At 63.6% G+C, this 113,480-nt stretch carries 106 protein-coding genes and 1 pseudogene (2 of these 107 running past the window's edge); 37 read left to right on the top strand and 70 right to left on the bottom strand.

The window, feature by feature from the left end; genetic code table 11:
- Positions 1-1,387, bottom strand: partial view of a monocarboxylate uptake permease MctP gene (mctP, locus tag ACWAT4_RS14540; protein WP_212301178.1) — the 5' portion only. It extends 104 nt beyond the left edge of the window; 1,387 of the gene's 1,491 nt are visible here — the first part of the coding sequence; its start codon is at positions 1,385-1,387; its stop codon lies off the left edge, out of view.
- Positions 1,377-1,553: a DUF3311 domain-containing protein gene (locus ACWAT4_RS14535; RefSeq protein ID WP_212301179.1), complete on the bottom strand. Its 177-nt coding sequence runs from the start codon at positions 1,551-1,553 to the stop codon at positions 1,377-1,379. Before ACWAT4_RS14535 ends, mctP begins: the two co-directional genes overlap by 11 nt.
- Positions 1,554-1,757: 204 nt before the next feature.
- On the opposite strand from ACWAT4_RS14535, the gene ACWAT4_RS14530 reads away from it, so the two are divergent.
- Positions 1,758-2,060 (top strand): hypothetical protein, encoded by a 303-nt coding sequence (locus ACWAT4_RS14530; RefSeq protein ID WP_249149350.1) that lies wholly within the window; start codon positions 1,758-1,760, stop codon positions 2,058-2,060.
- Entirely contained in the window at positions 2,057-2,494 is a 438-nt protein-coding gene (locus ACWAT4_RS14525) for a type II toxin-antitoxin system VapC family toxin (protein WP_449730828.1), read from the top strand. The genes ACWAT4_RS14530 and ACWAT4_RS14525 overlap by 4 nt, the downstream gene beginning before the upstream one ends.
- 498 nt (positions 2,495-2,992) lie before the next feature.
- Here ACWAT4_RS14525 and ACWAT4_RS14520 read toward each other — a convergent pair whose 3' ends face one another.
- Genes ACWAT4_RS14520 through ACWAT4_RS14510 form a run of 3 tightly spaced genes read right to left on the bottom strand, consistent with a single transcriptional unit; the run spans position 2,993 to position 5,792 of the window.
- Positions 2,993-3,877: an MlaD family protein gene (locus ACWAT4_RS14520; RefSeq protein ID WP_449730827.1), complete on the bottom strand. Its 885-nt coding sequence runs from the start codon at positions 3,875-3,877 to the stop codon at positions 2,993-2,995.
- Entirely contained in the window at positions 3,877-4,656 is a 780-nt protein-coding gene (locus ACWAT4_RS14515; protein WP_449730826.1) for an ABC transporter ATP-binding protein, read from the bottom strand. Before ACWAT4_RS14515 ends, ACWAT4_RS14520 begins: the two co-directional genes overlap by 1 nt.
- Positions 4,657-4,658: 2 nt before the next feature.
- Positions 4,659-5,792: an MlaE family ABC transporter permease gene (locus ACWAT4_RS14510; protein ID WP_212301184.1), complete on the bottom strand. Its 1,134-nt coding sequence runs from the start codon at positions 5,790-5,792 to the stop codon at positions 4,659-4,661.
- A 134-nt stretch (positions 5,793-5,926) separates the two neighbouring features.
- On the opposite strand from ACWAT4_RS14510, the gene dgcA reads away from it, so the two are divergent.
- On the top strand, positions 5,927-6,922 hold the full coding sequence (gene dgcA, locus ACWAT4_RS14505) for an N-acetyl-D-Glu racemase DgcA (protein ID WP_449730825.1): 996 nt from the start codon (positions 5,927-5,929) through the stop codon (positions 6,920-6,922).
- Here dgcA and ACWAT4_RS14500 read toward each other — a convergent pair.
- Positions 6,892-8,088, bottom strand: a complete 1,197-nt coding sequence (locus ACWAT4_RS14500) for an MFS transporter (RefSeq protein WP_449730824.1) — start codon at positions 8,086-8,088, stop codon at positions 6,892-6,894. The two genes, dgcA and ACWAT4_RS14500, sit on opposite strands and share 31 nt — an antisense overlap.
- 75 nt (positions 8,089-8,163) lie before the next feature.
- On the opposite strand from ACWAT4_RS14500, the gene ACWAT4_RS14495 reads away from it, so the two are divergent.
- Together ACWAT4_RS14495 and ACWAT4_RS14490 are read left to right on the top strand one after the other, a co-directional pair.
- Positions 8,164-9,567, top strand: a complete 1,404-nt coding sequence (locus tag ACWAT4_RS14495; protein ID WP_449730823.1) for a hypothetical protein — start codon at positions 8,164-8,166, stop codon at positions 9,565-9,567.
- 26 nt (positions 9,568-9,593) lie between these two features.
- Positions 9,594-9,818: pseudogene (locus ACWAT4_RS14490) on the top strand (hypothetical protein); the annotation flags it as partial.
- On the opposite strand, the gene ACWAT4_RS14485 reads toward ACWAT4_RS14490, so the two are convergent.
- Positions 9,782-10,540: an outer membrane protein gene (locus ACWAT4_RS14485; RefSeq protein WP_212446582.1), complete on the bottom strand. Its 759-nt coding sequence runs from the start codon at positions 10,538-10,540 to the stop codon at positions 9,782-9,784. The pseudogene ACWAT4_RS14490 and the gene ACWAT4_RS14485 sit on opposite strands and share 37 nt — an antisense overlap.
- Before the next feature lie 252 nt (positions 10,541-10,792).
- Here ACWAT4_RS14485 and ACWAT4_RS14480 point away from each other — a divergent pair, with 252 nt between their 5' ends.
- Entirely contained in the window at positions 10,793-12,589 is a 1,797-nt protein-coding gene (locus ACWAT4_RS14480) for a caspase family protein (RefSeq protein ID WP_449730822.1), read from the top strand.
- 77 nt (positions 12,590-12,666) lie between these two features.
- On the opposite strand, the gene ACWAT4_RS14475 is transcribed toward ACWAT4_RS14480, so the two are convergent.
- From ACWAT4_RS14475 to thiD, 4 genes are all read right to left on the bottom strand, one after another.
- The gene (locus ACWAT4_RS14475) at positions 12,667-13,650 is read right to left on the bottom strand and encodes a threonine/serine dehydratase (protein WP_212301191.1); all 984 of its coding nucleotides are present in this window, start codon (positions 13,648-13,650) and stop codon (positions 12,667-12,669) included.
- Positions 13,651-13,714: 64 nt separating this feature from the next.
- Positions 13,715-14,803, bottom strand: coding sequence for a glycosyltransferase family 4 protein (locus ACWAT4_RS14470; RefSeq protein ID WP_449730821.1), 1,089 nt, complete (start codon positions 14,801-14,803; stop codon positions 13,715-13,717).
- 13 nt (positions 14,804-14,816) lie between these two features.
- Complete coding sequence (locus tag ACWAT4_RS14465; protein WP_212301193.1) at positions 14,817-15,629, bottom strand: UDP-2,3-diacylglucosamine diphosphatase; 813 nt, start codon at positions 15,627-15,629, stop codon at positions 14,817-14,819.
- 224 nt (positions 15,630-15,853) lie between these two features.
- Positions 15,854-16,654 (bottom strand): bifunctional hydroxymethylpyrimidine kinase/phosphomethylpyrimidine kinase, encoded by an 801-nt coding sequence (thiD, locus tag ACWAT4_RS14460; protein WP_449730820.1) that lies wholly within the window; start codon positions 16,652-16,654, stop codon positions 15,854-15,856.
- 304 nt (positions 16,655-16,958) lie between these two features.
- Between thiD and ACWAT4_RS14455 the strand changes: the two genes are divergently transcribed.
- The 5 genes from ACWAT4_RS14455 (at position 16,959) to ACWAT4_RS14435 (ending at position 21,492) form a co-directional block, all read left to right on the top strand.
- Positions 16,959-18,938 (top strand): PAS domain S-box protein, encoded by a 1,980-nt coding sequence (locus ACWAT4_RS14455; protein WP_449730819.1) that lies wholly within the window; start codon positions 16,959-16,961, stop codon positions 18,936-18,938.
- Between the two features lie 96 nt (positions 18,939-19,034).
- On the top strand, positions 19,035-19,280 hold the full coding sequence (locus tag ACWAT4_RS14450) for an Lrp/AsnC ligand binding domain-containing protein (RefSeq protein ID WP_018317369.1): 246 nt from the start codon (positions 19,035-19,037) through the stop codon (positions 19,278-19,280).
- An 89-nt stretch (positions 19,281-19,369) separates the two neighbouring features.
- Entirely contained in the window at positions 19,370-19,798 is a 429-nt protein-coding gene (locus ACWAT4_RS14445) for a PqqD family protein (protein ID WP_449730818.1), read from the top strand.
- Positions 19,795-20,799: a hypothetical protein gene (locus ACWAT4_RS14440; protein ID WP_449730817.1), complete on the top strand. Its 1,005-nt coding sequence runs from the start codon at positions 19,795-19,797 to the stop codon at positions 20,797-20,799. Before ACWAT4_RS14445 ends, ACWAT4_RS14440 begins: the two co-directional genes overlap by 4 nt.
- Before the next feature lie 12 nt (positions 20,800-20,811).
- Positions 20,812-21,492: a glycosyltransferase family 2 protein gene (locus ACWAT4_RS14435; RefSeq protein ID WP_449730816.1), complete on the top strand. Its 681-nt coding sequence runs from the start codon at positions 20,812-20,814 to the stop codon at positions 21,490-21,492.
- On the opposite strand, the gene ACWAT4_RS14430 is transcribed toward ACWAT4_RS14435, so the two are convergent.
- Both ACWAT4_RS14430 and ACWAT4_RS14425 read right to left on the bottom strand, forming a co-directional pair.
- Entirely contained in the window at positions 21,467-23,083 is a 1,617-nt protein-coding gene (locus ACWAT4_RS14430) for a nucleotidyltransferase family protein (RefSeq protein ID WP_449730815.1), read from the bottom strand. The two genes, ACWAT4_RS14435 and ACWAT4_RS14430, sit on opposite strands and share 26 nt — an antisense overlap.
- Before the next feature lie 150 nt (positions 23,084-23,233).
- A complete protein-coding gene (locus tag ACWAT4_RS14425) occupies positions 23,234-24,160 on the bottom strand; it encodes a c-type cytochrome (protein ID WP_449730814.1) in 927 nt (308 codons plus the stop codon).
- Between the two features lie 153 nt (positions 24,161-24,313).
- On the opposite strand from ACWAT4_RS14425, the gene ACWAT4_RS14420 reads away from it, so the two are divergent.
- Positions 24,314-24,733: a CHRD domain-containing protein gene (locus ACWAT4_RS14420; protein WP_449730813.1), complete on the top strand. Its 420-nt coding sequence runs from the start codon at positions 24,314-24,316 to the stop codon at positions 24,731-24,733.
- Positions 24,734-24,810: 77 nt separating this feature from the next.
- Here ACWAT4_RS14420 and ACWAT4_RS14415 read toward each other — a convergent pair whose 3' ends face one another.
- Positions 24,811-25,425 (bottom strand): class I SAM-dependent methyltransferase, encoded by a 615-nt coding sequence (locus ACWAT4_RS14415; protein ID WP_449730812.1) that lies wholly within the window; start codon positions 25,423-25,425, stop codon positions 24,811-24,813.
- Between the two features lie 90 nt (positions 25,426-25,515).
- Here ACWAT4_RS14415 and ACWAT4_RS14410 point away from each other — a divergent pair, with 90 nt between their 5' ends.
- Positions 25,516-25,905 (top strand): VF_A0006 family four-cysteine protein, encoded by a 390-nt coding sequence (locus tag ACWAT4_RS14410; RefSeq protein WP_449730811.1) that lies wholly within the window; start codon positions 25,516-25,518, stop codon positions 25,903-25,905.
- A 7-nt stretch (positions 25,906-25,912) separates the two neighbouring features.
- Here the strand turns inward: ACWAT4_RS14410 and ACWAT4_RS14405 are convergent, their stop codons facing one another.
- The 3 genes from ACWAT4_RS14405 to ACWAT4_RS14395 form a co-directional block, all read right to left on the bottom strand.
- Positions 25,913-27,196: a cystathionine gamma-synthase family protein gene (locus tag ACWAT4_RS14405; RefSeq protein ID WP_449730810.1), complete on the bottom strand. Its 1,284-nt coding sequence runs from the start codon at positions 27,194-27,196 to the stop codon at positions 25,913-25,915.
- Positions 27,197-27,415: 219 nt separating this feature from the next.
- The gene (locus ACWAT4_RS14400; RefSeq protein ID WP_212446591.1) at positions 27,416-27,865 is read right to left on the bottom strand and encodes a cytochrome c; all 450 of its coding nucleotides are present in this window, start codon (positions 27,863-27,865) and stop codon (positions 27,416-27,418) included.
- Between the two features lie 97 nt (positions 27,866-27,962).
- Positions 27,963-30,272, bottom strand: coding sequence for a xanthine dehydrogenase family protein molybdopterin-binding subunit (locus ACWAT4_RS14395; RefSeq protein ID WP_212426221.1), 2,310 nt, complete (start codon positions 30,270-30,272; stop codon positions 27,963-27,965).
- A 273-nt stretch (positions 30,273-30,545) separates the two neighbouring features.
- Here ACWAT4_RS14395 and ACWAT4_RS14390 point away from each other — a divergent pair, with 273 nt between their 5' ends.
- Entirely contained in the window at positions 30,546-32,063 is a 1,518-nt protein-coding gene (locus tag ACWAT4_RS14390; protein ID WP_449730809.1) for a hypothetical protein, read from the top strand.
- A 15-nt stretch (positions 32,064-32,078) separates the two neighbouring features.
- On the opposite strand, the gene ACWAT4_RS14385 is transcribed toward ACWAT4_RS14390, so the two are convergent.
- The gene (locus ACWAT4_RS14385; RefSeq protein ID WP_449730808.1) at positions 32,079-32,678 is read right to left on the bottom strand and encodes a class I SAM-dependent methyltransferase; all 600 of its coding nucleotides are present in this window, start codon (positions 32,676-32,678) and stop codon (positions 32,079-32,081) included.
- A complete protein-coding gene (locus ACWAT4_RS14380; RefSeq protein WP_212301456.1) occupies positions 32,678-33,718 on the bottom strand; it encodes a glycosyltransferase family 2 protein in 1,041 nt (346 codons plus the stop codon). The genes ACWAT4_RS14385 and ACWAT4_RS14380 overlap by 1 nt, the downstream gene beginning before the upstream one ends.
- Positions 33,719-33,906: 188 nt before the next feature.
- Here ACWAT4_RS14380 and ACWAT4_RS14375 point away from each other — a divergent pair, with 188 nt between their 5' ends.
- Positions 33,907-34,602, top strand: a complete 696-nt coding sequence (locus ACWAT4_RS14375) for a class I SAM-dependent methyltransferase (protein WP_449730807.1) — start codon at positions 33,907-33,909, stop codon at positions 34,600-34,602.
- 99 nt (positions 34,603-34,701) lie between these two features.
- On the opposite strand, the gene ACWAT4_RS14370 is transcribed toward ACWAT4_RS14375, so the two are convergent.
- Complete coding sequence (locus ACWAT4_RS14370; RefSeq protein ID WP_449730806.1) at positions 34,702-35,091, bottom strand: DUF1127 domain-containing protein; 390 nt, start codon at positions 35,089-35,091, stop codon at positions 34,702-34,704.
- 503 nt (positions 35,092-35,594) lie between these two features.
- Between ACWAT4_RS14370 and ACWAT4_RS14365 the strand changes: the two genes are divergently transcribed.
- Positions 35,595-36,002 carry a GFA family protein gene (locus ACWAT4_RS14365; protein WP_449730805.1) on the top strand — a complete coding sequence of 136 codons (408 nt, stop codon included), beginning with the start codon at positions 35,595-35,597 and terminating at the stop codon, positions 36,000-36,002.
- Between the two features lie 46 nt (positions 36,003-36,048).
- Here the strand turns inward: ACWAT4_RS14365 and ACWAT4_RS14360 are convergent, their stop codons facing one another.
- From ACWAT4_RS14360 to ACWAT4_RS14335, 6 genes are all read right to left on the bottom strand, one after another.
- The gene (locus tag ACWAT4_RS14360) at positions 36,049-36,834 is read right to left on the bottom strand and encodes a PEPxxWA-CTERM sorting domain-containing protein (RefSeq protein ID WP_449730804.1); all 786 of its coding nucleotides are present in this window, start codon (positions 36,832-36,834) and stop codon (positions 36,049-36,051) included.
- A gap of 327 nt (positions 36,835-37,161) precedes the next feature.
- Positions 37,162-38,688 carry a murein biosynthesis integral membrane protein MurJ gene (gene murJ, locus ACWAT4_RS14355; protein WP_449730803.1) on the bottom strand — a complete coding sequence of 509 codons (1,527 nt, stop codon included), beginning with the start codon at positions 38,686-38,688 and terminating at the stop codon, positions 37,162-37,164.
- Positions 38,689-38,784: 96 nt separating this feature from the next.
- The gene (locus ACWAT4_RS14350; protein ID WP_283816199.1) at positions 38,785-39,972 is read right to left on the bottom strand and encodes a DegT/DnrJ/EryC1/StrS family aminotransferase; all 1,188 of its coding nucleotides are present in this window, start codon (positions 39,970-39,972) and stop codon (positions 38,785-38,787) included.
- 10 nt (positions 39,973-39,982) lie between these two features.
- Positions 39,983-40,987: a Gfo/Idh/MocA family protein gene (locus tag ACWAT4_RS14345; RefSeq protein ID WP_212301212.1), complete on the bottom strand. Its 1,005-nt coding sequence runs from the start codon at positions 40,985-40,987 to the stop codon at positions 39,983-39,985.
- Between the two features lie 181 nt (positions 40,988-41,168).
- Positions 41,169-42,581: a mannose-1-phosphate guanylyltransferase/mannose-6-phosphate isomerase gene (locus tag ACWAT4_RS14340; protein WP_212301213.1), complete on the bottom strand. Its 1,413-nt coding sequence runs from the start codon at positions 42,579-42,581 to the stop codon at positions 41,169-41,171.
- A 7-nt stretch (positions 42,582-42,588) separates the two neighbouring features.
- Entirely contained in the window at positions 42,589-43,578 is a 990-nt protein-coding gene (locus tag ACWAT4_RS14335; protein ID WP_449730802.1) for an NAD-dependent epimerase, read from the bottom strand.
- Between the two features lie 179 nt (positions 43,579-43,757).
- Here ACWAT4_RS14335 and ACWAT4_RS14330 point away from each other — a divergent pair, with 179 nt between their 5' ends.
- Entirely contained in the window at positions 43,758-44,717 is a 960-nt protein-coding gene (locus tag ACWAT4_RS14330; protein ID WP_449730801.1) for a lysylphosphatidylglycerol synthase transmembrane domain-containing protein, read from the top strand.
- A gap of 99 nt (positions 44,718-44,816) precedes the next feature.
- Positions 44,817-45,590, top strand: coding sequence for a glycosyltransferase family 2 protein (locus tag ACWAT4_RS14325; RefSeq protein ID WP_212426230.1), 774 nt, complete (start codon positions 44,817-44,819; stop codon positions 45,588-45,590).
- Here the strand turns inward: ACWAT4_RS14325 and ACWAT4_RS14320 are convergent.
- The 4 genes from ACWAT4_RS14320 to rfaD all read right to left on the bottom strand — a co-directional run bounded on the left by ACWAT4_RS14320 (position 45,568) and on the right by rfaD (position 51,329).
- Positions 45,568-47,490: an SDR family NAD(P)-dependent oxidoreductase gene (locus ACWAT4_RS14320; RefSeq protein ID WP_212301217.1), complete on the bottom strand. Its 1,923-nt coding sequence runs from the start codon at positions 47,488-47,490 to the stop codon at positions 45,568-45,570. The genes ACWAT4_RS14325 and ACWAT4_RS14320 overlap by 23 nt on opposite strands.
- A 78-nt stretch (positions 47,491-47,568) precedes the next feature.
- A complete protein-coding gene (locus tag ACWAT4_RS14315) occupies positions 47,569-48,855 on the bottom strand; it encodes an O-antigen ligase family protein (protein ID WP_449730800.1) in 1,287 nt (428 codons plus the stop codon).
- Entirely contained in the window at positions 48,852-50,336 is a 1,485-nt protein-coding gene (gene rfaE1 / locus ACWAT4_RS14310; protein WP_212426231.1) for a D-glycero-beta-D-manno-heptose-7-phosphate kinase, read from the bottom strand. Before rfaE1 ends, ACWAT4_RS14315 begins: the two co-directional genes overlap by 4 nt.
- Positions 50,337-50,348: 12 nt before the next feature.
- Positions 50,349-51,329, bottom strand: a complete 981-nt coding sequence (gene rfaD / locus ACWAT4_RS14305; RefSeq protein ID WP_212446604.1) for an ADP-glyceromanno-heptose 6-epimerase — start codon at positions 51,327-51,329, stop codon at positions 50,349-50,351.
- 174 nt (positions 51,330-51,503) lie between these two features.
- Between rfaD and waaF the strand changes: the two genes are divergently transcribed.
- Together waaF and ACWAT4_RS14295 are read left to right on the top strand one after the other, a co-directional pair.
- A complete protein-coding gene (gene waaF, locus ACWAT4_RS14300; RefSeq protein WP_449730799.1) occupies positions 51,504-52,610 on the top strand; it encodes a lipopolysaccharide heptosyltransferase II in 1,107 nt (368 codons plus the stop codon).
- On the top strand, positions 52,603-53,133 hold the full coding sequence (locus ACWAT4_RS14295; protein WP_449730798.1) for a D-glycero-alpha-D-manno-heptose-1,7-bisphosphate 7-phosphatase: 531 nt from the start codon (positions 52,603-52,605) through the stop codon (positions 53,131-53,133). The genes waaF and ACWAT4_RS14295 overlap by 8 nt, the downstream gene beginning before the upstream one ends.
- Before the next feature lie 183 nt (positions 53,134-53,316).
- On the opposite strand, the gene ACWAT4_RS14290 is transcribed toward ACWAT4_RS14295, so the two are convergent.
- Positions 53,317-54,354: a glycosyltransferase family 4 protein gene (locus ACWAT4_RS14290; protein WP_212301223.1), complete on the bottom strand. Its 1,038-nt coding sequence runs from the start codon at positions 54,352-54,354 to the stop codon at positions 53,317-53,319.
- A gap of 126 nt (positions 54,355-54,480) precedes the next feature.
- On the opposite strand from ACWAT4_RS14290, the gene galE reads away from it, so the two are divergent.
- The 3 genes from galE (at position 54,481) to ACWAT4_RS14275 (ending at position 58,154) form a co-directional block, all read left to right on the top strand.
- On the top strand, positions 54,481-55,494 hold the full coding sequence (galE, locus tag ACWAT4_RS14285) for a UDP-glucose 4-epimerase GalE (RefSeq protein ID WP_212301224.1): 1,014 nt from the start codon (positions 54,481-54,483) through the stop codon (positions 55,492-55,494).
- 119 nt (positions 55,495-55,613) lie between these two features.
- On the top strand, positions 55,614-57,416 hold the full coding sequence (locus ACWAT4_RS14280) for an ABC transporter ATP-binding protein (RefSeq protein WP_449730797.1): 1,803 nt from the start codon (positions 55,614-55,616) through the stop codon (positions 57,414-57,416).
- A 36-nt stretch (positions 57,417-57,452) separates the two neighbouring features.
- A complete protein-coding gene (locus ACWAT4_RS14275; RefSeq protein ID WP_071912070.1) occupies positions 57,453-58,154 on the top strand; it encodes a fumarylacetoacetate hydrolase family protein in 702 nt (233 codons plus the stop codon).
- A 63-nt stretch (positions 58,155-58,217) separates the two neighbouring features.
- On the opposite strand, the gene ACWAT4_RS14270 is transcribed toward ACWAT4_RS14275, so the two are convergent.
- A complete protein-coding gene (locus ACWAT4_RS14270; RefSeq protein WP_212426236.1) occupies positions 58,218-59,558 on the bottom strand; it encodes an MFS transporter in 1,341 nt (446 codons plus the stop codon).
- Between the two features lie 211 nt (positions 59,559-59,769).
- Positions 59,770-60,228, bottom strand: coding sequence for a YybH family protein (locus ACWAT4_RS14265; RefSeq protein WP_449730796.1), 459 nt, complete (start codon positions 60,226-60,228; stop codon positions 59,770-59,772).
- Between the two features lie 135 nt (positions 60,229-60,363).
- Between ACWAT4_RS14265 and ACWAT4_RS14260 the strand changes: the two genes are divergently transcribed.
- Positions 60,364-60,903 (top strand): Spy/CpxP family protein refolding chaperone, encoded by a 540-nt coding sequence (locus ACWAT4_RS14260; RefSeq protein WP_449730795.1) that lies wholly within the window; start codon positions 60,364-60,366, stop codon positions 60,901-60,903.
- A 3-nt stretch (positions 60,904-60,906) separates the two neighbouring features.
- Positions 60,907-61,632, top strand: coding sequence for a sulfite exporter TauE/SafE family protein (locus tag ACWAT4_RS14255; protein ID WP_449730794.1), 726 nt, complete (start codon positions 60,907-60,909; stop codon positions 61,630-61,632).
- A gap of 87 nt (positions 61,633-61,719) precedes the next feature.
- On the opposite strand, the gene ACWAT4_RS14250 is transcribed toward ACWAT4_RS14255, so the two are convergent.
- The 3 genes from ACWAT4_RS14250 to ACWAT4_RS14240 all read right to left on the bottom strand — a co-directional run bounded on the left by ACWAT4_RS14250 (position 61,720) and on the right by ACWAT4_RS14240 (position 64,025).
- Positions 61,720-62,649 (bottom strand): aspartyl/asparaginyl beta-hydroxylase domain-containing protein, encoded by a 930-nt coding sequence (locus tag ACWAT4_RS14250; protein ID WP_449730793.1) that lies wholly within the window; start codon positions 62,647-62,649, stop codon positions 61,720-61,722.
- 145 nt (positions 62,650-62,794) lie between these two features.
- Positions 62,795-62,950: a hypothetical protein gene (locus tag ACWAT4_RS14245; RefSeq protein ID WP_212301231.1), complete on the bottom strand. Its 156-nt coding sequence runs from the start codon at positions 62,948-62,950 to the stop codon at positions 62,795-62,797.
- Between the two features lie 151 nt (positions 62,951-63,101).
- Complete coding sequence (locus ACWAT4_RS14240; protein ID WP_449730792.1) at positions 63,102-64,025, bottom strand: LysR family transcriptional regulator; 924 nt, start codon at positions 64,023-64,025, stop codon at positions 63,102-63,104.
- 204 nt (positions 64,026-64,229) lie between these two features.
- Between ACWAT4_RS14240 and ACWAT4_RS14235 the strand changes: the two genes are divergently transcribed.
- A complete protein-coding gene (locus tag ACWAT4_RS14235; RefSeq protein ID WP_449730791.1) occupies positions 64,230-64,940 on the top strand; it encodes an SDR family NAD(P)-dependent oxidoreductase in 711 nt (236 codons plus the stop codon).
- Between the two features lie 37 nt (positions 64,941-64,977).
- Positions 64,978-66,201, top strand: coding sequence for a YbfB/YjiJ family MFS transporter (locus tag ACWAT4_RS14230; protein ID WP_449730790.1), 1,224 nt, complete (start codon positions 64,978-64,980; stop codon positions 66,199-66,201).
- A 20-nt stretch (positions 66,202-66,221) separates the two neighbouring features.
- Here ACWAT4_RS14230 and ACWAT4_RS14225 read toward each other — a convergent pair whose 3' ends face one another.
- The 4 genes from ACWAT4_RS14225 to ACWAT4_RS14210 all read right to left on the bottom strand — a co-directional run bounded on the left by ACWAT4_RS14225 (position 66,222) and on the right by ACWAT4_RS14210 (position 71,998).
- Positions 66,222-67,682: a flavin-containing monooxygenase gene (locus ACWAT4_RS14225; RefSeq protein WP_212426242.1), complete on the bottom strand. Its 1,461-nt coding sequence runs from the start codon at positions 67,680-67,682 to the stop codon at positions 66,222-66,224.
- Between the two features lie 160 nt (positions 67,683-67,842).
- Positions 67,843-69,264: an adenosylhomocysteinase gene (ahcY, locus tag ACWAT4_RS14220; RefSeq protein WP_212301236.1), complete on the bottom strand. Its 1,422-nt coding sequence runs from the start codon at positions 69,262-69,264 to the stop codon at positions 67,843-67,845.
- Positions 69,265-69,385: 121 nt separating this feature from the next.
- Complete coding sequence (gene metK, locus ACWAT4_RS14215) at positions 69,386-70,582, bottom strand: methionine adenosyltransferase (RefSeq protein ID WP_212301237.1); 1,197 nt, start codon at positions 70,580-70,582, stop codon at positions 69,386-69,388.
- A 60-nt stretch (positions 70,583-70,642) separates the two neighbouring features.
- The gene (locus tag ACWAT4_RS14210; protein ID WP_212301238.1) at positions 70,643-71,998 is read right to left on the bottom strand and encodes a hypothetical protein; all 1,356 of its coding nucleotides are present in this window, start codon (positions 71,996-71,998) and stop codon (positions 70,643-70,645) included.
- A 163-nt stretch (positions 71,999-72,161) separates the two neighbouring features.
- Between ACWAT4_RS14210 and ACWAT4_RS14205 the strand changes: the two genes are divergently transcribed.
- Entirely contained in the window at positions 72,162-73,880 is a 1,719-nt protein-coding gene (locus ACWAT4_RS14205) for a caspase family protein (RefSeq protein WP_212426243.1), read from the top strand.
- Here ACWAT4_RS14205 and ACWAT4_RS14200 read toward each other — a convergent pair whose 3' ends face one another.
- The 7 genes from ACWAT4_RS14200 to ACWAT4_RS14170 form a co-directional block, all read right to left on the bottom strand.
- Complete coding sequence (locus ACWAT4_RS14200) at positions 73,881-75,017, bottom strand: flavin-containing monooxygenase (RefSeq protein WP_212301240.1); 1,137 nt, start codon at positions 75,015-75,017, stop codon at positions 73,881-73,883.
- 29 nt (positions 75,018-75,046) lie between these two features.
- Entirely contained in the window at positions 75,047-76,165 is a 1,119-nt protein-coding gene (locus tag ACWAT4_RS14195) for a cobalamin-independent methionine synthase II family protein (protein ID WP_212301241.1), read from the bottom strand.
- A gap of 23 nt (positions 76,166-76,188) precedes the next feature.
- Positions 76,189-76,905: an ABC transporter ATP-binding protein gene (locus ACWAT4_RS14190; protein ID WP_212301242.1), complete on the bottom strand. Its 717-nt coding sequence runs from the start codon at positions 76,903-76,905 to the stop codon at positions 76,189-76,191.
- Positions 76,898-77,653, bottom strand: a complete 756-nt coding sequence (locus ACWAT4_RS14185) for an ABC transporter ATP-binding protein (RefSeq protein ID WP_449730789.1) — start codon at positions 77,651-77,653, stop codon at positions 76,898-76,900. The genes ACWAT4_RS14190 and ACWAT4_RS14185 overlap by 8 nt, the downstream gene beginning before the upstream one ends.
- The gene (locus tag ACWAT4_RS14180) at positions 77,650-78,678 is read right to left on the bottom strand and encodes a branched-chain amino acid ABC transporter permease (RefSeq protein ID WP_212301244.1); all 1,029 of its coding nucleotides are present in this window, start codon (positions 78,676-78,678) and stop codon (positions 77,650-77,652) included. The genes ACWAT4_RS14185 and ACWAT4_RS14180 overlap by 4 nt, the downstream gene beginning before the upstream one ends.
- Before the next feature lie 8 nt (positions 78,679-78,686).
- Positions 78,687-79,556: a branched-chain amino acid ABC transporter permease gene (locus ACWAT4_RS14175; protein WP_212301245.1), complete on the bottom strand. Its 870-nt coding sequence runs from the start codon at positions 79,554-79,556 to the stop codon at positions 78,687-78,689.
- A 167-nt stretch (positions 79,557-79,723) separates the two neighbouring features.
- The gene (locus ACWAT4_RS14170) at positions 79,724-80,902 is read right to left on the bottom strand and encodes an ABC transporter substrate-binding protein (protein WP_212426245.1); all 1,179 of its coding nucleotides are present in this window, start codon (positions 80,900-80,902) and stop codon (positions 79,724-79,726) included.
- Between the two features lie 512 nt (positions 80,903-81,414).
- On the opposite strand from ACWAT4_RS14170, the gene ACWAT4_RS14165 reads away from it, so the two are divergent.
- Together ACWAT4_RS14165 and ACWAT4_RS14160 are read left to right on the top strand one after the other, a co-directional pair.
- Complete coding sequence (locus tag ACWAT4_RS14165) at positions 81,415-81,681, top strand: hypothetical protein (RefSeq protein WP_212301247.1); 267 nt, start codon at positions 81,415-81,417, stop codon at positions 81,679-81,681.
- 37 nt (positions 81,682-81,718) lie between these two features.
- Positions 81,719-82,588 (top strand): NAD-dependent epimerase/dehydratase family protein, encoded by an 870-nt coding sequence (locus ACWAT4_RS14160; protein ID WP_212301248.1) that lies wholly within the window; start codon positions 81,719-81,721, stop codon positions 82,586-82,588.
- A gap of 19 nt (positions 82,589-82,607) precedes the next feature.
- On the opposite strand, the gene ACWAT4_RS14155 is transcribed toward ACWAT4_RS14160, so the two are convergent.
- The 11 genes from ACWAT4_RS14155 to ACWAT4_RS14105 all read right to left on the bottom strand — a co-directional run bounded on the left by ACWAT4_RS14155 (position 82,608) and on the right by ACWAT4_RS14105 (position 93,384).
- Entirely contained in the window at positions 82,608-83,168 is a 561-nt protein-coding gene (locus ACWAT4_RS14155; RefSeq protein WP_449730788.1) for a sugar transferase, read from the bottom strand.
- The gene (locus ACWAT4_RS14150; RefSeq protein WP_449731211.1) at positions 83,165-84,091 is read right to left on the bottom strand and encodes an NAD-dependent epimerase/dehydratase family protein; all 927 of its coding nucleotides are present in this window, start codon (positions 84,089-84,091) and stop codon (positions 83,165-83,167) included. Before ACWAT4_RS14150 ends, ACWAT4_RS14155 begins: the two co-directional genes overlap by 4 nt.
- Positions 84,092-84,197: 106 nt before the next feature.
- Entirely contained in the window at positions 84,198-85,424 is a 1,227-nt protein-coding gene (locus tag ACWAT4_RS14145) for a glycosyltransferase family 4 protein (protein ID WP_249149355.1), read from the bottom strand.
- Positions 85,425-85,477: 53 nt separating this feature from the next.
- The gene (wecB, locus tag ACWAT4_RS14140; protein WP_449730787.1) at positions 85,478-86,560 is read right to left on the bottom strand and encodes a non-hydrolyzing UDP-N-acetylglucosamine 2-epimerase; all 1,083 of its coding nucleotides are present in this window, start codon (positions 86,558-86,560) and stop codon (positions 85,478-85,480) included.
- A 48-nt stretch (positions 86,561-86,608) separates the two neighbouring features.
- Complete coding sequence (locus tag ACWAT4_RS14135) at positions 86,609-87,877, bottom strand: class I SAM-dependent methyltransferase (RefSeq protein WP_212301252.1); 1,269 nt, start codon at positions 87,875-87,877, stop codon at positions 86,609-86,611.
- Between the two features lie 110 nt (positions 87,878-87,987).
- Positions 87,988-89,022 carry a polysaccharide biosynthesis protein gene (locus tag ACWAT4_RS14130; protein ID WP_212301253.1) on the bottom strand — a complete coding sequence of 345 codons (1,035 nt, stop codon included), beginning with the start codon at positions 89,020-89,022 and terminating at the stop codon, positions 87,988-87,990.
- Positions 89,009-89,887 (bottom strand): dTDP-4-dehydrorhamnose reductase family protein, encoded by an 879-nt coding sequence (locus ACWAT4_RS14125; protein ID WP_449730786.1) that lies wholly within the window; start codon positions 89,885-89,887, stop codon positions 89,009-89,011. Before ACWAT4_RS14125 ends, ACWAT4_RS14130 begins: the two co-directional genes overlap by 14 nt.
- A gap of 25 nt (positions 89,888-89,912) precedes the next feature.
- Positions 89,913-90,695: an AglZ/HisF2 family acetamidino modification protein gene (locus tag ACWAT4_RS14120; protein ID WP_449730785.1), complete on the bottom strand. Its 783-nt coding sequence runs from the start codon at positions 90,693-90,695 to the stop codon at positions 89,913-89,915.
- A gap of 3 nt (positions 90,696-90,698) precedes the next feature.
- A complete protein-coding gene (gene hisH, locus ACWAT4_RS14115) occupies positions 90,699-91,313 on the bottom strand; it encodes an imidazole glycerol phosphate synthase subunit HisH (protein ID WP_212446625.1) in 615 nt (204 codons plus the stop codon).
- Entirely contained in the window at positions 91,310-92,449 is a 1,140-nt protein-coding gene (locus tag ACWAT4_RS14110) for an N-acetyl sugar amidotransferase (RefSeq protein WP_212301257.1), read from the bottom strand. Before ACWAT4_RS14110 ends, hisH begins: the two co-directional genes overlap by 4 nt.
- 197 nt (positions 92,450-92,646) lie before the next feature.
- Entirely contained in the window at positions 92,647-93,384 is a 738-nt protein-coding gene (locus ACWAT4_RS14105; protein WP_449730784.1) for a glycosyltransferase, read from the bottom strand.
- Positions 93,385-93,564: 180 nt separating this feature from the next.
- On the opposite strand from ACWAT4_RS14105, the gene ACWAT4_RS14100 reads away from it, so the two are divergent.
- The 4 genes from ACWAT4_RS14100 to ACWAT4_RS14085 all read left to right on the top strand — a co-directional run bounded on the left by ACWAT4_RS14100 (position 93,565) and on the right by ACWAT4_RS14085 (position 98,041).
- On the top strand, positions 93,565-94,893 hold the full coding sequence (locus ACWAT4_RS14100; RefSeq protein WP_212301259.1) for an oligosaccharide flippase family protein: 1,329 nt from the start codon (positions 93,565-93,567) through the stop codon (positions 94,891-94,893).
- 45 nt (positions 94,894-94,938) lie between these two features.
- Positions 94,939-95,829 (top strand): sulfotransferase, encoded by an 891-nt coding sequence (locus tag ACWAT4_RS14095; protein WP_449730783.1) that lies wholly within the window; start codon positions 94,939-94,941, stop codon positions 95,827-95,829.
- 113 nt (positions 95,830-95,942) lie between these two features.
- Positions 95,943-96,830 carry a GumC domain-containing protein gene (locus ACWAT4_RS14090; protein ID WP_449730782.1) on the top strand — a complete coding sequence of 296 codons (888 nt, stop codon included), beginning with the start codon at positions 95,943-95,945 and terminating at the stop codon, positions 96,828-96,830.
- A gap of 11 nt (positions 96,831-96,841) precedes the next feature.
- The gene (locus tag ACWAT4_RS14085; protein ID WP_212301262.1) at positions 96,842-98,041 is read left to right on the top strand and encodes a hypothetical protein; all 1,200 of its coding nucleotides are present in this window, start codon (positions 96,842-96,844) and stop codon (positions 98,039-98,041) included.
- Between the two features lie 25 nt (positions 98,042-98,066).
- On the opposite strand, the gene ACWAT4_RS14080 is transcribed toward ACWAT4_RS14085, so the two are convergent.
- The 6 genes from ACWAT4_RS14080 to ACWAT4_RS14055 form a co-directional block, all read right to left on the bottom strand.
- Positions 98,067-98,894 (bottom strand): NAD-dependent epimerase/dehydratase family protein, encoded by an 828-nt coding sequence (locus tag ACWAT4_RS14080; RefSeq protein ID WP_449730781.1) that lies wholly within the window; start codon positions 98,892-98,894, stop codon positions 98,067-98,069.
- 39 nt (positions 98,895-98,933) lie between these two features.
- Positions 98,934-100,160, bottom strand: coding sequence for a methyltransferase domain-containing protein (locus ACWAT4_RS14075; protein WP_449730780.1), 1,227 nt, complete (start codon positions 100,158-100,160; stop codon positions 98,934-98,936).
- Positions 100,157-100,717 (bottom strand): dTDP-4-dehydrorhamnose 3,5-epimerase, encoded by a 561-nt coding sequence (gene rfbC / locus ACWAT4_RS14070; RefSeq protein ID WP_212301265.1) that lies wholly within the window; start codon positions 100,715-100,717, stop codon positions 100,157-100,159. Before rfbC ends, ACWAT4_RS14075 begins: the two co-directional genes overlap by 4 nt.
- The gene (gene rfbG / locus ACWAT4_RS14065) at positions 100,714-101,802 is read right to left on the bottom strand and encodes a CDP-glucose 4,6-dehydratase (RefSeq protein ID WP_449730779.1); all 1,089 of its coding nucleotides are present in this window, start codon (positions 101,800-101,802) and stop codon (positions 100,714-100,716) included. Before rfbG ends, rfbC begins: the two co-directional genes overlap by 4 nt.
- Positions 101,803-102,573, bottom strand: a complete 771-nt coding sequence (rfbF, locus tag ACWAT4_RS14060; protein ID WP_212301267.1) for a glucose-1-phosphate cytidylyltransferase — start codon at positions 102,571-102,573, stop codon at positions 101,803-101,805.
- A 170-nt stretch (positions 102,574-102,743) separates the two neighbouring features.
- The gene (locus ACWAT4_RS14055) at positions 102,744-103,712 is read right to left on the bottom strand and encodes a hypothetical protein (RefSeq protein WP_449730778.1); all 969 of its coding nucleotides are present in this window, start codon (positions 103,710-103,712) and stop codon (positions 102,744-102,746) included.
- A gap of 310 nt (positions 103,713-104,022) precedes the next feature.
- Between ACWAT4_RS14055 and ACWAT4_RS14050 the strand changes: the two genes are divergently transcribed.
- Entirely contained in the window at positions 104,023-105,264 is a 1,242-nt protein-coding gene (locus ACWAT4_RS14050; protein ID WP_449730777.1) for an oligosaccharide flippase family protein, read from the top strand.
- A 50-nt stretch (positions 105,265-105,314) separates the two neighbouring features.
- On the opposite strand, the gene ACWAT4_RS14045 is transcribed toward ACWAT4_RS14050, so the two are convergent.
- Positions 105,315-106,328: a glycosyltransferase family 2 protein gene (locus ACWAT4_RS14045; RefSeq protein WP_449730776.1), complete on the bottom strand. Its 1,014-nt coding sequence runs from the start codon at positions 106,326-106,328 to the stop codon at positions 105,315-105,317.
- A 391-nt stretch (positions 106,329-106,719) separates the two neighbouring features.
- On the opposite strand from ACWAT4_RS14045, the gene ACWAT4_RS14040 reads away from it, so the two are divergent.
- Positions 106,720-107,886, top strand: coding sequence for a hypothetical protein (locus tag ACWAT4_RS14040; protein ID WP_212446638.1), 1,167 nt, complete (start codon positions 106,720-106,722; stop codon positions 107,884-107,886).
- A gap of 65 nt (positions 107,887-107,951) precedes the next feature.
- Here ACWAT4_RS14040 and ACWAT4_RS14035 read toward each other — a convergent pair whose 3' ends face one another.
- The 3 genes from ACWAT4_RS14035 to ACWAT4_RS14025 all read right to left on the bottom strand — a co-directional run bounded on the left by ACWAT4_RS14035 (position 107,952) and on the right by ACWAT4_RS14025 (position 110,693).
- Positions 107,952-109,283 (bottom strand): hypothetical protein, encoded by a 1,332-nt coding sequence (locus ACWAT4_RS14035; RefSeq protein WP_212301272.1) that lies wholly within the window; start codon positions 109,281-109,283, stop codon positions 107,952-107,954.
- A gap of 5 nt (positions 109,284-109,288) precedes the next feature.
- Positions 109,289-110,152 carry a formyltetrahydrofolate deformylase gene (gene purU, locus ACWAT4_RS14030; protein ID WP_212446640.1) on the bottom strand — a complete coding sequence of 288 codons (864 nt, stop codon included), beginning with the start codon at positions 110,150-110,152 and terminating at the stop codon, positions 109,289-109,291.
- 103 nt (positions 110,153-110,255) lie between these two features.
- Complete coding sequence (locus ACWAT4_RS14025; RefSeq protein WP_212301274.1) at positions 110,256-110,693, bottom strand: hypothetical protein; 438 nt, start codon at positions 110,691-110,693, stop codon at positions 110,256-110,258.
- Positions 110,694-110,762: 69 nt separating this feature from the next.
- Between ACWAT4_RS14025 and ACWAT4_RS14020 the strand changes: the two genes are divergently transcribed.
- Positions 110,763-111,602, top strand: coding sequence for a uroporphyrinogen-III synthase (locus ACWAT4_RS14020; RefSeq protein ID WP_449730775.1), 840 nt, complete (start codon positions 110,763-110,765; stop codon positions 111,600-111,602).
- Between the two features lie 11 nt (positions 111,603-111,613).
- On the opposite strand, the gene ACWAT4_RS14015 is transcribed toward ACWAT4_RS14020, so the two are convergent.
- Together ACWAT4_RS14015 and ACWAT4_RS14010 are read right to left on the bottom strand one after the other, a co-directional pair.
- Positions 111,614-112,294: a redoxin domain-containing protein gene (locus ACWAT4_RS14015; protein WP_212301276.1), complete on the bottom strand. Its 681-nt coding sequence runs from the start codon at positions 112,292-112,294 to the stop codon at positions 111,614-111,616.
- A gap of 21 nt (positions 112,295-112,315) precedes the next feature.
- Positions 112,316-113,480 carry the 3' end of an adenylate/guanylate cyclase domain-containing protein gene (locus ACWAT4_RS14010; protein WP_449730774.1) on the bottom strand. Its footprint extends 2,159 nt past the window's final position, so only the last 1,165 of its 3,324 coding nucleotides appear in the window; its start codon lies off the right edge, out of view; its stop codon occupies positions 112,316-112,318.

Below are 113,480 nucleotides of genomic sequence, written 5' to 3'. Positions count from 1 at the left end.
AGATTGCAACCTTGCCGGCGCCGAAGTCGATACCGTGCAACGGCTTCAGCCCATCCGACCAGGCCAGCCACGATCCGCCCGCAAGGCCGACGGCCCAGCCGGCCAGCAGCGCCGTGCTCGAGAACCAGTTCAGGTAGAGGCCGAACACCAGGGCGGGCAGCGTCTGCAGGATCCAGAGGCCCCCGAGCAGCTGCAGGTCGAGCGCGAACTGCGTCGGCATCAGCAGGATGGCGAGCAGCGCGCCGACCTTCACCAGCATGGAGGTGATCTTGGCGACCTTGGCCTCGCCTGCCGGCGTCACCTTCGGATCGACCCACACCTTCCAGAAGTTGCGGGTGAACAGATTGGCGGCCCCGATGCTCATGACGGCTGCCGGCACCAGCGCTCCGATCGCGATCGCCGCGAACGCAAAGCCTGCGAACCAACTCGGAAACAGCGTCTTGAACAGCTCCGGCACGACATCGTTGTTGCTCGCGAGCTTGAGCCCCGCTGCATGGCCCATATAGCCGAGCAGCGCCAACAGGCCGAGCAGCAGCGTGTAGGCCGGCAGCAGCATCGCATTCTTGCGAATGGTGTTGCCACCTGAGGACGCGAAGATGCCGGTCAGCGTGTGCGGATACATGAAGGCGGCGAGCGCCGAGCCCAGCGCCAGCGAAGCGTAGGGCACGATCTGCGCCGGTGACAGCAGGATGCCGCCCGAGCCCTTCGCCGCAAACGCGGCATCCGCCGCCGTGAAGATCGCGCCGTAGCCGCCGAGCTTGGACGGCACGATCGCGATCGCCGCGATCACCACGATGTAGATCATGATGTCCTTGACGAAGGCGATCAGCGCCGGGGCGCGCAGACCCGAAGAATAGGTGTAGAGCGCCAGCACCAGGAAGGCGAGAACGAGCGGCACCTCGCCGCTCAGCCCGAGCGCCTTGATCGCCACTTCCATGCCGATCAGCTGAAGCGCAATGTAGGGCATCGTCGCCAGCACGCCCGTTGCCGCGACGGCAAGCTCAAGCCCACGCGAACCATAGGCACCCCGCACCACGTCGCCCGCGGTGACATAGCCGCGCTCCTTGGCCACCTTCCACAACACCGGCATCACCGCGAACACGAAGGGATAGACGATGATGGTGTAGGGCAGCGCGAAGAATCCGTAGGCGCCGACCGCGTAAACCAGCGCAGGCACGGCTATCACGGTGTAAGCGGTGTAGAAGTCGCCGCCGACCAGGAACCAGGTGATCCAGGTCCCGAACTTGCGGCCACCCAGGCCCCACTCGTCGAGATGGGCGAGAGTCTCCGGCTTGCGCCAGCGCGAGGCGACGAAGCCCATGCCAGTGACGAGGGTGAACAAAGCGAGGAATACGGCGAACGCCGCGCTATCGACATTAGTCAGCACGGCGTGCGCTCCTGTAGACGATGTAGGTGAGCAGCGAGGTCAGCGGCACCCAGGCGAGCTGATACCAGTAGAAGAACGGAAAACCGAACAGATGCGGCTCCCGGATATTGTAGAACGGCACGATCATCAGGCCGATGAACGGCAACAACAGCAACAGACGTATCACGCTCTCGCCTCCCCTGTGAGTGAAGTCGGCGCGCTTTTCGTGAGGCGCACCTTGAGCGCGATATAGCTGACATCGCCCGCCGGCCCGCCCCCTACCTTGGCTCGGCCAGACCCCCATACTTTCGTATCGTCGCCTGCGACGGATCAGTTTGCAGTCCGACCTATTTCTGGCTATATTTCCAGAAATGGAGCATGGAGAGCGCCCTTGGCCGACACAGCCCAAAAAAGAGCACTTCGAAATTACCGGGCCCGCCTGACTAAGCGCGGCATGGCGCGATTCGAGGTGCTCGGGCTCGATACCGACCGCGAATTGATCCGGTCCCTCGCCAAGCAACTCGCCGAAGATGGTACCAACGCCGAACGACTACGCTCTACGCTGCATCAAACAATAGCAACGGAACCTCCCAAGAAGGGTGGTATCCTTGCGGCGCTGCGACGCTCGCCGCTTGTCGGGACCGATCTCGAAGTCAAGCGCGCGCGCGTAACGGGTCGCAAGGTTGACCTGTGACAAGGTACGTCCTCGACACCAATATTATCAGCAATGTCGCGAAGCCGAGCCCGTCGCCGGTGCTCTTGGCGTGGCTAGCCGAACAGAACGATGATGATCTGTTCGTCTCAGCCTTGACGATCGGCGAGATCCGGCGAGGCATTTTGGAAAAGCCGGCGGGGAAAAAGCGGAGCGCATTGGAGACCTGGTTTGCCGGCCCCGAAGGACCACCATTGCTTTTCGCGGGGCGCGTGCTGGCTTTTGACGAGCAAGCGAGTCTGATTTGGGCGCGCCTTATGGCGCGTGGTACAACAATCGGAAGGCCCCGTAGCGCCCTCGATATGATCATCGCCGCCGTGGCCGAAGCCAATGGCTGCATTGTTGTGACCGACAACGAGAAAGATTTCGCGGGGCTGAAATTCGTGAATCCGCTGCGCAATCGCAAGGTGGACTAGCGCCGACATCACCATCACGCCAAGTGCCCCCTGGGCCAATGAAACATCAGCGTACGAAACTGTCTCTACAAATAAGGCACCCTGAGCGCGACCTTTTTTGGTTTGCAAAGCTCTCGGCCTCAAACCCGAATTCCTCTGGAAAGCGGGCGAAAAGCGGCAGACTCCGAGGGGGACAAGGATTGGCGGCGTTCGCACAGAATCCTATTGCTCGATCGATTTCGGCGAAAGTCGGCGCGAAGGATTCGCTAGGCAAATGCAGGCCGCCTTGGCCCGACTCAAGCCACACCGGCGCACTCTACGAAAGCTGACATCTACAGGCGGCAGAGTTAGTTTTTTTCGTTGGCTGGTTCTGCGACAAACATACTGGCGAAAGCCTTGATCGTCAGCTTCTGGGCGGAATGGCTGAGCTTCAGATCGCAATTGATTTGAACATCGATATCCCCGACTAGTAGGCGACAACCGCGCCAGCGTCGGCATGATCCGCTTAATCGATACGCGCTACTGCCGCCTGCCGCTCGCGGCCGGTGCCGGTTTCGGCGGCTCGGCTGGCGGCGGCGCGGCCGCTGCCGGCGCGCTGTTGCTGGCGCCGAACAGGACGCGGGTCGGATTGCGATCAAAGTTGTTCACGGCGCGGCTGATGTCGCCGAGGGTGCGGCGGCCATCGGTCATCAGCGCACCGGAGCGCTTGTCGAAATCCTCGGCGAGTTCGCGGATCGACTTGACCGTCAGGAACAGCTCGCCGCCGTCCTTGCCGCCGGCGAGCGAGTTGAGGCCGAGCATGAGGCTGTCGGCCTTGAGCATCACGCCGTCGACCTTAGCCATCACGCCATCGATCTTCTCGGAGTTGCGCGCGAGCGAGTTGGTGAAGGTCTCCAGATTCTTCAGCGAGTTCTTCACCGACTCCTGATTGTCGGCGACGATCTTGTTGATGTTCTGCAGCGTGCCGCGGATCGCCTCGGTGACATCCTGAAGCTTGTTCGGATCGGCCATCAGCGTCGGAATGCCGTCCTCGTCGAGCGGCGGCGGAGGCGCGGCCTCCTCGCCACCCTTGAGCGAGATCGCGGCGACGCCGGTCAGGCCCTGGAATTCGAGGCCGACCAGGGTGTCCTTGCGGATCGGGGCGTTGTTCTCGACCATGGCGAGTGCGACAACCCGCCGCGGATTGTCGAGCTTCACCGAGACCACCTCACCCACCCGGATACCGTTGAAATTGACGCTGCCGCCGTTGCGCAGGCCCGCCGCCGGGCCTTCGAACACGACGCGCAGGGGGCTGCGCTGCTTGGTGGTGTGCAGCGACTGGAACCACAGCACGAAGCCGATCGCAGCCGCGATCACCGCCAACGTGAAGGATCCGATCAATACGTAGTTCGCCCGCGTTTCCATCAGGTGCTCCAACTCATCACCGCGCGGGCGCGCTTGCCATGGAAATATTGCCTCAGCCAGGGATGCTGCGAGGCCTGCATGTCGGCGATCGACCCTGCCGCAATGATCTTACCGTTCCCTAAAACGGCGATGCGGTCGCAAGCTGTGTAAAGGCTGTCGAGGTCGTGAGTTACCATGAAAACCGTCAGCCCCAAAGTACGCTGCAGCGTCCTGACCAGCTCGTCGAAGTCGCCGGCGCCGATCGGATCGAGGCCCGAGGTCGGCTCGTCCAGGAACACGAGGTCCGGATCGAGCGACAATGCACGGGCCAGCGCGACGCGCTTGATCATGCCGCCGGAAAGTTCCGAGGGGAAACGTTCGGCCACCTCGGGCTTCAGGCCGACCATCGCGAGCTTGGCCATGGTGATCTCGTCCATCAGCCGCTGCGACACGCGAAGATATTCGCGCATCGGAAACTGGATGTTCTGCCGCACCGTGAGCGAGGAAAACAGCGCGCCCTGCTGGAACAGCACACCCCAGCGCCGCTCGACGTTGCGGCGCTGCGACGTGTTGGACGAGTCCAGATCGACGCCGAACACCTCGATCGAGCCCGCGACCTTCGGCACCAGGCCGATGATGGTGCGCGTCAGCACCGACTTGCCCGCGCCGGAGGGACCGACGAAGCCGAGGATCTCGCCGCGCTTGACGTCGAGGTCGAGGCCGTCGAGCACGCGCGTCGCGCCGAACTGCACGGTGATGTCACGGACACGGATGATGGGATTTTGAATGTCGCCTGCCATCGTCACATTCCGATCGAGGCGAAGAATATGGCGAACACGCCGTCCATGACGATCACGAAGAAGATGCCCTTCACCACCGACGCAGTCGTGTGCTGTCCAAGCGATTCCGCGCTGCCCTGCACGGCGAGGCCTTCGACACAAGCGACGATGCCGATCACCGCCGCCATGACGGGCGCCTTGACGATGCCGACGATGAAATGGTCGATCGAGATCGCATCGCGCAGGCGCAATAGGAAGGCTTCGGGATCGACGCCGCCGTAAAGCCAGGCGACCAGCCCACCGCCATAGAGCGCAGCCATGGCGCCGAGGAAGGCAAGGATCGGCAGCGCCAGCACCAGCGCCAGCATGCGCGGCAGCACCAGCACCTCGATCGGGTCGAAGCCCATGGTGCGCAACGCGTCGATTTCCTCGCGCATCTTCATCGAGCCGAGCTCGGCAGTGTAGGCGCTGCCGGAGCGGCCTGCGACCATGATCGCGACCAGCAGCACACCGATCTCGCGCAGCACCAGCACGCCGAGCATGTCGACGACGAAGATGTCGGCGCCGAACCGGCGGAAGTGGAAGATGCCCTGCTGCGCGATGATGCAGCCGATCAGGAAGGTGATCAGCACGATGATCGGCACCGCGCGCCAGCAGACCTGCTCCATGTGATGCACGGTGGAGGTCAAGCGGAACGAGCGCGGATGGATGAGCACATGCGCGCCCGCCGCGAGCACCGCACCGAGCATGTCGATCAGGCCGGCGATGGTGCCGCCGATGCCGGCGACCGTGCGGCCGATCTGCTCCAGCATGCCGGAGATGGTAATGGTGGAGGTCTCGACCACCGCGGTCGCGCGGACCCGGCGTACCTCGTCGACGAGGCTCGAATAGTTCGCCGACAGCCCCGCGATCTGCGCCTCCACGGCGCCTTGCGTCAGGCTGCGGCGCAGCCGCTCGATCAGCCAGGCGCCAAAAGTGTCGAGCTTGGCGACCTCGGAAACGTCGATGAAGATGCTTTGCGAACTGCCGGCGAGCTTCTCGGCGTCGGCCACCAAGCGCTCCAGGGCCGGCGCAAAGCTCGCGGTCCAGGTTCCGGTCGCGCACAGAGCCAGCGCATTGCCCTTGGCAATCCGTTCCAGCTTGGGATCGCCGTTCAAGATGTCCGCTCCCGTCGCGGGGCGGAGGAAATCAGATAGTTGCGCACACGCCCTTACCCGGAAAAGGTATCCCCAACTGGTTAATGTTAGTTGCTAGAGGTAACCAGCAGGTTCAGATTTCGCCAGAGTTCAAAATGACTTCCAGCAAAGTTCCTGCCCTCGCCGCGCGAATCGAGCGATTTCCCATCGCCGGCAGTTTCACCATCAGCCGGGGCGCCAAGACCGAGGCCGTCACGGTCGTGGCCGAAGTGAGCCAAAACGGCCTGACCGGCCGCGGCGAGTGCGTGCCCTATCCCCGTTATGGCGAGACCCCCGCGGCGACGTTGGCTGCGATCCAGGCCATGGAGGCGGCCGTGGCGAGCGGGCTGACACGGCAGGCTCTCCAGGCCGCCATGCCGCCTGGAGCGGCCCGCAATGCGCTGGATTGCGCTCTGATCGACCTCGAGGCCAAGGCGGCCGGCCGGCGGGTCTGGAACCTGCTGGACCGCCCAATGCCCGGCGAGCGGACCACCGCCTACACGATCTCGTTAGGGACACCGGACGCCATGGCGGCCGCGACCGCCAAGGCGGCGCACCGGCCGCTGCTCAAGATCAAGCTCGGCGGCGATGGCGATGGCCAGCGGATCGCGGCGGTGCGCAAGGCGGCGCCCGAGTCGGAACTGATCGTAGACGCCAACGAGTCCTGGACCGAGGTCAATCTGGAGCAAAATCTCGCCGCCTGCGCCGCCGCCGGCGTCACCCTGGTCGAGCAGCCGCTGCCGGCCGGCAAGGACGACGCATTGGCGAGGATCAAGCGGCCGCTCGCGGTCTGCGCCGACGAGAGCGTGCATGATCGTGGCTCGCTGGCACCCCTGCGCGACCGCTACGACGCCGTGAACATCAAGCTCGACAAGACCGGCGGCCTCACCGAGGCACTGGCCATGGCCGACGCCGCGCAGGCGCTCGGCTTCGAGATCATGATCGGATGCATGGTCGCGACCTCGCTGTCGATGGCGCCCGCGATGCTGGTGACGCCGCAGGCGCGCTTCGTCGATCTCGACGGCCCCTTGCTGCTGGCGCGCGATCGCGATCATGGGCTGCGCTATGACGAGAGCCTGGTCTATCCGCCTGACGCCTCGCTCTGGGGATGAGCCTTGAGCCGGTGCCGCGCCGACCAGATGACAAGCGCACCGGCCGCCGCCATCGCGGCCATGACGTAATAGAGGTTGTCGCCGATGCGAGCGTAGATCGCGCCTGAGGCGATCGAAGTCACGGCCCCCAACAATCCGCTGCAGGCTGCGAGGTAGCCCTGCCCGCGCGCGACCCGATGCGACGGCACGCGCTGCACCAGCAGATTCATGGTGCCGACGATGGTCATCCCGAATGTGAGACCGTGGCTGAGTTGTGCGATCGCAAGCAGCGCCAGCGGCGGCTCTTGCGCCGTGACGATCCAGCGCAGCACGGCGCTCAAGCCGCCGACCGCCATCAGCGATGAGGGATGCAGCGAGAAGCGCGGCGACAGCGCGAAGACGACGATCTCGGCGATCACGCCCAGGGTCCAAAGCGCCGCGATGGTCAGCCCGCTCAGACCCTGGAGCTGCCAGTTGATGGCGGAGAATATGTAATAGGCGGCATGACTGCCCTGGATCAACGCCGCCGAAGCGATCACGGCCCAGAAGCCGCCATCGCGCAACAAGGCCTTGCCCGCAACCGTCTCCGTCGCCTTGCGCCTGACATCGTCGAGCGGCCGCAGCAACAGGCTGGCGAGGACCGCAACCACCGCCCACGCGACGATGATCCAGATCAGGTGGCGCGCCGCGATGACGTCGACGAGATAACCGCAGGCCAGCGAGCCGGCAGCGAACGCCGCCGAGCCCCACAGCCGCAAGGGTCCGTAATCGAGCCCGTAATGCGCGACGCCGCGCAGGGCATAGGCATCGGTGAGCGGTGTCGTCGGCGTCCACATCACGCAGGTCAGCGCGTAGATCAGGAACAGCGCCAGGGGCTGTTGCTGCAGACCGAGGGCCGCAAGGCCGATCGCGGTGGCCAGCACCGAGATCATGATGCCGGCGCGAATCGCGTGTCGCTTTTCGGCAAAGGCCGTGATCTGCGGCAGCGTGGTGAAGCGCGTGAGCGACGGCAGCGCGTTGATGAGGCCGATCCAGGAAGCGTCGACGCCGATCGCCTTGAGCCAGACCGGGAAGAACGGCAGATGCGTGCCCGATACCGCAAACACGGCCGAATAGAACAGCGCAAGACTCACGGCAAATCGCCGCCTGACCGATGCTGGTGTGGGGATTTGTGATTCGGGTGGCATCAAACCAATTGCGATTCGGTCGATATCGTGGTGATCGTTACAGCAACGCGCACTGATTTGCGCGACGAGATTGTCATGGCCAACGAAGCATTCGCCCTCTCGCCCATGTCTGCCCGCGCGGCCGAGCCGAACGAGCAGGATTACGACGCGATCCGCGAAGCCTTCATGGAGACCGCGCGCGGCCGCTGGTTCCTCGGCGAATATGCCAAGCGCAACCGCAATGCCGACACGCGCATGGTGCTCGACGCGGTCGCGAAAATCGAAGAAACCCTTGCGGCACAGCGGCAACCCGTCGTCGAGGACCGCCTGCCCGAAGCGCTGGTCGCGATCCGCCGCGCGGTCGAGGAGGCAGAAAGCGCCGCCGCCAAGGCGTTCGATCCGGCCGCGATCGAGGCAAGCCTCGCACCGATTCCGCGCGGCGTGCGCATCATCAAGGAGATCTCCTGGCGCTGGCGCGAGATCGGCGCCGACGGGCGAATCTGCGACCTGATTGATTCGCAGCTCGCCTCGATCGAAGCAGCCTGCACCCAGGTGTCGACCATCGACCCGCGCGGCGATCTCAGGGCCGCCTTCGATCTCCTCAAGGACCGCGTCGAGCAGACCGATGTCGAGCGCGGCGCAGCGCCGCAAGGCTCAGCGCGTCCTGCTCCGGCGCCCGTGCAGGAAGCACAGCCGGTCGCAGAAGCGCCGGTTGCCGAAGCGGCCGCGGTGATGGTGAGCGACACCCCCGTGGCTTTTACGGAGACGCCGCCCGAGATCGCTCCCGAGCCGGAGCCTGAGGCCGCCGTCGACATGAGCGGCGTCGCCGAGGCGGCGATGGGCGTCGCGATCTCGCCCGAGAGCGCCGAAAGCCACGCCGCCGTCGAGGAGAGTTTTGCTGCGGCCGAGGACAGCCTTGCCGATCCCGCAGCCATCGCCGGGATCACCGACGAGTTCTCGCTCGATGCCGCAGCGGAAGCCGAGGACGACGCCGTGCTCGCGCGGATCGCGATGGAGATGGCCGCGCCCGATCCGGAGTTCGACGAGATCGTCGACCCCATGGAGATGGAAGCTGCCGTTGCGGAGTCGATGCCGGAGCCGACGGCTGTTGAAGTCGTGGAACCCGTTGTCGCTGAGATCCCCGAGCCCGTCGCAGCCGAGCCATCCGTTGCGCCGCCAGTCGCGCCCCTCTTGGAGGAGCCGGTTGAAGCCCCGATCGCAATGGAATCGCTCGCGCGCCTCACCGATGCCATCGCGGAAGCCGCCGCCGAAGTGATGGAGCAGCCCGCACCCGCCATGGCGGCTGCGGCGACATCCGAAGCATCACCGGCCGTGACGCTTCCGATGCCGTCGCTCCTGTCAGCGTCCTCGCCCGAGCCCTCGCTCGGCGCCACCATCCTCGCCAGCGGCATCGTGCAAAAGTCCCGCGTCGCCGCCAACGACGCCCTCGCGCCGATCCGCCGCATGACCCAGGCCGAGAAGATCGCGTTCTTCTCGTAAGGCGCGCTCGTGTCCCCTAGTGAAGACCGGCAAGCGGCTCGGGCTTCGTGACGCGCTTTGAGGTCAAGCGAAATTTCGTCGCCAAGTACGACGTGCAGGAGGCCGGCGGCCGCTCGCATCTGGAGTATTGGATCCCGGCCGAGGATCTTGATGCCTTCAATGCCGCGATCGTTGGACGATCGTCCGCAGCTTCCCCTGATCGCGCGCCGCGCGATCAGTACTTCGCGATGACCGGACCGCCAAAGCGGTAGTTCACCCGGACCGTCGCGATATCGACGTTCTGCTTGATGTCGTCGCTGCGGGTCACGGCGGCGATCGGTTGGAAGGCGACGTTGTTGGTGCCCATGAAGAGGTGATCGTATTCGAGCGCGGCCGACCAGTTCGGCGCGAAGCCGAATTCGATGCCGGTGCCCACAGTGCCGCCCCAGCGGGTCTCGCTGGCGCGATAGATCACGACGCCCGAGGCATCGAAGTACGAGGTGTACTTGTTGTCGGTGACGGCGGCGCCGCCCTTCACGTACCAGAGCACGTTGTTCCAGGCGTAGCCGACCTGGCCGGTGAACAGCCCGAGTGCGTCGACCTTGGTCTGGTTGGAATAGGGAATGATCGCCGTCAGGCTCGAGTTCGAGCCTTTCAGATCGGCCCAATCGCCCTGGGCTTCGAGGCCGAACACCCAGTTCGCGCTCTGCCAGCGATAGCCGATCTGCCCGCCGACGAGTCCGCCGCTCGGGGAGTGACAGCCTTCCGAGGCCGGGCCGACCGGCGCCCCGGCGACGTTGGTGATGGTGTAGCAGTCGCGGCCCCAGCCGCCGCCGCCGTTGAGGCCGACGTAGAGGCCGCTCCAGTCGTAGACCACTGCGGAGATGACCGGCGCCTTGGTATAGGACCGCGCCGCGAGATCGGCTGCGGATGCCGCGCCTGTCGTTGCAACAATGGCGAAAAGTCCGGCCCCGACAGCAAGCAAGCGACGCATGTCCAGTCCCCAAAGATCAGCGGTGCCGCATTTGGCATGAATCCCACGAGGTGCGACAGACCGCCTCACCGCGGGACCGCAAGTTTCGCTCGTCTGTTGCCGAATTGCATCAACACCACCTTAGCGACACCCTGCGTGATCTAGATCACGCACCGTACAATGGTGATCGCGATCACGGACGGGAGGGCTCGAACGCGGCCAGGCTTGCTCGCAACCAATCTCGCATCGAGATGAGTGCCAAAGGAGCACGCCATGTTCCGCCTGAAATCCGCTCTGATGACTGCGGGCCTGCTGGGAAGCCTGTTCGGCTTCGCCTGCAGCCCGGTTTCCGCACAAGTCGCCCCCGTCGAACCGGTCCCCACCGCGCTGCAAAGCCCGGAACAGCGGGTGGCGCTGGTGATCGGTAATTCGAACTACCAGAACGCGCCGCAGCTCGCGAACCCCGACAATGACGCGCAGTCGATGGCGCAATTCCTCAACTCGGCCGGCTTCGAGGTGATCTCGGCGACCGACCTCGGCCAGAACGACATGCTGCGCGTGGTGCAGGATTTCTCGGCCAAGGTATCGGCGCGCGGCCCGAACACGGTGGCGATGGTCTATTACGCCGGTCACGGCGTGCAGCTCGCCGGCGAGAATTACCTCGTCCCTGTCGATGCGAAAGTGTCGAACCAGACCGAGCTCGTCAACGACTCGGTTCGCCTGGTCGACGTGATGTCGACGCTGGAGACGATCCCGAGCCGGATGCGTATCGTCATCCTCGATGCCTGCCGCAACAACCCGTTCCCCAACGTCAACGACGCCGGCCGGGGTCTTGCCATCGTCGATGCGCCGAACGGCTCGATCGTCGGCTATTCGACCGCGCCGGGCGCCGAAGCGCTCGACGGCACGGGCGGCCACAGCCCCTACACGCAAGCCTTCCTGAACGTGGCGCGCGAGCCCAACGTGCCGATCGAGCAGCTGTTCAAGCGCGTGCGGCTCGCGGTGAATCAGACCACCAGCGGCGCCCAGACGCCGTGGGAGAGCTCCTCGCTCACCTCCGACTTCACCTTCTTCGGCGACACGGCCGTCGCCGCCAACCGCGCCCCGGTGAATGCGCCGGTGGTGCAGATGGCCTCCAACCTGCCGAGCCGTTCGGCGCGCCAGGCCTATGACTACGTGCTGTCCGAAGGCAGGCCCGAGTACTATCGGGAGTTCGTCGCGATGTATCCGCACGACCCGCTGTGCGATCACATCCGCTGGCTGCTGTCGAACCTGCTGATCACGCAGGCCTGGCACCAGGCCGTGCTCGCGAACTCGCCGCTCGGCTACAAGACCTTCTACGACAGCTACGGCAACAGCCCCTATGCGCAAGTCGCACTGAAGCTCCAGTCGCAGCCGAAGCTGATCCCCTTGATGCAGGCGACGAAGTTCCTGGCTCCGCCGAACCTGGCCCCGACGTTCAAGGTCGGCAATCTCGGCCAGCCGAAATACGTGCCGCTGATGCAGCAGGCGGGTGGCGGATCGCAGATGAACGGCAACCTGCCCGTCGTGCAGAAGCCGGTCGATGGCAACGTCATCGGCAAGCTCGGCAATGGCGGCCAGATCACCAACCTGCCGGCGGGCAATCCGCAGAACGGCACGCCGTCGCAGACCCAGACCCAGACTCCTGGCAAGATCGTCACCCTGCCCGCGCCGACCAACACGACGACGAACAATGGCGGCGCCGGCAAGATCACGACGCTGCCGGTGACCACCACCACGCAGACCACCGGCAACAACAATACGGGCACGCCGGGGAAGATCGTGAGCATGCCTGTGACTGTCGGCAAGGGCGGCACGACCGTGGATACCAAGCCGGTGAACGTTCAGACGCAGGCCAACCCGATCCGCGTCAACAACGGCGTGAAGCTCAACAACAACCCAGTGAACAAGGTGCAGGTGCAGAGCAACCGGCCGCAGTTCAACGCGACCAACCGGATCAGCACGGGCGGCGGCAACAATTTCCGCCAGTCGATGAACCAGTCGCAGAGCATGGGTGGCGGCGGCAATCACCGCGGCTTCATGCACTGATCGCGGCAAGCAGAAAACGAGATAGGGGCAGAGCGGCGACGCTCTGCCCCTATCTCATGTCAGAAACTCGGAAAAACTCAGGCCACCAGCTCGGCAAACAGATCGGCATCGACGTTGCCCCCGGAGAGCACGATGACCACGTTCTTCCCAGTGACGTCGAGACGGCCGGCGAGCAGTGCCGCGAGACCGACGGCGCCGCCCGGCTCGACCACGAGCTTCAGCTCGCGATAGGCAAAGGCCACCGCCGCGCCGACTTCCTTGTCGGACGCGGTCACGCCGCGCGCCAACAGCTTGCTGTTGATTGCAAAGGTCATCTCGCCCGGGATCAGCGCCATCAGCGCGTCGCAGATGGTGCGGCCCGCCGGCGGATGCGGCTCGCGATGGCCTGCGGTCAGCGACAGGCCGTGATCGTCGAACGCCTCGGGCTCGGCCACCACGATCTGGGCTTGCGGATAGCGCGCCTTGACGGCCGTGGCGACGCCCGCGATCAGGCCGCCGCCGGAAGCCGGAGCCACCACGATGTCGGGTGAGAGACCGAGCATTGCCATGTCTTCCGCGATCTCGCGGCCGGCCGTGCCCTGGCCCGCGATCACGTAGGGATCGTCATAGGGCCGAACCAATGTCGCGCCGCGCTTCTCGGCGATGCCGCGCGAGATCGCCTCGCGGTCGTCGCGGTCGCGATCGTACAGCACGACCTCGGCGCCGTAGGATTTGGTGCGCTCGCGCTTCGACAGCGGTGCGTCCGCCGGCATCACGATGGTCGCCTGCATGTCGAGGATCTTCGCCGCCGCCGCCACGCCCTGGGCGTGGTTGCCGGAGGAGAATGCGACAACGCCGCCGGCGCGCTTGTCCTGCGGGATCGAGAACACCTTGTTGAAGGCGCCGCGGAACTTGAAGGAGCCGGTGCGCTGGAGCATCTCCGGCTTCAGGAAGACCTTTGCGCCGACGCGCTCGTTGAGCACGGGAAATGACAGCAGCGGGGTGCGGACGGCGAAGGGCGCGAGCACGCGCGCTGCGGCATCGATATCGGCGGGGCCGATCGGAAGGGGCTGTTCGGACATGGCGCGATGTTATCGCGGCCCGCGAGGTGCGGGCAAGACACCTCCGCGCGAGGTTTTTGCCCACTTAAGCGACGAAGCGCTGCCGTTCCGCCCCGTTCCCGCCCGGCAGCACCGCACCGACCGCCAAAATGCTGTCGACGAAGGCCCGCGCCGAGGCCTCCCAGGTGTAGTTGGAAGCGAATTCGACGCAGTCCTGCCGCGAAATGTCCAGCGCCGCGAAACAGGCGTTGCGCAGGTCCTCATCCAGCGCGCCGACCGGCGCATCGCCGATGACGTCGCGAGGTCCCTTCACCGGAAAGGCCGCAACCGGCAGGCCGCTCGCCAGTGCCTCGAGCAGGACCAGGCCGAACGTGTCCGTCTTGCTCGGAAACACGAAGACGTCGGCCGCCGCGTAGATGTCGGCCAGTTCCTCGCCGTGCTTTTCCCCTAAGAAGATCGCGTCCGGATAGGCCTCTTCCAGCGCGTTGCGCGCCGGGCCGTCGCCGACGATCACCTTGGTGCCGGGCAGATCGAGGTCGAGAAACGCTTCGAGATTCTTCTCCACCGCGACGCGGCCGACCGAGAGGAACACCGGAGCCGGCAGGCAGAGATCGACGGCGCGGGGGTGGAACAGATGCGTGTCGACGCCGCGCGGCCACAGCACGACATTGTCGAAGCCGCGCTCGCCAAGCTCGCGGGCCAGCGCAGGCGTCGCCGCCATCACGGCGCGGCTCGGGCTGTGGAAGCGGCGCAGCGCCCGCCAGATCAGCGAGCCCGGGACCGGGACGCGGGCGCGGACATATTCGGGAAAGCGGGTATGGAAGCTGGTCGTGAACGGCAGCTTGCGCTGCCGGCAATAGCGGCGGACCATCAGACCGATCGGCCCTTCGGTCGCGATATGAATGCTGTCCGGCCGCGCTTCCGCGATCAGTTTTGCGATGCGCGCCGGGCGCGGCATGGCAAGCCGCACGTCGCGATAGCTCGGCATCGCAAAGGTCCGGAACGATTGCGGCGTCAGGAATGTGAACTCGACGCCAGGACCTTCGACGCCAGGACCTTCGACGCCAAGACCTTCGACGCGAAGCCCCTCGGCTGCGTCGGCAAGCTTGGTCAGCGTCCGAACCACACCGTTGACTTGCGGGTGCCAGGCGTCGGTCGCGACCAGGATGCGCATCAGGAAGGCCTCGTCAGGCAGCTCGTGCTGCCACCTGCGGAACTTCTGCCGGCTTCTGCAGATGATCCGCCCAGGTGATGATCTCGAAACGGCCGTCGTCGTGCTCGACCAGCGCGGTGCAGCTCTCGACCCAGTCGCCGCAATTCATGTAGCGAATGCCGTTCTCGTCGCGGATTACGGCGTAGTGGATGTGACCGCAGATCACGCCGTCGGCGTCATGGCGCCGGGCTTCGGCTGCGAGCGCCTGCTCGAACGCGCCGATATAGTTGACGGCGTTCTTGACCTTCTGCTTGGCCCATTGCGACAGCGACCAATACGGCACTTTGAACATGCGGCGGAAGAAGTTGACGAAGCGATTCATCTGGATCGCGAAGTCGTAGGCCTTGTCGCCGAGATGGGCGAGCCAGCGCGCGTTCTGCACCACGAGGTCGAAGATGTCGCCGTGAATGACGAGATAACGCTTGCCGTCCACGCCAGCGTGGACGGTGTTCTCGACGACGTCGATGCCGCCGAAATGCGTGCCGTAATAGTTGCGCAGGAACTCGTCGTGATTGCCAGGCACGTAGATGACCTTGGCGCCCTTGCGCGCCTTGCGCAGCAGCTTCTGGACCAGGTCGTTATGCGATTGCGGCCAATGCCAGCTCGACTTCAGCGCCCAGCCATCGACGATGTCGCCGACGAGGTAGATGGTGTCGGCATCGTGGTAGCGCAGGAAGTCCAGCAAAAGGTCGGCTTGCGAGCCGCGGGCTCCGAGATGAACGTCGGAGATGAACAACGTGCGAAAGCGCCGCTCCGGGCTCTCGTCACTCACATCGTAACTTCCCATGCGACAGCCTGTAACAATGTCCCGTGACAGGGGGATGACGATTGAACCTTTGAGGCACCCTCGGATACGAATCGGACCTTGCCTCGCCCTCCCCGCGCATATCAGCCGCATGCGACAATCAGGCGACATGGGCGCAGAAATGGGTCTCGGCAAAATGCCGGACAATCGCGGCCGCGCTGGTTAACGGAGGGCCGCCAGACGTGCGTCAGGACGACAGAGCCACGTCAGTAGAACTTGTGGAAATGGTGGATCGGCCCATGGCCATGGCCGACGCTGAAGCGGTCGGCGGCTGCGATCGCCGCGCTGATCCAGGCCTTGGCGTTGCGCACGGCCATCTCCAGATCCTCGCCCTTGGCTAGCCCCGCCGCGATCGCCGAGGACAGCGAGCAGCCGGTGCCATGGGTGTTGCGGGTGGCGACGCGCGGCGCGGCAAGCGCGATCGTCTTGTCGGCGCTGACGAGATAGTCGATGCTCTCACGGCCCTCACCGTGGCCGCCTTTAATCAGGACCGCGCGGCAGCCGAGCCCAAGCAGACGGCGCCCCTGGCGTTCGATCTCGGCCTCGCTTTGCGCGACCGGCTCGTCGAGCAACGCCGCCGCCTCCGGCAAATTGGGCGTGACCACCGAGGCGAGTTGCATCAGCTTCGTGCGCAAGGCTTCGACGGCTTCCGCGGCCAGCAGGCGGTCGCCGGAGGTTGCGACCATCACGGGATCGAGCACGATATGCGGAGGCGTCCAGCGCGACAGTGCGGCAGCGATCGCATCGATGCTCTCGGCTTGCGCCACCATGCCGATCTTCACCGCACCGACATCGAGATCGGAGAACACCGCATCGATCTGCGCGGTGACGAACGCGGCAGGTACCGCGTGAATGCCGGTGACGCCTTTGGTATTCTGCGCCGTCAGCGCCGTGATCGCAGACGCGCCATAGACGCCGAGCGCGGCAAAGGTCTTCAGGTCGGCCTGAATGCCGGCTCCGCCGCTCGAATCGGAGCCGGCGATGGTGAGCGCCACGGGCGTGGTCATCGCAGGATACGCTTGCTCGAAAAAGACATGGCCATCACTACTCTTAGCGCGCCCCCTCGGTGCCAGCAACCCGGACTGCGACCGGGGCTCCGGGTCGGCGCCACCTTCGATCGCGCGGCAGCGAATCAGCTAAAATGAGCCCGGTGCCGCACTTGTCCTCCCGTGAGCGTGCACATCCTGCAAAAAAGTGACCTCGGCATCATCCGGCCTTGGCGCGCACTCCGGATAATGGAAACGTTGGTCGATTCGCTGGCGACGCGACGTTGCGGGCCGCCCCGGCCTGCAACCTTCTCGGGATTGCATCATGTGGGCCTATTTCGAACGTCTCCTGGACTCCTCGATGTTCTCACCGCACGGCATCTGCCTGCTGTGGGAACCTGAGCTGATCTGGCTCCACGTCGTCGCCGACGCCTGCATTGCGGCTGCGTATTTCTCGATCCCGTTTGCGCTCGCGATCCTCGTCACCAAACGGCGTGACCTCAAATTCGGCTGGGTCTTTTGGGCATTCGCGGTCTTCATCATGGCCTGCGGCCTGACGCATGTGCTGTCGATCTACACACTCTGGGTGCCGATTTATGGCATCGAAGGCCTGGTCAAAGCGGCGACAGCGATTGCCTCGATCTTCACGGCGGCTGCGCTCTGGCCACTGCTGCCGAAGATCCTGACCATCCCCTCCCCGTTCGAGCTGCAAAAGGTCCAGGCTGCGCTCGAGGAGGAGGAGACCAAGCGCCGCGACGCCACGCAGCTGCTCAAACAGGTGGGAGAGGCCCAGCGCGCGATGCGCGAAAGCATGACACGCCTCACCGCCGTCGTCGAGACCGCGGTCGACGGCGTCATCCTGTTCGATGCGCAAGCCCGCATTCTCCTGTTCAACCCCGCCTGCGAACGACTGTTCGGTTATCGCGCCGACGAGATCATGAATCGCGACATCGGCATGCTGATGTGCAATGAGGAGAGGCCCTCATCCGCGGGTCGTGCACGGCGTTTCGCAACCGGAGAAGCCGTCGGCCTGCGCAAGGACGGCTCGACGTTCCCGATGGATCTGTCAGTGGGCCAGGCCTGGCAGGATGGCGAACTGATACACGTCGGCATCATCCACGACCTCACCACGCGTAAGCTGACCGAGCAGCAGCTCCAGCAGGCACAGAAGATGGAGACCGTCGGCCAGCTCTCCGGCGGCATCGCGCACGACTTCAACAACCTCCTGACCGTGATCATCGGCAACGCCGAGCATCTGAGCGAGCAGCTCAAGACCCGGCCCGATCTGCGCCAGTTTGCCGACGACATCTGCCAGTCCGGCGAACGCGGCGCGGAGCTGACCCAGCGATTGCTTGCCTTCAGCCGTCGCCAACTGCTTCAGCCGCGCACGATCGATTGCCGCGAGCTGATCGTGTCCATGCTCAAGCTGTTCAAGCGCACCTTGCGCGAGAACATCGAAATCAGCACCAGCTTCGGGCCCGGCACGATCCAGGCCTTTGCCGACCGCTCCCAGCTCGAATCCGCCGTGCTGAACCTTGCGTTGAATGCGCAGGACGCCATGCCGTCCGGAGGACACCTGACGCTGAGCACGGAGCTCGCCGCGATCGACGAGGACTATCGCGCCCTGCACCCGGAAGTGGCGTCCGGCGCCTACGCGCTGATCTCCGTCACCGACGACGGCGAAGGCATGACGCCCGAGGTCATCGACCGCGCCTTCGAGCCGTTCTTCACCACCAAGGAGGTCGGCAAGGGTTCCGGGCTCGGGCTGAGCATGGTCTACGGCTTCGCCAAGCAATCCGACGGCCATGTCTCGATCTACAGCGAACAGGGCCTGGGGACGACGGTCCGGATCTACCTGCCGCGCGCCGGCGGCGGACAATCGCCGACCGATGTGCTGGAGAGCGAGGAGGCCGCGCCGCGCGGCCACGAAACGATCCTGATCGCGGAGGACGATCCGTTCGTGCGCTCCTCGGTGATCCTCCGGGTGGAGGCGCTCGGCTATCGCGTCGTCGCCGCCGTCAACGGCAATGAGGCCTTGCAGCGGCTGCGCGCCGACCCCGGCATCGACATGCTGTTCACCGATATCGTCATGCCCGGCGGGATGAGCGGCTGGGAGCTCGCCGATCAGGCCAGACGGATTCGTCCCGGCCTACCGGTGCTGTTCACCTCGGGCTACGCGCTGGAGACCCTGGTCGAGCAGGGCCGCGCGCAGGCGCATTCGATCGTCCTGACCAAGCCCTATCGCAAGGCCGAGCTCGCCCAGCGGCTCAGGGACGCATTTGCCGCGGCCACGGTGACCTCCTAGGGCGCCGACCGGCATCTGGCGGCCAGCCTGCCCGCTTGCTAAGTTCGGCCGGCTTTGGCCTATTGGCCGACGAGATATGCCTTCGGAGTGACTGCAATGGTTCCTTTCTTCGTCCAGATCAAATGCAAGCTCGGCCAGTCCTACACGGTGGCCAACGCGCTTGCCGAAGCCGAGATCGCCTCCGAGATCTACTCCACGGCCGGCCAATACGATTTGCTGGTGAAGTTCTACGTCGACAAGGACACCGACATCGGCCACTTCGTCAACGAGAAGGTGCAGGTTCTGCCGGGCATCCAGGACACGCTCACCATCATCACCTTCAAGGCCTTTGGTGCGAGCTAGCGGGCGCGATCGGCGCAAGTCGCACGGTTGCGCAGCCGGGCGCCTGTGCTAGCGTGCGACCATTGGAAGTGAAGTGAGTACTGCAAGTCATGGCCCCCACCACGACGGTGCCGCTGCTGATCAGCCAGCAATTCGATAGTGAAGTGGTCTTGGCCAACTATCAGAATGGCGTCTACTACAACCTCGACGGCAGCGCTGCGCAGATCTGGCTCGGCCTCAAGGTCAACCGAACGGTTGAGGAGATCGGAAGCGCCCTGGCTGCCGCGACGAACGGTGATGTGACGTCGATCACGCAACAGGTGCAAGCCTTCGTCGACAGCATGCTGGCGGAAGGCCTGATTGCGATTGGCACTGCCGACTCGCGCAGCGAGACTCCCAATGAGATTTGGATGCCGGTGCTGTCGGGCGCATTCGTCGCCCCTGAATTTCAGCGCTTCGACAACCTGCGGGAGCTGCTGCTGATGGATCCCGTGCACGATGCCGGCGAGGAAGGCTGGCCGCTGCGCGAGAGCCAATGAAAGCCAGCGATCTCATCCGGCACAAAATCGCGAAGGTCTTCGCCAGGGAAGCATTCAAGGCGCACCCTGAGCTGATCGAAGCACGCGCCCGTTGCGGTCCCTTTTCCCTGCGCCTCGGCTTTGCCACGCAGGATCTGGCCGGGATGTTCCTGCCCGCTTACATCCAGCAGGCGGCAGACGCCGTCGACCTCGATTTGCGCTTCATCGCCGCCGAGGATGTCGATCTCTCCGCGCTCGTGCCCGACGCCGCCGAGAAGCCGCGCCTCTTGATCGAGGACGGGATCTATTCGGTGTGGCAGCCGGCCGTCATTCCCGTGCTGTACGCGATTGACCTCGTGGCACGACAGGGCATCGCATGGCTGCCGAAGGGCGAGGCACCGCCCTGGATCCGCAGCCGGCCGGCGATCTCGCTGATCCACGCCCTCATGCACGAGACGCCCTGGTGCGCCGTCCACGCCGCGGCTGTCGGAAGCACTGATGGCTTCGCGCTGCTCGCAGGCGAAGGTCACAGCGGCAAGACCACCGCGGCGCTGGCCTGCGTCAAGGCCGGCTGGTGCTATGCGGGCGACGACTTCGTCGCGGTGAACAGCGCCACAGGAGAGATCCAGCCGCTGTTCTGCTCGGCGCGGCTGCGTCCTGCCCTGGTCGATGCCTTCCAGGATTTCATCGGCGAAACCACGCCTGTGTCGGATTTCAACGGCGAGCTGCGCCACGAGCTGAGCCTCGCCGGTCTCGGCGAGCGCATCGGCGGCGGGAGCTTGCGCGCGCTCTTCATCCCGCGTCGGCGCGGTGCCGTAACCCCCGAATTCACGCGCGCGCGGCAGTCGGACGCCTTCCGCGCGCTGCTGCCGACGACGGCCTACGAGCTGCCGGGATGGCCGAACGAAATTGCCGCGAAGGTGGCGCGGATCGCGGGCATCGCGCCGGTGTTCTTCACCGACACCGGCACGACGCCCGCGACGATTCCCGCTGCGTTCGCCGATCAGCTGCAACGGCTTTGAGGCCGCGCCATCATGCGTGTCTCCGTCATCATCGCCGCCTGCAATGCCGAGGCCTATATCGCCGAGGCGGTCGGGAGTGTGCTCGGCCAGACCGCGCCACCCGATGAAGTCATCGTCATCGACGACGGCTCGACCGATGGCACAGCCAAGGTCCTCGGCCAATTCGGCGACCGCATCACCGCGCTCGCCCAGCCCAACAGCGGCCAGGCCGTCGCCGTCAAGAAGGCGCTCGCAATCGCTCAAGGCGGGCTGATCGGCTTCTGCGATGCCGACGACCTCTGGACGCCGCGCAAGCTCGAACTGCAACTGGCGGTGCTCGACCGTCAGCGCGACATCGACGCCGTGTTCGGCAAGGTCGAGCAATTCGTCAGTCCTGATGTGCCGGACGCGCAGCGCGAGCGGCTGAAACCTGCCATCGCGATCATGCCGGGTGAATTGAAGCAGTGCATGCTGATCCGGCGCACCGCGCTCGAGCGGGCCGGCCCGTTCGACGAGAGCCTGCCCGCGACCTTCTTCATCGCCTGGCTCGGTCGCGCCAAGCAGGGCGGCCTGAGAAGCGCGCATGTCGACGACATCGTCGTGCGCCGACGGCTGCATCTCGGCAATGGCGGACGCACCCATACCGACGCTCAGAACCGCGAAACGCTGCTGGCGCTGCACAAGGCCATCAAGGTCCGGCGCCTGCCGGAGTGAACATCGTCACGCCGTTGATCGACACCTGTTTCACGAACAGCCCGAGCAGACGAGGATCGATCGAATGGCCGATGTCCGAGGGGCGCTGGCAATCGAGCATCCGCAGCGCAATGACGATCTTGCGCTGGCCCTCGCCGACGATCCTCGCCTTCAGCGCGATCCTGTACGGCAGCGCATCGGTAGGGCCCGCCGCCATCTGCTGGACCGATCCGACGCCGGCATAGGCGACGAAACGAAAATTGTCCGTGCCAGGCGGCAGGAACGGCACCACCACCAGGTCCACGACGACGGGATCGTGCATCTGGTCGTCGACGGGCATTTCGAGGACCGCGAATTGACGGTCGGTCCACCGCCCCTCTTTTTCCGGAATGGAAAATCCCTGCCCGAACCAGACACCGCTCCCGCGCGACGGATACGCCGCGCTCGCCGTCTGCTGCCAGATCCGCTTCAGGATCGCGTCCTCCCAAAAGGGAAACTGCACGATGGCGGTATCGAACGCCGCGATCGCCGCACCCGGCAGCCTTGCCCAATCCCACCAGCGGAACGGCGCCTTGAAGCGCCCGCGAAGCGCGGCGAAAAAGGCGGCGCCAAACTGCTGCCATTGCGTGCGCTGCGCGCGCGGCACCGCACGGATCGAAATCTCGATCGACTTTCCCGGCGGGCCGTAATCCAATAACTGCTCCACGAGACCAACCGGCACGAGGGCCGGCATCTCGCGCGCGACGACGTCGAGCAATTGCGCCGCAAACAGGCTGCCGTTGTAGCGCGTCACGATCGCGCGAAAACGATCCCAATCGACGTTCGCGCCGGCTTTGCTTTGGAGCATGTGGACGACTTCGAGCGCACGCGACACCATCTCGTTCTGGTCGGCCGGCTCCGGACGCATCGCAGCGATCGCCAGATGCTCGGCAACGCCGGGGATCAGCACCTCGTGGGTCAGCAATGTGCCGGTCTCGGCGGTTGCGAACAGCGCCTCGGTGAAGCTTTCGTCGTCGAGCCAGAACAGCGCGCGCCAGTGCAGGTCGATGGCCCGGGCCAAGCCCGCCCGCGACATCGCCACCGCATGGATGTCGCGGTCGAAATCGGATTCCTGGAACAGCTCGACCCGCATGCCGTGGCTGCGGAAATCGGCCTGCTGCAGCACCTCGATCGCGCCTCGCGCGTCCGCGCGCCGGACCAGGAGATCGTAATCTCCGGTCATGCGCTTGGCCATGTAGCTCTCGTCGCGCGCAAACAGCGCGCCGCCCTTGATCAGCAGCGCGGCGATTCCGGCCGCCCTGAGTGCGGCGGAGGCCGCGACGACATCGCGCACCCGCGTCGCATTCGACAGCCAGACATGCTTGACGACACCCCTCATCCGTCTGGTGTCGGCATCGACAATGCCAGCCATGTCGGCGGTGGCCACGAGCAGCGGCATGGTGCGATAGACGACCTCGTCGGCGGCGTCGAGCGGCTCGGAGGCGCGCCAGCTCTGATAGGCGTCGATCGCGCTCTGGCCCTGCCCGAGGGCAGCCCTGAACAGCGTGAGGTGACGCGGCTTCAACGCGGCCGGAAGCTTTGGTGCCATCTCAACCGAACGGTTGAGCCGCAAGGCATGCTTCGCGCGGTTCGGCAAAATCACGCGTCGAAACGAACAACCGCAGCAGCACGAAAATTCCACGCCCCATCGTGACGCATTCCAATTCCGAGGCCAGCAACGATGCGGGCGCAATCACGACGTGTCAATTGGAAAGGGCCTGCTTCAGCCGCCACCTTCCTTGCGCTTGGGCGGCGTCGGCCCATCGATCGGCGGCAGCGACTTCAGATAGGCGGCCATCGCGGCGCGATCCTCTGGCTTCAATTGCGCAAGGTTCTTGATCACCGGCCGCATCGCGCCTGACGCGCTGTCGCCTTCGGGCATGTCGCCGGTCTCGAGGAAGTCGGCAATATCTTTCTCGCTCCAGCTGCCTATGCCCTTCTGCGTGATGTTCGGCACCCAACCCTCGCCTTCGGGGTTGGGGCCACCGGCGAAACGCTGCGTGCTGATGACGCCACCGAGAACATTGCGTGGGCTGTGGCATTCGGCGCAGTGGCCAAAACCGTTCACGAGATAGGCGCCGCGGTTCCATTGCGCCGGATGCGCTGCCGCCGGCACGAACGGCCTGACATCCATGAACAGCAATTTCCAGATGCCGACGTTGCGGCGAATGTTGAAGGGAAACGGCAGATCGTGGTCGCGCACGCGGCCCGGCACCGGCGACAGCGTCTTCAGATAGGCGAAGAGATCGCGGACGTCGTCTGCTTTGGCGATGTGATAGGAGGTGTAAGGAAATGCCGGAAAGTAATGCGTGCCTTCGGGCGAAATCCCGCGCATCACGGCGTTGACGAAATCGGCCTCGCTCCAGCCTCCGATGCCGTCGGTAGCGTCAGGCGAAATGTTCGGCGCATAGAACGTGCCGAACGGCGAGCGAAGCGCCAGGCCGCCGCCGAGCCGCAGGCGATCGGGCTGATTGGGCACGGCGTGGCAGGAGGAGCAGCCGCCCGCATTGAACAGCTCCTGCCCATTGGCGAGATCGGGCCCGCGCGTCGGCGCCGGCAAGGCCAAAGCGGTCGGCGCGGTCAGCCACCAGTAGACGGCAAAGGCCGCGACGGCGGCAATCAAAATGACATAAATTGTTCGTCGCAGCATTGAGGATCCCATCGAGCTCCGGCGAATTTACGGATCATCCCGCAGCCGCTCCAGCCACGAATAATTTAGATGGTTTGAGCGGAATCTGGGAATAAAGTCGGAACCGCACTGTTTGCAAGTTGACAGCAATCAGGCGTCAACAGGGAGAGACCCATGAACAAAGCGCTTTTTGCCACGCTGGCGCTCGGAGCCGCCGTCGCATTCGCAGGCCCGGCCAGCGCGGAGAAACTGAAGGCGACGCTGGACGGCAAGTCCGAAGTCCCCGCCACGACCAGCAGCGGCACGGGCACGGCCGATCTCGATTATGACGCTGCCACCAAGAAGCTCACCTGGAAGCTGACCTATTCCGGCCTCTCCGGCCCCGCCACCGCCGCCCATTTCCACGGCCCCGCCGAGGCCGGCAAGAACGCCGGCGTCGCGGTGCCGATCCCCGGCGCCGCCAACAGCCCGGCCGAAGGCTCGGCCACGCTGACCGACGCGCAAGCTGCCGATCTTCTGGCCGGCAAGCTCTATGTCAACATTCACACCGCGGCCAACCCGGGTGGCGAAATCCGCGGCCAGGTGACCAAGTAAGTTCTAAAGCGGCTTTTTCGGCGAAGGCCGGACGCGCGAAGCGTCCGGCCTTTTCGATTCCGGACGGGCTTGAACCGTCACGCGAGACGCTTGCGCACGGCGACCTGATGGCTCCTGAGGATCACCTCGGCATCCTCGTGCCAGGCCAGAAACGTGTCGACGGCGGGAGCGACACGCTCGGCGTCGGGATTGTCAGGCTTCCAGGTGTAATCGTCCATCAACATCACGCCGCCCGCCCGCAGCAGGCGCCAGGCCCCGAGGCAGTCGATCATGACGTCATCGCGCTGATGGCTGCCGTCGACATAGATGAAGTCGAATACCGCATTCTCTTCGCGCAATATGCCCAGCGCCTTGATCGAGGTGCCCACCATCTTGCGCAGCCGCGCCCCATAGGCGGCGAGGTTACGGTCGAACCTCCCGACATCGTCGTTCTCGAACAAATCGACGCAGGTGAGATGGGCACTGGCGAAGAATTCGAGCCAGAACAGCGCAGAGCGTCCTTCCTTGGAGCCAATCTCGAGCACCCGGCCGGTCGTCTGGCGGATGTCCCCAAACAGCGCGCTCCAGGCAATCGTGCGCGCGGCCACATAGTCGCGCCGAAACTCCTTGCCCGCAAAGACATGCGCGTAGGGATCCTGGGCCCGCGCCAGCTCGACGATTCGCGCGCGGAGTTTGGCAGAGGGATCGCTCATGCGAGCTGGCATCCTGGCCGCACAACGGCAGCCACCATTGTGCCACCGGTCTGACGCTCTATGATCGCCTCCAGAGCAAAGGGGCGCAACATGACCACTCCCAACGAGAACTATCCCGCCTTCTCTGACAAATTATCGCATCACGGGGCCTGCCGGAAGCCTGCTCGCACATCATTGCATGGCCTGGCGGGCGTTGTCGTTGCCGCAGCGGCCGTTGCAGCCTCCTCGCCGGCCGCCGCGCAAACCGACATGGAAAAACAGGCTCAATGCGAGCTGTCCGCCATCCGTGACACGCGATCGCCGCTGGCCGTCCAATACATCCGTTCGGCCTGCAACTGGCTTGCGGTCAACGGCGACTCCCTTCTTAACGCGTCCAGCAAGGGCTACTATGTCTGCCTCGTGCGGCAACTCTCGGGCGCACAGTCCAATGAAGCTGCCGCGGCCATCATGTCGGCATGCCGCACGTCCAATCCGCTTTGAAATGCGCTCAGGCCGCGCTCAGCGCGTGCTCGAGATCCGCGATCAGGTCCGACGGATTTTCGATGCCGATCGACAGCCGGATCGTACAGTCGAGCACGCCGATCTTGCGGCGGATCTCGGCGGGGACGCCGGAATGGGTCATCGTCGCCGGCAGGCTCGCCAGCGATTCCGTTCCGCCGAGGCTGACCGCGAGCTTGAAGATCTGCAGCGCGTTGAGGAATCTCTCCGCCGCCGCCTGGCCACCGACGATGTCGAACGAGAATGTCGATCCCGCGCCGAGACATTGCCGCGCGAATACGCGCCCGGCCGGTGATGTCTCCGCGTGATGGCCGAGATAGTGCACCTTCGCCACCTTGGCATGGTCGCGCAAGAAATCCGCGACGAGGCGCGCGTTGCCGTTGGCCTTCTCCATGCGCAGGCTGAGGGTCTCGAGCGAACGGTTGATCATCCAGCAGGAATGCGGATCGAGCTGGGTGCCGATGGCGCCGCGTAGCGCCTTGACGCCCTTCATGACCGCCTTGGTGCCGAGCGCCGCGCCCGCGATCAAGTCGGAATGGCCGCCGACATATTTGGTCAGCGAGTACAGCGAGAGGTCCGCGCCATGTTCGATCGGCCGCTGAAACACCGGGCCGAGCAGCGTGTTGTCGCAGGCGATGATTGGCGTGTGGCCCTGGGCCTTGCCGATGGTCTCGGCGACGCGGCGCATCAGCGCGATATCGACCAGACCGTTGGTCGGATTGGCAGGCGTCTCGACCAGGATCATCGAAACCCGGCCCTTGCGCATGGCCTCCTCCGCGGCCCGAATGACCACCGCTTCGTCGACGCCGTCGGCAAAGCCGACCGCGCCGATCGAGAAGCGCGACAGCGTGTTCGTCAGCAGGGTTTCCGTGCCGCCATACAGCGGCTGCGAGTGCAGGATGACGTCGCCGGGACGGACGAAGGCCAGGATCGTCGTCGAAATCGCCGCCATGCCGGACGAGAACAGCGCGCAGCTCTCGGTGCGTTCATAAACCGCGAGCCTGTCCTCGACGATCTCGCTGTTGGGATGGTTGAAGCGCGAATAGACGAGGCCCGCGCCCATGCCCTCCGGCGGCTCGCGACGGCCCGCGACGAAATCGAAGAAGTCCTGCCCGTCCTCGGCCGTCTTGAACACGAAGGTTGAGGTCAAAAACACCGGCGGCTTGATGGCGCCTTCCGACAGCTGCGGATCATAGCCATAGGTCAGCATCAGCGTTTCCGGATGCAGCATATGGTTGCCGATATGGGTCTTCGACGGGAACGGTTTTGCCATGGCCTGTCTCGCTGTTGACTGAGATCGCCGCCGCGCGTCGGAACTCGGGACGTCGTGACGCATCAACGCGCGCGACGGCGCAAGCAAACATAGTCGTTCTGACGGCGATGCGTCAGGGCGCGGGAGGAGAATTTGCTGACGTGCTGCGCAAGACCAGGCGGCCGGTCGTGAGTCCCGTAGCCGCTCCATCCGGACTGCAAGGGAACGAACTGGTCCGCCCTATTTCAGCTTCAACCGATACGTCTCGTGACAATCGGTGCAGCGGTCGTTGATCGCAGTGTAGGCGGCCTTCAGGCTCGCCACATCGGTGATCTTGCCCTTGACGTCGGCGATCGCCTTCTGCACCGGCGGAATTTTTGAATCGAAATCGGCCTTGTTTTGCCAGACTTTCGGCGACGCGCCATAGGTCGCGTTGACCACATCCTGCTTGGGATTGACCTCGAAGGTCTTGGCGATCTTGGCGACGTCAGCCTGCAGATTGGCGATTGCCTCGTCGACGGCCTTCTGGTTGTAGGGGATGTCGCCCTTCGTCATCTTCAAGATGACGGTGTACAGGCTCTTGGCCTGGGACCGCATCAGATTGTCCTGCTGGACGGCAACCTCCTGCTGCGCCATCACGGCGCCCGCACCCAGAAGAAGGGTGCCCGCGACAATGAACGTTCGTTTCATGAGTCTTCTTCTCCGGCTCGCAAGTCGGTTTGGGGGAGGGTCATTGAGGATAGAACCCGGCCGCGGGCACTTAATTCCCGCGGGCCGAGCGGCCGTATCACAGGCTGTGGCGGCGATGATGCTCGTTGATCGCGATCCACACCCGCTCGGGCGTCGCCGGCATGTCGATGTGGTCGATCTTGTATTCGCGCCAGAGCCCGTCGACGATGGCGTTGACGACGGCCGGACAGGAGCCGATCGCACCGGCCTCGCCCGCGCCCTTCACGCCCAGTGGATTGGTGGTGCAGGGAACATTGTTGGTCTCGAACACGAAGGCGGGACCATCGGCCGCGCGCGGCAGCGCATAGTCCATGTAGGTGGCGGTGATGAGCTGGCCGTCGGTCGCACCATAGACCACCTGCTCCATCAGCGCCTGGCCGATGCCCTGCATGGCGCCGCCATGCACCTGGCCAGCCAGCAGCAGCGGATTGAGCGTCTTGCCGAAATCGTCGACGATCACATAGTTGACGATCTTGATGATGCCGGTGGCCGGATCGATCTCGACTTCCGCCAGATGCGTGCCGTTCGGATAGGTGCCGTCGGCACTGGCGAAGGTGGCACTGCCGTTCAGCTTCGACGGGTCGGCGCCCGGCCGCTTGGCGAGATCGGCAAAGGAGATCGTGCGGTCGGTGCCCGCGATGCGGATTGCACCGGCGGAAATCTCGAGGTCGCCGGCGCTGGCCTCCAGCGCCTGAGCCGCGATTTCCTTCAGCTTCTTGCCCAGCTCGCCCGTGGCCCGCTCGACGCAGACGCCGCCCGTCGGAATCGAAGCCGAGCCGCCGGTGCCGAGGCCTGTGGCGATCATGGCCGTGTCGCCCTGGTGGACATGGACGCGCTCCGGTGGCAGGCCGAACTGCTCGGCAACGATCTGGGCGTAAGCCGTCTGGTGGCCCTGCCCGCTCGATTGCGTGCCGATCAGGACTGTGACATCACCATTGGGATCGAGCCTGACGTTGGCGGTCTCTTCCCCCATCACGCCGCAAATCTCGACATAGCTCGCAAGGCCAATGCCGCGGATCAGGCCCCCCTTCTTGGCCGCCTTGGCGCGCTTGGAAAACTCCTTCCACTCGCCGATCTCCATCGCGCGCTTGAGATGCGCGGCGAAATCGCCGGAATCATAGACCTTGCCGGTCGCGGTCTTGTAGGGCAGCGCCTTCGGCGGGATGAAGTTCTTGCGGCGGATCGCATCCGGCGTCATCTCGAGTTTTCGCGCGCAGGCATCAACCAGACGCTCGATGACATAGGCTGCCTCAGGCCGGCCCGCGCCGCGATATGCATCGACCGGCACGCTGTTGGTGAAGATCGTGCGCACCCGGCAGTGGAAGGCGTGGATGTCGTAGAGGCCCGGCAGCATACCGGCGCCGCCATGCGGAATGTAGGGCCCGAAGGTCGAGAGATAGGCGCCCATGTCACCCATCAGGTCGCAATCCATCGCGAGAAACTTGCCGTCCTCGGCAAGGGCCATCTTCGCGGTGGTGACGTTGTCGCGGCCCTGCGCATCGCCCATGAAATGCTCGGAGCGATCGGCGGACCATTTCACCGCCTTCTTCAGCTTGCGCGCCGCGACCGCCATCAGGGCGTATTCGCGATAGGGAAATAGTTTCGTGCCGAAGCCACCGCCGACATCGGGGCAGATCACCCGCATCTTGTCGGTCGGAATGTTGAGCACGTTCTGGCAGAGGATGTCGCGCAGCCGGTGGCTGCCCTGGCTGCCGACCGTCAGCGTCAGATGATCGGCCTTGGCGTCATATTCGCAGACCGCAGCGCGCGTCTCCATGAAGCTCGCGACCACGCGCGGATTGACGATGGAGATCTCGGCGACAGCATGCGCTTTCGCAAACGCGGCGTCGGTCGCCGCCTTGTCGCCGATCGAGACGTCGAACAGCACGTTGCCGGGCTTGTCTGGCCAGACCTGCGGCGCGCCCTTCTTGACGGCATTGACGACGCCGGTCACCGAAGGCAGCGGACTCCACTTGACGTCGATCGCCTCGATCGCGTCGCGGGCCTGGTCGATGGTCTCGGCGACGACGAAGGCGACGGAATCGCCGACATGGCGGACCTCGTCCTTGGCGAGGATCGGGTACGGCGGGCCGGTGAACGGATCGGTCTCGAGGTTGAACAGGCATGGCAAATTGCCGAGATCCCCAACCTCGGCGGCGGTGAGGATCAGGGCGACACCCGGGAGAGTGCGGGCGCGGCCGGCATCGATGGTGAATTTGGCATGCGCATGCGGCGAACGCAGCATCAGGCAGCGCAGTGCGGCCTGCGGCGCATAATCGTCGGTATAGCGGCCCTTGCCGCGGATGAGCGCGTCATCCTCCTTGCGCAGCACGCTTTGGCCAACGCCGAACTTGATGGGAGCCGCCATTTTTTCTCGTCCCGTCCTATGGTTGTTTTGCCGGCATATTGCCGTGGAAAAAGTGGCAGTGCAAACGACTTTAGCAATCTGCCATCCGTCACTGCCAACCGCAAAGATGCAGCGCCGGGCCTGCGCGGGTTTTCCACGCCCGGCGTCCAATCAATCAGGCCCTCAAATTGCCATAGAGGTCTTCGGCCACCACGACCGCCTGCCCGAAAGTCACTCGTTAACGCGCCTCGGTTAGCGTAGGGCGTTTCCCGCAGCATGGCCCATGAGTTCGAGATGAGTTCGGAGATCGGAGACGTTTCTCGCCAGATGCGCGTCAGCCCGCATGACCGCGAACGGCCGGCCCCGATGCCCTGGCTGCTGATCGGGGCTGTGTTTGGGCTCGCGATCCTGATGCGGGAGATCGTTCCGCTCAATACCGACGTCAGCTGGCTGCTCGTGGTCGGCGAGCGCATGCTGGACGGCCAGCATCTCTATGGCGATATCATCGAGATCAATCCGCCGATGGCAGCGTTTGCCTATCTGCCCGGCGTTGCGCTGGGCCGCCTGCTCGGCGTCGATCCGCGGCATGTCATCGATGCCCAGCTTCTGCTGCTGGCGGTGGCTTCGCTCTATGTGGTGTCGCGGATCGTGCGGCTGTCGCCTTCATGGGCTCACGCAAGCTGGGGACCGTTCACGATCTGGGCCGCTTCCATCGTCACCATCCTGCCGATGCACGTGTTCGGCCAGCGCGAACATATTGCGACGCTGACCTTCCTGCCCGCGCTCGCGGTATATGCGCTCCGCAGCGATCGTCTTTCGGTTCCGCTCTGGGCGATCCTGATTGCCGGCCTGGGTGCCGGGATCACGCTCGCCTTCAAGCCGTTCTTCGCCGTGCCGGTGGGATTGTGCATCCTGGCGAGCGCCGTTCGTGCGCGGTCGTGGCTCGTGCTGTTTGCGCCGGAAAACATCATCGCGGGCGTGCTGGTCGCCACCGTCAGCGTCGGCACCTACGTGCTCTATCCCGAATATTTCACGGTGACCTATCCGCTGGTGCGCGACACCTATCTGTCGTGGTCGATGCCGCTCTCCGTCATCTTCCTGAATGCGGCCTCGCTGCTCTTTGCGATCGCGATGCTCTCGGCGCTGTCAACGATGTGGGGACGAACGCCCGACTCGCTGCTGCTCGCGGCCGTTCTTGCCGCGAGCGGATTTGCGATCTCGTTTTTCCTGCAGCGGCGCGGCTGGGCCTATCATTCCTATCCGATGGTGGCGGTCGCCATGCTCGCGATGGGATACGCGCTGCTGGTCGCAAACGGCGCGCCGCCGCGCCGCCGTCTCGGCCTGGCGGCGCCGCTGATCCTGGCTGCGACCTTTTTGTTCGGCGCGCAATGGTTCAACGGCAATGTCTATGTCGGCAACGTCAGGGAAGCGCTCGCCCTCCTCAAGCCGCATCCCCGGATCCTGATGCTGAGCGGCGAGGCGGCCATCGGCCACCCGCTGGTGCGTGACATCGGCGGCACCTGGGTGTCCCGGCAGGAGAATCTATGGATCCGCGAGTTCGTGCGGCTGACGCGCGAGAAGACTATCGTCGACGCCGCGACCGATGTGAAGCTGAAGGATTATCTGGCGCTGGAGCGCAACTGGCTGATCGAGGATTTCCGGAAGACGCCGCCGGATGTCGTGCTGGTCGACAATCTCCGCAACGGATGGGGCGATTGGGCACGCGCCGACGCCGAGCTGTCACGATTGCTCAAACCCTATACGCTGGTGCGTTCGGTCGACGGAATCGACGTGCTGCGGCGGAACGACTAACCCTTCCAGCCGGCGCTATTTCTGCGAGACGCCGATGATGAACGTGTAGGGCACGCGCGAATAATCGTCGCGGATCGCCAAATTGACCTTGCCGAAGGCGCCGCGCAGCACCTGATCGTAGCCGTCGTGATCCCGCACGAACTCGCCGCGATCGTTGTCGAGCAGCCATTTTGCAATGCGCGACTGCCCCTCGCGGTAGCAGCCGTCGAGCGTGAACAGCACGCCGTCCGCCTTGAGCACGTCCCTGATATCGGCCAGCGTCGTCTGCAAATCCGCATCAGCAATGTGATGCAGCACGCCATTCATCATGACGACGTCGGCGCCGGCAAATTCCCGCGCGGCGGCGGCATCGAAATAGCGGCAATGAAAAGTGCCGAGATGACCGAACGCGCGCTGCGCATACGCGATATAGGCCGGATCGATGTCGAAGCCGGTGTAGTCGATGCCATCGGGCAGATGGCGCAGGATGTAGCCGGGACCGCAGCCGATATCGATCACCCGCATACCCGGCCGCAGCCTGAGATAATCCGCGATCGCCTTGACCCGCGCGCCGAAAAATCCGCCGGCGTTCTGGTAGGCCTGATAGAGCACGGGGTGATTGAGGATCGCCTTCATCAGGGCACCTCGTCGTGAACCTGGCCGCGCGCCTCCGGTCCGGATTGCGCGAGCAGCGTCCTGAACGGCGCCCGCTCGAGATCGGCCGCCGCTTCCGCACCATGCGGCAGCCGGCCGCGGCGGTGGATATGCGAGATCAGGAACAGCGGGCGGTTCTTCGACTGGATGTAGATTCGGCCGATGTATTCGCCCATCAGCCCGAGCACGAGGAGCTGCACGGAGGAGATCATGACGACCAGCAACGTCAGGCTGGTCCAGCCGGGCACGGTACCGGAGAACACCCAGCCGATCACCGCGGCGATGCCGACGAAGGTCAGCAGGGTCGTCAACAGGGCGCCGACATAGGTCGCGATCCGGAGCGGCACCATCGAAAAGCTGATCAGCGCGTCGGCGGCAAAACCGATCATCTTCATCAGCGGATATTTGGTGGTGCCGGCAAAGCGCGGATGACGGTCGTATTCGTAGGCGACCTGCTTGTAGCCGAGCCATGCCACCATGCCGCGGATGAAGCGGTCATGCTCCGGCATCTGCACGAGCTGGTCGGAGATCCGCCGGCTCATCAGGCGAAAATCACCGGTATCGACGGGAATCTGGACGCGGGTGACTTTGGCGAGCAGGCGGTAGAACGCTTCCGCCGATTGCTTCTTGAAGCGGGTTTCGCCGGCGCGGCTACGCCGCATGCCGTACACGACGTCGGCGCCCTCGCGGACCATCATCTCGTACATCGGCGTCAGGAGTTCCGGCGGATCCTGCAGGTCCGCATCGATGACAAGCACGAGATCGCCGCGCACGGTCGAGAGGCCGGCGGTGAGCGCCAGTTGATGGCCGTGATTGCGCGCGAGCCGGACCGCAACGACATTGCGGTCCTCCGCCAGAAGCTCGTTGATGATCTTCCAGGTGTTGTCGGTCGACCCGTCATCGACCAGGATCAGCTCGAACTTTGCGCCGCACAGCGCGCGCGCGGCCGACACCATCTGGCGATGGAATTCGCGCAGGCCCTCTTCCTCGTTGTAGCAGGGCACAACGATCGACAGAAACATCTTTCCAGGGCGCGGCATCTCGTCCTGAAGGTCCATCTATCAGCCAGCCTGTCAGAGGGTTGGATCGGTCCGATTCCTGCCGCCGATATTCGGCGGACTCCGGTTAATTGTTCATCAATTTTTAGACCCCCTGATGCATGATTCGAGCCGACAACCACCTCACCAAACGCCGGACAGCTGGATCGCCTATGGACAAGGCCGAGTTCGATCGCTTCGCCGACGCCTATGAGGACCAGCATCGCGAGAACATCGCGGTGACCGGCGAGGGCCCGGAATATTTCGCGGAATACAAGATCAGGGCGCTCCGGGAGATCGTGGATCGCGCCGGCCTCGACGTGAAGCGGATTTGCGATTTCGGTTCCGGGATCGGCAATTCGATTCCGTATTTCCGCCGCTATTTTCCCGAGGCAGCGCTGACCTCGTCCGATGTCAGCGAACGCAGCCTCGCATTGGGCCGGCAGCGGTACCCCGAATCCGGCAACTGCGTGCTGATCGAGAACAACCGGATTCCGGTCGAGGCCAACAGTTTCGACGCGGTGTTTTCAGCCTGCGTGTTCCATCACATCCCGCACGACGAGCACCTGGCGTGGTTACGGGAGTTGCATCGCGTCACGCGGCCGGGCGGCCTGATTGCCATCTTCGAGCACAATCCGCTGAACCCGCTCACCGTCCATGCGGTGAACACTTGTCCGTTCGACGAAAACGCCAGGCTGATCTTCGCCCGCGATCTGGACAAGCGGCTGCAAGCCGCGGGCTGGGCTTCATCGCGCATCCAGTACAATCTGTTCTTTCCTCGCGCCCTCGCCCGGCTGCGGCCGTTCGAGAACAAGCTCGGCTGGCTGCCCTTGGGGGCGCAATACGTCGCCACCGCACGCAAGGCCTGAGGCTGGGATCCCGCGGCGAACCACGGCGTGCGAGAACAAGCGGCCGTGCCGACTGCCGCTTGCTCTCAAAACGCATGTCCGCCTCTGGCGGTGAATCCACTACATCCCACGGCGGCTCCAGAGATAGATCGTGCTATCCCTCAGCGTATCGACCGCTCGCTGAGGTGAGAGGTAGTCGATTTCACCACGCGTCAGGCCGATATCCATCAGCTCCCTGTCGCTCAGGTCTTGCAAGTTGACACGCAAGCTCGGGCGCTGACACCGTTCCTGAAACGCGAGCCAAACGCGCCTGAGCAAGCCCAGGACGCTTCGCGTCGATGCGGCCGTGGGTCCGGCAGCATCCTTGTCCAGCGCTGCAGCGGACGCCTTGAGGCGTGCTGCCAACGCCTGGTCGACCGCGCTCTTCGCTGACACGATGGAGAGATTGAGGCCACGCCTCGCGGCGTCGCCCTCAATCCCGGGTGAGATGTTCGTCTGTTGAGGTGGCATCGTACGCTCCTGCTGTAGTGCCGGCAGGGAGCGTGGCCAAACAAAAGGCCCCGTCCGATGCCGGCGGGGCCTGGTGGAAAAGGTGTCGTCGACGAAATCCTAGCGCGCGACTCCTTCCACGGCCCAGCCGAAGCGGGTCATGTGCGAGAAGTTAACGTTGCGCGACCATTTCATCATGGGCCACCGATAGCACGGGAATCGCGCAAAATCAAGAGATGTGCGGAGGCTGGCTGCACCTTCAGAGCGAGTGGCGCACAGCCAACCCAACCGGGCATGCTGCGTGGCAAGCGAACGTCATCATCCCTTGCATCAATGGATGCAATCCGTTAGGCGTCAGCAGCGGGCCTCTTCCTGTCCATGCTGCGAGGCCGACGGGGCCGACATCGCCCCTCCACAGGGCTGCAGCAAGCCCCCACCTCCCCCGACAATTCCGACCGACTTCGACGCCGCACGTGCGACTGCCCGCACTTGCCGATGAAAGCACTTGCCGATGAAAGAGGAGCATGCCCATGACAACTCGCCGCGCAGCGTGCAACTGCGGACAACTGGAGGTCATCTGTGAGGGTGAGCCAGCACGAATTTCAATGTGTCACTGCCTGGAGTGTCAGCGTCGGACCGGAGCCGTCTTCGGCGGTCAAGCGTGGTTCGCCCAGCAGCGAACCACCATCTCCGGCACCTCAACCCGGTTCACGCGCCGATCAGACGCTGGCCGTTCAGTATCATTTCGGTTCTGCCCCGTGTGCGGATCGACTGTGTATTGGGAAGCGGAAGCGTTCCCTAGCCACATCGCCGTCGCCGTGGGATCCTTTGCAGATCCCACTTTTCCGCCGCCCACGCATTCGGGCTGGGAAGCGAAGCGGCATCACTGGATTGAGCCGCCTCGCGCCATCGCGATCCACCATTCGGATTGAGACATCGCTTCGCCCATCGATTTGCAAACGCACTCCTGTTGTCGGCTTATCGAGCCAAACCGGAATCAACCGGCCGAGGCGTAAGGCGGCGCTCATGACCCGAAGCAGACCGGCGCGCGACGCCTGCAAATCCCAACAATCCGAAGCCGACGATCATCATGGCCCATGTCGACGGCTCCGGCACCGCTGTGGTCACAACGTCATAACTGATCGTCAGAGTGGGTATCGGGTAGCCATTCCCAGCGCTGCTTCCGAGGATGTCGAAGCAGCTGCCGTTAAATCCGACATACGTGCAATTCTCTGCAGCCTGGCTGAATGAGAAGCCGGCAGTACTCCCCGCGGGCAGGATCTTGAGCTCGTATGCGATCAAGTCGGTCAGATCCATCACCGTCTGGCCGTCGACATGGATGACGCCATACGTCGATCCTCCCCTTATCTTGTTGGGGTCGAATGCCGTGCCTTGGGTGGCATAGGCGGTGAGAAGGATGTCTCCCGCCCGGTTGCCGCCAATTCCGCTGAATGTCAGCGTAGAGTTCGTGACCACCGCGTCCGCGGGCAGCGTCGGCAACGAGAACTGCATCAATGCGGCGTAGTAACCGTCGATCGAATTTCCGGTAATGATATGTCCCACCGTGGCGGAAGCCCCGGCAAAGCTGCCTGGATCGAGTGCGAATGGGCCGTTCGGCGAACTCGAGTGATAGCCTTCTGTAAGCCCATTCACGACGATCGTGGCTGCAGCCGCGGTGGCGGCGCTCGATACGACAGCGCATGACGCAAGGGCAACGAGTGCAACGAAACGTAGGGCAAAGCGCATTCTGACGGTCGAACCCATGGCTGGCTCCATTCCTCTGCAGTTATTTCAACGACTTCGACATTGCATTCGGTCCGCGCACCCGCATCCGATAGGATGAAACTGCGCCCGGCCTGGGCAGCAGTTACTGCCCAACGTGACCGCAAAATCGTTCATCACCTTCACCTCGTCCCCACGGTGGGCGACCTTGGCGCAGAGTTAGAGATCGCGCATCAACCGTCTGGCTGAGCGCGAGCGACGTTTGCTTTTGCAGATTGTCTTCGACGGCAGATGTGACCATCCGGACGATCGCATCGATCGCGCCAGATTCCGCTCTCGTCGGAGCGGACTTCATGAGCTTATGCGCGTCTAGCCACGCACCAGCGAAACCAGCCAGCTCCGGCCGAACAGCACGAGGATCGCGAGCGCATAGGCGATCGTGCCCCCGACGGCCAATAGCACCAGCGTCACCGCATCGTGGAAGCGCATCGCGCCCAAGGAAGTACCGCTGACGCGCGCGATCAGCCAGAACGCGGCAGCGAGGATGATTCCGGTCAGCAGGAATTTGGCGAGCGACAACAGCCAGGCGCGGTCCAGTACGAGAAAGCCGCGCCGCACGGCGAAGAACAGCACCAGCAAGAGATTGGTCCAGACGCCAACGGCGGTCGCGAGCGCGAGGCCGATCTGGGCAAGCGATCCCATCAAGGCAACCTTCAGCGCGACGTTGACCGCGATGCCGGTCAGCGAAGCCCGCACCGGCGTTGCCGTATCCTTGCGCGCGTAGAAAGTTGCGACCGCGCTGCGGATCAGCACGAAGGGGATCAGGCCGATGGCATAGGCCGCAAGTGTGCCGCCTGCGGCGACTGCATCGGCCTTCGAGAATGCGCCGCGGGCGAACAGCGCGCGCATGATCTCGTCGGGCACGGTGAGAAAGGCGGCGACGAAGGGCACCGAGAACAGCAGCGTGAAATCGAAGGCGCGGCGCTGCGCCTTCATCGCGCCGTCGTGGTCGTCGGCCGTGATCCGCCGCGACATCTCCGGCAGCAGCACCGTGCCGATCGCGATGCCGATGACGCCGATCGGCAGTTGGTTGAGGCGATCGGCATAATAGAGCGCCGACAGCGCGCCCGCCGGCAGAAAAGTCCCGATGATGGTGTCGGCGAACAGCGCGATCTGCGTGCCCATCGAGCCAAGCGTCGCCGGTCCCAGCGCTTTGAAGAAGCTACGGACGTCCTCGTCGAGCTTGAGCGGTGCGAAGCGCGGCAGGCCGCCATGGCGGGCGAGATCGCCGGCGAGCAGAAAATATTGCAGGAAGCCGGAAATAAGCACGCCCCAGGCCGCGGCGTGGCCGGCGGTCGGAAACCAGGCGGCGAGCGCCAGCGTCATCATCATCGCGACGTTGAGGAAGATCGACGCGGCAGCCGCGCTGGCAAAGCGCTGCATCACGTTGAGCATGCCGCCATAGAGCGTCACCAGCGTGATCAGGAGCAGATAGGGAAAGGTGATCCGGGTCAGCTCGATCGCGAGCTTGCGCTGCTCGGCATCCTCGGAAAAGCCCGGCGCCAGGATGCTCATGGCCTGCGGCATGAACAGCCAGGCGACGATCAGCAGCAGCACTTGCGAGGCCAGCAGCAGCGTGAAGATGCGGTCGGCGAACAGCCGTGCAGCCCCCTCCCCGCGCTCCCCATGGACGTGGGCATAGGCCGGCACCCAGGCGGCGTTGAAGGCGCCCTCGGCAAAGATCGCACGGAAATGATTGGGCAGCCGCAGCGCCACGAAAAAGGCGTCGGCCACGGGGCCGGCGCCGAGGATCGCCGCGAGCATGATGTCGCGGGCAAATCCCGTCAGCCGCGAGAGCAGCGTGTAACCACCAACCGTGAAGATGCGTCCGAGCATGCGTCTGTTTTAGAGCATGGCGAGATTAGGTCTAGGTGCAAGCCGCGGGGAAGATCTGCCCCTCTCCCGCAAGCGGGAGAGGGAAGAAGAGCAAGATCAAGCCGCGAGCGCGCCGCGGACGGCGGCGATTACCCGCTCCTGGTCGGCTTCGGTCAAATAGGCGTGCATCGGCAGGCTGATGACGTCCTGCGACAGGCTCTCGCAACCAGGCAGGCCGCCGTCCGCGACCGGATACTGCTTGTAGGCGGTCTGCTGGTGCATCGACTTGCCGTAATAAATCGCAGTCGGCACGCCCTGGGCTTTCAGCGCGGCGGCGAACCCGTCGCGGTCGGTGCCCTCCGGCAGACGGATCGTGTACTGCGCCCAGACCGAGGTGTTGCCGGGGCTGAGGCGCGGCACCGTGACCACGTTGGACAACCCGCGCGCATAGCGTTCGGCGACCTTGTTGCGGGCGGCGATCTCGTCGTCAAAAATCTTCAGCTTCTCGATCAGGATCGCTGCCTGCATGGTGTCGAGCCGGCCGGTCAGGCCGAGGCGAACGTTGTCGTATTTGTCGACACCCTGCCCGTGCACGCGGATGCTGCGCAGCGTCGCCGCGAGCTCGTCGTCATCGGTGAAGATCGCGCCGCCGTCACCGAAACAGCCGAGCGGCTTTGCGGGGAAGAAGCTGGTCGCGGTGGCGAGCCCGAAGGTGCCGAGCTTGCGGCCCTTGTAGCTCGCGCCAAAGCCTTGCGCGGCGTCATCGAGCACGAACAGGCCTTCAGCCTTGGCGATCTCGGCGATCGCGTCGTGATCGGCGGGCTGCCCGAACAGATCGACCGGAATGACCGCGACCGGCTTCAATCCGGCCTTGCGTGCGGTTGCGATGCCGCGCTTGAGCGACTCCGGGCTCATGTTGAAGGTGGTCTCGTCCACGTCGACATAGATCGGCGTCGCGCCGGTCCGCGCCACCGGCGATGCGGTCGCGATGAAGGTGAAGGACGGGCACAGCACGGCATCGCCGGGCCCGACGTTCTTCGCCATCATCACCATCAGGATCGCGTCGGTGCCGCTGGCGCAGGCGATGACGTGCTTGGCCCCGCTATAGGCCGCGAGCTGCTTCTCGAGCTCGAACACCTCGGGGCCGTTGACGAACTGGCAATGGTCGAGCACGCGCTTGACGGCCTCATCGAGCGAGGCGCCGAGCCGGCGGCGCTGCGAGGCGACGTCGATGAAGGGAATGGGTTCGGAACGCAGATGCTGGTTCATGGCCTGGTTCTCGGCGCCTTCTTGCGTGGTCGACATGGGGAGAGGATTAGCTGGCGATGCGGCGCGGGCCCTTGCGGGCGGGCGCCGTCGCCGCAGGCCGCGACGGCGTCTCGAGGCACTGCGTGGCGATCTCCAGGCTTGCGACGCCCTCATCGCCGGTCACCGCCGGCGTCTCGCCGTTGCGCACGGCCTTGAGAAACGCGATCAGCTCGGCGCGCAGCGGCTCGTCATGGCCGACCGGCAGATGCCGCATCGAATAGCTGCCATCGGGCTTGAAGCCGAAGCATTCGGTGACCTGGCGCGTCAAAAGATCACCCATCACGTATTTGCCGCGAGTCGCGACCGTGACGCTGCGCGCCTTGAACGGCGTCAGCCAGTTGGTGTTGATGTGCGCGAGCACGCCGTTGGCGGTGCGGAACTGCAGGAGCGCGATGTCCTCGCGCTCGGCGACCGCACTCGACAGCTGCGGCTGCACTTCGACGATGTCGGATTCGGTGAACCAGCGGATCAAATCGATGTCGTGCACGGCGAGATCGATGACGACGCCGACATTGGACATGCGCGGCGGGAACGGGCCGACGCGCGTGATGGCGATGGAGAGAATGTCCTCGCCCGCGATGGCCTGCTTGACGGCGGCAACGGCCGGATTGAAGCGCTCGACATGGCCGATCATCAGCGTCACGCCGGCCTTTTGCGCGGCAGCGACGATCTCACGGCCCTCTTCCACCGTGGAGGCGATCGGCTTCTCGACCAGCACATGGATATTCTTGGCGATGCAGGCGAGCGCGACCTCATGGTGCAGATGGGTCGGCGCCGCGACCGTGACGGCATCGACGCCCTCGGCGAAGAGCTGGTCGAGCGTCTCGAAGCTCGCGCAATTGGCGAGCTCGGTCGCGCGCGTCCGATGCGCCGGCGAAGGATCGACGACGCCGACCAGGCTGACGCCGGGCAGACCGGCGAGCACCCGCGCGTGGTTGCTGCCCATCACGCCCGCGCCGATGACGCCGACGCGCAGGCCGGCCTTTGCCGGTTGTGATCCCTTGGAACTCATCTGATCGAACCCCGATTCACCGCAAATCCCCGGGCCGCTTCTAGCACGGGTGCCACATTTGTGGCGAATGCCGGCCTGATTGCCCGGACACGATTTGATTCAAAAAGTTACACGTTCCCCGGGCCTTAGCGCCAAACTGGGGTGCCGTTCGGCCCGGATCGCGTGATTCGGAGTTTGCTGGTTACGACCTTTGATAGTCGTCTTCAATCCGGATGATGTCGTCTTCCCCGAGATAGGAGCCGGTCTGGACCTCGATGAGTTCCAGCATGATTTTACCGGGATTTTCCATCCGGTGCACCGCGCCCATCGGGATGTAGATCGACTCGTTTTCGTGCACCGTCTTCACGATCTCGTTGACGGTGACGCGGGCCGCACCACGGACCACGATCCAGTGCTCGGCGCGATGGTGATGCTTCTGCAGTGACAATCGTCCACCCGGCTTCACCACAATGCGCTTGACCTGATGGCGCTCGCCATTGTCGACCGACTGATAGCTGCCCCAGGGGCGATGCACCTTGAGATGCTCCTCGGTGACCTTCGGCGCGACCGCCTTCAGCTTGGTGACGAGGCGCTTCAGTCCGTTGGCATCCTTCTGGCGCGAGACCAGCACGGCGTCCGCAGTTGCGACCACGACGAGGTCGTCGACGCCCTCGAGCGCGACCAGCGCCTGGTCGGTGGTGACGTTGCAATTGCGCGAGTCTTCGAACACGGCCGTGCCGTGCGCGGCATTGCCCTGCGCATCCTTCGGCGACAACTCCCACACCGCGAGCCAGGAGCCGACATCGGACCAGCCGCAGGACACCGGCACGACCGCGGCGCGCGAGGTCTTTTCCATCACCGCATAGTCGATCGAGATCGCCTTCGCCGCGCCGAACGCCTCGGGCTCGAGCGTCACGAAGCCGAGATCGCGGCCGGCATTGGCGACCGCGCCGGACACCGCCTCCACGCTCGCCGCATCGATCCTCCGATATTCGTCGAGCAGCAGGGCCGCCGGAAACATGAAGTTGCCGCTGTTCCACAGATAGCCCGAATTGACGTAGTCGGCGGCCTTCACGGCATCCGGCTTCTCGACGAAGCGCGCGACCGCGTGTACCTCGCCGGAGATCACCTCGCCCGGGCTGATATAGCCGTATTCGGTCGCCGGCCGCTCCGGCTTGACGCCGAAGGTGACGATGCGCCCGCTGCTCGCGGCGGTGAGGCCCTCGCGGCAGGCCGCGACGAAGGCCGCCTTGTCCTGCACGACGTGGTCGGCGGCGAGCGCGAGCACGATCGCCTCGCTGGTGCGGTTCTGCGCGAACGCCGCGCCGGCTGCGATCGCAGGACCGGAGTCGCGTCGCATCGGCTCGAGGATCACGTCGGCCTCGATGCCGATCTCGACGAGCTGCTCCAGCACCATGAAGCGGTAGGACGCGTTGGTGATGACGATCGGACGATCGAACAGCGACGCATCTGAAACACGCAGCAGCGTATCCTGGAAGGTCGAGCGCGCACCGAACAGCGGCAGGAACTGCTTCGGGCGCACCTCGCGCGAGGCTGGCCACAGCCGTGTGCCGGCGCCGCCGCACATGATCAGGGGGATAATGCGTTTGTCCATCGTCATTTCAAACCTTGTAGTGGTCGCGATACCAGGTGACAAAATTGTGGACCCCGTGCTCGATCGGCGTTGACGGTGCAAAGCCGGTGTCGCGCATCAAATCCTCGACATCCGCGAACGTTTCCACCACGTCTCCCGGCTGCATCGGCAGCAATTCTTTGACCGCCGTCCGACCCAGCTCCCGCTCCAGAAGTCCGACGACATGCATCAGGTCTTCGGGGCGGTGGTTTCCGACATTGTAGACTCGAGACGGCGCATTTGCGGCAGCCGGATTGTCCACAGGCACCCAATCGATGAGCTTGGATACTACACGGGTGACGTCGTCAATATAGGTGAAGTCGCGGCGCATTTTACCATGGTTAAAGAGCCGGATCGGCTGACCCGCCATGATGGCGTTTACAAACAGAAACATGGCCATATCAGGCCGTCCCCACGGGCCGTAGATGGTGAAGAAGCGCAAGGCGGTCACAGGCAGCCGGTAGAGATGGCTGTAGGACTGCGCCATCACCTCGTTCGCCTTCTTGGTCGCAGCGTAGAAGCTCACGGGATGGTCGGTCCGGTCCTGCACGGAAAACGGCAGCTTAGTGTTGGCGCCATAAACGGAGGATGACGAGGCGTAGACGAGATGACGACAACCGTTGTTGCGGCAACCCTCGAGCACGTTGAGGAATCCCTGGAGATTGGACTCGACGTAACTCTGCGGATGCTCGATCGAATGGCGCACGCCGGCCTGGGCGGCGAGATGCACGACCTCCGGAAAGCGATGCCGCGCAAACAGCGCCGCCATCGTCTCGCGATCGGCGAGATCGGCCTGCACGAAGGAGAAGCGGGGTGCGTTCCCGAGCTGCGCCAGGCGCGCCTGTTTCAACGCTGGATCGTAATAGCTGTTGAAATTGTCGAGCCCGACCACGGACCGGCCTTCAGCCAGGAGCTGCCGGGCGACATGGAAGCCGATGAAGCCGGCCGCCCCGGTGACCAAAATCGCCTGATCCGTCATCCTGTTCCCAAGCGATCCCAGAAGCCTCGCTGCGGCGCCTCTTTAGCCGGTATCGAGGGGCTCGCAATAGCCCTCCCCATGACAGCTATTGCAAGATCGGCGCCAAAACCATACCAAAGCGGCCGAATTCGGCGCCTCGCGTCGGGTTGCCTCCAATCTTCGCAAACCCTGCGGACGAGATGCGCCGAATCCTGCTGTCGACGGCCAAAATCCTGATCTCCGCGGCGCTGCTCTATCTGGCGCTGCGCAAGGTCGACCTGACCGAGCTATTGTCGCGCTTCACCGCGACCAGCCTGTTCTGGATCGGCATGGCGATCGCGGTGACGTTCCTGCAAATCTTCGTCGGCGTGCTGCGCTGGCGCGAGGTCAGCGCCGCATGCGGTGCGCCGCTCGAGCTCGGCCGCGCCATGCGCTACAACGTGATCGGCTCCTTCTTCAACCAGACCCTGCCGTCCGCGATCGGCGGCGATGCCGTCCGGCTATGGCTGGTGGCACGCGCGGGCGCCGGATGGCGTGCGGCGACCTATTCGATCTTCGTCGATCGCGCGATCGGCCTCGTTGCGCTCGCGATCCTCATCGTCGCAAGCCTGCCCTGGAGCTACGCGCTGATCACCGATCCGAACGGCCGCTCGGCGCTGCTGCTCGTCGACTTCGCAGCCCTTGCCGGCGGCATCGGCTTCCTGGTCTTCGGCGCGCTGAAATGGCCGTGGCTGAAGACCTGGTGGGCCACCCACCACATCCACGCCTGCGCCGTGATCGCCAATCGCGTCATCTTCAGCCGCACGCGCGGACCTGTTATCGCGGTCCTGTCGCTACTGGTCCACGTGCTTGCCGTCGTCATCGCCTGGTGCGTGGTGCAGTCGATCGCAGCGCCGGTCAGTTTCGCCCAGGTCTTCCTGCTGGTGCCGCCGGTGATGCTGATCACACTGATGCCGATCTCGATCGCCGGCTGGGGCGTGCGTGAGGCGACCATGGGGCTGGCCTTCGGCTTCGCCGGGCTGGCTGCCAATGAGGGCGTCAACATCTCGCTGCTGTTCGGCGCTGTCTCGTTCATTGTGGGCGCATTCGGCGGCCTGGTCTGGATCCTCAGCGCGGAGAAGGCCGCGCAGGGCTCCGCGCCGATCGGAGCGCGTGAATAAGGGTTCACAGGATCGGAACAGGAGCGCCGCGACCGGCCGTCATCTATGAACCTTCGGGCTTGTTCCCTATAGTCTCCGGCGTAGCACCACGGGTCCGGAATGAAGATCAGCGTCATCACAGCCAGCTACAACTCCCAGGCGACGATCGGCGCCACCATTGAATCGTTCCTGGAACAGACGCATCCTGACAAGGAGATGCTGGTCGTCGACGGCGCCTCGAAGGATGCGACGCTGAAGATCGTGGAGTCGTTCGGCGCCAGCGAGATCCGGGTGATCTCCGAGCCCGACAAGGGCGTCTACGACGCCATGAACAAGGGGCTACACCTGTTCAAGGGCGACGCGATCGGCTTCCTCAATTCTGACGACACGTTCCACGATGAGGGTGCGCTGGCGGCGATCGCGGCGGCGCTGGAACGGGCCGACGTCGTCTATGGCGACCTCGACATGGTCACCGATCATCAATCCAAGGCCCTGGTGCGGGCCTGGCGTGGCGGCCAGTATGGTCGCTACTCGTTTCAGCTCGGCTGGGTTCCGCCGCATCCGACCTTCTACATGCGGCGCCAGGTCGCCGAGAAGGTCGGCGACTACGATCTGACTTACGTCACGACCGCCGATTACGACTATATGCTGCGTGCGCTGGCGCTGAACGACTACAGGGTCGCCTACCTTCCGCGCGTCATCGCCGATTTTCAGATGGGCGGCATCAGCACCAGAGGCTGGCGCGTGACCTTGCGCGCCAATCTGGAGTGCCTGCGGTCGCGCCAGCAGCACCTGAACGCGCCGGTCATCGACGCCGCGTTCTTCCTGCGCTTTGCCCGGCGGATCTTTCAGCTCCGTTCGACGGCGCCTCTCAAGACGCAGCGCTCGCGTTGACGCCGAACTCCGGAACGGCATCCTTCAGGATGGTCCTGATGGTGGCGCGATCGTCATGCGCGATGGCAACCTCGAGCGCGGATATCCATTTGCGCAATATCTGCATCGGCGGCTCGTTCGGTTTCGCCGCCATGACGCCGGCAACCCCGATATCGACAGTCGGCTCCTCGGAGGCGAACAGGATTTCGTTCAGCCGTTCGCCCGGCCTCATGCCGCTGAACACGATGTCGATGTCGTGGCCGGGCTGCAAACCAGAAAGCCGGATCATCCGCTCCGCCAGATCGACGATCTTCACCGGCTGCCCCATGTTCAGCACGTAGACGGAGACGTCGAACCGCTTGGCGCCGAGCGCGTGGGTGGCGGCCGTGATGACGAGGTCGCAGGCTTCGCGGATGGTCATGAAATACCGGACCATGTCCGGATGCGTCACGGTGACAGGACCACCGGCCTCGATCTGTGCCTTGAACTTCGGCACCACCGATCCGTTCGACGCCAGCACGTTGCCGAACCGGACCGAGATGAAACGCATCGCCGGTTTGCTGCCGCCGGCCTGCGCGACGAGGTCGTGGTCGAGCGCCTGGCAATACATCTCCGCGAAGCGCTTGGTCAGACCGAGCATCGAGACCGGCTCGATCGCCTTGTCGGTCGAGATCATCACCATGGCCTCGGCGCCTGCGGCAAGTGCGGCATCGGCCACGTTGATCGAGCCGAAGATGTTGGTCTTGACGCCCTCGCTCCAGTCCCGCTCCAGGATCGGAACGTGCTTGAGCGCGGCGGCGTGAAACACGATGTCGGGCTTGAACTCCGCCATCAGGCGCGCGATGCGCTCGCGGTCGCGGATATCGGCGATCCGGCCTTCGATCTCGGCACCGGAACCGCGCGCGGCAAGCGCCTCGGTGACCGCATAGAGAGCCGGCTCCGAATTCTCGACGATCAGGAGGCGCGCCGCGCCGAAGGCAACCACGCGCTCGCAGATCTCCGAGCCGATCGAGCCGCCACCGCCGGTCACGATGACGCTCTTGCCATTGATCAGGGTTTCGAGACGCGCGTAGTCGATCGTCTCGCTCGGGCGCAGCAGCAGGTCCTCGACGGCCACCGTGGTGAGCCGCGGCATGTCGCCCTGCTCGAGCGACGGCAGGCGGCTGACCATCACACCAAGCCGTCGCGACCGCATCAGCACGGACTCAGGACGCGATTCCGGCTCGAAGGCGGAAGGCGTCATCACCACCCGGGCGATCGACTTGTTGCGCTTGGCGAAGCTGCCGATGATGTCTTCGATGTCGTCGATCGCACCGACGACCGGCACGTTGCGGATGAGTTGGCCGAGATCGGCCCGGGACGGCGACAGCACCCCGACCGGCCGCAGGTGCTTGATGGCGCCGCTCTCGACGCCGCGCAGCACGACCTCGGCGTCGGCGGCGCGGCCGATCAGGAGCGTGGGTGCGGCATTCTCGGTCCTGACGTGGTGCATCACGCGGGTATAGCGGAAATAGCGATAGGTCAGCCGCAGCGCGCTCAGCGCGGAGATTTCCAGGAACCAGTACAGGACGATGGTGATCTTGCCGAGAAAGAAGGTTCCGTGCACGTTCGGCGCGACGAAGATGTAGTCGAGCACGAGAAGAGCGACGGTGAGCACCGTCGCGGCGCGGATGATGTTCAGCGCATCCGGCAGCGAGATGAAGCGCCACTTCGTGGTCGTCAGATTGAAGACGAAGAAGACGACCACGCTGAAGGCGAGAAAATAGGGCAGGATCTGCAGCAGCAACGGCAAGCGGGCCGAGAAATCCGGACCACCCTCGAAGCGCAGATAGAACGCAACGAACAGGGCCGCGGCCGTCGCCACCACGTCGTGAAGCGCGATCAGGAAATTACGCAAGGTAAGATGCGAAAAACGCGTCATCGGCCGGCCGAATATCCCCAAGATTGCAATCTGAGCGCTGATAGCGCATCTCGCCGGGACTTGCCAGCGCTCCGGAGCTCAGCTGCGAGCTTCTCCCGCGCTCCGGCCGGCCCGGCGTGAATTGAGCACCATGCCGCCGGCAACCCCGACACCAAGCACATACATCCATCCCTCGTGAAAGTCGAAAAGGTGGGAGTTGAACAGTGAGGTGAATATGTTCTGGACCACGACCAGCAAGCCGATCCAGTTGGCCAGCGCATCGCCGCGGAACAAAAGCAGATGCAGCCCCCACATCGCATACAGGATGATGATGCCGATAACGCCCCATTGCACGGCCACATTCAGCGTCTGGTTATGGGGATTGCCGATCACCTCGCTCGACGCCTGGTAGGCGCCACCGGTCGCCGCCTGCTCGAACAGGCCGCGCGTCGAGCCGGTTCCATGGCCAACCACCGGCGCCTCAGCGAAGAAAATCAGCGATTTGCGCCAGAACTCGAGCCGCAGTCCGATCGAGGTGGGGATGCCCTGCTCCTTGTAGAGCTTGTACTGGGTTGAGAACGTTTCAATCGTCGTGTGCAGCTTCGACGAGGTGTTCCAGGCCAACACGGCGAGGACCGCGAGAGCCGCGAAGATGATCAAGACGCTGCGCCATTTCAAATGCAGCAGCCCGAACACCGCCAGCATGATCGGCACCGTCACGAGCGCCGTGCGCGAGATCACCACGAAGGCCATGTTGACGAAGAAGCTGAGCGCGATCGCCCCCAGCAGCGCGGCCAGCCAGACCCGCTTCTGCTGCAGCAGCTTCACGATCGGAAACGCAAGCGCGACCGCGCACAGCGTGAACTCCTGGCTCTGGTCGATATAGTTCTTGACGAAGATGCCGCGCGAGTTGGGTTCATCCGGCTTCAGCGAGAGCGTTGGATGGAGAAACACCAGCCAGGACATCACCGACAGCAGCGCGCAGGAGACGAGAAACGCGATAAACACGAGGTGCCCGCGCGACGAGCGTTCGAAATGATAGAACAGGACCGGGAGCACGAGCAGCTTCGTCGTCGGGTTCACGGCGTAGAGCCGCGCGCCCCAGGGCGCCCCCGACCACAGCGTGCCGACGAGCGCGAGCACGAACAGTGCGATCGGCAGCGCGCAGATCGGTCGCTTCAGTGACTCCAGGAAATCCCTGAGGTCGAGAAACGGCACCATGCAGATCAGCATCGCGACATTGAAGATCGCCGCGAGCGACGTCGACCAGGGCAGCGAGGCCGCGGTCAGGATGGCAAACAGGTCGACCGTCTCGGACCATGCCGCCGGACTGCGTAGCCGCCGGTTCACCTTTCCCCACACCGACTGGTGCGCGAGCTCCGTCACTTCGTTTCTCCGCGCGCGCGATGAACCAGCGCGGTGGTGCTGAAACCCTTGAGAATGTCGACCAGCACGACCACCCCGCCCGCGGCCTCGACGACCTCGTGGCCGACCACCTGCTCGCGGGTATAGTCGCCGCCCTTCACCAGCACGCTCGGCGTGATGCGCGTGATCAGGTCGATCGGCGTGTCCTCTTCGAAGATGACGACGAGATCAACGGCTTCGAGCGCGGCCAGCACCTCGGCACGCGCCCGCTCGTCCTGGACCGGGCGGTCTGCGCCCTTCAGCCGCCGCACCGAGGCGTCGCTGTTGAGCCCGACGACCAGGCGATCGCAGGCGGCGCGCGCCGCGGTCAGCACCTTGACGTGGCCGGGATGCAGGATGTCGAAGCAGCCATTGGTGAAGCCGACGCGCAGCCCTTGGCCGCGCCATTCGGCGAGCCGGGCCTCGAGCGCGCCGGGCGCGCTCACGACCTTCTCCTCGGCCGCGAGAGTGGCATGCGGCAGGATCTTCCGGCGCAGCTCGTCGGCACTCACGCTGGCCGTGCCCTGCTTGCCGACGGCGACGGCGGCGGCGGCACTCGCCATGCGCAGCGCCGTGTCCCAATCCGCGCCCGCCGCGATCGAAACCGCGAGCGCGGCAGCGACGGTGTCGCCGGCGCCGGAGACGTCGCGCACCTTCACCGGGAAAGCGGGAACGTGGACGGCCTCGCCCTGGCGCGGCACCAGCGTCATGCCGTGTTCACCCTGCGTGACCAGGATCGCCTCGCAATCGGCAAGCCGCATCACGTCCTCGCTGGCATCGACGATGCTCTGCGGTGTATCGGCGCGGCTGCGGGTGGCTTCCGCAAATTCCTTGCGGTTGGGTGTCAGCAGCGTGGCGCCGCGATAAATCGCCCAATTCAGGCTCTTGGGATCGACGATCACGGGCTTGCCAGCTTTTCGCGCCGCATCGATGGTGTGGCGGATCACGCGTGCGGTCAGCACGCCCTTGGCGTAGTCGGACAACAGCACGATATCGGCGCGCGCGATCTGCGGCAGGATCGCCTCGATCAGCCTGGTCTCGACCTCATCGGAAGCCGCTACCGCCTGCTCCCAATCCGCGCGAAGCATATGCGTGGAGAAATGCTCGGAAACAAAACGAACCTTTCGCGTGGTCGGCCGCGATGGATCGCACACCAGTGCGCTCTCGATGCCGGCATGGTCCGCCAGCGCGGTCTTGAGCCGCGCTCCTGCATCGTCCTCGCCGACGAGGCCGACGAAGACACAGCGCGCGCCGAGCGAAGCGATATTGCGTGCGACGTTGCCGGCGCCACCGATATGGATCTCGCTGCGCTGGGCCGCGATCACGGGGGTCGGTGCTTCCGGCGAGATCCGCGACACCTCGCCATAGACGAACTCGTCCAGCATGATGTCGCCGATGCAGAGCACCGTGCGGCCGGAGATGGCTTGCGCGAGGGCATCGAAATCAAGAATGGGCGTCGGCATGGCGATGGGGCCTTAACGGAAGCGATCGGGCCGGTCGAGATAATCCCCGACATAGGCCTTCACTGCGTCCTCGAGCGTCGTGAAGCCGCCGTTATAGCCGGCACGGTGGAGACGATCGACCTTGCTCTCGGTGAAATACTGGTAGCTGCCGCGGATCTGCTCGGGCATGTCGACATATTCGATGTTGGGTCGGGCGCCGAGCGCGGCATAGGCAGCCAGCATCAGCTCCCTGAAGCTGCGCGCCCTGCCGGTGCCGACATTGAACAGGCCGGACACCGCAGGCGTCGCAAGCAGCCACATGATCACGCGCACGACATCGTCGACATAGATGAAATCGCGGCGCTGGTCGCCGTCAGCGATGCCGTCGCGATGCGACTTGAACAGCTGCACGACGCGGCCCGCCTTGACGTCGTCGAACCGGCGCGCCAGCACGCTCATCATCGCGCCCTTGTGGTATTCGTTCGGGCCGAACACGTTGAAGAATTTCAGGCCGGCCCATTGCGGCGGCAGCTTGTCGCCGTTCGCGACGCGCCCGGCGACCGCAAGATCGAACAGCTGCTTGCTCCAGCCGTAGAGATTCATCGGCCGCAGCTTCTTCAGCGCCGGCAGCGAGGCGTCGTCGTCGAAGCCTTCCGTGCCGTCGCCATAGGTCGCCGCCGAGGACGCGTAGATCAGCGGCACTGCGCCCGCCGTGCACCAGTCGAGCAGGCGCATCGAGAAACGGAAATTGGTCTCGATCACGAGATCACCGTCGGTCGCGGTGGTCTCGGAAATCGCTCCGAGATGGATCACGGCATCGAGCTTGCGGCCCTTCAGCCAGTCAGGCAGCTCGGCCGGGGGAACGATATCCACAAGCTGTCGCTTGGCGAGATTGCGCCACTTGCCGTCGCTGCCCAGTAGGTCGCAGACCACGACGTCGCTGCGGCCGGCCTCATTCAGCGCAGCCACGACATTCGATCCGATAAAACCGGCCCCGCCGGTCACCAGCAACATTCCAATTACCCTGCCCGAGTTTTGCGGCCCCGATACCTGCCGTAGCGCATCATCTGCCAAAGTGTAAGCATTTTGGGACCGACGCTTTTGGACTGGCGCTCTCCCGGCTTTACCTGCCGCCCCGGAGCGGCTAACCGAACCGCCAGATCAGCTTGGCCTCGGTCCTAATAACGAATGAACCTAGATTCGCAACTTAGCGGAAGCGCAGATCGGAGCGACACACGCCCGATCCTGATCGTCCCCTACATGTGGATTGGCGACTTCGTCCGGAATCACACCGTCGTCCGGGTCCTGAAGGAGCGCTGGCCGAATCGGCCGGTCGATCTCCTGACCACATCCCTTTGCGCCCCACTGGTCGATTATATGCCGGGCGTGCGTCAGGGCATCGTCTGGGACCTGCCCCGCGGCCGCCTTGCCGTGGGCCGCCAGTTCGGCCTGGCGCGGCTCCTGCGCGAGCGGAACTACGGCACGGCCCTGGTGCTGCCCCGGACCTGGAAGGCGGCCATTGCGCCCGCGCTGGCCGGCATCCCCGAAAGGGTCGGCTTCGTCGGCGAGTTCCGGTTCGGCCTGCTCAACCGCTGGCGCTGGGGCGAGAAGAAGCTGCCCCGCTTCATCGACAAGAACGCCGCCCTGGCCCAGCCCGATGGCGCGCCCCTGCCCCCGGAATGGCCGGTGCCGCAATTGCGGGTGCCGGCAGACGAGATCGCCCGCTGGCGCCAGGCCAATGACCTCAGCGCCGGTGCCGCCGTGGCGCTCGCCCCCGGCTCGGTCGGGGTGTCGAAGCGCTGGACCTACTATCCGGAAGCCGCCCGCCTGCTGGTTGAGCGCGGGCTGGAGGTCTGGGTGGTCGGCGGCCCCGCCGAAAAAGGCCTCGCCCAGGAGATCGTCGCCGCCGGTGGCCCCGGGACCGCTGGCGGCCCTGCGACCGCTGGCGGCCCCGGGGTACGGGACCTCACCGGCAATGATCTGCGCAACGGCGTCCTCGCCATGGCCGCCGCTGGCGTTGCGATCTCCAACGATTCGGGCCTGATGCATATCGCGGCCGCCTTGGGCACGCCCACCATGGGCATCTTCGGCCCGACCAGCCCCTATCTCTGGGCACCCCTCAACGGCCTCGCCGCGACTGTGGTCCAGACCAGGAGCGTGCTCGCCTGCCAGCCCTGCCAGAGCACGATCTGCAAGATGAACGATCACCGCTGCATGCGGGACATCGCCGCGCAGGACGTGGTCGATATCGCAAGAGACGTGCTTGCGAGGACGCAGGGACTTGCCAATGTCTGACAGTCGCGCGCCGAAGCCCGCCGCCTTCCTCGATCGCGACGGTGTCATCAATCACGACGATGCCTATATCGGCACGCGCGACCGCATCCGCTGGATGCCCAATGTCGCCAATGCTATTCGCCGCCTCAACGAGAGCGGCTATTGGGTGTTCGTCTTCACCAACCAGTCGGGCGTCGCGCGCGGCCTCTTCGCCGAGGATGACGTGAACACGCTGCACGGCTGGATGCGCGACGAGCTCGCCCGTGACGGCGCGCGGATCGATGACATCCGCTTCTGTCCGCATCATCCGCAGGGAACGGTCGCCGGCTACATCGGGGAGCATGATTGGCGCAAGCCCGCGCCCGGCATGTTGCGCGATCTCATCCAGCATTGGCCCGTGCAGCTCGACGGCAGCTTCGTGATCGGAGATCAGTCGAGGGATATCGAGGCTGGCAATGCGCTCGGACTGCCGGGCTTCCTCTTCCCGGGCGGCGACCTCGACGCCTTCGTGAGCGACGTGCTGGCGCAGATCAGGCGGGCGTAGAGGCCTACGATCTGGCGGCCGCTGGACACTTCGCGATGGTGGCAATCTAGCGGTGTTTTCCCCGACGCGTCAACTGAATTTCGTAAAATCCGCATTCACGTGATGCCTGCCCAGCAAGCCGTTGATTTTGCTGCCCGCGGCTACTGTGCATGGGGTTGTTTTCGCGATTTGGTCAGCGCTCACTCAGAGCAGCGGCCGATAGACCTCGCCGATCCGCGCCGCTTCCGCATCAAGACTGAACTTTGCAAGCACGCGCTCGCGACCGCGCTCGCCCATCTTCGTCGCTACAGCCACATCGCGCATCATCGGATCGAGCGCCGCCGCCAGCGCCTCCGCGTCGCCGGTCGGGATCAGCACACCGGACACGCCATCCTCGACCACGAGCCCGGCCGCACCGGCGCGCGCAGCGACGAGCGCGCTGCCGGCCGCCATCGCCTCGATCAGGGTGAGGCCAAAACCTTCGTTGCGCGACGTGAAGGCATAGATCGTCAGCCGCTGATACCAGCGCTGCACCTCCTCGATCGGCAGCTCACCGGTGATGACGATGCGCGCTTGCAGGCCAGCTGCTTCGATACGCTTCTTCAGATCATTCGCAAACGGCGTCTGCTCGGCCGTGACCTGGCCGACGATCACGGCCGTGAAATCCGGATAGCGCGGTAGCAGCCGGCACATCGCATCGACGAACACATCGGTGCCCTTCTGCGCCCGCACGCGACCGAAGCAGCCGATGGCGTAACGGCCCGGCAAGCCGCTTTCCGCGAAGGCCGCCGCGCGATCAATCGGCGGCGCGTAGACGTCGGTGTCGACGCCATGCGGGATCACCGTTGCCTTCACTTTCAGGAACGAAGCCGAGATGTCCGATGTCGCGATGATCGCGTCCATCTGCCGGATCAGCCAGCGTGTGATCCAGCTGTGATGGCGCTGCGCCGCCGAGGTGAACACCAGCTTGAGCGGCCAACCGAGTGCGCGGAGCAGCACGCCTGCGATCATCTCGTTGTTGCGCCGCGCATGCCAGATCAGCGGTGTCTTGCGACGCCACAGCTTTAGGACATCGGCGACGCCCAGCCGTGCGATCCCCTCCGGCGCGTCCGAGCCGAACCACGCCGCGCGGTACAGCTTTGCCAGCCGCGGCGCCACCATCCGGTTGGTCGCGGTGACCCCGGAATAGCGCCTGTGCAGATTTGGCACGATCACGTCGAGATCGCCGGGGGGATTGGCCACTTCACGCTCCATTCAGCAGGCCCCCTATACGCAACATTAAGCATAGTGACCAGTTCAGGGCTGCCGATACCCCCTCTTCACCACGCAGACGCTAGCATCCCGCGTTGATCGAAGACGGGTGAGATCATGACTGTGCTAGTCACCGGCGGCGCCGGCTATATCGGAAGTCACACGGTCCTGGCGCTGGCGGAAGCCGGCGAGGACGTCGTCGTGATCGACGATCTCTCCACCGGTTTCTCGGCATACCTGCCGGAAGGCGTGCCGCTGTTCATTGGCGATGCCGGCGACGAGAACCTGCTCGAGGGCGTGATCGCCCAGCACAACATCGAGAGCATCATCCATTTTGCGGGCTCGGTGGTCGTGCCGGATTCGATGCGCGATCCGCTCGGCTATTACCGCAACAATTTCATGACCGCGCGCAACCTGCTCAACGTCGCAGTGAAGCGCGGCATCCACCGCTTCATCTTCTCCTCGACCGCCGCCGTCTACGGTAATCCGGACCAGGTGCCGGTGCCCGAGCACGCGCCGACGCGGCCGCTGTCGCCCTATGGCTCGTCGAAGCTGATGACCGAGATCATGCTGCACGACGTCGCCGCCGCCTACGGCATGCAATACGTGACGCTGCGTTATTTCAACGTTGCGGGTGCCGATCCGCAGGCCCGTATCGGACTTGCCACCGTCGGTGCCACGCATCTGCTCAAGATCGCGGTGGAAGCCGCGACCGGTCAGCGCGCCAAGATCGACGTGTTCGGCACCGACTATCCGACCCAGGACGGCAGCTGCATCCGCGACTTCATCCACGTCACGGACCTCTCGCAGGCGCATCGCTCGGCGCTGGCCTATCTGCGCAATGGCGGCGCCTCGACCACGCTGAATTGCGGCTATGGCCGCGGCTATTCGGTGCTGGAGACCATCGACGCCGTGCGGCGGGTGTCAGGCCGCAGCTTCGCCGTGCAATACGCCCCACGCCGGCCCGGCGACATCATGACCATGGTCGCCGACACCAGCCGCATCCGCGGCCTGCTCGACTGGAAGCCGCAATATGAGGATCTCGAGACCATCGCGGCGCACGCGCTGGCCTGGGAGGACAAGCTCTTCCGCGAGCGCCACGGCGAGCTCCGCCACGCCGTCTCGGCCTAAAATCCATCCGGGCGCAAGTCCTTAATTGGGCTTGAAAAGCGGCGCTTTAGCGGGCACAGAGGCCCTTCGATCCCTGACGCGCGGGCAGGCTTTTCGCCTTGGCCGTCAATGGACTACGGATGGCCCAGTTTCCAAAGAAAATCACCGACGATCCCTATGGGGCGATGGTTCTCATTCGCCGCCTGGTCATGGAACAGGGCGTCATCTACTGGCGGCGCTACCTCGTTGCCTTTGCGCTGATGGCGGCTGCCGCGGGCGCCACCGCAGGCGCGACCTATGTGCTCGGCCAGGTCATCAACCAGGCCTATGTCGACAAGAACATCCCGGGCATCGCGATGTACTCGGGCATCACGGTGATCCTGCTGTTCATCAAGGGCGTGGCGACCTACGGCCACATGGTGATCCTGACCAAGATCAGCAACGCCATCCTCGCCACCAACCAGCGCCAGCTGTTCGCCAAGCTGATGCGCGAGAGCGTCGGCTTCTTCTCCGAGCGACATTCATCCGAGTTCCTGGCGCGGCTGACCGCCGGTGCCAAGTCGATCACCGACGTGCTCAATATGCTGGTCAACGCCATCGGGCGCGACCTCTTGATGCTGCTCGCCATGATCGGCGTGATGGTGTGGCAGGATCCGTTGATGTCGCTGATCGGCCTCGTCGCAGTGCCGCCGGCGATGCTGGTGCTGCGCAAGCTGGTCAAGCGCATCAAGGGCCTGGCCTACAACCAGTTCACCGGCACGGCCGACATCATGGAGACGATGCAGGAATCGCTGCAGGGCATCCGCACGGTCAAGGCGTTCACGCTCGAAGACACCATGCAGAAGCGCATCGACGAGAACATCGCGATCGTCGAGCGCAATGCCAACAAGATGGCCCGCGTCGCCAACCGCTCCAACCCGCTGATGGAAATGCTCGGCGGTTTCGCGGTCGCCGGCTGCTTGCTGTATGGCGGCTATAGCGTGGTCGCACTCAACGCCACGCCCGGCGCGTTCTTCTCGTTCATGACCGCATTCCTGATGGCGACCGAGCCGGCCAAGCGGCTGGCGCGGCTGAATATCGATTTGAACAGCCAGCTTGTCGGCGCGCGCATGCTGCTCGAAGTCGTCGACAGCCCGGCGAGCGAACACTCCGACGACGACAAGCCGGCGCTGAAATTGTCCGACGCGCGGATCGAGCTGCGCGATGTCAGCTTCTCCTATCGTGCCAATGAGACCGTGCTCAACCGCATGAGTTTTGTCGCCGAGCCCGGCAAGGTCACCGCACTGGTAGGCCCTTCCGGCGGCGGCAAGTCGACCGTGCTGGCGCTGCTGCTGCGGTTCTACGAGGTGACGCAAGGTGACATCGTGATCGACGGCCAGTCGATCGGCGCGATCTCGCGCAAATCGCTGCGGGCGCAGACCGCCTATGTCGGCCAGGACGTCTATCTGTTCCGCGACACCATCCGCAACAACATCGCCTTCGGCAAACCCGCTGCGACCGAAGACCAGATCATTGACGCCGCCAAGGCCGCGTGCGCGCATGATTTCATCATGGGCTTCCCGCTCGGCTACGACACGCCGGTCGGCGAGCACGGCGCACAAGTGTCGGGCGGCCAGCGCCAGCGCATAGCGGTGGCGCGCGCGCTGCTCAAGAACGCGCCGATCATCCTGCTCGATGAGGCTACCGCCGCACTCGATTCCGAGTCGGAGAAGCAGGTGCAGGAGGCGATCGAGCATCTCTGCCAGGACCGCACCACCATCGTGATCGCGCACCGTCTGCACACGATCATGCACGCCGACAGCATCCTGGTGGTCGAGGGCGGCGAGATCGTCGAGCAGGGCCGGCATGACGAGCTGCTGCGCCGCTCCGGCCGCTACGCCTCGTTCTTCCGCCTGCAACATCACGACGCCGGCGCTCTGGCGCCAATCAGCGCGACCGCATAGAATTCCTCATCACCTCAAGAGCAGCGAGACCGCTTCATGAACGCCGCCTCCTACGTCATCCCGCTTCCGCCCCAGGCTTCGCTCCCCGTCGTCGGCGAGTCCGGCCGCTATCCGGTGCGCCGCATCTGGTGCGTCGGCCGCAACTATCTCGAGCACATTCGCGAGATGGGCAATGACGAGCGCGCCCCGCCGTTCTTCTTCGCCAAGCACGCCGACATGCTGGTGCCCGATGGCGCCACCATCCCCTATCCGCCCCTGACCAAGGATTTGCACCACGAGGTCGAGCTGATCGTCGCGATGAAGAGCGGCGGGCTCAACATCCCCGCCGACAAGGCCCTCGACCACGTCTACGGCTATGCCGTCGGCATCGACCTCACCCGCCGCGACCTCCAGATCGCCTCGCGCAAGAAGGAGCGTCCGTGGGAGATCGGCAAGTCGTTCGACGGCTCCGCCCCGTGCTCCGCGGTGCAGCCGGCCTCGAAGATCGGCCATCCTGCCAAGGGCAAGATCTGGCTCACGGTCAACGGCAAGGAAGCCCAGAAGGGCGACCTCACCGAGCTGATCTGGAACGTCCCGGAGATCATCTGGCAGCTTTCACAGCAGGTGAAGCTCGCCGCCGGCGACATCATCATGACGGGAACACCGGCCGGCGTGTCGCAGCTCCAGCCGGGCGACAAGCTCGAATGCGGCGTCGACGGTGTTGGCACGCTGAAGGTGAGCATCGGCCAACCGGAGTAGGCCGAACTCGATATCGCGGAAGATGCAAAGCCCCGGATATCGCATCCGGGGCTTTTTGCGGCCTCAAGTCCGCCGCTCGTGCGCAGCCACCGCGTTGATGTCCTTGCCGGTATAATCGGTCATCATGGCGGTCGCGACCAGCGTCATGACCGCGCAAATCGCGATATAGACCGCGATCGCAGTCGCCGAGTGGAACGTACCGAACAACCAAGTGGCGATCAGCGGCGCGGGTCCGCCGGCGATCACGGATGCAAGCTGATAGCCGAGCGAGGAGCCGCTGTAGCGCAAGCGTCCGGTAAAGCTCTCGGCGATCAAGGCGGCTTGCGGTCCGTACTGCATGTCGTGCGGAATCAGCGACAGGATGATCGCGAGAAAGATGATGGTCAGCGATCCCGTGTTGAGCATTGCGAAATAGATGAAGCCGAAGACACCCGTCACGGCAGCCCCGATCATATACATGTTCTTGCGGCCGATCTGATCGGAGATATGTCCGCACAGCGGGATCGAGACGAACGACAGCACTGACGCTGCGAGCACCGCGGTCAGCAGGAAGTCGCGCGAGACGTGGAGGGTGCCGATGCCATAGGAGAAGACAAAGGCGGTGAAGATGTAAAACGGAGCCTGCTCCGACATCCGCGCGAATGCCGACAGCAGGATCTCCTTCGGGTGTTCCCGGATTACCGTCAGCATCGGTGTGCGGTCGACCTGACGTTCGGCCACGAGCTTCGAGAACACCGGCGTTTCGAGAATGCCGAGGCGGATATAGAGGCCGACGCCGACCAGGATGATGCTGAGCGCAAACGGAATACGCCAGCCCCACGCCAGGAACTGGTCGCCCGCCATTTGGCTGAAGGCCAGCACCGCGAGATTGGCGAGGAACAGGCCGCACGGCACGCCGAATTGCGGCCATGACGCGATCAATCCACGAGATCGGTCGTCGCGGGCCCATTCCATCGACATCAGCACCGAGCCGCCCCATTCGCCGCCGACGCCGACGCCCTGAATGAATCGCAGCACGGTCAGGATCACGGCCCCCCAGATGCCGATGCTCGCATAGGTCGGCACCACGGCCACCGCGGCGGTCGCCAGTCCCATCAGCAGCAGCGTCGCGATCAGCGTCGATTTGCGTCCGATGCGGTCGCCATAGTGCCCGAAGATTGCCGCGCCGATCGGGCGCGCAACGAAGCCGACCGCGTAGATCGCAAACGCCTCCAGCGTCCCGACCCAGGGGTCTGAGTGCGGAAAGAAGAGCTTTGCGAATACCAGACCCGTCACGGTGCTGTAGAGGAAGAAATCATACCATTCGATCGCGGTCCCGACCGTGGAGGCGATCACGGCGCGACGAAGCTGGCGCTGATGCTCGGATGCAGTGAGTTGTGTGACGTCGAGGCCAAGTGTTGCCATGGGAAGATCTCCCTCGGACGGCCCCCGTTTGTGCGTTTTCACTGGTTGTTCGTTGAGGAACAAACGAAGTTGGGTTCCAAGGGTTCCGGCGAGCCTGGAACGAGCGCTTAAAACTTTAGTCGGTCAACCAAGCCCGGCGGAGTCGACTGCAGCCGGCCTCCACGGGGCTTGTGCCGCACAAAGACCTGCCACGATGCCGGATGGCTTCGCCCTACCAGGCCTTCACCGGTCGGTTGGCGTGGCTCGCCTGTGGCACACCGCGATTGAGCGACATGTGCGAATGTACGCACAGCCAGCCATCTGCATTCTTCGAAAAGGTCATGGTTGCGCGGCCGGGGCGCGGAAACGAACTGCCATCGGAATGATAGCCCGTGCTCGTCCATGGCGCGATCACGGTCGCCAACGTGCCGTCGGCGGACGCGAGTATCGAGGCCTGGTCGAGCACGAAGCGGAAGTCCGTCGTCTTGGGCCAGACGTTATTCCATTGCGTCGTGACCCACTGATCGAGGCCGGGAATGACGTCATTATGCGTGCCGAAGGCAAGTACGTCCGGGTGAAACAGCGGCCGCGCCGAGGCGTAATCGACCTCGCGGACATAGCCTGAGAAGGTCTCCAGCCACGCGCGGAAGAATTGCACGATCTCGGTGTTCGCAAGTGGCAACGGGGCCATTGCCTGCTCCATGTTTGGCGGCTCGCTCCAGGCAATCTTGTTGCCATGGGGCGAACCGTCCAGCAAGATATGTTGCCTCGATAGCACCAGCGGCAATCGATCAACAAACCGGGCCGACCTTACGGAGTCAGACTCATGAGACGTTTTCTGCTTGCGGCGACGCTTGTCATCATGTGCAATGCTGCCGACGCGCAGTCGGACCAACCTTATGCCGGTCTTGAGCAACGCCCCATCAAGGCGCTGTCGCGACAACAGATCGACGATCTACTGAGCGGACGCGGAATGGGCTTGGCGCTGGCCGCTGAACTCAATGGATACCCTGGTCCGAGCCATGTTCTCGAACTCGGCGATCGCCTTGAGTTGACCCCGGATCAACGTGTTCGAGTTCAGCAACTCTACGATGCCATGAAGCAGGAGACGGTCCCGCTAGGCAACAAGCTCGTCGAGCAAGAGACGGAGTTGGACCAACTTTTCTCGGCTCGCGCAGTGGCATCGGAATCGCTCAAAGCCACCATCGCTGCCATTTCCGAAACTCAGGCACGGCTCCGTGAAAGCCACCTCAAATATCATCTGACGACCGCAGCCTTGCTCAACCAGAGTCAAATGCAGCGGTATGCCGAACTACGAGGTTACCAGCACCCCGTCGGTTCCGAAGGACACAAGCATCGTCACTAGAAAATGCTGACGGTATTCTTCGCTGCAATTTCGCTTCTCTATGCGACAGTGGGCCAAGCAGGCGGAACAGCATTTCTTGCGCTAATGGCTTTTGCCTCGTTTCCCCCAAGCGAGATGAGGCCAACGGCCTTGTTGCTGAATATCGTTGCGGCCACCTATTCCACGTGGCTATTCAATCGCGGCAGCCATATCGACTGGGCCAAGCTAAGGCCACTTCTGATCGCCTCACTACCGACCACCCTGGCGGGCGCATCAGTCGTTTTGGCCGATCATCTCTACCGCACCATTACCGGGATCGTGCTTCTGCTCGCCGCTATCATCCTGGTGATCGGACGGAGAAGCGAAGATTCGTTGGATCACGCGCCCCCACTCGGGGCCACAATATTGACGGGCGCCGGCGTGGGCTTCATCTCGGGGCTAACCGGCGTGGGTGGTGGCGTGTTCCTAGCTCCCATTCTGGTTGGAATGCGCTGGGCATCCCCCAAACAGACCGCGGCGCTCTCCGCGCCTTTCATCCTCGGAAACTCCGCTATCGGATTGGCCGGGGCGCTCCACGTTGGACAGATACCGTCGGCCCAAACTTGGCTGTATGCAGTTGGTGCGCTCGCTGGCGCGATAGCCGGAACCACGATTGGGTTGCGATGGCTCTCGCAGACGGCAACACGCTACATTCTTGCGATTGTCCTTGGCTCCGCTGGCGTCCAACTCGTAGCATTCGCCGCCAGATGAGAGCGAAAATTGTTGGGCGGATTACACTTTCGCCTTCGCTCTTCGAGCCTCAGCGGAAAAGCCGCTAATCCGCCCTGGGCATTCGCATCACTTCAGCGCCGACAGCACGATGAGGCCGAGGATCAGCGCCGTCAGCGAGTACTTCAGCGTGTAGTACACGTTGCGGTTCCACTCCTTGACCTTGCGGCTGCCGAGATGGAGCTCGTAGAGCTTGCCGAACACCTTGTTGAGCACGCCGACATTCTCGCCCTCGACGTTCTGGGTCGCCGATGCCTTGACGATGTGATGGCTGACCCAGCGGTTGATCGCGGTCATGAAGCCGAATTTCATCGGACGCTCGACGTCGCAGAACAGGATGATGCGGTTGACGTCGGTCGCATTCTCCGCGCTGTGAATGAACGTCTCGTCGAACATGAAGGCTTCGCCGTCACGCCAGACACATTCGACGCCGTCGACCAGGATGCGGCACTTGTTCGAGTTCGGCGTGACGAGGCCGAGGTGGTAGCGCAGCGAGCCGGCGAAGGGATCGCGGTGGGCACCGAGCTTGCCGCCCGGCGGCAGCATCGCGAACATCGCGCCGTGCACGCTCGGAATCGACTTGAGCAGCTCCACCGTCTTCGGGCACAGCGTGTTCGCCGAGGGCAGGAAGTCGTCGTACCATTTCAGGTAAAAGCGCTTCCAGCCGCTCTTGAAGAACGAATAGAAACCCCAGTCGTTGTTCTTCGCGGCCGCGCGGATAAAACCTTCGTCGAACAGCCGAACGGCCTCGTCGCGGATGGTCTCCCAATTCTCGCTGAGCGGCTTCAACTCGGGAAACTGCTCGACCGAGATCACGGGCTTGTTCGGCACGGCCGAGCCCGCATACATCAGCACGTTGTAAGGTGCGAGATAGGTCGAGTGATCGCCAAGCTGGCGTGCGAAGCGCAGCCGCTGCTTGCCGCGGAAGTGAACGTAAATCGTCGAAGCCGCAAGCACATACAAAATGACGAGTTGCGGTGCAAAAAGCTGCCTCAGCATTTCCCCAAGTTCCCGAGTGACCCAGCCGGGGACGTGATCTAACGCGCCCCAGCCCGAGCGGCAAGATATTCACCGCTGGGTTGCGTTCACGCTGGGGAGAGTGCGGGAATACAGATTGGGCCGAAACGGACCGAAAACGGCCAACTCACGCCCGCGACAGCGCCTGGAGACCCCTGAAGGTCAGGCGCTTGGGATCGGTGACGCCGGCGAGATAGAGCCGGCGAATGAACGCAATGACGGCGTCGCGGTCGCAATCGGTCAGCGCGACGACGGCGTCGACCGCGATCTTTTGGGCTTCCATTGGGCTCACCTCGGCCTTGCGAGTAACCCCGGCCGAGACAGGCTAGGACTCATCCGTTAATCCGGCGTCAACTGTCCGGGCAGGATGGCCGATTCAGCCCGGTGGCCGTATACGCAAAACAACGCATTGGCAGTCGCGGCGGCTGAGACGCTCAGCGTGCGCCGAGGCTCTTCTTGAGCTGCGCAAAATGTTTCTTCAGCCGGGGCACGGCAAAGTCAGTGAAGGCCCGCACCTTCGGCACCGAGAGGCGCCCCTGCGGGGCGATCAGATGTGCCGGCATCTCCGGATCCTCGTCGCCGGCCAGCACGACCGCGAGCTCGCCGCGCGCGACCTGCTCGGCCACCTGATACGAATACAGCCGTGCGACGCCTCGGCCGGCGACCGCAGAAGCCACCGCCGCATAGGTGCTGTTGACGACAAGGCGCGGGGTGAACTGCACGGTGCGCGGCGCCGACGAGTCCGCTGGCGGCGCAAAGGTCCATGAATTGGGGAGGTGCGCCATCGCCACGATCTGATGCTTGGCGAGGTCGCCCGGCTCGGCGATGCGCGGATGCTGCTTCAGATAGCGCGGTGCAGCCACCACGACGCGGTTGATCTCCCCGACCCGCATCGCCACCATCGCCGAATCCGCGAGCGGACCGATGCGGAGCGCGATATCGACGCCCTCCTCGATCAGATTGACCGCACGATCGAACAGCAAGAGCTTGGCCGACACGGTCGGATAGGCGTCCAGAAATGCATCGAGGATCGGCCGCAGCACCATCTCGCCAGACACCACGGGGGCCGTGATCGTGAGCAGGCCGCGCGGCGCGGTGCGCGGTCCGGCGGCGATATCGTCAGCCTCCTCGAGCTCGGTGAGCACGCGGCGACAGACCGCGACGTAGCGCTCGCCCTCCTCGCTCAGCTTGATCGACCGCGTGGTCCGATGCAGCAGCTCGGCGCCGACCCGCTCTTCGAGGAAGGCGATGGCGCGGCTGACCGCCGCCGGCGAACGGCCGAGCTTGCGGCCTGCTGCCGCCAGGCTGCCTTCGTCCACCGCAAGGACGAACACCTTCATCGCATCCAGGCGATCCATGCCTTTCCGTCGCTCCGTCGACCTCCAGGGGCAAGCTAGGCGCTTGCCCCCGCCGCGACAACCGGCGCCAGGCCCGGGGCACGCATTCGTACGCGCCGCGAAAGAGTGTCTGCCGGACAGCGCGTATTCGCAGCCGGGCCGTCACCGCGTACCTGAGTCCCCAGGCCAGCCAACGCTGGCACGGATCAACAACAGGAGCCCGTCATGGGTATCGAGCAGAAGGTCGCCATCATCACCGGTGCATCGCAGGGCATAGGCGCCGCCCTGGTGCAGGGCTTTCGCGATCGCAATTATCGCGTGGTCGCCACCGCACGCTCCGTCAAGCCGTCGAGCGACGATGACGTGCTTGCGGTTCCCGGCGATATCGCCGACCGCAAAACCGCCGAGCGCGTGGTGGCGCAGGCCGTTGCCCGCTTCGGCCGTATCGACACGCTGGTCAACAATGCCGGCATCTTCGTCGCAAAGCCGTTCACGCAATACACCGCCGAGGATTATGCGGCGGTGATGGGCACCAACGTCGCCGGCTTCTTCAACATCACGCAGCTCGCGATCGCCGAGATGGAGAAGCAGGGGTCTGGCCACGTCGTCCAGATCACGACCACGCTGGTCGACCACGCCAATTCGAATGTGCCCTCGGTGCTGGCCTCGCTGAGCAAGGGCGGGCTGAACGCCGCGACCAAGTCACTCGCGATCGAATACGCCAGGCGCGGCATTCGCGTGAACGCGGTTGCGCCCGGGATCATCAAGTCGCCCATGCACCCGGTCGCAACGCACGTAGAGTACGGCGCGATGCATCCCGTCGGCCGCATGGGCGAGATGTCCGACATCGTCGATGCCGTGCTGTATCTCGAGGGCGCCTCTTTCGTCACCGGCGAGATCCTGCACGTCGATGGCGGCCAGAGCGCCGGCCATTGAGAGCCGGCCGGGCCAAGCAGATACGCAGGAGGTCGACATGACCGAATTGAATGCAGGCAGCAAGCCTCGGGGCCACGCCTGGCCGCATGAGCGGCCGGGCTCAACATGGCGATACGCCGTTGCCGGACTGTCGGCCTCGCTGGTCGGACTTGGCCTCGCCCGCTTCTCCTACACGCCGCTGATCCCGGCCTTGATCGCGGCAAAGTGGTTCAGCGCCTCCGACGTGGTCTACCTTGGCGCGGCGAACCTCGCCGGCTATCTCGCCGGCGCGCTCGCGGCGCGAGCTGTTGCGGCCCGCATCGGCACAGTCCGCGCACTGCGGGCGATGATGCTGCTTGCCACACTCTCGTTCTTTGCCAGCGCGGCGCCTGTATCCTTCACCTGGTTCTTCGCCTGGCGCTTCCTCTCTGGCCTCACTGGCGGCATCATCATGGTGCTGGCAGCCTCCGTCATTCTTCCCCATACCTCGCCGGCCCGGCGCGGCATCGTCGGCGGCGTGATTTTTGCCGGCGTCGGTCTGGGCGTCGCTGCATCGGGCACGCTGGTGCCGCTGCTGCTGAAGGAGGGCCTGCAGCAGAGCTGGTACGGCCTCGGCGCGCTCTCGGCCGTGCTAACGCTCGCGAGCTGGTGGAGCTGGCCTGCGGAGGCCAAGACTGCTACTGCGCCTTCGCACCACGCGAAGCAGCATCACACGCCGACGGCCGCCCGCGCGTTGCTGATCCAGTACGGCCTCAACGCGGTGGCGCTGGTGCCGCACATGGTCTTCATCGTCGATTTCGTGGCGCGTGGCCTCGGCCAGGGCATTGCCGCGGGATCGCGCTATTGGGTGCTGTACGGCCTCGGCGCGATCGTCGGCCCACTCATCACCGGCCATCTCGGCGACCGCTCAGGCTTCGGTCCGGCGTTGCGCGCGGCATTCCTGATCGAGGCGGTGGCCGTGCTGCTGCCCACCGTCAGCACCGCGCCGGTGTCATTGATCGTGTCGAGCGTCGTAGTCGGCGGCTTCACACCCGGCATCGTGCCGCTGGTGCTCGGACGCATTCACGAACTCGTGCCGCACTCCACCGAGCAGCAGCGCGCGACATGGAGCCACGCCACCACCAGCTTTGCGCTGTTCCAGGCCGCGGCCGCCTACGGCTTTTCCTGGATCTACGCTCAGACCGGCGGCGACTATCTGGTCCTGTTCGCGCTCGGCGGCGGCGCCGTGGTGCTGGCGCTCGCGATCGACCTTGGCCTCGCGCTCACCACGCGCAAGGCATAGAAGCGACGGTGATGGCGTGATCAGGAATATCGCATCACGCCGTCGTCGATCTTACCGAAACGCAACGAGACGATGTCGAGCGCATAGTTCTGATACAGCCGCCACGGTTGCTTCGAGCCCTGCTTCGGCATTTTGGCGACCGAGCGCTGCACATAGCCCGAGGTGAAATCGAGCGACGGCTGCGCAGTGATCTCGGGATCGTCATTGTGCGGCATGGCCTGGCGGAAATTGTGCCGGTCCATGTAGTTGATGAGACGGCAGACATATTCGCAGGTGAGATCGCATTTCAGCGTCCAGGACGCGTTGGTGTAGCCGAAGGCCGACGCCATGTTGGGCACGTCGGCGTACATCATGCCCTTGTAGGTCAGCGTGCTCGCAAAATCGACGGCGCGGCCGTCGACGCTGACCTCGAGACCGCCAACGACCTGAAGCACCAATCCTGTTGCCGTGACGATGATGTCGGCAGGAAGCTCGCTGCCGTCCTTCAGACGAATGCCATCGCGTGTAAACCTGTCGATCTCATTGGTAACGACCGCGGCGCGCTTTTCGCGGATCGCCTTGAACAGATCGCCGTCAGGCACAAGGCAGAGCCGCTGGTCCCAGGGGTTGTAGCGCGGCGTGAAATGGGTGGCGATGTCGTAGTCTGGCCCGAGCGCCATACGCACGCCCCCGAGGATCAGGTTCTTCACCTTGTCCGGCCGCCGCCGGCTGAGCTGGAAGAAGAACATCCCCCACATCACGTTGCGCCAGCGGATGAGGTGATAGGCAAGCCGTGCCGGCAGATTGCGGCGCAATTTGTTGGCGACAGGATCCTGCGCCGGGCGCGACACCACGTAGGTCGGCGAGCGCTGCAGCATGGTGACTTCGGCCGCGGTCTTGGCGAGCTCCGGCACCAGCGTCACCGCGGTCGCGCCGGAGCCGATCACGACGACGCGCTTGCCCGCATAATCGATGTCCTCGGTCCATTTCTGCGGATGCACGATGCGGCCGGCGAAATCCGCAACGCCATTGAACTGCGGCGTATAGCCCGCCTCGTATTTGTAATAGCCCGAGCACATGAACAGGAAATTGCAGGTGAAGCGCACGAGCTCGGCCGCGCCCTCACCCGTGATGCGCTCGACCTCGATGGTCCAGCGCGCATCCGGCGTCGACCACGCCGCGCGCTTGACGCGATGGCGGAAGCGGATGTGCTTGTCGATGCCGTTCTCGGCCGCGGTCTCGCGCACATAGTTCAGGATCTGCGGCCCGTCGGCAATCGCCTTCGGGTCGGTCCACGGCTTGAAGGAATAGCCGAGCGTGAACATGTCGCTGTCGGAGCGGATGCCGGGATAGCGAAACAGGTCCCAGGTGCCGCCAATGCAGTCGCGCCCCTCGAGGATGACGTAGCTCTTGCCCGGGCACTTCGTCTGCAAATGATAGCCCGCGCCGATGCCCGATAGCCCGGCACCGACGATCAGCACCTCGAAATGTTCTTGTTGCATGGTTTCCTCCGCCGGCGGGGATAGTCCGCCCGTCACTGCCGGCCGTCAATCGGCAATTGGCCAGGCAGCAACTGCAAAGCGAGTTGAATTCCAAGGGCCGAAACAACTAAGCCCCGGATCGCTCCGGGGCTTTGCGTCGATGCTCAAGGTGATCCGCGGCTCAGTAGCGGTAGTGGTCCGACTTGTACGGACCTTCCTGCTTCACACCGATATAGTCGGCCTGATCCTTGCGGAGCTCGGTGAGCTTGACGCCGATCTTGGCGAGGTGCAGGCGTGCGACCTTCTCGTCGAGGGTCTTCGGCAGCACGTAGACTTCCTTCTTGTACTTGCCGTCCTTGTTGTTGGCGAACAGCTCGATCTGCGCCAGCGTCTGGTTGGTGAAGGACGCCGACATCACGAAGGACGGATGGCCCATCGCGTTGCCGAGGTTCACGAGGCGGCCTTCCGACAGCATGATGATGCGGTGCTTGTCGGGGAATTCGATCTCGTCGACCTGCGGCTTGATGTTGGTCCACTTCAGATTGCGCAGAGACGCGATCTGGATCTCGTTGTCGAAGTGACCGATGTTGCAGACGATGGCACGATCCTTCATCGCGCGCATGTGCTCGATGGTGATGATGTCCTTGTTGCCGGTCGCGGTGACGAAGATGTCGGCGCGGGGCGCGGCATCTTCCATGGTGGTGACTTCGTAACCCTCCATCGACGCCTGCAGCGCGCAGATCGGATCGACTTCCGACACCATCACGCGGCAGCCGGCCTGACGGAGCGAAGCCGCCGAGCCCTTGCCGACGTCGCCGAAGCCCGCGACCATCGCGACCTTGCCCGACATCATCACGTCGGTGCCGCGGCGGATGCCATCGACCAGCGATTCACGGCAGCCATAGAGGTTGTCGAACTTCGACTTGGTGACGCTGTCGTTGACGTTGATGGCGGGCCACAGCAACGTGCCGGCCTTCTGCATGTCATAGAGACGATGCACGCCCGTGGTGGTCTCTTCGGAAACGCCCTTGATGCTCTTGGCGATCTCGGCGAAATAGCCCTTCGGCTTTTCCTTGAGCTGCTTCTTCAGAAGCGCGAAGAAGACTTCCTCTTCTTCCGAAGCCGGCTTGTCCAGGAAGGCGGTGTCGCCGTTCTCGGCGCGCAGACCGAGATGGACGTACATGGTGGCGTCGCCGCCGTCGTCGAGGATCATGTTCGGGTGACCACCGCCGTGCCAGTCGAACAGTTTTGCGGTGTAGTCCCAGTACTCGGTCAGCGTCTCGCCCTTGACGGCAAAGACGGGAATGCCGGCGGCTGCGATCGCAGCAGCGGCGTGATCCTGCGTCGAATAGATGTTGCAGGAGACCCAGCGAATGTCGGCGCCGAGCGCGGCCAGCGTCTCGATCAGCACGCCGGTCTGGATCGTCATATGCAGGGAGCCGGCGATGCGCGCGCCCTTCAGCGGCTGCTTCGGGCCAAACTCCTCGCGGGTGGCCATCAGGCCGGGCATCTCGGTCTCGGCCAGCGAGAGTTCCTTGCGGCCGAAATCGGCGAGCGAAATGTCCTTGACGATGTAATCGGTGAAGCCGGGCTTCGCGTTCATTGGGGGTTCCTGTTTGTTTGGCTCGTCATTCCGGGCGCTCGTGAAACGAGCGAACCCGGAATCCAGAGGTTCGAGATTCCGGGCTCGCCGCTTTCGCGGCGCCCCGGAATGACGTTGGTGATCAGACTGCGCGCTTCAGCGCCTCGACGAGATCGGTCTTCTCCCAGGAGAAGCCGCCCTCGTTGTCGGGCGTGCGGCCGAAATGGCCGTAGGCGGAGGTACGCGCGTAGATCGGGCGGTTGAGATCGAGATGGGTGCGGATGCCGCGCGGGGTCAGGTCCATCGCCTTGGCGGCGGCCTTCTCGAGTTGATCCTCCGACACCTTACCGGTGCCGTGAGTGTCGATGTAGATCGACAGCGGACGCGCGACGCCGATGGCGTAGGCAAGCTGCAGCGTGCAGCGGTCGGCAAGACCGGCGGCGACGATGTTCTTGGCGACGTAGCGGGCAGCGTAAGCCGCAGAGCGGTCGACCTTGGTCGGATCCTTGCCGGAGAACGCGCCGCCGCCATGCGGAGCCGCGCCGCCGTAGGTGTCGACAATGATCTTGCGGCCGGTCAGGCCGGAATCGCCATCGGGACCGCCGATGAAGAACTTGCCGGTCGGGTTGATGTGCCAGATGGTCTTCGGGGTGATCCAGTCCTTCGGCAGCGCCTCGCGCACATAGGGCTCGACGATGTCGCGGATCTGCTTGGACGAGATGTCCTCGATCAGATGCTGGTGCGACACCACGATCTCGCGCACGCCGACCGGCTTGCCGTTCTCGTACTGCACGGTGACCTGGCTCTTGGAATCCGGACCCAGCACCTTCTCGCGGCCGGAGTGGCGCGCTTCGGAGATCAGGCGCAGGATCTTGTGGGCATAGAAGATCGGCGCCGGCATCAGGTCGGGCGTCTCGTTGGTGGCGTAGCCGAACATGATGCCCTGGTCGCCCGCGCCTTCTTCCTTGACCTCGCCCGGCTGCAGCGCATCGACGCCCTGCGCGATGTCGGCCGACTGCGGATGCAGCAGGATCTCGATATCAGCAGTCTTCCAGTGGAAGCCCTCCTGCTCGTACCCGATGTCCTTGATCGCGGCGCGCACGACGCTTTCGATCTGCTCGTTGTCCACCGACTTCGGACCGCGGGTCTCACCGGCGATCACCACCTTGTTGGTGGTGGCCAGCGTCTCACAGGCAGCGCGGATCTGCCACGGGTCGATGCCGGCTTTCGGCCCCTCGCGATAGAACAGATCGACGATTTCGTCGGAAATCCGGTCGCAGACCTTGTCCGGATGGCCTTCGGACACGGACTCGCTGGTGAAGAGATAGGACGCGCGCATCAGTAACCCCTTGTTCCGCCACATCAGGCGGACGTTTGCGATGTTTACCTTTGGATTATGTCAATCACGCCGGCGCGAGATGACGTAGGATTCGTCGAGAAACCAGAGCCCGTTGTACTTTCGCAGCACATCCCTGGCGGCATCCAGAGTGCGGCCGTTTTGAGTCATATCTGTCAACCGGTCGTCCTCAATCTGAGCGACATACACCGCCGCATTCCAGGCTGCAAAGGCCGTCGAGGTTCCGATGGTACCCGTCACCTCGTTGGGCAGCGCTTCCATATCATACCTGAAGATCGAACGGTTATCCGCGTAGGCATTAAAATTTAAGTCGCGGCCCAACGACCCAAGCTCGTACTTAACGGCGCGCAATAGCTCATGACGGCTCACCGAGAAAGGATTTTCTCCGGGCCAGATCGCCTGGATCATTTCCATGCCGGGATCGTGACCGTGGGAGTGGATTCCGATCAGGCGGCCACCCGGCCGCAGCGCCCGCGCCAGCGGTGCAATGATCCGCTTGGCCCGGAAATTGACCGAGGACAGGGCCCGGTATGGCTGGGATGCAATGACGAGGTCGAAATTGGCTTCGGTCTGGCCCGGCCGCGGAATGGTCGAATCGAGCAGGAACCGGTGATCCTCGCGATAGAGCACGAGGACGACGGGCCGCTCGTAGAGAGGCATGGCCGTGCGCGGGCTGATCGCGGCGCGCCAGTTCTGCTCCAGGAAGGGCCGGAGCTCGGCGATCTGCTGCTCGAACTCGCCCGATGAGGCGCCCCGCAGTGGAACCTCGTGCCAAACGGTGGCGGCGGCCGCTGCGGGCGATGCCGGCGTCAGCCAGGGCGCCTCCGAGTAGAACATGTTGGTGAAGACGAACACCGAGGCCGGATGCTCGAAAATGCGGTCGGGCACCTTCTCCAGGGTCAGGCGCAGATCCTCGAGGCTGAGCTCCTTGCCGGCCACGTAGAAAGGCATGTGCGGATAGCGCTGGTGCGTGGCGCGCAGCACCCGCGCCAGTACCGTGCCGTCGCCGACGCCCGCGTCGAAAATGCGCAGCGCCGGCGGCCGCGGATGGATGGTAGAGAGCTCCAGCGCCACGCGGTCGGCGATGACCCGCTTCTCGCTGCAGGTGTGGACGAACAGCAGGTATTTCTGCCGGTTCTCGAAGAAGCGGAAATTGCCGCGTGGATCGCGCTTTTCCGGGGGCACCTGAAGCCCCCGCGGCGGCGGCAGGCCACCGGTCGTCGATGCCGCGATATAGGCCTGGATCCGCTCCAGCGTATCGATGGTAATGCGTTTGCCCTCGCGCAGGCGGTGCACGAGCTTCCCATCGTTCACCGCACGCCGGCCAAAAGTCGATTCCGCCATGTCCGCCTTGCGGCAGAACTCGGTGATTTGGCTCAGGATTTCATCGTTCTTCATGAGTGGGATGGAGGTGGGCAGGAAAGTTGGGACCCACTTCCTAGCAAACTCTGCCCACTCAGGGAATACCCGTGCCTGCTTTACCCCACGTCCGATGACGCAGGCGTGAACCCCGAGGGGTCACCGGGCAACAAACAAGCACTTCTCCTCAAGGAATTCCCCTATGAGCCGCCTGCTTGTCGCGCTCGCCCTGCTCGCTGCCGCCCTATGGTCGGCGCCTGCCTCCGCCCAATCGCGCGGTCAGCTCGGGCCGCTCTGCACCACCGAGACGACGCCGGCGGACCAGATGGTCGACGCCTGCAGCAAGATCATCGCGCTGAAGGTTTTCAAGGGCGGGCAGCTCGCGACCGTCTATTTCTGGCGCGCCGTGGGCTGGAACAAGAAAGGTGACTACGCCCGGGTCATTGCCGACACCACCGAAGCGATCCGGCTGCAGCCGAGCCAGGCGGTCTACAACATGCGGGGCTCGGCCTATTACGACAAGGGCGACTACGACATCGCGATTGCGGATTTCGACGATGCGCTGAAGCTCGGGCCGCCGAGCGGCATCATCTTCCACAACCGCGGCAATGCCTGGCGCGGCAAGGGCGACTACGCCAAGGCGATCGCCGATTACGACATGTCGATCAAGGCCGATCCGAGATCGGCGTTCTCGTTCCAGAACCGTGGCATTGCCAAGGAAGCTCTCGGCGACCTCGACGGCGCGCTCGCGGATATCAACCAGGCCATCCGGCTCGATCCGACGCTGCCGCAGCCGCTGATCAACCGCACCACCATCTGGCGCGCGAAGAACGACCTCGAGCGGGCCATTGCCGACGGCAGCGAGGCGATCCGGCTCGCCAAGGACAAGCCGCCGGTCAACATCATGACACCGCCAAACAGCGTGCTGATCTCCGCCTATACCCATCGCGCACTGGCCTATGAGGCCAAGGGCGACTATGCGCGCGCGAGAGACGATTACAACGCCACGCTCGCGATCGTGGCCTCGGATGCCGGCAGCAAGGCCAATCAGGCCACCGCGAAAGTGCGGCTGTCGCTGGTGACGGATGCAGCCGCGCCGATCCCGCGTGATGCGCCCTTGCCGGCAACGGAGCCGACGGCAGCTCCTGCCCCGCAGCAGACGGGCGCCGCACCGGCGCCCTCGCCTTCCCCGGCCGTTCGCGGCAGCCGCATGGCGCTGGTCATCGGCAACGGCGCCTATGCGCATGTGAAGGCCCTGCCCAATCCGCCCAACGATGCGCGCGCCGTCGCCAGGAGCCTGCGCGATATCGGCTTCACGGTATCCGAGGGCATCGACCTCGACCGCGCAGCGATGCAGAAGATGACGCGGGAGTTTTTGCGGGATGCAGCACGGGCACAGGTAGCCCTGGTCTATTACGCCGGCCATGGCGTGCAGGTTGACGGCCGCAACTATCTCATTCCCATCGACGTCGAGCTCAAGCCCGGCGCGAGCATGACGGAAGCGATGATCGACATGGCCACCATCATGGCCGGCCTCGACGACCAGGTCCGCACCAACATCCTGATCTTCGATGCCTGCCGCAACAATCCGATGGCGCAGCAGATCGCAAGCGCCGGTGGCAATCGCAGCATCGAGAGCGCCTCAGGCCTCGCCGCGCCGTCGAGCCTGGGCGCCGGCGCAACGCTAGGGGCCGGCACGCTGATCGCATTCGCGACCGCGCCGGGTCAGGTTGCGCTCGACGGCGAAGGCGCCAACTCGCCCTTCTCCGCGGCGCTGTCCCGCCACATCGGCACACCCGGCCTCGAAGTGCAGCAGATGCTCACGCGGGTGCGGGCGGAAGTGGTCTCGGGCACGAAGAACAAGCAGGTGCCGTGGTCGAACTCGTCACTGCTGGGCGAGGTCTATCTGGCGGAGAAGTGATCATGCAGCTTGCGAGCGATATCTCTTTGCGCTGTCGGCGATCTGCTGCGCCTCGATACCGATCTCGCGCAACTGTCCCGTGGGCACCGTGATCTGCCCGCAGAAATAAAGCCCCGGTTCCGCGCTCGGCTTGCCCGTCACACGCGGCATGCCGTACGGATCGAAGACGTCGACGACATCCGGGATCAGCGGTCGCAGGTCGGGGCGAAAGCCCGTTGCAAGAATCACGGCGTCGAATTTCTCCATCGTTCCGTCGGTGAACACGACACCATCATTGGTTAAACGATCGATACCGGCACGCACTGCAATGGCGCCGTCCCTGATCTTTGCAAGCGTGCCGATGTCGATCAAGGGTACGCGCCCGTCCTCTTCGACCATCTGCCGTGGTCCCTTTGCCGCGCGACGCAACCCAAGCGTTTCGAAATTGCCGACGGCAAGCCGCAGCACCGGCGCGTTGATCGCATCAACGAGGCGCGCCGGCAGGCGTCGGTACAAGATCGCCCATGACAGGATGGGAAAGCCTAGCAGATCGCGCGGAATGATTTGAACAGGACTGCGCACCGCGAGCCCAACGGAGACGCCGGCATTGGCAAGATCGAGCGCGATCTCACCGCCCGAATTGCCGAAGCCGACCACGAGCACACGACGACCTGTGTAGGGCGCGGGGTTGCGATAGCGGCTGCTGTGGAGAATCTCGCCGGAAAAATCGTCCATGCCCGGCCAGCTGGGGCGATGTGGCGCATCTGCGATGCCGGTGGCGATCACCACGATCGGCGCGACATGTTCCTTCTGTCGCGATTCAACACGCCATTGCGATCCTTCGCGCGTGATACGCGAAACCTCGGCATCGAAGACAGGATTGATCTCAAAGCGGGCCGCGTAGCTCTCAAGATAAGCGACCATCTGCGCGCGCGATGGATAGACCGGATAGCTCGACGGCATCGCCATGCCGGGCAAGCCGGAATGATTGCGGTCGGTATGCAAATGCAGCCGGTCATAATGGCGGCGCCAGACCGCGCCGACTTCGGTGGCCTTCTCCAGCACGGTGGCCCGGAGGCCAGCCGTGCGGAGCGTTGCGGCACAGGCGAGCCCGGCAGGGCCCGCACCGACGACGATCGCATCAGGGTTCGGATCCATGTCTCCTCCCCCTGAGATATTCGAAGGACTTATTTACCCCAGACTTCGTTGGCGATCTCGACCGCGAGGCTGAGCTTCGCCCACTGCTCTTCCTCGGAGAGGATGTTGCCCTCTTCGGTCGAAGCAAACCCGCACTGCGGCGACAGCGCGAGCTGCTCCAGCGGGGCGAACTTGGCGGCCTCCTCCAGGCGACGCTTGATGGCGTCCTTCTTCTCGAGCTCGCCGAACTTCGAGGTGATGACACCGACCACGACGACCTTGTTGCCCTTGGGCAGGAAGCGCAGCGGCTCGAACCCGCCGGCACGATCTGAATCGTATTCCAGGAAGTAGCCGTCGTAATTGGTACCGGCGAGCATGGTCTCGGCCACCGGCTCGTAGCCGCCCGAGGAAATCCAGGTCGAGCGGAAATTGCCGCGGCAGACATGCGTCGTCACCACCATGTCGGCAGGCTTCTCGGCCAGCGCGTAGTTGATGATGCGCGCATAGATCTGCTGCAGGCCGTCGGGATTGTCACCCCGCGCGCGCGCTTTTTCCAGCTCGTCCGGCGAGCAGAGATAAGCCCACACGGTGTCGTCGAACTGCAGATAGCGGCAGCCGGCGTCATAGAACGCCTTCACGGCCTTGCGATAGGTCTTGCCGAGATCCTCGTAGAAGGCGTCGAGATCGGGATAGACGTCCTTGGAGATCGACTTGCGGCCGCCGCGGAAGTGCAGCACGGCCGGCGACGGGATCGTCATCTTGGCGGTGACGTGCGCCTGGTCGGTGTACTTCTTCAGGAAGCGGAAGTGGTCCAGCATCGGATGGTCGTCGGGGAAGTCGAGTTTGTCGATCACCCGGACCGCGTCGTGGCGGGTTTGCACGCCCGCGAACTGGATGCCGGCGTCGGGGTGGAACAGCTCGCAGCCGGTGAGCTTGGCCAGGAAGTCGAAATGCCACCAGGAGCGGCGGAATTCGCCGTCGGTCGCGAGCTTCAAGCCGACAGAGGCCTGCTTGTGCACGACCTTCTCGATCTCCATGTCCTCGACCTTGCGCAGATCGTCGGCCGAGATCTCGCCCTTCTCGAGCTTTGCGCGGGCTTCCTTGATCTTGGCGGGGCGCAGGAGGCTGCCGACCTCGTCGGCACGGAAGGGGGCTTTGGTTCGCTGCATTTCTTGAACTCCCGGGATGTTTTTTAGTGGGCCGCCGCCCCTGCAACGCCGAGATGGCGCTCCAGGACCGACGGGTCGGCCTTCAGCGCGGCGCTCGGGGCGTCGTGGACGATCGTTCCGCGTTCCAATATCACAACGCGGTCGGCAAGCCCGAGAATCTTTTGGGCATTCTGCTCGACGATGATCGAGCAGATGCCGCCTGCCCGGGTGATGGTCCCGATCGCCTTCAGGAGCTCCTCGACGATGATGGGCGCCAGGCCCTCGGTCGGCTCGTCCAGCAGCAGGACCTTCGGATTGAGAGTCAGCGCACGGCCAATCGCCAGCATCTGCTGCTCACCGCCGGAAAGCTGGTTACCAAAATTGCTCCGCCGCTCCTTCAGCCGCGGGAACATCTCGTAGACCTTCTCGACGGTCCAGGGGCCCGGCTGAGCCACTGCGGTCATGTTCTCCTCGACCGTGAGTGAACGGAAGATGTTGCGCTCCTGCGGCACCCAGCCGATGCCGGCACGCGCCCGCTGGTCCGGCCGGAGCGACGTGACATCGGTGCCGGCAAGCCCGACGGTTCCGGAGAAGCGGCGGGTAACGCCGACGATGGAGTTGATCAGCGTCGTCTTGCCGGTGCCGTTGCGACCGAGCAGTGCCAGCACCTGCCCCTCGGCAAGGCGCAGGGACATATTGGGCAGCACCACGGCCTCGCCATAGCCGACACGCAGGGACTCGATTGCGAGCAGGTCAGACATTGACCGCCTCCTCGCCGAGATAGACCGCCTTCACCTGCGGATCGCGCGCGACCTGGTCGGGCGGACCTTCAGTGAGCAGCGCGCCGGAGACCAGCACCGAAATGCGATCGGCGAAGGAGAACACGAGATCCATGTCGTGCTCGATCAGCAGCACGGTGACATCGCGTGGCAGCGCCCCCACCACAGCGAGAATGTCGTGGCGTTCGCTCTCGGGCACGCCGGCCGCGGGCTCGTCGAGCAGCAGCACGCGTGGCTTGGCGGCGATCGCAACCGCGATCTCGAGCAGACGCTGCTTGCCGTAAGGCAGCGTCACGGTCTCCTCGTTCATGACGTCGAGCAGATGGAAGCGCGTCAGGAGATCGGCGATCTCGCCGTTGACGTCGCCGCGCGTGCCCATCCGACGCCACCAGTCGCCGCCATGGCCGAGGCGTTCGGAGACGGCCAGGCCGATGGTCTCTAGCGGGGTCAGGTCCGGATAGAGCTGGTTGATCTGGAATGTACGCGACAGGCCGCGCAGCACGCGCTTGTGCACGGGCAGATCGGTGATGTCCTGGCCTTCGAGCAGGATGCGTCCCGAGTTCGGCTTGAGCACGCCGGTGAGCTGATTGATGACGGTGGTCTTGCCCGCGCCGTTCGGACCGATCAGCGCATGGCGGGCCCCCTGCTCGATTCTGAGCGACAGATCGCGGGTGACGCGCAGGCCGCCAAAGGTCTTTTCGAGATTTTGCGTTTCGAGCGCGATGGTCATGCGTCGCTCTCCGGCACGGCGACGACGCCCTTGCGCCCCATCACCTGCTTGATGACCAGGTTCGGCACGTACAGCACCCAGCGATGCAGGCGCTGGCGGCCGACCAGCACGATCACGACCAGCACGAGGCCAATCCAGAATTGCCAATATTGCGGGGTGATGGTGGAGAACACTTCCTGCAGCATGCGGAAGATCACCGCGCCGACCAGTCCGCCATAGAGATAGCCGGTGCCGCCGATGACGAGCACCAGCATCAGATCGGCCGAGCGCTCGAAGGCGAACACGTCGAGCGAAGCGATCGCGGTGGTCTGGGTGAACAGCGCGCCCGCGATGCCGGCATAGAACGCCGCGAGCGTGTAGATCGCGATCAGGCGGCGGTTGACGGGGATGCCGATGGCGGCGGCACGCAGCGGGTTGTTCTTGATCGCGCGCAACGACAGGCCGAACGGCGAGTGCACGATGCGGCGGGCGAGCAGGAACAGCACAAACAGCACGGCCAGCGAATAGAAGAAGCCGGCCTTGCCGAACATGTCGAACGGGATCCCGCCAAAGATCGGCTGCATCTCGATGCCTTGCAGGCCGTCGGTGCCGCCGGTGACGTTGGAGAAGCGTTCGGCGAGCGCCTCCAGCAACAGCGCGATGCCGAGTGTCACCATCAGGCGGGTCAGGTCGACGCCGCGGATCACCAGGAAGCTGGTGGCAAAGCCCAGCACCATCGCGGCGAGGCCCGCAACGATCAGCGCCAGCACCGGCTCGTTGATGATGCCATGCAGTGCCAGCAGCCCCGCGGCATAGGCGCCGACGCCGAAGAAGGCGGCATGGCCGAGCGAGACGATGCCGGCATAGCCGAGGATGAGATCGAGCGACATCGCAAACAGCGCCAGCCGCAGGATGTCGGTCATGATGAGATAGCGAGTGGGAAACACGAAGCCGCAAGCGAGCACGACGAGCCAGAAGGCGGCCTCGCCATAGTGCCAGCGCGCATGCCGCTGAGCGTGGAAACCGACGTCGGACGAAGCGCTCATCGGCAAGCTCAACGCGCGGCCGTGCGGCCGAACAGGCCGTTCGGGCGCCAGATCAGGATCACAATCATCATGGTGTAGATCACGAACGGTCCCATCTTCGGCACGTAGTACTTTCCGGCGACGTCGCCGATGCCGAGCAGGAGCGAGGCCAGAAACGGCCCGGTGATCGAGGACGAGCCGCCGACGGTGACCACGATCAGGAAGTAGATCATGAACTTCAGCGGGAAATACGGGTCGAGGCCGAGGATCTCGGCGCTCAGCGCGCCGCCGAGGCCGGCTAGTCCGCAGCCGAACGCAAAGGTGAAGGCGAACACCTGGGGCACGTTGATGCCGAGGCCGCTCGCGGCGCGGGGATCGTCGACGGCGGCGCGCAGGCGGCTGCCGAAGCGGGTCTTGGCCAGCACCATCTGCAGGCCGATGGTGAGGAGGCCACAGATCACGATGATCATCAGCCGGTAGCGGCCGATGCCAATGCCGAACAGGTCGAACTGGCCCTGCAGCCCGGCCGGCAGGTTGATGAACACGCGGGAGGAGCCCTGAATGTAATCGACGGCTGCGACCGACATGAATGTCAGGCCGATCGTGAACAGCACCTGGTCGAGATGGCTACGCGCATAGAGATGACGATAGAGCGTACGTTCCAGCGCAATCCCGATTGCGGCCGACGAGACAAAAGCAAGCGGCAGCGCCGCGAAGAACGGCCACCCCATCCGGTTGACCAGCACCATGCAGACATAGCCGCCAGCCATGGCGAAGGCGCCATGGGCGAGGTTGACGAAGTTCATCAGGCCGAGCGTGACCGCGAGCCCGCAGGCGAGCACGAACAGCAGCATGCCGTAAGCAACGCCATCGAACAGGTTGGTGAGGATTGAGGTCATCGTCTCAGCTTGGAGTTGGTCGTCATGGCCGGGCTCGTCCCGGCCATCCACGTTCTTGTCTGGGCCTTGCGTGGATGCCCGGGACAAGCCCGGGCATGACGCTGGAGCGGTTGGCGAGATCCCCGATGCGCGCTAATGCGCGCCCCGGGATGACGCGCTTGCGCGCGTCACTTCTTGGTCTTGCCGAGATCCTTGACCGCTTCGAAGGTCTGGAACTCGACGTTGTAGAGCTCACCGTCGGCCTTCTCGACCTTGCGGATATAGACGTTCTGGATGATGTCGCGCGTCTCCGGATCGATCGAGATCGGGCCGCGCGGACTCTCCCACTTCTGACCCTTCATGGCCTCGACCAGCTTGGTGCCGTCGGTGTCGCCGTTGGTCTTCTTCAATGCCTCGTAGATCAGGTGGATGCCGTCATAGCCGCTCACCGCCATGAAGCCGGGACGCGTGCCGAACGCCTTCTTGTAAGCTGCGACGAAATCCTTGTTCATCTGCGAGGGATGCGCCGCCGAGTAGATGTGCGCGGTCACGGTCCCGAGCACGGCGTCGCCCATGTTGTTGAGGAGGTCGTCGTCGGTGACGTCGCCCGGTCCGATCACCTTGATGCCGGCCTTGTCGAGACCGCGCTCGGCATATTGCTTCATGAAATTGCCGCCCTGGCCCGCCGGCACGAACACGAAGATCGCGTCGGGCTTGGCATCCTTCATGCGCTGCAGGAACGGCGCGAAGTCGGGGTTGGCGAGCGGCGTCTTGACCTCTTCGACCACCTCGCCGCCACCGGCGGTGAAGTGCTCCTTGAAGAAGTTGAGCGCGTCATTGCCCGGCGCGTAGTCCGAGGTCAGCGTCGCCACCTTCTTGATACCGTTCTTCACCGCCCAGTCGCCGATGATGGTCGAGGACTGCGCGAGCGTGAAGCTGGTGCGCACGATGTAGGGCGAGCGCTCCGTGATGATGGAGGTACCCGCTGCCATCACGACTTCCGGAATCTTGGCCTGCGTCGCCAGCGGCGCGGCCGCGAGCGCTGCCGGCGTCACGCCGAAACCGCCGATGAAATTGACCTTGTCGTTGACGATCAGTTCCTGCGCAGCGGTCTTTGTCTTGTCCGGGATCGCCGCGTCGTCCTTGACGATGATCTCGATCTTCTTGCCGGCGACGGTGTCGCCCTTCTGCTGCATGTAGAGCTTGATCGCGTTCTCGATCTGCTTGCCGGTCGAGGCCTGACCGCCGGTCATCGGCAGGATCATGCCAATCTTGACGGTGTCCTCGGCCTTGGCCGGTGCTACGGCCGTGAGGCCGGCGATGGCGGCAAATGCGGCGGCACGAGAAAACTGTTTACGTTCGAACATCAGATGTCCCTCCCCTTCATTCCTGACCTGTTGTGTGCTGGACCGAGTGCCCGGTCCTTGCCTCACCTTAACCCACGCACGAGCGCTGTCGCGCGTCACATGGCGTCTTTCGCGCCCTCATTGTCAATCGGACGTTTGGCGACCATTCGGCGCAAGCCGTGCGTCCGATGACCAAGCGTGGAAAAACAGTGTCGCGGTTACATCGGGGTAACCCAAACACCTCGACGACCCATTTGTACGGATGTACAAATAAAATGGACCTGTCAACGAAAAAGCCCATGGTCGTGTGCTGGCCGGATTGTCGCGACGGCCCGCAGCCTAGAAATGTCACCGTCGGCGTGGAGGGATGATTTCGTCTTTCGCTTGGAGAATTCGAACATAGGATCGGCAAATATCCTTCGGTATTTTGCTACCTATCTCGAATAAGCCAATTTTACCTTGTTGAAGGCTACCCTTCCGGACCGCCGGCTTGTCCGGCAGTCTGGCCACCCATCCGATCCCAGCGTCGCACGATGTCCATGCGTCTCCCGTCTTCTCTGTTTCTGATCGTGCTTGCCGCGGGCCTGTCCGGCTGCGGCACGGTCAACGAAAATCTTTCGGCCAGCATGGGCGACTATGTTCCGCAGTGGGCCGGCGGCCTGCCTGCAGACGCTCCGCCGCGACCGGGCACACCGCAATACGCTGCGTGGATGAAGGAACGGGAACAGAAGCGACTCCTCCCCGCAGCAACGCGCGACCAGCCTAAAACCGGCCAGAGCAGGCTTGACCCCGCGCAATAGCGTTGCTTGTAAACGGCGGTTGAGGGCGGGTAACAGAATGCGGGACGACGGCGCAGGCAAGCGGACGGACTGTATCGTCATCGGCGGCAGCGGACTGGTTGGCGGCTATCTCGTCGACCATCTGGCCCGCCGGCATGGGCATGTGTTTGCGGTCTCCCGTTCGCCTCGCAGCGCGACCGCTAGCGTCGGATGGATTCAGGCCGACCTGACGCGGCCGGATACACTGAAATTTCCCGATGTCACGACGCTGTACTGTACCAGCGACGCAATTCTGCTTGCCAAGGCGCTCCCCCTTCTCCTCTCGTCCTCCGTCAATCGTGTCGTGGCTTTGAGCTCGACCAGCGTGCTCACCAAGCAGGATACTGAAGTTGCGGAAGAGCGCGAGACTATCCGAAACCTGACCGATGCCGAACAGACGATCGCCAGGCTCTGCGACCAGCGCCAGGTCAGCTGGACCATCTTGCGACCGACCCTAATCTACGCCGAAGGACGGGACACCAACATCACGCCGCTGTCGCGGCTCATTCGCCGCGTCGGCTTCATGCCCCTCGTCGGTGGCGCGAAGGGTCTTCGGCAGCCGGTACACGCCGAGGATCTCGCGATCGGCGCAATCGCAGCAGCGGAGAGTCCGGCAGCGTCCAACAAATTCTATTCGCTGCCCGGAGCGGAAACGCTGCCCTATCGCGAAATGATCGGCCGGGTGTTTGACGGCATGGGGCGGCCCCGGCGGCTGGTTTCCGTCCCCCCGTGGCTGTGGCGCGTCATCTTTGCGATGGCGAAGCCGCTGTATCCCACGGCAAACGTCGCGATGGGCTTGCGCATGATGAAGGACATGACCTTCGACGCCACGCCGGCGATCGAGGATTTCGGCTGGAGCCCGCGGCTCTTCCGTCCGGTCTTCGACTAGGCACGTCGCGTGCGACGCCTCAGGTCTTGACGATCTGGTCGACGCCGACGCCCTGCCCGCGCAGGGTGGCCCAGATCAAGCCGAGATCGCCAACGAAACTTTGGGACTTCACGTATTGGGCATCGAGCTCGGCGAGCCGACCCGGGTCCGACATGTCGACGCCGCGAACCTGGGCCAGCCCGGTGATGCCGGGACGTACGTTGAACACGCCGAGCTCGCGTCGCGCCTCGACAAGCTCGACTTGCGACGGCAGGCACGGCCGCGGACCGACCAGGCTCATGTCTCCGGCCAATACGTTGAAGGCCTGCGGCAGTTCATCGACCTTGAAACGCCGCATGTGATAGCCCAGTCGCGTGACCTTCGCCGCCGAGACCTGATGGGTCGGAAGATCGCCCGTGTCCGAGGCCATGGTCCGGAATTTGTAGCAGGTGAATGGCTGTCCGTTCCTGCCGACGCGAACCTGCCGGAAAATCGCATCTCCCCGGCTATCGAGCCGGATGGCAGCGGCGACAATCAGGAAGATCGGCCAGAGCAGGAGGAGAAGCGCCGCGCTGATCGCTACATCGAGCAGACGCTTCATCGTTGAGACGCCTGCACCATCGCGCGCAATCCATCTTTTGTTTGCACGCGAGGAGACCACCCGACGCTCTGAAGATCAGCCGAACTTGCGACCAGCTCGCGTCCGATGCGATCCCAGAGCCCGCGGCGGCCGGCAGCAAAAACCAGCGCTCGCACTGCCGCCGGCGGGATCGGAACGAGATTGCGCGTCCGCCCGGACGCCTCGCGCATGGTGCCAATCATTTCCGCCAGAGTGATCGGCTCGGGATCACAGACAATGAAAGTGCGATTGATCGTGTCGGGATTTTCGAGACAGAACGTCACCGCCTGCACGAGATTGTCGATCGACAACAACGAGCGGCGGTTCGTGAAGGCCCCAAAGGGAAGCGGCAAAGGCAACGCCGCAATCTTCATCATCATGGCGATGTTGGCCTTCGCCCCCGGGCCATAGACGATGACCGGCCGCAGGATGGTGAACGGCACGCCGGAGTGGCGAACCTCCTCTTCCGCCGCAAGCTTGGCCCGGTCATAAGCCGTGATGGGCCACGGCTCGTCCTTCTCGGTGACAACATGGTCGGCGGCGGAGCCGGCCTGCGCACCAATCGACGACATGAAGATGATGCGCTTGATCCCGCGCTGCGCACAGGCCTGCACCAGGTGTGTCGTCGCCACGCGATTGGCCCTTGTGTACTGGCCACTGTCGATGTGAGTGCGATGAGCAATCGCAGCGAGGTGAATGACAACGTCGATGCCATCAAGAAGTGGCGTCCAATCCATCTCGCGCTCGAGATCGGGCAGCTCCGCCCATTCGCTTCCCGGCGCATTGCTCAGGTCGGTCGGCTTGCGCGACGCCGCGCGGACGAAGTGACCGTCGTTTGCCAGCGCATTGGTCACGGCAGACCCTATGAAGCCGGAGGCGCCGGTCACCAAAATCCGCAACGACATCCGCTCACTCGCCCCAACGGTCGAAAGGACAGAAGATTCCGCTCGGCCAGAATGTTCCACTACCTGCACGCGGCCCGTTCCCGGACGATAATTCCAGACATTCTCATCATCCCCCCGGCGCCGGCACAACCGTGGATGCCACGATTTGCTGCGCCGCAGCAGCAGGTGAAAACATCGAGCGACCCAATTCCCGCCCGCGCTCCGACATGGACTGCCGCAGCGCTTCATCATCCATAAGTTGTTCTGCGAGCTCCTTCAACTCGTTGACGGAGTTCCCCACATACACCTTCCCGACCTGCTCGGTCTCGATCAACGTCATCAGGTCGGTGCCCGGATTGACGCGCGCCAGAACCGGCACCCCATATTGCACGTAGGAGACGAATTTACCCGGAATATTGTGCGTTTTATGGTCCGGATGCAGCGCGACCATGCCGACGTGGCACTGCGCCAGAAGACCCGGAATCTCGCTCGAATCGATTTCGCCGAAGAACATCGCGTTGCTGAGATCGCGTGATGCCTTCTCGGCCTCGAGCCGGGCAAACTCGGTCCCGCGCCCCACGAACAGGAACCCGATATCCCTGCGGTCGCGCAGGCTGTGGATCAAATCGATGAAGATATCCATACCCTGGGCCACGCCCATATTGCCGATATAGACGAAGATCTTACGGCCGGCGAGCGGCGTGTTCTTCACCACGATGCTGCTGCCGATGTCGGGCGTCACCTCGAGCCAGTTGCGCAGCACCTCGATGCGGCGCGGGGGGCGTGCCCACTTCTTGAGGTAATGGAGATTGGACTCGGTCTGCACGCCGATCACCTGGGCGACGCTATACTGGAACGCCGCAATGGCCTTGAAGACCAGGTAGACCGGACCCCGCCGGACCAGGCCGAGGTCAACCGCCCATTCCGGAAAGATGTCGCGCAGGATGAGATAGGTCCGCGCCTTGGACGTTCCCTTCGATTTGCGCAGCAATTTCGCGATCAGCGGACCGAAGAAGATCGGTGGCGAATACCACACCAGAAGGTCCCAATTCGCCGAGGCAAACGGGCTGCGCCGGATGTTGAAATACATGGCGAAAGGCAGCCACATTTCGGCGATGGCGCGCCGGACGAACGAGGGCGAACGCGTCGGCGGGGCAGCCACACGCAACACCTCGACCCCGTCGAGCTGTTCCACAACCCACGGCTTATCCGACATCGGCGACGGAACGATGACCACCGGGCGATGCCCCTGCGCGGCAAACTCCCGTGAAAGATCCCGCAATTGCACCGCCGCGGACGTCCGCAGCGGCGGATAGTCCGTCGAGATCAGCGCAATCAGCAGGCCACGATTCATGTCATTGCTTCACAAGATCAGCGGCGGCGGGTCACCGCCGCTCGCTTCGAGGCTCAGAAAAAGTTCGTGATCTTGGTGCGGATCGCGTTCACCACCACGGACGAGGGCGAATAATCCTCCTCGAACTCGTAGCGCGCGCTCCAGGGCAGGCTGACCGCCAGCGTCACCGCCTCGACGATGTTCTCGGCCTCCATGCCTGAAACGATCGTGGCACCGCTTTCGAGCGTCTCCATGCGCTCCGTTGCCATGCGCAGGTTGACGTTGGGCACCTTGTAGAACAGCCCCTCCTCGGCCGCAGTGCCGGAGTCGGACAGCACCACGTAAGACTGCTTGAGCAACTGGTTGAAATCGTAGAAGCCGAGCGGCGCCATGATCCGGATGTTCGGCGGCACGTCGATGTTCTTCAGCTTGCTGGTCGTGCGCGGATGCATCGGGAAGATGATCTCGCGCTTGAGCCGCTGGTTGAGGACGCCAAGCGCCTTGAAGATGCTGGCGAGATTCTGCGGATCGTCGACGTTCTCGCTGCGGTGCGCCGTCACAAGGATGTAGCTCTTCGGCTCGAGGCCGAGGCGCTCGAGGATGTCGCTCTTCTCGATCTCCGGCATGAAGGCCCGCATCGCCTCGAAGGTCGTATTGCCGGTCACGATGATCTTCGAGGGGTGGATGCCCTCGCGCAGCAGGTTCTCGCGATGATAGTGATTGTAGGGCAGCAGGATATTGCTGATATGGTCGATCAGGATGCGGTTGCGCTGCTCCGGCATGCGGCGGTCCCACGCACGCAGCCCCGCCTCCATGTGGAAGATCTTGATGCCGCGGTGAGAGGCAGGCAGCACGCTCAGGCCGCTATAGGTGTCGCCGAGGATCAGCAGGGCGTCAGGCTTCACCTTCTCCATCAGGGCGTCGGACTTCTTGATCACGTCCGCGACTTCGGGGCCGTAGCCCGACGTGTCGATGTCCAGCTCGTAGTCCGGTTTCCTGAGCTTGAGATCCTTGAAGAAGAATTCGCGCAGCTCCGGCGTGAAATTCTGGCCGGTATGGACCATCACATGATCGAAATTGTAGTCGTCGAGCTTCTTCAGCGTCGACCACATCTTGATCATTTCCGGCCGCGTACCGAAAATCGACATCACCTTCATTTGCGTGTTCCGTATGGCTTTCGTTGAACCGGTACTCGAGCGTAAGACCTAGGCGTTGGACGGCGGGAAGATCGAGACCTCTGGCAACGGCAGGATCATCCGGCCGCCTTTCTCCAGATAGGCCGCGTTTCTCTTCCTGATCTCGTCGAAGAAACTCCAGGCGAAGACCAGGAGGTAATCCGGCGGGTTGTCGCTGCCGAGAATTGAGCTCGGATGAATCTGGAAGTGCGATTTCGGCGTGTAGAACCCCGCCTTCGCCGGAGCATCGTCGATCATGTAGTCGAGGTGGTCGTGACTGATGCCGCACCACTGGATCATGGTGTTGGCGCGACCTGATGCGCCATAGCCGGCGATGCGCTTTCCTTCGGCGCGCAGACGGTTCAACAGCCCGATCAGTTCATCGCGGTGAGCAGCAACCGTCGCGGAAAACGCCTGGAAGGTCTCGAAGCGATCGAACCCGCGCGCGCGCTCCTCCGCCTCGAGCGCCTTGACCGCAGGCGATACGGACGCGCTGTGCTTGCTGCCCTTCTTGCAGGTGTAGAAACGGATCGAGCCGGCGTGGATCGGGATCGGCTTGATGTCGAACACCATCATGTCGTAGCGGGCGAGATGGTTCATCACCGACAGCAGCGAGTAGTAATAGAGGTGCTCGTGATAGACCATGTCGTATTGCAGCTCGTCGATCACCTTGCCGAGATAGTGCACCTCGAAGGCGAACACGCCATCCGGACCGAGCGCTGCGGCAACCGCGCGCGTCGTGCCCTGGATATCGGGAATGTGCGCATAGACGTTGTTGGCCATGATCAGGTCGACGCCGCCATGCTCGGCGACGACGCTGCGCGCCACGCTCTCGGTGAAGTAGTCGTTGACCACCTTGATGCGCGAGTCGTTGATGGTCGCAACCACGTTGGAGGCCGGATCGACGCCAATCACGGTGCGGATGCCCTGGTCCGCGAGCGGACGCAGCAGCACGCCGTCATTGCAGCCGAATTCGAGCACCGTCGCCTTGGCCGGATCGAGGAAGCGCCTGGTGACCTCGCCGGCATAGTCGCGGAAATGATCACGCAGGGTGCCGATCGACGACGAGAAGTAGAAGTAGTCCTTGAACATCACGTCGGCCGGCACCTTGTCGGTCACCTGCACGGCGTAGCAGTCCTTGCAGAAGTGCAGGCGCATCGGAAAGGTGGGTTCGGTCGCAAACTGCTCAGGCTTGAGGAAGCCGCCCGCGAGGCCGACCCTGCCGAAATCCATCACCAGTCCGAGCCGCCGACTGTCGCAGAACGCGCAGCAAGGCTGGGCGGAATCACCCGGTTCCATCGCGAAAAGTCCCCTGTTCCCTGCCTTCGGCAGTGACCCTTGGCACAACCGTCGGTAACGGAAGTGCGAGGTAGCATAATCATTTCGTCAGGTCGATAACCCGGGAAAAGCTAGATCTCTGCGATTTCGCCGTCCGCGCCCCGCAGGTGCCGCTGGATGAAATCCAGCTTGAGCAGCAGCGCCTTGACGCCGGCAACGGTCAATCGTTCGGTATTATGTGACGTATAGTCGTCGAGGGTCGAAATCTCCCGCTGGCCGTCGGTGAAGTACATCGCATAGTTCAGATCGCGATTGTCGGCCGGGATCCGGTAGTAGCGGTCCATGTCCTGGACGCGGGCCATCTCCTCGCGAGAAACGAGCGATTCGTACAGTTTTTCGCCGTGGCGCGTGCCGACGATCTGGACCGGATTGTCGGCGTTGAAGAGCTCCTTGAGCGCCTGAACGAGGTCGGCGATCGTGGCTGCAGGCGCCTTCTGCACGAAGATGTCGCCCTGCTGTCCGTGCTCATAGGCGTGCAGGACCAGGTCGACGGAATCGTCGAGCGACATCAGGAAGCGCGTCATGTTCGGATCGGTCACGGTCAGCGGCTTTCCCGCCTTGATCTGCTGGACGAACAGCGGAATCACCGAGCCGCGCGACACCATGACGTTGCCATAACGGGTCGCACACAACAGGGTCTCGGACGGTGACTGCTGGCGCGCCTTCGCCACCATCACCTTCTCCATCAGCGCCTTGGTCTGCCCCATGGCGTTGATCGGATAGACCGCCTTATCGGTCGAGAGCACGACCACCTTCTCGACATTGTTGGCGATCGCCGCGCTCATGACGTTCTCGGTACCGAGAACGTTGGTGCGCACCGCCTCCAGCGGATAGAATTCGCAAGACGGCACCTGCTTCAGCGCGGCGGCGTGAAACACGTAGTGCGCGCCCTTCAGCGCCTGATGAATGGAATCGTAGGCGCGCACGTCGCCGATGTAGAATTTCAGGCGGCTGTTGTTGAACGCCGTGCGCATCTCCTCCTGCTTCTTCTCGTCGCGGCTGAAGATGCGTATCTCCGCAACGTCCGTCGACAGGAAGCCCCTGAGGATGTGCTGGCCGAACGATCCCGTTCCGCCCGTGATGACTACAATCTTATCCTTGAACATCGCGCCCCACCGAACTGAATTTGTCGCGGTACATTGCATCAACCAGCGCCGGCCAATCCGGCGGCTTGTATCCGGTCGCCCGCTCGAAACGGTCTGCGACCAGCGAGCGATCCGGTGCCGCCCGATCGTCAGCTATCAGATTGATGCTTTTGCCGTAACGCTGGGCAACCAGCAATAGCAGATCGAACTTCGAGATCGGCCGGGTCGCAACGTGATAGATGCCGCTAAGGTCCGGCCGCGGGATGACGACATCCCGGATCATATCCGCCAGCACGATGGTCGGGAAGCCGGAGAAGATCGCGCGGGTGAAGGCGCGACATTCGCCCTGCTGCGACAGGAACCATTCCAGCAACCCGCTGCCGCCTTGCAACTCGTGGCCGATGATGGAGGTCCGCAGGGTGACGGCGTGCGGCGCGTCGACTTCGCCGAGAAACTTGGACGCCCCGTAGACGTCATCGGCATCCGGCACGTCGGCCTCGGTATAGGCGCCGCGGTGGCCCGCGAACACGCCATCCGAGCTGATCTGGACGAGACGGGCCCCGGCGCTCCTGCACAGATACGACAGGCGTTGCGGCAGCACCGCGTAGATCGCAACCGACCGCATGGGGTCGGCGGGTGCAGGCCGGCCAACCGCGATGCAATTGACGACGACATCGGGGCGCACCGCATCGAACAGCTCCGCCTGCTGTCCGGGATCCTCGACGTTGCCGACCACGGCGAGACGCCCAGCATCCAAGGGATCGAACAGCTTGCGGGCCGCGTCCTGCCGCACTGTTCCTGTCACCTGCGCACCGGACATCCGCGACAGGCTGCGAAACACCGCATTGCCGAGCAGACCGGTGGCTCCGAGCACGAGCACCTTCACGGCATGCTCCGTCGAGACCCGGACATCATGCGACCTGGACCAGGCTCTGAAGCAGCTGGTCGCGTTCCTTGATGGTCGGGTAATTCACCAGCACGGCGCGGTAGACGCCCTTGAAGACGAACAGGCTGCCGGCCGCGATGCCGATGACGCCGAAATTGCGGATCAGCTCCTCGATATGGGCGAGCGAGCCGGCGCCGCCCAGGATGGTGACCGGCACCTTCGAAGCTGCATTGATCTGCCGCGCGAGTTCGAGATCGTAGCCCTTCATCTGGCCGTCCTTCTCGATCGCGTTGACCACGATCTCTCCGGCCCCGAATTTTTCGGCTTCGGCAGCGACTTCGAGCATGGTCCGCCCGGTGTTGACCTTGGCGTTGTGGGTCCAGACCTCGTAGACACCGCCACGCGGACGCGGCTTGACGTCGAGGACGACGACGACGCTCTGGCTGCCGACCGCTTCGGCGGCGTCGGCGATCAGCTTCGGATTGGCGACCGCAGCCGAGCTGATCGACACCTTCTCGATGCCGAGACCGATGATGGTCTTGACCTGCTCCACCGTCTTCACGCCACCGCCGTAGCAGAGCGGCATGCGAGATTCGACGGCGAGGTTCTCGAGCATGCGATAGTCGGGCTCATGGCCGCGCACGGTCGCGTCGATGTCGTAGACCGCAAGCTCGTCGACCAGTTTCTCGTTGAAGATGCGGACGACGTTGATGGGATCGCCGACATATTTCGGATTCGAGAACCCGACCGTCTTGACGAGGCCCTTGTCCTGGACAAGCAGCGAGGGAATGATGCGGGGGCGCAGCACGGGTCAAAGCTCGGCGAAGTTCTTGAGGAGCCGCATGCCGTAATTGTGGCTCTTCTCGGGATGGAACTGGACACCGTAGATGTTGTTCGAGCCCACGGCACAATTGAAGGCCATGCCGTATTCGGACGTGGCCAGGACGTTGTCGTTGGAGGCGCAATCGAAATAGTAGGAATGCAGGAAATAGAAGCGGGAGTCCTGCTCGAGACCGTCGAACAGCCGCACGCCGTTCTTCGGCACCACGTCATTCCAGCCCATGTGCGGCAGGCGCGCCGGGCGCGGCAGCCGGCTCTCGTCGAAGCGTCGAACCCGCCCCTCGATCCAACCGAGCCCGGCGAGCTTTCCCTCGTCGCTCGAGCCGGCCAGCATCTGCATGCCGACGCAGACGCCGAGAACAGGAACCTTCCGGTTCATCACGAGATCATCGACCACCTCGCGCATGCCCGAGGCGTCGAGCAGCTCGATGGCGTGGTCGAAGGCCCCGACCCCCGGCAGAATCAGCTTCGTCGCACCATCGAGGTCGGCAGCGCCGGTCGCGATCTTCGCCGGGACGTTCATCCGCTTGTAGAGATTGGCGAAGGCCTGGACGTTGCCGAGCCCGTAATTGATGATGGTGATCATCGGAAAATCCGGTTGTCCAATCCGAGCACGTTCGAGATCTTGGCACCGAGGGTGATCATGAAAAGGTTGTTCTTGTAGTCGTGGAACGACTTGTTCTTGCCGTCGAAGATTTCCTGGAATTCGGCAACGGTCCAGCCGAGCTTGGTCGCCACATACTCGAATTCGTGGCGCAGCGTCTCCTCGTCGAGCTCGGGCTTTTCGAGGCGCTTGAGCGCTTCGTCACGCGTCATCTGACCGGTGAGGATCTCGCTCGAGAAATAGGCCCGGCGCTTGTCGTAGCCGAACTTCCGCGGGGTCCAATAGGCTTCATAGAAGCGGGTGAAGCGCGACTCGTAGTGCTTCTGCGGATAGGGCTGCCAGCCGAACTTCTCGGTCAACTCGCGGATCGCATCCTTCTTGATGAAGGGAACGCTGTCCAGCAGCTTGATGACCCGCATGCCCTTCACCAGCCGATAATACAGCCGGTACTTCAGGATATCGCAGGTCGGAAACGTCTTTAGCTCGCGCGTGCCGAACTTCTTGTGGATGTCGTGCACATGCACCATGTCGGTCGAGAAATAGGTCCACTCGATCGATTCGCGCACGCACTCGGTCGAGTTGTTGCCGCCCGTAATGACGTATTTGAAGCCGTTCTTGGCGGCGAAATTGTACATCGCCGAGAACAGCGCAAGATCCTGCGGCTGGTCCTGGAAGGCGACCTGGGACAGGAAGAAGGCACGCTGCAGGTCCTTCATCTCCTCCCAATTGACCACTTCGGTCACGAGATCGAGGTGCAGGCCTTCGATGATCTTCTGGATGTTGCTGACGCCGAGATCGGAGTTCCAACCGGTGTCGCAATGGAACATCAGAGGCCGCAGGCCGAACTTTTCCTTGGCGACGTAAGTGACATAGGAGCTGTCGAGACCGCCGCTGATGCCGATGATACAGTCGTGGTCGCGGCCCTTGCCTTCTTCCTTGATCTTCTCGATCAGCGGCATGATCTCCTGGGTGCCGCGTTCATCGGGATGCCAGTTCGGCTTGATGTTCTCGTGAAAATTGCAGCAGTACTGGCACCAGCCGCGCCCATCGAACTGAAGCGTCGAGTCGCTGGTGTCCATGACGCAATTTGCGCAGATCTGGTAGGGTCGGACCGCCATTCGGGAATGCTCTAAGAAACTCGTGTTCCGGGTTACGCCGTTTCGGATCGCCAGGGGACGTTGTCCCCTTTAGTCGGTCTGGCGTAGCAGATAAATACCTATTGCAGGCTGGACCCGCGCCTATTTTCGCGCCCGCGGCGTTATGCCCGGCTGGACAGCCGTTTCGGGGTGGGCATTCCACCCCCTCGACAGGGGAATCACGCCGACCGGCGGCGTCGCCCCGCCAACTCGGCCAGGCTACGAAGGAATATCCAGCGGGACCAGAGCTTGTAGGACAGCGGGCGATTCGACACCGTGCTGGTGGTATTGCTGCCATGCCGGCGCTTGCGGAGCGTCTTGTCGTCGATGTGGAGATTGGAGCCGATTTGGTTGGCCGCCAGGGCAATCCAGAGGTCGTGGGACTCAACATAGGCCGGAATCGGCACGATTAAGGGGACCAGCCTGCGCTGAAACGCCATGGCGCAGCCGAAATAGTTGGTCTTGCCGCGGAAAATCTCGACGATATTGCCCAAATGCTGTTTCGACGTCTGGGACGATACGCCGTCGAAAGCGACATCCAGTGGCCGCTCGTCCGCATCCATCCATTCGAAATTGCTCGACACCAGGGCCGCCCCCGACGTCTGCAGGCTCTCCACCATCCGTTTGAGCCGCCCCGGCAGCCAGATGTCGTCCTGGTCGGATAGAAAGATGATGTCGCCCCGGGCAAGCTCGATGGCCCGGCCGAACGAATAGACCTCACGTCGGTTGGCCGGGTTGCGATGGACCGCGATGCGGGTATCGCCGATGCCCTCAATGACCTCCACCGTGCGGTCGCGCGAGCAATCGTCGACAACGATGACCTCGTCGCCTGGACCGACCTGTTCGAGAATCGAGCGCAACTGCCGCTCGATATAGGCCTCGCCTTGATACGTCGCGATGCAGACGCTGACCGTCATTTCGGCGCCCCTGCCAGGCACGAAACGCGGCTAAAACCAGTCCAGATCAACCACATGCACATCATCATCACCAGGACGCCATAATGCCCTAGCAGTTGGGCATGCAAAACCAAATAGCGATTGTTGGACGTCGACAGTTCCGTTAAGCCGTCCGCAGATCGTTGCAACGCAAATTGGCGAATGAATTCAGGCTTTCTGACCTCGAACTTGCGAAAGCTGGCGAACCGCAACGCGATCGGGGCCGCCACCGCCCTGACGATGCAGATCGCGGGCGCCGCATTGTCGCTTCTGGTGAGCCTGCTGCTGGCCAAGCTGATCGGGGCCGCAGGCCTCGGTCTTTACTTCCTGAGCGTGACAAGCACCGAGATATTTTCGACAATTTCGCGGCTAGGGCTGGAGACGTCCGCCCTGAAATTCATCTCGATCGCGAACGCCTCCGGCGAGCCAGGAACCGTCGCAACCGTGTATCGCAAATGCGTCGGGATCGCAGCGCTTTCGGCTGCACTGATGGTGCTTCCGGCCTGGCTGATCCTGACCTGGACGCCGATCGGCGCGAGCGAACACGCTGCGTTCGCATCGCTGGTGCCGGTCCTGCTGGTTGCCCTGATCCCGGTGACCGTTCTGTCCGTACAAACGGAGGCCTTCAAGGCGCTCGGACGGCCCGGGATCGCCGTCTTCACTCAAACCGTCCTGCCCCAGTCGACGCTGCTTCTGCTGTCGATGGTCCTGGCCTGGCAAGGCCTGGCAACGACCTCCAATGTCATCGCTTCCTACGCCTGCGCATTCCTGCTCGCGATGCTTCTTGCGCTGCTGCGCTGGAAGGCTGCCGTCAAGAACGTCTGGCGGAAGGCGAACTTCTCGACCGCGGTCCTGCTGCGTACCAGTCTGCCGATCCTCATCGTGACCAGTCTGAACCTCGTGATGGCCTGGACCGACACGCTTGTCCTTGGAATTCTGTCGACCCCCGACCAGGTCGGCGTCTATGGCGTGGCACTTCGCGTTTCCATGACGAGCGCCTTCGTTCTGATCGCGATCGGCAGCGTCGTCACGCCGCAATTCGCCTCACTGCATGCCAGTGGACGACATTCGGAGCTGGAAGCGCTGGCCCGCCGAAGCTCGTTTTGGGCCACGGCCATGGCGTCGCCCCTGATCCTGATCTTCCTGCTCTTTCCTGCCGAAATCCTTGGTCTCTTCGGCCACCAGTTCGCGGTCGGGATCTGGCCGCTCCGGCTGCTTGCTCTGGCGCAGTTCGTCAATGTTTCGACTGGACAGCTCACTTCCCTGTTGATTATGACCGGCCACGAGAAGCTCATGCGCAACAACATGATCTTCTCGGCGATCCTGAACCTGGCGGGCAATCTTGTGCTGGTCCCCCCGCTCGGCGCACTTGGCGCGGCGATCAGCACGGCGATCTCGGTGTCGATGATGAAGATCATCGCCTGGTGGATCGTGCGGCACAAGCTTCAGATCAACACGGTCGGTTATCTGAAACTCAATTCCTCGAAGTGATGCCGGCGGACGTGCCGGGCAGTCACAGGCAGACAGAGACACATCATGCGGAACCCCGTGATCTTCATCGGAATGCACCGTTCCGGGACCAGCATGCTCGGACAGTTGCTGGAAAACCTCGGCATGTTCTTCGGCACGCAGAAGGACGAGAACAACGAGGCTCTGTTCTTCCAGGATTTGAACGAATGGCTGTTGAGCCAGTGCGGCGGCCGCTGGGACTACCCGGCGCCATTCAACGAATATTTCTGGCGCAACGACGACATCGTCAAATGGAGCGACATCTATCTTCGTAACCTCCTGGCCAGCCCGCGGTCGATCCAGTTTCTCGGGCTACGACGGTTTCTGTCGGGACGGATCGATGGCCTCGACGGCCCCTGGGGCTGGAAGGACCCGCGCAACACCTTCACGCTCCCGCTATGGCTGAAGATCTTTCCGAACGCGAAGGTCGTCTCCATCGAGAGGAATGGCGTCGACGTCGCACAATCCCTGTTCGCCCGGGAAGTCAGGCTTCTCAAGGAAGCGCCGGATTTTTATCGGCGCTACCGTGCGATCTTCTTCATCCATCCACGTCGCGCCGGCTTTGCCCACTCCCCGCGGTGCCTCTCGCTCGATGATGCGTTCTCGCTCTGGCAGGAATATACGACGCAGGCCGACGCCGTGACTGCCGGCCTGCCGCAAGAGCGCGTGCTGACGCTGCGTTACGAGGACGTGTTGGCCGAGCCCGTCAAATGGCTCACCAAGACCGCCGCGTTCTGCGATATGGATGCGTCGAACGCCCGGATCGAAGAAGCGGTCAAGAGCATCCGCGCGGACCGCGCTCAGGCCTATGAATCCAACCCCGAGCTCAAGAAGTTCGCGGCAGCGCACGCCGAGATCCTGGCGGCGCGCGGCTACGGAATTTCAGGCATGGCCTCGCCCGCCGTCAGCAGCAAATAAGAGCCTGCCTCCGATCGGCGCGCGCCGCAGATAATGGACAGCTCGCGCCCTTTCCTGCGAGCATGTCGCAGCCACTTCACAACGATATGCGTTTGATTGATAGTGGTCACCGGATGGCCATCTCGCAAAAGGGGCTAAGCGAATTGACCGGATCTGGGGAGCCAATCGGCGGAAGCACGGAAAGGGTTTTCAGCCAGGAGCTGGTGCTCGCCATTGTCGACCACATTTGGCTGCTGGCAATTGGACCGATCGTGATTGCCTTGGTCGCATATCTCGCCGCGTCGCTGGCACCGCATCAATATAGAAGCAGCGCCTTGTTGCGGATCGACAGGGCTACCGCCAAATCGATGGAGCAGTTTGTGACGTCGCCGCCCGTGGCGAACCAGATCCTCTCCAAGCACGGGGTCGGCGGCGATCTTCCCGATGCGCAAGCGTCGTTCCTCGCCCATCACTTCGGTCTCATCGACCCCGAACCGACGAGTTGGCGCGCCGGTGATCGTTTGTATCGCCTGGACGTCGACGATTCCGATCCCCGGCGCGCGCAAGCGATTGCGACAGATTTGATCCAGACATGGCTGGCCTCGACACATCCCCAGGGGAAAGCTCGCGAGTTTCTTGAAGCCCTGTTGGAGCGCAACAGGATTGCCGCCAACGAAAAAACGAGATTGATTGACCAGCTGGAAAGCGAGACGGCGAAACTCGTGGCGCCGAACGGCGCGTCCGGCGAACCGGCGAGCTACCTTTCCGTCCTGATCAGCAGAGGCGAGAATTGGGCGGCGGTGGACAGGCTGATCGCTCGATTGAAAGGCGTCACCGCGGACGTGGTTGTCGTTCCACCCAACCTGCCCCAAGCCGCGATGCCGACGCGTGCGAGAGGCATCGCCGTACTCTTCGGTGTTGCGGCCTTGCCATTGTTGCTGGTACTCGTCCTCCTGGGACGGTACCTGGCACCGGGACGATCGCCGTATCAGCCCCTTCGCCGCTTTCGACCGATGGCGTGATCGGACGAAGCATGCTCAAAAATCCCTTCCTTGTTTACATAGCAGCATTCGGAACGGCGATCGCCATCTATCAGCTTGGCTGGTCCGATCTCTATCCGCCGCTGACGTGGGATCTTTTGCTGTTCTTCGGCTTTACGTTTCTCGCTTCTGTACTGCTGGCTCGCTTGATCGGGCCGTTCATCAACCAGACGCAACACTACACTCCCGGTCTGCTGCCCGGCTATGCCACGTTGTTTGTGATCGCAACCTTCGTCGGCGACGTCATGCTCGGTGGCGGAATACCGCTCATCTTCGTGCTCCGCGGAGCCAAATTCTACGCGATCGAGGCAAACGCCACCCACCTCCACGCATTCACACTCTGGAGCACGTTCTCGGCCATACGTTTTGCCGATTTTCTTTATTCGCGTCGCTATCGCTACCTGGCCGAAGCTGCATTGCCCGTGATCTTCTACATCCTTCTCGTTTATCGCGGGCCCGCCCTCATGTGCCTGCTGTCCTGGATGTTCGTTTTCCTGATCTGGAAAGGCAGATTCAAGCGCACGCACATCGCGTTCGGAACGGCGGCCCTGGTGCTCGCCGGCTACCTCAACGGAGTCATGGGCGATGTCCGATCGCCGGGACAGGAAAGCGTTGGTGCGCCATCGGCCGCGTTCCAGGCTTCAGGAGTACCTCGAACCTATTTCTGGACGTATCTCTACGCGACCTCGCCGCTTGCGAATTTTCAGCTTGCGGTCAGCACGGTCTCACCCGGGCAAGGCGATGTCCTCGAATTCATCGCCAGCGATCTGTTGCCCGACACCCTGTCCAAGAAGATCTTGCCCATGCTCAACGACAAGGTCCAGACCGGAAGCGGTAATCTTGCCACGCGAGACGACCTCTACAGCTGGGATCTGCCGCAGATCGCTCCCGGCATCAACATCGCCACGTTGTTTGGACGATCCTACGGGTATTTCGGCTGGATCGGTCCGGTCATCATGTTCGCCACGCTGTCCGCGTTCATCATTCTCTACACAATCCTGATCCGCAATTCGCCCTATCGCGTGCCCGCGCTGGCGCTGCTGAACGTTCTCGTCGTCTTCTGCTTGTTCAACAACATGCTGGCGTCCGCCGCCATGCTCCCGCAGCTCATATGGCCGCTTCTGATCCCGCCTTGGCGGCATCGTGAGACACTCGTGAGCGATCCGGCCTCGGAGAAAATGCGCGCTGTCTGACCCAGAGCGAACGAGTCTCGCCGGGTCAGTCCGAACCCGGCGGCTCGCCCCAGAACGCCATCGGCTCGTAATCCGCATATGGCATCTCGCCGTATTTCGGCCTGATGCTCCAGCCGTTCTGCCGGATCCTGGTTTCAACGAACGCGCGGACCGAAACCGGCTGGCCCGAGCAGACATTCACCGGTCCACGCTCGGCCGGCTTGAGCGCAAGCGCGACCAGGCGGCGCGCGACCTCCTCGACCCGCAGATAGTCGCGCAATTGCTCGCCGCCCGACATCGGAAACTCCTCCCGCCCCGCGAGGGCTGCGGCCTTCAGTGACGGCCACAGCGACGTGGCCGGCTGATCGTCGCCATACATGTAGAACAGCCGCGCCCAGGTCAGGCGGAACGGACAGTCGACCTGCAGAGCCTGCAATCGCCGGCGAAGGGTGTCCTTGGCCGCGCCGTAAGGCGTGGTCGGATGCGTCTCCGCCGAGGCTGCCAGCGCTCCCGACTGCAGGCCATATTCGAGACAGGTGCCCGCCACCACGAGCGTGGAAAGGCCATTGCGGACGGCATTCTCGAGCACGGCAACGTGGCGCGGCAACTCGGTCTCGACGTGATATTGCGAGCGATAATTGGGCAGACCGCCCCAGGCGAGATGCAGCCACACGTCCGGACGATCGAGCGCGGCAAAACAGTCCGCCGGTGGATCGGCAAGATCGAGCGGCAGCCATCGAAGCTTTGCCGTCCCCGATTCCAGCAGCGCGCCTCCGGGTCGTCCGCTGGCGACGACTTCGACGTCGTGATGGGCAAGCTCGGCCAACACGTGCCGCCCGACAAAGCCCCGTGCGCCGGTAACAGCAACCTTCATCAGACCGTCCACAAGAGGCGCATCGTCGCCACCGCCCGCTCAGACAATATCCAGTGCCGGCACCGCCGTGACGAAACGAGCGTCCGACAAGCCCGCGCGGCGCAACTGGTCCATCACTTCGGATTTCAGATTCCACGGCAGGATCACGACGTAGTCGGGCCGCTCAGCGAGCAGCTTGGCTTCGTCGACGATCGGAATCCGGCTGCCGGGCATATATTTGTCCTGCTTCGCCGGATTGCGGTCGACCACATACGCGATGAGGTCGCGGCGGATACCCGCAAAATTCAGGAGCGTGTTGCCCTTGGCCGCCGCGCCATAGGCGGCCACGCGCTCGCCCGCGCGCTTCGCCTCGATCAGGAAGCAGAGCAGGTCGTCCTTCACCTTTTCGGCGCGCGACTGGAAACCGCTGTAGCCGGTTGCGGACGAAAGTCCGGCAGCGGTCTCGCGCGCCAGGAGCTGCGCGACACGGTCGGTGACCACATGGCTGCCGGATGCCGCGCGTTGCGTGAACACGCGCAAGCTGCCGCCATGGGTGGGCAATTCCTCGACATCGAACACCGCTAGCCCGTTGTGGCGGAAAATCTTCTCAAGCGCCGTCAGCGACAGATAGGAGAAGTGCTCGTGATAGATGGTGTCGAACTGGTTTTCCTCGATCAACCGCAGCAGATGCGGAAACTCGAATGTCGCAACGCCGCCCGGCTTCAGCAGATTGGTGAAGCCGGCGAGGAATCCGTTGATGTCGGGCACATGGGCGAGAACGTTGTTGGCCGCCATCAGATCGGCCTGCTTGCCCGCGGCCGCGAGCCGGGCGCCGACCTCGGCACCGAAAAACAGCTCCAGCGTCTCGATCCCCTTCTCGCGCGAGGCGCGCGCCGTGGAGGCGGTCGGCTCGATGCCGAGACAGGGGATGCCGCGACCCTTCACATATTGCAGCAGATAGCCGTCATTGGATGCGATCTCGACCACATGGCTGTCGCGCCCCAGATGAAAACGCTCCACCATGTCGGCAACATAGCGTTCGGCATGCTGCAACCAGGTCGTCGAGAAACTGCTGAAATAGGCGTAGTCCGCCGAGAACAGCTCGTCGGCCTGCGCAAAATCCAGCGTCTGCGTCAGCCAGCACTGCTCGCAGACCATGACCTTGAGCGGATACGTCTTCTCGGGCGCAAGCAAGCCTGCCGCGGACAGATAAGCGTTCGACGGCGGCGAGCTGCCGAGGTCGATCAGTTCGAGCTTGAGCCTGGCGGCGCAGTGCCGACAATTCATAGTGCTATTCCATCAAACGACGACGGCAACAGGGGATGGCGACGGTCGCGCTCTGACAACTCGGCCAGCGGCAGCGGCCACGCGATGCCGACGCGCGGGTCCTCAACGTGAATCGCGCCCTCGCTCGCCGGAGCATAGGCGCAACTGTGAAAATAGAGCAGCTCGCTGTCCGGCATCAGCGTCTGGAATCCGTGTGCAAACCCTTCCGGGATCAGCAACGCGCGGCCGTTGTCCTCGGACAATTCCACGCCGTGCCATTTCAGGAATGTCGGCGAGCCCCGGCGCAAGTCCACCGCCACGTCGAATACCTTGCCGCGGATGCAGTTGACGAGCTTCATTTCCGCGTGCGGCGGGTGCTGAAAATGCAGGCCGCGCACCGCGCCGCGCGCACGGGTCAGGGTCTGATTGATCTGGGCGATAGCTTGGCTCCAGCCGGCCGCAGCCAGCTCCTCGGCGCAGAACAGGCGGCTCAGAAAGCCGCGCGCGTCCGATAGACGGCCGCGCTCGACGAGCTTCAGGCCTGCAAGCGGCGTGTCGGTGATGACGAAGCGGCTCATGCGGACGGCCCCCGCGCGGCAACCATCTCGAAGTCCGCGATATCCTGAAGGCAGAGGCTTCGCGCGTCCTGCCGCTCCTCGCAGCGCCGGTACCAGGTCAACGTCCGTTCGACCGATTGTCCAAGCGGCCAGCGCGGCGCGATGCCGAGCGTATGCCGCACCTTCGCTGTCTCCAGCGCGAGCCAGCCGGCCTCATGAGGCCCTTCCTGTCCCCCTCCCCACGTCACCTCGCCCTTGCCGTAGGTTTGCCGGGCAAACTCCACGACGTGGCGGACGCTGGCCGCTTCGGACGTGTCAGGACCGAAATTATAGGAACCCGCGAGGTCCGGGCTCAGCCAAAGGCGCTCGGCCAGCCGCAGATATCCCGCCAGCGGCTCAAGGACGTGCTGCCAGGGCCGGAACGCATCCGGCCGCCGCACGATCAGGGACTGGTTCGTGCTCCAGGCACGCACCGCATCAGGGATCAGGCGGTCCTCCGACCAATCGCCGCCACCAATCACATTGCCGGCGCGGGCCGAGGCCAGCGCCACGCCGGCGTTGGCAAGATAGGCATCACGATAACTGGCGATGACGATCTCGGCGGCAGCCTTGCTGGCGCTGTACGGATCGTGCCCGCCCAAGGCATCTGTCTCCCGATAGGGATAGACGTGCTCGACGTTGCGGTAGACTTTGTCCGTGGTGATTGCGACCACCACGCGAACCGACGGCGTCGCACGAACGGCTTCCAGCAGGTTCGCAGTGCCCTGAACGTTGGTTGCGAACGTCTGCAACGGCTCGCGATAACTCGTCCGGACCAGCGCCTGTGCCGCGAGGTGCAACACCACTTCGGGCTTGGCGGCACGAACGCGCTCGGCGAGCAGCTCGGCGTCGCGGATGTCGATCGAATGACCTTCGATCAGCTCATCGACACCGGCGAGCTCGGCAAGACTGGGGGTCGTGGATGGCGGCAGGCTGACGCCGGTCACGCGGGCTCCGAGCCGGTGCAGCCAAAGCGCGAGCCAAGCCCCCTTGAAGCCGGTATGTCCCGTCAGCAGGACGCGCCGGCCCGCCCAGAATGAGGGATCGGGATTGATCTGCCCGGTCATCTACCAGATCTTCCACGGCGCCTTGCCGCTCGCCCACAGCTCTTCCAGCAAGTTCTTTTCCCGGAGCGTGTCCATCGGCTGCCAGAAGCCCTGGTGCGGATAGGCCATCAACTCGCCGCGCGCGGCCAGCTCGATCAAGGGCTGGTTCTCCCAGGACACCTGATCGTTGGCGATGAGATCGATGCAGGCGGGCGACAGCACAAAGAAGCCGCCATTGATTACGGCACCGTCGCCGCGAGGCTTTTCGGCAAAGGCCGTCACGCGATCTCCCGACCGCTGCAGCGCGCCGTATCGTCCCGGCGGAGTGACCGCGGTGATCGTCGCGAGCTTGCCGTGCCGGAGATGGAAGTCGATCGAACCGCGGATGTCGACGTCGCTGAGGCCATCACCATAGGTGAAGCAAAACGCGTTTTCGCCCCTAAGATGGTCGGCGACGCGCTTCAACCGGCCCCCGGTCATGGTGTCGTCGCCGGTGTCGATCAGCGTGACGCGCCAGGGCTCGGCTTTGCGCTGGTGAACTTCCATGTGGTTTTGCGTCATGTCGAACGTGACGTCGGACATATGCAGGAAGTAGTTCGCAAAATACTCCTTGATCACGTAGCCCTTGTAGCCGCAGCAAATCACGAAGTCGTTGACGCCGTGCGCTGAATACAACTTCAGGATGTGCCACAGGATCGGACGGCCGCCAATCTCGACCATCGGTTTCGGTTTGACGGAAGTCTCCTCGGAAATTCTGGTCCCGAGCCCGCCTGCTAGAATAACGGCTTTCACAAGTAGTATCCGGTTTGCCCTGATAGGGCAGGTAGTGCGTGGAATTGACGCGGATTGTCAATACCGGAACACTAATCGATAGTTCTGGTCAATGCACAGCTCCGCCAGCCATTTTTGGCAACCGGCGACCTCGATTTGCGGGCGCGGTGCGCGAGTGCGATGGGCTTCGATCAGCTGAATCTGGGCGGCGGGGGCCTGTCGTCGTCCCAGTTCCAGGGATGAACCCAGCTGAGCTTCTCCAGATATTGGCGATGGGCAGGGCCTGCCTCGCTGAAATTCACGGTGCGATTGTCCGCAACGATAAGGTTTTCCTGCTCCCCAGCCCTGAATGTGAAAGACGATCTCCATTCCGGAATGCGATAAACCCTGCCTTGCCGATCGATGACAACTGGCTGTAAGCCCTGCGTCAGGATCTGCTTCGTCATCGAGCGGCGACCGCTCTCGAATCCGTAGGTGTCGGATTTCGATTTGAAGCTTGGCAATTCGAGGGCAAGGAAGCGAGCCCGATCCATCATGAACGCGTTCGTTCGAAGATGGGGGTTGGGAAATCGACCGAAGCGATAATACCTGACCGCGTAGTCGAACGGTGCGGAGAGATACAGCCTGGCGGCACTTGCCCTGCCCGCGTGAGCGGTGCCGCCCTCCGGCTGCACGTGCTCGATGGATTGATGAAGCGTGGCCGGCAAGCCCAGCATCCTTCGCACCAGGAAAACCACCGTGGCCTCCGGGCCGGCAGTATTAGCTGCCCAGGAACCCGTCGCACCGACCACTCCGACTTCAGGGCGGTCCAAGGCCCGATCGAAATACTCGAGCCAGTTGTCAGCCAAAATCTGGCTGAACGTATTGAGGAACAAGAGACGGCGGTTGAGCACGAGCCTGGCTGCCTTCACGTAGGCGCCAACGTCGAAGCCGAGGTCGTCGACCTCCACGGCGTTGATGGGAACGCCGGCAAACAGCGCATTCGCCCTCGCCAGACTTTGCTGATCAGGAAATCCCTTGAAGACGACAATCAGATCGTGATCTCGGCCGGCGGGATGAGCAAGATAGCTCTCCAGGAAGCGACGGACCGGTCGCTCTCCCTCGGCGAAGCGACAAAGATAGATGACCCCTACGTCCCGCACGGCCGTTCCTGTATCCATCGATGCGGCATCCCGCACCTCGCTGTTGACCTACACAAGAGGCGGACCATCGCCAACCCGATTCAGTGCTTGTCGGCGGTTTCTTACCCCCGTATGTTCCGCCGCGGACGATCTCAGAGACCGGCGTCAGCTCTCGGCTCTCGATTCTCAGCCATCACAGCGCAAGCCCAGGTGACGGACGGCCAGGACGCCGTCTTCTTTCCGGAGTCAAATGAAGACTTTTCGCCGGTACTTGAACCGCAACTCCATTGGGGCTGCCAGTGTATTTTCCGCGCTGGTTGCCGGTGCGGGCTTCTCGTTCCTGTTCAATGTGCTGCTTGCCCGCGTGATTGGCGCCTCCGGCGTCGGGCTCTATTTCATCTCGACGACCATTATTGATATCGGGGCGACGGTCTCGCGCCTCGGCATGGAGAGCGCCGTTCTGCGCTTCACGGCCATCACCAACACGCAAGGCGACCGGGCCGGCCTCGCGGCGCTCTACCGAAGAAGCCTCGGGCTCGCCGTGGGCGCCGCAATCATCATTGCCATCCCCGCATGGCTGATCGTTTCCCTGATCGGCCTCGGGGGAAACAGAGCCGGCGAACTCCAAGCCATGCTTCCGCTGGTGGTTCTGTCGTTCGCACCCGTCGCGGTGCGGGCGATCCAGGCCGAGTTCTACAAGGGAATTGGCGCTCCCGGGACCGGCACCTTGATCCACTCGATGCTGCCGCCCCTCGTGTTGCTGATCGGGGGCGTGGTCCTCTGGTATCTCGCCGCGATCGATTTCCAGGCAGTGATGATCACCTACGTTGTCGTGGCCTTTGCTTGCATGCTCGTCGGCTTCGTGCTCTGGAGCCGGCGCCGGCCCGGCATCTGGCGGCAGCAAGGCGCGTTCGACATACGGCTCCTGCTGCGAACCAGCATGCCGTTGCTGTTCGTGAGCTTTGGATATCTGGCGATGAACTGGACCGATATTCTGGCTCTGGGCAGCTATGCTGATCCCAGCGAAGTCGGCTTCTACGGTGTGGCGCGGCGGCTCACGATCCTGACGACGACATTCGTGATGGCGTCGGTGAACAGCGTTGCCGGACCGCAATTTGCGGCCCTGCACGCTCAGCACGACGATGCGGCGCTGGCACGGCTGGCGCGTCAATGCACGTTCTCGATGCTGGCGGCCACACTCCCGGTCATATTGGCTCTTCTGATTTTCCCGGAGATCGTTCTGGGATTCTTCGGTCCACAATTCGAACAGGGAGCCTGGCCACTGCGGATCCTGGCGCTTGGGCAGCTGGTCATGATCGCAATCGGACCGGTCGAAACGCTGCTCATCATGACCGGCCACGGCAAGCAAATGCGCAACATCATCGGGGCGACGGCCGTCGCCAACGTCATTGGCAATCTGGTGCTGGTGCCCTCGTATGGAGCCGTCGGAGCTGCTTCCAGCACCGCTTTCTGCCTCGCCGCGATGGATGTCGCATGTCTGTTGATGGTGCGAAAAAAACTGAACATCACGACATGGAGCGCCCGGGTCCGACGGCCGGACGGTGAGCGGCATTCAGCCGCCGCGCCTTAAAACTCGCCTTAGGGCTCCTCCCGCCAATTCGCGGACGAGCGCCCGCCGGCTCATTCCGCGTGCATCCAGAAGCGACGGTACAGCTCCCACAGCGGAACCGCCGTTCGCCGCATTGGCGACATGTTGAGCGCCTCGATGAGCTTGAGCGGGAGCGACGCCCGGATCGAGGCAGCCATCGCGGGCTCGCGCTTGCCAAGCGATGCGACGAGCTTGTCCGCGGCCGCAGCATCGATCCTGCGGCCCATCTGGCACGCCTCCAACAGCGCCAGGATGTACAGGTTTCGATGATATCTCAGCATGAAGCCGGCAGCGTGCTTCGACACCACGGCCTGTGCGTCGCTATCCGACTGGACGTAGACGTCGAGGAAATCCGCGAACTGATTGAGCCCGGACAGCAAAGAAGGCCAGGCCGACGGCTGCGTGGTCGATTCCTTCCGCGGGTGCATTCGGATCGCGCAGAGGTCGGCCGGATCGAACGCCTTGTAGCCCCCCTGCATCAGGGACAACCACAGGGCATCATCCGCGAAGAATAGCCGCTCGAAATGTGGAATGCCGCCGATCCGATCATAATCAGCCGATCGCATGACGACGCCGGTCCCGCTGACGTCGCGCTGGTACGTGAGCCGGCCTTCCAAATATTGCGCGGGGGTCTCTCGTTCAGGGACCGGGCGACAGGCGCGAATCGTCTGGCCGACCGTGTCGATGAAGCGAAAGCCGGTCTGATAGAGCTTCGCGTCGGGGAACCGTCCGATGGCGCGATTGATGGTCAAGAGGAAATCGGGATCGAGCAGATCGTCGTGGCCGATCAACGTCATGTATTCGCGCTTCTCGACCCCGACAGCCCGCGCCCAGCTATCGACGATCGAAAGCGACGACGACGACCCGTACAGCCGAATGCGACTGTCTCCCAGGGACTTCAGCCAGGGAACGGTGTCGTCAGTGCTCTGATTGTCCAGGACGATGAGATCGAAATCCGGGTAAGTCTGGGCCAGAATGCTTTGGACACAGTCCTGGACATACGGCCAGCCGTTGCGAACCGGTAGGATAACACTAAAGCTCGGCACACTATTGAATCCACGGTCGCGCGCAGCACGCTGCTGAGAATATCGTACTCAATCTCGAGCGTCTCACCAAAAGACCGCTTTTCGGCACGGGACAGAATTCAGCGGCCAGCTTTGATATCCCCAACGTCGACACAAATGCAAGTTGCATGAGCGCAATTGAGTTGCTCAACTTGGCTCCTTCTGGTCCGAACATCTCGTTCATTCATCATGGGCGCCCTGCACGGCAAGAATGCCATCGAGAGACACGCTTTCACGAGGTCAATCGTGTCACAAGATTGCGGTTCGGTTTGGATAGATCTGCCTCAGTTGTGGCCGTGCCGTGGCTAAGCGAGGCTTGATTCAGCCTGTGGTACGAGGATAGGTTCGCGGCCACTCAGAGGAAGCCGCTTCAATGCTCGCCAATCCGTTCTTGATCTACATCCTTACTTTTGGCAGCGCTCTTGCGATCTATCAGCTGGGATGGTCCGAGATATATCCCCCGACGACGCGGGGCTTGGTGCTGTTCTTCGCGTTCAGCTTTGTCGTTGCGGGCGTCGCAGGCTGGCTGGTGCAACCCCGGGTTCGTTCGATAAGGGCCTACCGTGCAGGCCTCCTGCCGGGCTGGGCGGTCGCCGTGCCTCTCGCCTGCTTTGCCGCCGATCTTGCTTATGCCGGCAGCGTGCCCCTGATCGACATGATCCGCGGGCAGTTTCACTACACGTCCTTCAAGGGTATGCCCTCGCTGCATGTTTTCGCGGTCACGTTCGGCAGCGTGTTCTCCACCATCCGCTTCGCCGACTTCCTCTATGAGACCGGCCGCGTGCGCTGGCGCTATCTTGGCGAGGCTACGCTTCCAATCATCTTCCTTCTTTCGATCGTCTACCGGGGACCCGCACTGATCGTGCTGACGTCCTGGGTTTTCGTCTTCCTTATTTATCTCCCGCGCATCCGAGTGAGCCATGTCGTGAGTATGGTCGCCCTCGGAACACTGCTGCTCTTTGGTGCCGCCAAATTTGGCGAAGCACGAAGCGGTAATGTCAATGGCCTGGGGCACGCGACTGAAGCATTCCACGGATCAAACCTCGGACCAGTCGCGTTTTGGCTGTTTCTCTATTCAACTGGCCCGCTTGCGAATTTTCAGTACGCCGTCTCGACCGTCAAGCCACCATACGATCTGAAGAAGATTCCAGAATACGCCGTGAGCGAACTTCTGCCGGATGCGATCTCGCATCGGATCCTGCCCAGGCTCGGCGTCAGTCCGGACAGGAACATCCCCGAATTTTCAGATAACTTCAACGTTTCGAGCGTGTTCAGCCGATCATGGATCTTCTTCGGATGGTTCAGCGTCCTGACGACGTTCGCTGTCTTCATCTTCATTCTGTACGCCTATATCGGCGTGATCCGCACATCGCCGCTCGCAGTTCCCTCTCTTGCGCTCCTCAATACGTTCGTCGTTTACAATCTGTTCGACAACATGATTGCGACGACCAGCATAGGCATTCAGATCGTGTGGCCGCTGCTCCTCGGCCTGCTCCTGAAGAAGCGTGCTTCGTTCGAGGCGGAGCCATTACGCGCCTGACGCGCGTCGCCTTGCTCGCACCGACAATTCCGCAGCGCGGGGTTCGTCGGCTGCTTGCGCGGAGGTTACTTGCCGCTGGCAGGCAAGGCGTCCCGCGGCATCAGGTACCAGAGCAGGAAGAGCAGAGCCCCGCCATGCGTCAGCAGGGCCGTTGAAAGCGGAACGTTCAGGAGGTTCTGCACGAGCATGCCGCCCGATACCAGAACGAAAGACGCCGGCAGGCCAGCCGATGCCCGGTTTCCGAAAGCGATCACCATGCCGCAAAGGAAGACCGTGACCGGCGCATAGAGCATGCCCACGGAGGCGATCCCCTCGGTGGTGAACAGGGAGGCGTTGTAGGTTCCGCCTCCGGGGAAATACTTCAGCATCACGACCCCCAACTGATCCTGATAGGGGCAGGCGATGAACGGCTTCAACACCTTGATCTGGCAGAAATGGGTGAGCTCGTGACTGGCGAAAAATTCGTTGTAGAGGTCGAGTGCGAGCGACGGGACCGCGAGCAATCGGAAGTTCACGATGAAATGGTAGGCCCCCGCAAACCGAACGACCGGACCAATGCCCCCGAGGAAGGTGAAGAGCAAAACTCCGGCAACGATCGGCAACAACAACGACAGAACAACAACCACCCTCGCCTCGAACAATCTTGCGAGCAAGGCGAGAACGATCAACCAGGCCGGCGCGAAGAAAGCCATCTTGCTGACGGCGATCGGGTAGTAGAGCAGCATCAGCAGCACGACCGCACCGGCCCGCCAAAACGAATTCCGCGCGACGCAGTACGCGAACAGGAACGGCAGCAGCGAGCCCGAAGTGATGCCGATCAGATAATTCACGCTGGTTGGCAGCGCGTCGGTCCGTAGCAGGGACGCATTGTCAGGTGACACAAATCTGAAATTGTAAGCCGCCCCGACGGCGACAGTCGCCGCGCAAACCAGGAAGAGAACCAGGAGCAGGCGATCGAACGATTTGACCGACAGCATTCGAATCTGCGGCAAGGACGATCGCAGGAACAGCACGGGCAGGAGAAAGACAATCGCCGACGCGGCAGCGGACAGCCGTGCAGCCTCGTGGTCATAGGCGCGGAGCGAGAAGAAGCTCAGCCACAGATAGCCCAGCACCATGGAGCAGAGGTAGAAACCCACGAAGTAGCCGATACTGAACTCGGCAACGACGAAGAGCAGAAATGCGGGTGCAAACAGCGCGACCGCCATCAGCGCCGATGTCAGCGCGGCGGACCCGTACACGATTTGATATTCAGGATAGAGCTTGGAAACATTCGCAGCTGAGACGCAGAATACGGCAACGGACAGCACAATCAGGACCGCCAGGATCGGGCGTATCGACCAGCCCCCGTTCGCGGAGCCGGACCCCGGCAAGGCGTTGGCCTGATCGGGCTGCAAGATCTTCAATCCACGAACACGACCGTCTTGCGGCCGTTGAGGATGACGCGGTCGTCGAGGTGATAGCGGATCGCCCGCGCCAGCACGCGGCGCTCGATATCGCGGCCCTTGCGGACCAGATCTTCCGGCGTATCGCGGTGGCTGATGCGCTCGACGTCCTGATCGATGATCGGACCTTCGTCGAGATCGCGCGTGACGTAGTGCGCGGTTGCGCCGATCAGCTTCACGCCGCGCTCATGGGCCTGGTGATAGGGCTTTGCGCCCTTGAAGCCCGGCAGGAACGAGTGATGGATGTTGATGCAGCGGCCGGACAGCTTGGCCGACAAATCATCCGACAGGATCTGCATGTAGCGGGCGAGCACCACCAGATCGGTTCCGGTCTTGGCGACGAGATCGAGAATCTGCGCCTCCTGCTCGCTCTTGGTCTCCCTGGTAACAGGCAGATAGTGGAACGGGATGCCGCCGAAATCGAGCCCGGCATAGACCTCGCGCGGATGGTTGGAGACGATCGCAGCCAAGGTCATCGGCAATTCGCCGGTGCGCCAGCGATAGAGGATGTCGACCAGGCAGTGGTCGGACTTCGACACCAGCAGCGTCACCTTGCGGTGCGCGGCGCGGTCGCGCATCTGCCACTCCATGCCGAAACGCTCGGCGATCGCGGCAAAGCCGGTCTGGAGCGCGGACAATTCCACGGCAAGATCGGCCGCGGTGAACACGACGCGCATGAAGAACTTCTTGGTCTCGACGTCGTCGAACTGCTGGGCGTCGAGAATGTTCTGCCCATTATGGGCCAGAAAGGTCGAGACCGCCGAGACGATGCCGGGGCGATCCGGACAGGACAGGGTCAGAACATATTGATGATCGGGCATGGCGCTGACTAAACTTTGGGCAAGGGCCTTGGATAACCTGGATTCGCACCCCTGCTCTATCACCGGGCGCGTCGCCGGGCCAACCTCTTAGATGACTGCCATGTTACCAAGGGCACGATGGCGGCTGTCCCCACCAGCCCGTATTGCGGGCGCCGACCTCCACGATGCACGTCGGGGGCAGACCGGGCTTTTCGAAGTGATAGAGCAGCCCGTAGCTCTTGCCATCGACCGATACGTAGCGGGCCGCCCGGTCGGGATCGTTGAATTTGACGCGGGAGCCAAAGTCCACGCTGCTGTCCGCCAGCACCTCAAGGACCACGGCAACGGGGACATCATATTTCTGCAGAACCGGATAAAGAGCCGGATAAGCTCCCTTTGCCGTGTAATAGTTGTCCAGAACGCTCATCAGCATGCGTGCGTCGCGAACCCGCGGCTCGAAGAACTCCAGCCGGTGCAGATACACGTATCCGAAATAGGCAGCCAGGACCGCTACCACAGCGACGGCTATTCTGAGGAACTCTCGCATGGCTTGCTGTATCATCGCTGGTGACCTTGCGCCAATCCCACGCCAGGAGGCAGGATGAAGCGCCCACTGCACCGGAGCACGCCCATGGCCGACCGTTTGACCGGCACCCGCATCCTGATCCTCGAAACCCGCGAGGAGGCGCAGTTCTCGAAGCTCCTGGCCGAACAGGGTGCCGAGGTCGTGCAATGTCCGATGTTCGCCATCCAGGATGCGCCGGACCCCGCCCCGGTCGAGGCCTGGATCCGTCGTGCCATCGACAAACCGCTCGACGACCTCGTGCTGATGACCGGCGAAGGCCTGCGGCGGATCATGAAGCTCGCGCGCACCCGCGCGTTGGACCAGGCCTTTGTCGGGGCGCTCGCCAAATCGCGAAAATTCACCCGCGGCCCGAAGCCCGGCAAGGCGTTGCGCGAAATCTCGCTCGAGGCGCAGCAGACCACCGAGAAACCGACCACTGAGGGCGTGATCGAGATGCTCGCCAGGCTTGACTTGAAGGGACATCGCCTCGGCCTTCAGCTTTATCCGGACAAGGACCACAGCGCACTGACCGGCGCACTGGCCGCGCAAGGCGCCGAGGTCGACACCGTGTTGCCCTATGCCTATGACTCGAGGGCTGCGGACGCCAACATCGTCGCCGCCATCGATGACATGGCGGAGGGACGCATCGATTCCATCGCGCTCACCAATCTCGGCCAGGTCCGCCGGCTGATCGAGGCGGCCCAGGCGCATGGCAGCGAGGCGAAGCTGCGCGCGGGACTCGAGCGGACACTGATCGCCTCAGTCGGACCGGCAGTCTCGGGCGAACTCGCCGCGCATGGTTTGCGCACCGACATCTCGCCCCCGGACGAGGCCTATTTCATGCGGCCGCTGATCTCGGCGATGGCAGCGGCGCTGGCGGAGAAACGGCCGAGGACGGCGGGCTGATCTTCTTTGCGTTAGCTTGCCACTTGTGAGACGGCCGACATCAGCTCCTGATGGCTCGGCGCTCCGAACATGCGCTGGCCGCCGTCCGGAACCTCGGTAAACGTCCAGCGCACGATCCCTTCCCGATCGAGCAGGAACTGGCCGAACAGCTGGCCTGTGCCGCTCGCCGCCATGCGTTGATCGGCTTCGGTCATCTCGTAGCCGTCCTTGTTGTTGAGATACTCGGCGGCCGCAGGCCGGTTCATCGGGCCGGGCAATTCGCCGGGCATGTCGACTTGCATGCTCATGACGACGCCCATGGCGACCTTGCGCGGCCACTCGGTCTCGTTTTCCGTGAACTCGAGATTGGGCAGGCCGAACGCGCGATGCGAGAGCCGCTCGGGGTCGGACGCTGCGAGCAGGTTGGGCAGAGGATGATAGCGGAAGTAGAGCCGCGCCCGGTCGGTCGGCGTATTGACGACCGTGAGACTTTCGACGCCCTTTCCGCGCAGCGCGCCGTCAAGCTGGGCCTGCGCCGCGATATGGCGCCGGCAGAACGGGCAGTGCAGGCCCCTGAACAAGCCGACCAATATCGGACTATGCCCGCGGTAATCCTCGAGCGCGATCTTTCCTGTGCGTGTGATGGCATCCAGCACGACGTTCGGTGCGCGATCGCCCGGTTGAAGCGGTCCATCGACATCACGGCCTGACATGGTTGAACTCCCTCATATTGGCTAGTCAAGAAACGGCAGTACGATCAGCCCTGCGGGATCGAGCCCGTGCCGGTTACAGACATCATGGGCCATCGCGAAATAACGCTCGGCCTCCGGCATGTCGCCTCGATCAAGGTTCAAGGTCGCAAGACCATCATAGCACGGAAAAAGCTGCTGCGGCTCACCGGTCTCAGTCGCGACCTCGATCGCCTCGTGGTAGCAGCGCGCGGCCAGATCGGGCCGGAAATGGCATTGGTGGATCTGCCCGAGCACGATCAAGGGTACCGGCAGATGCTCGCGCTGATCGAGCGCACGGTCAATCTCGATCGCCTTTTCGGCGGCCGGAACACCCTCGCCGCTACACCGGTCCGTGAATGTGCAACAGGCAACGGCATAATTCGCAAGGAGGCGCGCCACAAAGCCGAGATCGCCGATACGATGCGCGACATCGAGCCCGCGCCGGCAGACCTCGATGGCTCGCGCCGGATCGACGAGCGTGTAGAGCACGCCAAGGTTGGTGTAGCCGCGACACTCCACGTTGAGGAGGCCTGCGGCTTCCGCTGCCGCGACACTTTGCTCCACCTCGCGCACCGCCTCCGGGTATCGTCCAAGCCGCGCCAGCGCGACCCCCTTGGTATTGAGGGCCTCCGCAATGGCACGAGCCGCTTCGAGCCCGACCCGCTCGTCCGCGTCCGGCGGTACAGACCGGGCATAGCCGAGCGCCTCGTCTGCCCATCTTGCGGCGGCGACGTGATCACCCACGCGAAAGGCGAGACGACCGCGCTCTTGCAAGAGGTGCGCCCAATCGATCGGCGCGTCGGTCCCGCCAAGCCGCTCAGCCGCATCTGCGTAGTGCGTTTCCGCCCTGACGCGCTTGCCGGCGTCCCAAAACAACTGGCCGAGCTTGCGAAGAATCCGCGCTTCGCCGATGCGCTCTTCCGCCGTGCGGTGTCCCTCCAGCGCACATCGATAATGCTCCTCGGCCGTACTTCGGCGCCCGGCCACGCGGCAGAGGTCGGCAATGCGCTCGTGCAGGACGAGGCGTTCCGGCTCTCCTTCACTGCCGGCCGACAACACGGCAAGGGACTGCTGGTAGAAGCGAAGCGCATCGTCATTGGCATAGCTGGCGCCTGCGCGATCACCGGCCACGCGCAGATAGCGCGCGCCTTTCGGCTTGCTCGCGCTC

The sequence above is a fragment of the Bradyrhizobium sp. T-1 genome (assembly GCF_053592855.1).
The sequence above is the reverse complement of the archived record's forward strand: the minus strand, read 5'-3'. Positions and strand labels throughout refer to the sequence as shown.

Coding starts and splice junctions, on each gene's coding strand:
- ACWAT4_RS14520 (WP_449730827.1), bottom strand. CDS start 3,877: ATGGAAACGCGGGCGAACTACGTATTGATCGGATCCTTCACGTTGGCG.
- ACWAT4_RS14515 (WP_449730826.1), bottom strand. CDS start 4,656: ATGGCAGGCGACATTCAAAATCCCATCATCCGTGTCCGTGACATCACC.
- dgcA (WP_449730825.1), top strand. CDS start 5,927: ATGACTTCCAGCAAAGTTCCTGCCCTCGCCGCGCGAATCGAGCGATTT.
- ACWAT4_RS14500 (WP_449730824.1), bottom strand. CDS start 8,088: ATGCCACCCGAATCACAAATCCCCACACCAGCATCGGTCAGGCGGCGA.
- ACWAT4_RS14495 (WP_449730823.1), top strand. CDS start 8,164: ATGGCCAACGAAGCATTCGCCCTCTCGCCCATGTCTGCCCGCGCGGCC.
- ACWAT4_RS14485 (WP_212446582.1), bottom strand. CDS start 10,540: ATGCGTCGCTTGCTTGCTGTCGGGGCCGGACTTTTCGCCATTGTTGCA.
- ACWAT4_RS14480 (WP_449730822.1), top strand. CDS start 10,793: ATGTTCCGCCTGAAATCCGCTCTGATGACTGCGGGCCTGCTGGGAAGC.
- ACWAT4_RS14475 (WP_212301191.1), bottom strand. CDS start 13,650: ATGTCCGAACAGCCCCTTCCGATCGGCCCCGCCGATATCGATGCCGCA.
- ACWAT4_RS14470 (WP_449730821.1), bottom strand. CDS start 14,803: ATGCGCATCCTGGTCGCGACCGACGCCTGGCACCCGCAAGTCAACGGT.
- ACWAT4_RS14465 (WP_212301193.1), bottom strand. CDS start 15,629: ATGGGAAGTTACGATGTGAGTGACGAGAGCCCGGAGCGGCGCTTTCGC.
- thiD (WP_449730820.1), bottom strand. CDS start 16,654: ATGACCACGCCCGTGGCGCTCACCATCGCCGGCTCCGATTCGAGCGGC.
- ACWAT4_RS14455 (WP_449730819.1), top strand. CDS start 16,959: ATGTGGGCCTATTTCGAACGTCTCCTGGACTCCTCGATGTTCTCACCG.
- ACWAT4_RS14450 (WP_018317369.1), top strand. CDS start 19,035: ATGGTTCCTTTCTTCGTCCAGATCAAATGCAAGCTCGGCCAGTCCTAC.
- ACWAT4_RS14445 (WP_449730818.1), top strand. CDS start 19,370: ATGGCCCCCACCACGACGGTGCCGCTGCTGATCAGCCAGCAATTCGAT.
- ACWAT4_RS14440 (WP_449730817.1), top strand. CDS start 19,795: ATGAAAGCCAGCGATCTCATCCGGCACAAAATCGCGAAGGTCTTCGCC.
- ACWAT4_RS14435 (WP_449730816.1), top strand. CDS start 20,812: ATGCGTGTCTCCGTCATCATCGCCGCCTGCAATGCCGAGGCCTATATC.
- ACWAT4_RS14425 (WP_449730814.1), bottom strand. CDS start 24,160: ATGCTGCGACGAACAATTTATGTCATTTTGATTGCCGCCGTCGCGGCC.
- ACWAT4_RS14420 (WP_449730813.1), top strand. CDS start 24,314: ATGAACAAAGCGCTTTTTGCCACGCTGGCGCTCGGAGCCGCCGTCGCA.
- ACWAT4_RS14415 (WP_449730812.1), bottom strand. CDS start 25,425: ATGAGCGATCCCTCTGCCAAACTCCGCGCGCGAATCGTCGAGCTGGCG.
- ACWAT4_RS14410 (WP_449730811.1), top strand. CDS start 25,516: ATGACCACTCCCAACGAGAACTATCCCGCCTTCTCTGACAAATTATCG.
- ACWAT4_RS14405 (WP_449730810.1), bottom strand. CDS start 27,196: ATGGCAAAACCGTTCCCGTCGAAGACCCATATCGGCAACCATATGCTG.
- ACWAT4_RS14400 (WP_212446591.1), bottom strand. CDS start 27,865: ATGAAACGAACGTTCATTGTCGCGGGCACCCTTCTTCTGGGTGCGGGC.
- ACWAT4_RS14395 (WP_212426221.1), bottom strand. CDS start 30,272: ATGGCGGCTCCCATCAAGTTCGGCGTTGGCCAAAGCGTGCTGCGCAAG.
- ACWAT4_RS14390 (WP_449730809.1), top strand. CDS start 30,546: ATGAGTTCGGAGATCGGAGACGTTTCTCGCCAGATGCGCGTCAGCCCG.
- ACWAT4_RS14385 (WP_449730808.1), bottom strand. CDS start 32,678: ATGAAGGCGATCCTCAATCACCCCGTGCTCTATCAGGCCTACCAGAAC.
- ACWAT4_RS14380 (WP_212301456.1), bottom strand. CDS start 33,718: ATGTTTCTGTCGATCGTTGTGCCCTGCTACAACGAGGAAGAGGGCCTG.
- ACWAT4_RS14375 (WP_449730807.1), top strand. CDS start 33,907: ATGGACAAGGCCGAGTTCGATCGCTTCGCCGACGCCTATGAGGACCAG.
- ACWAT4_RS14370 (WP_449730806.1), bottom strand. CDS start 35,091: ATGCCACCTCAACAGACGAACATCTCACCCGGGATTGAGGGCGACGCC.
- ACWAT4_RS14365 (WP_449730805.1), top strand. CDS start 35,595: ATGCCCATGACAACTCGCCGCGCAGCGTGCAACTGCGGACAACTGGAG.
- ACWAT4_RS14360 (WP_449730804.1), bottom strand. CDS start 36,834: ATGGGTTCGACCGTCAGAATGCGCTTTGCCCTACGTTTCGTTGCACTC.
- murJ (WP_449730803.1), bottom strand. CDS start 38,688: ATGCTCGGACGCATCTTCACGGTTGGTGGTTACACGCTGCTCTCGCGG.
- ACWAT4_RS14350 (WP_283816199.1), bottom strand. CDS start 39,972: ATGTCGACCACGCAAGAAGGCGCCGAGAACCAGGCCATGAACCAGCAT.
- ACWAT4_RS14345 (WP_212301212.1), bottom strand. CDS start 40,987: ATGAGTTCCAAGGGATCACAACCGGCAAAGGCCGGCCTGCGCGTCGGC.
- ACWAT4_RS14340 (WP_212301213.1), bottom strand. CDS start 42,581: ATGGACAAACGCATTATCCCCCTGATCATGTGCGGCGGCGCCGGCACA.
- ACWAT4_RS14335 (WP_449730802.1), bottom strand. CDS start 43,578: ATGACGGATCAGGCGATTTTGGTCACCGGGGCGGCCGGCTTCATCGGC.
- ACWAT4_RS14330 (WP_449730801.1), top strand. CDS start 43,758: ATGCGCCGAATCCTGCTGTCGACGGCCAAAATCCTGATCTCCGCGGCG.
- ACWAT4_RS14325 (WP_212426230.1), top strand. CDS start 44,817: ATGAAGATCAGCGTCATCACAGCCAGCTACAACTCCCAGGCGACGATC.
- ACWAT4_RS14320 (WP_212301217.1), bottom strand. CDS start 47,490: ATGACGCGTTTTTCGCATCTTACCTTGCGTAATTTCCTGATCGCGCTT.
- rfaE1 (WP_212426231.1), bottom strand. CDS start 50,336: ATGCCGACGCCCATTCTTGATTTCGATGCCCTCGCGCAAGCCATCTCC.
- rfaD (WP_212446604.1), bottom strand. CDS start 51,329: ATGTTGCTGGTGACCGGCGGGGCCGGTTTTATCGGATCGAATGTCGTG.
- waaF (WP_449730799.1), top strand. CDS start 51,504: ATGAACCTAGATTCGCAACTTAGCGGAAGCGCAGATCGGAGCGACACA.
- ACWAT4_RS14295 (WP_449730798.1), top strand. CDS start 52,603: ATGTCTGACAGTCGCGCGCCGAAGCCCGCCGCCTTCCTCGATCGCGAC.
- galE (WP_212301224.1), top strand. CDS start 54,481: ATGACTGTGCTAGTCACCGGCGGCGCCGGCTATATCGGAAGTCACACG.
- ACWAT4_RS14280 (WP_449730797.1), top strand. CDS start 55,614: ATGGCCCAGTTTCCAAAGAAAATCACCGACGATCCCTATGGGGCGATG.
- ACWAT4_RS14275 (WP_071912070.1), top strand. CDS start 57,453: ATGAACGCCGCCTCCTACGTCATCCCGCTTCCGCCCCAGGCTTCGCTC.
- ACWAT4_RS14270 (WP_212426236.1), bottom strand. CDS start 59,558: ATGGCAACACTTGGCCTCGACGTCACACAACTCACTGCATCCGAGCAT.
- ACWAT4_RS14265 (WP_449730796.1), bottom strand. CDS start 60,228: ATGGCCCCGTTGCCACTTGCGAACACCGAGATCGTGCAATTCTTCCGC.
- ACWAT4_RS14260 (WP_449730795.1), top strand. CDS start 60,364: ATGAGACGTTTTCTGCTTGCGGCGACGCTTGTCATCATGTGCAATGCT.
- ACWAT4_RS14255 (WP_449730794.1), top strand. CDS start 60,907: ATGCTGACGGTATTCTTCGCTGCAATTTCGCTTCTCTATGCGACAGTG.
- ACWAT4_RS14250 (WP_449730793.1), bottom strand. CDS start 62,649: ATGCTGAGGCAGCTTTTTGCACCGCAACTCGTCATTTTGTATGTGCTT.
- ACWAT4_RS14245 (WP_212301231.1), bottom strand. CDS start 62,950: ATGGAAGCCCAAAAGATCGCGGTCGACGCCGTCGTCGCGCTGACCGAT.
- ACWAT4_RS14240 (WP_449730792.1), bottom strand. CDS start 64,025: ATGGATCGCCTGGATGCGATGAAGGTGTTCGTCCTTGCGGTGGACGAA.
- ACWAT4_RS14235 (WP_449730791.1), top strand. CDS start 64,230: ATGGGTATCGAGCAGAAGGTCGCCATCATCACCGGTGCATCGCAGGGC.
- ACWAT4_RS14230 (WP_449730790.1), top strand. CDS start 64,978: ATGACCGAATTGAATGCAGGCAGCAAGCCTCGGGGCCACGCCTGGCCG.
- ACWAT4_RS14225 (WP_212426242.1), bottom strand. CDS start 67,682: ATGCAACAAGAACATTTCGAGGTGCTGATCGTCGGTGCCGGGCTATCG.
- ahcY (WP_212301236.1), bottom strand. CDS start 69,264: ATGAACGCGAAGCCCGGCTTCACCGATTACATCGTCAAGGACATTTCG.
- metK (WP_212301237.1), bottom strand. CDS start 70,582: ATGCGCGCGTCCTATCTCTTCACCAGCGAGTCCGTGTCCGAAGGCCAT.
- ACWAT4_RS14210 (WP_212301238.1), bottom strand. CDS start 71,998: ATGAAGAACGATGAAATCCTGAGCCAAATCACCGAGTTCTGCCGCAAG.
- ACWAT4_RS14205 (WP_212426243.1), top strand. CDS start 72,162: ATGAGCCGCCTGCTTGTCGCGCTCGCCCTGCTCGCTGCCGCCCTATGG.
- ACWAT4_RS14200 (WP_212301240.1), bottom strand. CDS start 75,017: ATGGATCCGAACCCTGATGCGATCGTCGTCGGTGCGGGCCCTGCCGGG.
- ACWAT4_RS14195 (WP_212301241.1), bottom strand. CDS start 76,165: ATGCAGCGAACCAAAGCCCCCTTCCGTGCCGACGAGGTCGGCAGCCTC.
- ACWAT4_RS14190 (WP_212301242.1), bottom strand. CDS start 76,905: ATGTCTGACCTGCTCGCAATCGAGTCCCTGCGTGTCGGCTATGGCGAG.
- ACWAT4_RS14185 (WP_449730789.1), bottom strand. CDS start 77,653: ATGACCATCGCGCTCGAAACGCAAAATCTCGAAAAGACCTTTGGCGGC.
- ACWAT4_RS14180 (WP_212301244.1), bottom strand. CDS start 78,678: ATGAGCGCTTCGTCCGACGTCGGTTTCCACGCTCAGCGGCATGCGCGC.
- ACWAT4_RS14175 (WP_212301245.1), bottom strand. CDS start 79,556: ATGACCTCAATCCTCACCAACCTGTTCGATGGCGTTGCTTACGGCATG.
- ACWAT4_RS14170 (WP_212426245.1), bottom strand. CDS start 80,902: ATGTTCGAACGTAAACAGTTTTCTCGTGCCGCCGCATTTGCCGCCATC.
- ACWAT4_RS14165 (WP_212301247.1), top strand. CDS start 81,415: ATGTCCATGCGTCTCCCGTCTTCTCTGTTTCTGATCGTGCTTGCCGCG.
- ACWAT4_RS14160 (WP_212301248.1), top strand. CDS start 81,719: ATGCGGGACGACGGCGCAGGCAAGCGGACGGACTGTATCGTCATCGGC.
- ACWAT4_RS14155 (WP_449730788.1), bottom strand. CDS start 83,168: ATGAAGCGTCTGCTCGATGTAGCGATCAGCGCGGCGCTTCTCCTCCTG.
- ACWAT4_RS14150 (WP_449731211.1), bottom strand. CDS start 84,091: ATGTCGTTGCGGATTTTGGTGACCGGCGCCTCCGGCTTCATAGGGTCT.
- ACWAT4_RS14145 (WP_249149355.1), bottom strand. CDS start 85,424: ATGAATCGTGGCCTGCTGATTGCGCTGATCTCGACGGACTATCCGCCG.
- wecB (WP_449730787.1), bottom strand. CDS start 86,560: ATGAAGGTGATGTCGATTTTCGGTACGCGGCCGGAAATGATCAAGATG.
- ACWAT4_RS14135 (WP_212301252.1), bottom strand. CDS start 87,877: ATGGAACCGGGTGATTCCGCCCAGCCTTGCTGCGCGTTCTGCGACAGT.
- ACWAT4_RS14130 (WP_212301253.1), bottom strand. CDS start 89,022: ATGTTCAAGGATAAGATTGTAGTCATCACGGGCGGAACGGGATCGTTC.
- hisH (WP_212446625.1), bottom strand. CDS start 91,313: ATGATCACCATCATCAATTACGGGCTCGGCAACGTCCAGGCCTTCGCC.
- ACWAT4_RS14110 (WP_212301257.1), bottom strand. CDS start 92,449: ATGGCGGTCCGACCCTACCAGATCTGCGCAAATTGCGTCATGGACACC.
- ACWAT4_RS14105 (WP_449730784.1), bottom strand. CDS start 93,384: ATGACGGTCAGCGTCTGCATCGCGACGTATCAAGGCGAGGCCTATATC.
- ACWAT4_RS14100 (WP_212301259.1), top strand. CDS start 93,565: ATGAATTCAGGCTTTCTGACCTCGAACTTGCGAAAGCTGGCGAACCGC.
- ACWAT4_RS14095 (WP_449730783.1), top strand. CDS start 94,939: ATGCGGAACCCCGTGATCTTCATCGGAATGCACCGTTCCGGGACCAGC.
- ACWAT4_RS14090 (WP_449730782.1), top strand. CDS start 95,943: ATGGCCATCTCGCAAAAGGGGCTAAGCGAATTGACCGGATCTGGGGAG.
- ACWAT4_RS14085 (WP_212301262.1), top strand. CDS start 96,842: ATGCTCAAAAATCCCTTCCTTGTTTACATAGCAGCATTCGGAACGGCG.
- ACWAT4_RS14080 (WP_449730781.1), bottom strand. CDS start 98,894: ATGAAGGTTGCTGTTACCGGCGCACGGGGCTTTGTCGGGCGGCACGTG.
- ACWAT4_RS14075 (WP_449730780.1), bottom strand. CDS start 100,160: ATGAATTGTCGGCACTGCGCCGCCAGGCTCAAGCTCGAACTGATCGAC.
- rfbC (WP_212301265.1), bottom strand. CDS start 100,717: ATGAGCCGCTTCGTCATCACCGACACGCCGCTTGCAGGCCTGAAGCTC.
- rfbG (WP_449730779.1), bottom strand. CDS start 101,802: ATGACCGGGCAGATCAATCCCGATCCCTCATTCTGGGCGGGCCGGCGC.
- ACWAT4_RS14055 (WP_449730778.1), bottom strand. CDS start 103,712: ATGGATACAGGAACGGCCGTGCGGGACGTAGGGGTCATCTATCTTTGT.
- ACWAT4_RS14040 (WP_212446638.1), top strand. CDS start 106,720: ATGCTCGCCAATCCGTTCTTGATCTACATCCTTACTTTTGGCAGCGCT.
- purU (WP_212446640.1), bottom strand. CDS start 110,152: ATGCCCGATCATCAATATGTTCTGACCCTGTCCTGTCCGGATCGCCCC.
- ACWAT4_RS14025 (WP_212301274.1), bottom strand. CDS start 110,693: ATGATACAGCAAGCCATGCGAGAGTTCCTCAGAATAGCCGTCGCTGTG.
- ACWAT4_RS14020 (WP_449730775.1), top strand. CDS start 110,763: ATGGCCGACCGTTTGACCGGCACCCGCATCCTGATCCTCGAAACCCGC.
- ACWAT4_RS14015 (WP_212301276.1), bottom strand. CDS start 112,294: ATGTCAGGCCGTGATGTCGATGGACCGCTTCAACCGGGCGATCGCGCA.